104 protein-coding genes, 2 tRNA genes and 5 pseudogenes (1 of these 111 running past the window's edge) are annotated in these 113,042 nt (G+C 65.2%); 49 read left to right on the top strand and 62 right to left on the bottom strand.

Annotated features, from left to right (window positions below; translation table 11 throughout):
• From AC1DQ3_RS13060 to AC1DQ3_RS13070, 3 genes and pseudogenes are all read left to right on the top strand, one after another.
• The coding region (locus tag AC1DQ3_RS13060; RefSeq protein WP_477120615.1) for a bifunctional aminoglycoside phosphotransferase/ATP-binding protein at nt 1-1,426 on the top strand (1,426 nt) is incomplete at its 5' end.
• Nucleotides 1,427-1,539: 113 nt separating this feature from the next.
• Entirely contained in the window at nt 1,540-2,196 is a 657-nt protein-coding gene (locus tag AC1DQ3_RS13065) for a SagB/ThcOx family dehydrogenase (protein ID WP_477120616.1), read from the top strand.
• A 659-nt stretch (nt 2,197-2,855) separates the two neighbouring features.
• Nucleotides 2,856-3,302, top strand: a pseudogene (locus AC1DQ3_RS13070) (transposase); the annotation flags it as partial.
• A gap of 461 nt (nt 3,303-3,763) precedes the next feature.
• On the opposite strand, the gene AC1DQ3_RS13075 reads toward AC1DQ3_RS13070, so the two are convergent.
• The 5 genes from AC1DQ3_RS13075 to AC1DQ3_RS13095 form a co-directional block, all read right to left on the bottom strand.
• Complete coding sequence (locus AC1DQ3_RS13075) at nt 3,764-4,294, bottom strand: flavodoxin family protein (protein WP_477120617.1); 531 nt, start codon at nt 4,292-4,294, stop codon at nt 3,764-3,766.
• 10 nt (nt 4,295-4,304) lie between these two features.
• Nucleotides 4,305-4,910, bottom strand: a complete 606-nt coding sequence (locus AC1DQ3_RS13080) for a lipid-binding SYLF domain-containing protein (protein WP_477120618.1) — start codon at nt 4,908-4,910, stop codon at nt 4,305-4,307.
• The gene (locus tag AC1DQ3_RS13085; protein WP_477120619.1) at nt 4,907-5,560 is read right to left on the bottom strand and encodes a BON domain-containing protein; all 654 of its coding nucleotides are present in this window, start codon (nt 5,558-5,560) and stop codon (nt 4,907-4,909) included. The genes AC1DQ3_RS13080 and AC1DQ3_RS13085 overlap by 4 nt, the downstream gene beginning before the upstream one ends.
• A 44-nt stretch (nt 5,561-5,604) precedes the next feature.
• Complete coding sequence (locus AC1DQ3_RS13090; protein ID WP_477120620.1) at nt 5,605-6,438, bottom strand: universal stress protein; 834 nt, start codon at nt 6,436-6,438, stop codon at nt 5,605-5,607.
• Nucleotides 6,439-6,526: 88 nt separating this feature from the next.
• Nucleotides 6,527-7,009, bottom strand: coding sequence for a universal stress protein (locus AC1DQ3_RS13095; protein WP_477120621.1), 483 nt, complete (start codon nt 7,007-7,009; stop codon nt 6,527-6,529).
• Between the two features lie 237 nt (nt 7,010-7,246).
• On the opposite strand from AC1DQ3_RS13095, the pseudogene AC1DQ3_RS13100 reads away from it, so the two are divergent.
• From AC1DQ3_RS13100 to mepK, 4 genes and pseudogenes are all read left to right on the top strand, one after another.
• A pseudogene (locus AC1DQ3_RS13100) lies at nt 7,247-8,244 on the top strand (zinc-dependent alcohol dehydrogenase family protein).
• 128 nt (nt 8,245-8,372) lie between these two features.
• Nucleotides 8,373-8,828, top strand: coding sequence for a universal stress protein (locus AC1DQ3_RS13105; protein WP_477120622.1), 456 nt, complete (start codon nt 8,373-8,375; stop codon nt 8,826-8,828).
• A 46-nt stretch (nt 8,829-8,874) separates the two neighbouring features.
• Nucleotides 8,875-10,455 (top strand): L,D-transpeptidase family protein, encoded by a 1,581-nt coding sequence (locus AC1DQ3_RS13110; protein WP_477120623.1) that lies wholly within the window; start codon nt 8,875-8,877, stop codon nt 10,453-10,455.
• 48 nt (nt 10,456-10,503) lie between these two features.
• Complete coding sequence (mepK, locus tag AC1DQ3_RS13115; RefSeq protein WP_477120624.1) at nt 10,504-11,073, top strand: peptidoglycan L,D-endopeptidase MepK; 570 nt, start codon at nt 10,504-10,506, stop codon at nt 11,071-11,073.
• A 211-nt stretch (nt 11,074-11,284) separates the two neighbouring features.
• On the opposite strand, the gene AC1DQ3_RS13120 is transcribed toward mepK, so the two are convergent.
• The gene (locus AC1DQ3_RS13120; protein ID WP_477120625.1) at nt 11,285-11,716 is read right to left on the bottom strand and encodes a universal stress protein; all 432 of its coding nucleotides are present in this window, start codon (nt 11,714-11,716) and stop codon (nt 11,285-11,287) included.
• Nucleotides 11,717-12,221: 505 nt separating this feature from the next.
• On the opposite strand from AC1DQ3_RS13120, the pseudogene AC1DQ3_RS13125 reads away from it, so the two are divergent.
• Both AC1DQ3_RS13125 and ppk2 read left to right on the top strand, forming a co-directional pair.
• Nucleotides 12,222-12,437 (top strand): annotated as a pseudogene (locus AC1DQ3_RS13125) (hypothetical protein); the annotation flags it as partial.
• A 46-nt stretch (nt 12,438-12,483) separates the two neighbouring features.
• Entirely contained in the window at nt 12,484-13,287 is an 804-nt protein-coding gene (gene ppk2, locus AC1DQ3_RS13130) for a polyphosphate kinase 2 (RefSeq protein ID WP_477120626.1), read from the top strand.
• A gap of 417 nt (nt 13,288-13,704) precedes the next feature.
• Here ppk2 and AC1DQ3_RS13135 read toward each other — a convergent pair whose 3' ends face one another.
• The 7 genes from AC1DQ3_RS13135 to AC1DQ3_RS13165 are packed head-to-tail and all read right to left on the bottom strand — an operon-like array spanning nt 13,705 to nt 21,150.
• Nucleotides 13,705-14,223: an NADH-quinone oxidoreductase subunit B family protein gene (locus tag AC1DQ3_RS13135; protein ID WP_477120627.1), complete on the bottom strand. Its 519-nt coding sequence runs from the start codon at nt 14,221-14,223 to the stop codon at nt 13,705-13,707.
• Nucleotides 14,223-15,770 carry a hydrogenase large subunit gene (locus AC1DQ3_RS13140; RefSeq protein WP_477120628.1) on the bottom strand — a complete coding sequence of 516 codons (1,548 nt, stop codon included), beginning with the start codon at nt 15,768-15,770 and terminating at the stop codon, nt 14,223-14,225. Before AC1DQ3_RS13140 ends, AC1DQ3_RS13135 begins: the two co-directional genes overlap by 1 nt.
• Before the next feature lie 4 nt (nt 15,771-15,774).
• Nucleotides 15,775-17,229, bottom strand: coding sequence for a hydrogenase 4 subunit F (locus AC1DQ3_RS13145; protein WP_477120629.1), 1,455 nt, complete (start codon nt 17,227-17,229; stop codon nt 15,775-15,777).
• 1 nt (nt 17,230) lies between these two features.
• Nucleotides 17,231-17,890 (bottom strand): formate hydrogenlyase, encoded by a 660-nt coding sequence (locus tag AC1DQ3_RS13150; protein ID WP_267600419.1) that lies wholly within the window; start codon nt 17,888-17,890, stop codon nt 17,231-17,233.
• 1 nt (nt 17,891) lies between these two features.
• A complete protein-coding gene (locus AC1DQ3_RS13155) occupies nt 17,892-18,839 on the bottom strand; it encodes a respiratory chain complex I subunit 1 family protein (protein WP_477120630.1) in 948 nt (315 codons plus the stop codon).
• A gap of 7 nt (nt 18,840-18,846) precedes the next feature.
• A complete protein-coding gene (hyfB, locus tag AC1DQ3_RS13160) occupies nt 18,847-20,871 on the bottom strand; it encodes a hydrogenase 4 subunit B (RefSeq protein WP_477120631.1) in 2,025 nt (674 codons plus the stop codon).
• 3 nt (nt 20,872-20,874) lie between these two features.
• Entirely contained in the window at nt 20,875-21,150 is a 276-nt protein-coding gene (locus AC1DQ3_RS13165; RefSeq protein WP_477120632.1) for a ribbon-helix-helix protein, CopG family, read from the bottom strand.
• A gap of 405 nt (nt 21,151-21,555) precedes the next feature.
• On the opposite strand from AC1DQ3_RS13165, the gene AC1DQ3_RS13170 reads away from it, so the two are divergent.
• Nucleotides 21,556-21,813, top strand: coding sequence for a universal stress protein (locus AC1DQ3_RS13170; protein WP_477120633.1), 258 nt, complete (start codon nt 21,556-21,558; stop codon nt 21,811-21,813).
• Nucleotides 21,814-21,873: 60 nt separating this feature from the next.
• On the opposite strand, the gene AC1DQ3_RS13175 is transcribed toward AC1DQ3_RS13170, so the two are convergent.
• Nucleotides 21,874-22,074, bottom strand: coding sequence for a hypothetical protein (locus AC1DQ3_RS13175; protein WP_477120634.1), 201 nt, complete (start codon nt 22,072-22,074; stop codon nt 21,874-21,876).
• Nucleotides 22,075-22,127: 53 nt separating this feature from the next.
• Nucleotides 22,128-22,487 (bottom strand): AAA family ATPase, encoded by a 360-nt coding sequence (locus AC1DQ3_RS13180; protein ID WP_477120635.1) that lies wholly within the window; start codon nt 22,485-22,487, stop codon nt 22,128-22,130.
• A 57-nt stretch (nt 22,488-22,544) separates the two neighbouring features.
• Here AC1DQ3_RS13180 and AC1DQ3_RS13185 point away from each other — a divergent pair, with 57 nt between their 5' ends.
• Together AC1DQ3_RS13185 and AC1DQ3_RS13190 are read left to right on the top strand one after the other, a co-directional pair.
• Nucleotides 22,545-23,018, top strand: a complete 474-nt coding sequence (locus AC1DQ3_RS13185) for a hypothetical protein (RefSeq protein ID WP_477120636.1) — start codon at nt 22,545-22,547, stop codon at nt 23,016-23,018.
• Nucleotides 23,019-23,062: 44 nt separating this feature from the next.
• Nucleotides 23,063-23,635 (top strand): hemerythrin domain-containing protein, encoded by a 573-nt coding sequence (locus AC1DQ3_RS13190; protein WP_477120637.1) that lies wholly within the window; start codon nt 23,063-23,065, stop codon nt 23,633-23,635.
• A gap of 240 nt (nt 23,636-23,875) precedes the next feature.
• On the opposite strand, the pseudogene AC1DQ3_RS13195 reads toward AC1DQ3_RS13190, so the two are convergent.
• Nucleotides 23,876-24,052, bottom strand: a pseudogene (locus AC1DQ3_RS13195) (c-type cytochrome); the annotation flags it as partial.
• 329 nt (nt 24,053-24,381) lie between these two features.
• Between AC1DQ3_RS13195 and tnpA the strand changes: the two are divergent.
• The gene (gene tnpA, locus AC1DQ3_RS13200; RefSeq protein ID WP_477120741.1) at nt 24,382-24,735 is read left to right on the top strand and encodes an IS66-like element accessory protein TnpA; all 354 of its coding nucleotides are present in this window, start codon (nt 24,382-24,384) and stop codon (nt 24,733-24,735) included.
• Nucleotides 24,736-24,755: 20 nt separating this feature from the next.
• Here tnpA and AC1DQ3_RS13205 read toward each other — a convergent pair whose 3' ends face one another.
• Entirely contained in the window at nt 24,756-25,073 is a 318-nt protein-coding gene (locus AC1DQ3_RS13205) for a hypothetical protein (RefSeq protein WP_477120638.1), read from the bottom strand.
• 32 nt (nt 25,074-25,105) lie between these two features.
• Between AC1DQ3_RS13205 and AC1DQ3_RS13210 the strand changes: the two genes are divergently transcribed.
• Nucleotides 25,106-25,783, top strand: a complete 678-nt coding sequence (locus tag AC1DQ3_RS13210; protein WP_477120639.1) for a hypothetical protein — start codon at nt 25,106-25,108, stop codon at nt 25,781-25,783.
• Here the strand turns inward: AC1DQ3_RS13210 and AC1DQ3_RS13215 are convergent.
• On the bottom strand, nt 25,774-25,977 hold the full coding sequence (locus AC1DQ3_RS13215) for a hypothetical protein (protein ID WP_477120640.1): 204 nt from the start codon (nt 25,975-25,977) through the stop codon (nt 25,774-25,776). The two genes, AC1DQ3_RS13210 and AC1DQ3_RS13215, sit on opposite strands and share 10 nt — an antisense overlap.
• Nucleotides 25,978-26,010: 33 nt before the next feature.
• On the opposite strand from AC1DQ3_RS13215, the gene AC1DQ3_RS13220 reads away from it, so the two are divergent.
• Complete coding sequence (locus tag AC1DQ3_RS13220; protein ID WP_477120641.1) at nt 26,011-26,535, top strand: DUF1643 domain-containing protein; 525 nt, start codon at nt 26,011-26,013, stop codon at nt 26,533-26,535.
• A 130-nt stretch (nt 26,536-26,665) separates the two neighbouring features.
• Nucleotides 26,666-26,866, top strand: coding sequence for a hypothetical protein (locus AC1DQ3_RS13225; RefSeq protein WP_477120642.1), 201 nt, complete (start codon nt 26,666-26,668; stop codon nt 26,864-26,866).
• Between the two features lie 376 nt (nt 26,867-27,242).
• Here the strand turns inward: AC1DQ3_RS13225 and AC1DQ3_RS13230 are convergent.
• The 5 genes from AC1DQ3_RS13230 to AC1DQ3_RS13250 all read right to left on the bottom strand — a co-directional run bounded on the left by AC1DQ3_RS13230 (nt 27,243) and on the right by AC1DQ3_RS13250 (nt 31,706).
• Nucleotides 27,243-27,329: transfer RNA gene (locus tag AC1DQ3_RS13230), tRNA-Leu, on the bottom strand.
• A 256-nt stretch (nt 27,330-27,585) separates the two neighbouring features.
• Nucleotides 27,586-28,905, bottom strand: a complete 1,320-nt coding sequence (locus AC1DQ3_RS13235) for an MFS transporter (protein WP_477120643.1) — start codon at nt 28,903-28,905, stop codon at nt 27,586-27,588.
• Between the two features lie 67 nt (nt 28,906-28,972).
• Nucleotides 28,973-30,304, bottom strand: coding sequence for an amidase (locus AC1DQ3_RS13240; RefSeq protein ID WP_477120644.1), 1,332 nt, complete (start codon nt 30,302-30,304; stop codon nt 28,973-28,975).
• The gene (locus AC1DQ3_RS13245) at nt 30,301-30,978 is read right to left on the bottom strand and encodes a DUF2848 domain-containing protein (protein WP_477120645.1); all 678 of its coding nucleotides are present in this window, start codon (nt 30,976-30,978) and stop codon (nt 30,301-30,303) included. Before AC1DQ3_RS13245 ends, AC1DQ3_RS13240 begins: the two co-directional genes overlap by 4 nt.
• 29 nt (nt 30,979-31,007) lie before the next feature.
• Entirely contained in the window at nt 31,008-31,706 is a 699-nt protein-coding gene (locus tag AC1DQ3_RS13250) for a GntR family transcriptional regulator (protein ID WP_477120646.1), read from the bottom strand.
• A 202-nt stretch (nt 31,707-31,908) separates the two neighbouring features.
• Between AC1DQ3_RS13250 and AC1DQ3_RS13255 the strand changes: the two genes are divergently transcribed.
• Nucleotides 31,909-32,319 carry a DUF3830 family protein gene (locus tag AC1DQ3_RS13255; protein WP_477120647.1) on the top strand — a complete coding sequence of 137 codons (411 nt, stop codon included), beginning with the start codon at nt 31,909-31,911 and terminating at the stop codon, nt 32,317-32,319.
• Nucleotides 32,320-32,374: 55 nt separating this feature from the next.
• On the opposite strand, the gene AC1DQ3_RS13260 is transcribed toward AC1DQ3_RS13255, so the two are convergent.
• Together AC1DQ3_RS13260 and AC1DQ3_RS13265 are read right to left on the bottom strand one after the other, a co-directional pair.
• Nucleotides 32,375-35,485, bottom strand: a complete 3,111-nt coding sequence (locus AC1DQ3_RS13260; protein ID WP_477120648.1) for an efflux RND transporter permease subunit — start codon at nt 35,483-35,485, stop codon at nt 32,375-32,377.
• A 10-nt stretch (nt 35,486-35,495) separates the two neighbouring features.
• Nucleotides 35,496-36,710, bottom strand: a complete 1,215-nt coding sequence (locus AC1DQ3_RS13265; RefSeq protein ID WP_477120649.1) for an efflux RND transporter periplasmic adaptor subunit — start codon at nt 36,708-36,710, stop codon at nt 35,496-35,498.
• 412 nt (nt 36,711-37,122) lie between these two features.
• Here AC1DQ3_RS13265 and hpnD point away from each other — a divergent pair, with 412 nt between their 5' ends.
• Both hpnD and AC1DQ3_RS13275 read left to right on the top strand, forming a co-directional pair.
• Nucleotides 37,123-37,959 (top strand): presqualene diphosphate synthase HpnD, encoded by an 837-nt coding sequence (gene hpnD, locus AC1DQ3_RS13270; protein WP_477120650.1) that lies wholly within the window; start codon nt 37,123-37,125, stop codon nt 37,957-37,959.
• A gap of 100 nt (nt 37,960-38,059) precedes the next feature.
• The gene (locus AC1DQ3_RS13275; protein ID WP_477120651.1) at nt 38,060-39,364 is read left to right on the top strand and encodes a Zn-dependent hydrolase; all 1,305 of its coding nucleotides are present in this window, start codon (nt 38,060-38,062) and stop codon (nt 39,362-39,364) included.
• 159 nt (nt 39,365-39,523) lie between these two features.
• On the opposite strand, the gene AC1DQ3_RS13280 is transcribed toward AC1DQ3_RS13275, so the two are convergent.
• Nucleotides 39,524-39,841, bottom strand: coding sequence for a hypothetical protein (locus tag AC1DQ3_RS13280; RefSeq protein WP_477120652.1), 318 nt, complete (start codon nt 39,839-39,841; stop codon nt 39,524-39,526).
• 254 nt (nt 39,842-40,095) lie between these two features.
• Here AC1DQ3_RS13280 and ompR point away from each other — a divergent pair, with 254 nt between their 5' ends.
• The 6 genes from ompR (at nt 40,096) to AC1DQ3_RS13310 (ending at nt 46,152) form a co-directional block, all read left to right on the top strand.
• On the top strand, nt 40,096-40,818 hold the full coding sequence (ompR, locus tag AC1DQ3_RS13285; protein WP_006576352.1) for an osmolarity response regulator transcription factor OmpR: 723 nt from the start codon (nt 40,096-40,098) through the stop codon (nt 40,816-40,818).
• A gap of 13 nt (nt 40,819-40,831) precedes the next feature.
• Complete coding sequence (locus tag AC1DQ3_RS13290) at nt 40,832-42,181, top strand: ATP-binding protein (protein ID WP_477120653.1); 1,350 nt, start codon at nt 40,832-40,834, stop codon at nt 42,179-42,181.
• Between the two features lie 409 nt (nt 42,182-42,590).
• Nucleotides 42,591-43,895: a tricarballylate/proton symporter TcuC gene (tcuC, locus tag AC1DQ3_RS13295; protein WP_477120654.1), complete on the top strand. Its 1,305-nt coding sequence runs from the start codon at nt 42,591-42,593 to the stop codon at nt 43,893-43,895.
• A gap of 269 nt (nt 43,896-44,164) precedes the next feature.
• Nucleotides 44,165-44,713 (top strand): peroxiredoxin, encoded by a 549-nt coding sequence (locus AC1DQ3_RS13300; protein ID WP_477120655.1) that lies wholly within the window; start codon nt 44,165-44,167, stop codon nt 44,711-44,713.
• 142 nt (nt 44,714-44,855) lie between these two features.
• Nucleotides 44,856-45,377, top strand: coding sequence for a carboxymuconolactone decarboxylase family protein (locus tag AC1DQ3_RS13305; RefSeq protein WP_477120656.1), 522 nt, complete (start codon nt 44,856-44,858; stop codon nt 45,375-45,377).
• A gap of 199 nt (nt 45,378-45,576) precedes the next feature.
• Nucleotides 45,577-46,152 carry a GNAT family N-acetyltransferase gene (locus AC1DQ3_RS13310; RefSeq protein WP_477120657.1) on the top strand — a complete coding sequence of 192 codons (576 nt, stop codon included), beginning with the start codon at nt 45,577-45,579 and terminating at the stop codon, nt 46,150-46,152.
• A gap of 51 nt (nt 46,153-46,203) precedes the next feature.
• Here AC1DQ3_RS13310 and ispF read toward each other — a convergent pair whose 3' ends face one another.
• Together ispF and ispD are read right to left on the bottom strand one after the other, a co-directional pair.
• Nucleotides 46,204-46,713: a 2-C-methyl-D-erythritol 2,4-cyclodiphosphate synthase gene (gene ispF / locus AC1DQ3_RS13315; RefSeq protein WP_477120658.1), complete on the bottom strand. Its 510-nt coding sequence runs from the start codon at nt 46,711-46,713 to the stop codon at nt 46,204-46,206.
• Between the two features lie 40 nt (nt 46,714-46,753).
• Nucleotides 46,754-47,527 carry a 2-C-methyl-D-erythritol 4-phosphate cytidylyltransferase gene (gene ispD, locus AC1DQ3_RS13320; protein ID WP_477120659.1) on the bottom strand — a complete coding sequence of 258 codons (774 nt, stop codon included), beginning with the start codon at nt 47,525-47,527 and terminating at the stop codon, nt 46,754-46,756.
• A 391-nt stretch (nt 47,528-47,918) separates the two neighbouring features.
• Between ispD and mfd the strand changes: the two genes are divergently transcribed.
• The gene (gene mfd / locus AC1DQ3_RS13325; protein ID WP_477120660.1) at nt 47,919-51,380 is read left to right on the top strand and encodes a transcription-repair coupling factor; all 3,462 of its coding nucleotides are present in this window, start codon (nt 47,919-47,921) and stop codon (nt 51,378-51,380) included.
• Between the two features lie 147 nt (nt 51,381-51,527).
• Nucleotides 51,528-52,733, top strand: a complete 1,206-nt coding sequence (gene argE, locus AC1DQ3_RS13330; RefSeq protein ID WP_477120661.1) for an acetylornithine deacetylase — start codon at nt 51,528-51,530, stop codon at nt 52,731-52,733.
• Between the two features lie 86 nt (nt 52,734-52,819).
• Here the strand turns inward: argE and AC1DQ3_RS13335 are convergent, their stop codons facing one another.
• Nucleotides 52,820-53,206 carry a type II toxin-antitoxin system VapC family toxin gene (locus tag AC1DQ3_RS13335; RefSeq protein WP_477120662.1) on the bottom strand — a complete coding sequence of 129 codons (387 nt, stop codon included), beginning with the start codon at nt 53,204-53,206 and terminating at the stop codon, nt 52,820-52,822.
• Nucleotides 53,203-53,448 carry a type II toxin-antitoxin system Phd/YefM family antitoxin gene (locus tag AC1DQ3_RS13340; RefSeq protein ID WP_477120663.1) on the bottom strand — a complete coding sequence of 82 codons (246 nt, stop codon included), beginning with the start codon at nt 53,446-53,448 and terminating at the stop codon, nt 53,203-53,205. The genes AC1DQ3_RS13335 and AC1DQ3_RS13340 overlap by 4 nt, the downstream gene beginning before the upstream one ends.
• A gap of 206 nt (nt 53,449-53,654) precedes the next feature.
• Between AC1DQ3_RS13340 and serB the strand changes: the two genes are divergently transcribed.
• On the top strand, nt 53,655-54,509 hold the full coding sequence (serB, locus tag AC1DQ3_RS13345; RefSeq protein ID WP_477120664.1) for a phosphoserine phosphatase SerB: 855 nt from the start codon (nt 53,655-53,657) through the stop codon (nt 54,507-54,509).
• 76 nt (nt 54,510-54,585) lie between these two features.
• On the opposite strand, the gene AC1DQ3_RS13350 is transcribed toward serB, so the two are convergent.
• The 9 genes from AC1DQ3_RS13350 to phaC form a co-directional block, all read right to left on the bottom strand.
• Entirely contained in the window at nt 54,586-55,812 is a 1,227-nt protein-coding gene (locus AC1DQ3_RS13350; protein WP_477120665.1) for a cystathionine beta-lyase, read from the bottom strand.
• 115 nt (nt 55,813-55,927) lie between these two features.
• Complete coding sequence (locus AC1DQ3_RS13355; protein ID WP_477120666.1) at nt 55,928-56,572, bottom strand: hypothetical protein; 645 nt, start codon at nt 56,570-56,572, stop codon at nt 55,928-55,930.
• A gap of 13 nt (nt 56,573-56,585) precedes the next feature.
• On the bottom strand, nt 56,586-57,770 hold the full coding sequence (bktB, locus tag AC1DQ3_RS13360) for a beta-ketothiolase BktB (protein ID WP_477120667.1): 1,185 nt from the start codon (nt 57,768-57,770) through the stop codon (nt 56,586-56,588).
• 101 nt (nt 57,771-57,871) lie between these two features.
• A complete protein-coding gene (gene rimO / locus AC1DQ3_RS13365; protein WP_477120668.1) occupies nt 57,872-59,251 on the bottom strand; it encodes a 30S ribosomal protein S12 methylthiotransferase RimO in 1,380 nt (459 codons plus the stop codon).
• Nucleotides 59,252-59,422: 171 nt separating this feature from the next.
• On the bottom strand, nt 59,423-60,403 hold the full coding sequence (locus AC1DQ3_RS13370) for a tRNA dihydrouridine synthase (protein WP_477120669.1): 981 nt from the start codon (nt 60,401-60,403) through the stop codon (nt 59,423-59,425).
• A 374-nt stretch (nt 60,404-60,777) separates the two neighbouring features.
• The gene (phaR, locus tag AC1DQ3_RS13375) at nt 60,778-61,329 is read right to left on the bottom strand and encodes a polyhydroxyalkanoate synthesis repressor PhaR (RefSeq protein WP_035860143.1); all 552 of its coding nucleotides are present in this window, start codon (nt 61,327-61,329) and stop codon (nt 60,778-60,780) included.
• Nucleotides 61,330-61,748: 419 nt separating this feature from the next.
• Nucleotides 61,749-62,489, bottom strand: a complete 741-nt coding sequence (locus tag AC1DQ3_RS13380; protein ID WP_477120670.1) for a 3-ketoacyl-ACP reductase — start codon at nt 62,487-62,489, stop codon at nt 61,749-61,751.
• Between the two features lie 100 nt (nt 62,490-62,589).
• The gene (locus AC1DQ3_RS13385; RefSeq protein ID WP_477120671.1) at nt 62,590-63,771 is read right to left on the bottom strand and encodes an acetyl-CoA C-acetyltransferase; all 1,182 of its coding nucleotides are present in this window, start codon (nt 63,769-63,771) and stop codon (nt 62,590-62,592) included.
• A gap of 96 nt (nt 63,772-63,867) precedes the next feature.
• Entirely contained in the window at nt 63,868-65,652 is a 1,785-nt protein-coding gene (phaC, locus tag AC1DQ3_RS13390) for a class I poly(R)-hydroxyalkanoic acid synthase (RefSeq protein ID WP_477120672.1), read from the bottom strand.
• A gap of 370 nt (nt 65,653-66,022) precedes the next feature.
• Here phaC and AC1DQ3_RS13395 point away from each other — a divergent pair, with 370 nt between their 5' ends.
• Nucleotides 66,023-66,304 carry a hypothetical protein gene (locus tag AC1DQ3_RS13395; RefSeq protein WP_477120673.1) on the top strand — a complete coding sequence of 94 codons (282 nt, stop codon included), beginning with the start codon at nt 66,023-66,025 and terminating at the stop codon, nt 66,302-66,304.
• A gap of 13 nt (nt 66,305-66,317) precedes the next feature.
• On the opposite strand, the gene pgeF is transcribed toward AC1DQ3_RS13395, so the two are convergent.
• Together pgeF and AC1DQ3_RS13405 are read right to left on the bottom strand one after the other, a co-directional pair.
• A complete protein-coding gene (pgeF, locus tag AC1DQ3_RS13400; protein WP_477120674.1) occupies nt 66,318-67,109 on the bottom strand; it encodes a peptidoglycan editing factor PgeF in 792 nt (263 codons plus the stop codon).
• A complete protein-coding gene (locus tag AC1DQ3_RS13405; protein ID WP_477120675.1) occupies nt 67,099-68,316 on the bottom strand; it encodes an RluA family pseudouridine synthase in 1,218 nt (405 codons plus the stop codon). The genes pgeF and AC1DQ3_RS13405 overlap by 11 nt, the downstream gene beginning before the upstream one ends.
• A 16-nt stretch (nt 68,317-68,332) precedes the next feature.
• Between AC1DQ3_RS13405 and AC1DQ3_RS13410 the strand changes: the two genes are divergently transcribed.
• The gene (locus AC1DQ3_RS13410) at nt 68,333-69,166 is read left to right on the top strand and encodes an outer membrane protein assembly factor BamD (RefSeq protein ID WP_477120676.1); all 834 of its coding nucleotides are present in this window, start codon (nt 68,333-68,335) and stop codon (nt 69,164-69,166) included.
• A gap of 111 nt (nt 69,167-69,277) precedes the next feature.
• On the opposite strand, the gene AC1DQ3_RS13415 is transcribed toward AC1DQ3_RS13410, so the two are convergent.
• The 3 genes from AC1DQ3_RS13415 to AC1DQ3_RS13425 form a co-directional block, all read right to left on the bottom strand.
• Nucleotides 69,278-71,470: an ATP-dependent DNA helicase gene (locus AC1DQ3_RS13415; RefSeq protein WP_477120677.1), complete on the bottom strand. Its 2,193-nt coding sequence runs from the start codon at nt 71,468-71,470 to the stop codon at nt 69,278-69,280.
• A 50-nt stretch (nt 71,471-71,520) separates the two neighbouring features.
• Nucleotides 71,521-71,724 (bottom strand): DUF465 domain-containing protein, encoded by a 204-nt coding sequence (locus tag AC1DQ3_RS13420; RefSeq protein ID WP_477120742.1) that lies wholly within the window; start codon nt 71,722-71,724, stop codon nt 71,521-71,523.
• A 142-nt stretch (nt 71,725-71,866) separates the two neighbouring features.
• Nucleotides 71,867-72,685, bottom strand: coding sequence for a hypothetical protein (locus AC1DQ3_RS13425; RefSeq protein ID WP_477120678.1), 819 nt, complete (start codon nt 72,683-72,685; stop codon nt 71,867-71,869).
• A gap of 165 nt (nt 72,686-72,850) precedes the next feature.
• On the opposite strand from AC1DQ3_RS13425, the gene AC1DQ3_RS13430 reads away from it, so the two are divergent.
• Nucleotides 72,851-75,217, top strand: a complete 2,367-nt coding sequence (locus tag AC1DQ3_RS13430) for a Tex family protein (protein ID WP_477120679.1) — start codon at nt 72,851-72,853, stop codon at nt 75,215-75,217.
• 118 nt (nt 75,218-75,335) lie between these two features.
• On the opposite strand, the gene AC1DQ3_RS13435 is transcribed toward AC1DQ3_RS13430, so the two are convergent.
• The 8 genes from AC1DQ3_RS13435 to AC1DQ3_RS13470 all read right to left on the bottom strand — a co-directional run bounded on the left by AC1DQ3_RS13435 (nt 75,336) and on the right by AC1DQ3_RS13470 (nt 85,009).
• Nucleotides 75,336-77,234, bottom strand: a complete 1,899-nt coding sequence (locus tag AC1DQ3_RS13435; protein WP_477120680.1) for a potassium transporter Kup — start codon at nt 77,232-77,234, stop codon at nt 75,336-75,338.
• A 331-nt stretch (nt 77,235-77,565) separates the two neighbouring features.
• Entirely contained in the window at nt 77,566-78,285 is a 720-nt protein-coding gene (locus AC1DQ3_RS13440; protein WP_477120681.1) for an ABC transporter ATP-binding protein, read from the bottom strand.
• Complete coding sequence (locus AC1DQ3_RS13445) at nt 78,282-79,112, bottom strand: ABC transporter ATP-binding protein (protein ID WP_477120682.1); 831 nt, start codon at nt 79,110-79,112, stop codon at nt 78,282-78,284. Before AC1DQ3_RS13445 ends, AC1DQ3_RS13440 begins: the two co-directional genes overlap by 4 nt.
• Nucleotides 79,109-80,134 (bottom strand): branched-chain amino acid ABC transporter permease, encoded by a 1,026-nt coding sequence (locus AC1DQ3_RS13450; protein WP_477120683.1) that lies wholly within the window; start codon nt 80,132-80,134, stop codon nt 79,109-79,111. Before AC1DQ3_RS13450 ends, AC1DQ3_RS13445 begins: the two co-directional genes overlap by 4 nt.
• Nucleotides 80,135-80,138: 4 nt before the next feature.
• Nucleotides 80,139-81,005, bottom strand: coding sequence for a branched-chain amino acid ABC transporter permease (locus AC1DQ3_RS13455; protein ID WP_477120684.1), 867 nt, complete (start codon nt 81,003-81,005; stop codon nt 80,139-80,141).
• Between the two features lie 137 nt (nt 81,006-81,142).
• On the bottom strand, nt 81,143-82,324 hold the full coding sequence (locus AC1DQ3_RS13460; protein WP_477120685.1) for an ABC transporter substrate-binding protein: 1,182 nt from the start codon (nt 82,322-82,324) through the stop codon (nt 81,143-81,145).
• A 145-nt stretch (nt 82,325-82,469) separates the two neighbouring features.
• On the bottom strand, nt 82,470-83,285 hold the full coding sequence (locus tag AC1DQ3_RS13465; RefSeq protein WP_477120686.1) for an alpha/beta fold hydrolase: 816 nt from the start codon (nt 83,283-83,285) through the stop codon (nt 82,470-82,472).
• 74 nt (nt 83,286-83,359) lie between these two features.
• Nucleotides 83,360-85,009, bottom strand: a complete 1,650-nt coding sequence (locus tag AC1DQ3_RS13470; protein WP_477120687.1) for a benzoate-CoA ligase family protein — start codon at nt 85,007-85,009, stop codon at nt 83,360-83,362.
• Nucleotides 85,010-85,231: 222 nt separating this feature from the next.
• On the opposite strand from AC1DQ3_RS13470, the gene AC1DQ3_RS13475 reads away from it, so the two are divergent.
• From AC1DQ3_RS13475 to AC1DQ3_RS13540, 14 genes are all read left to right on the top strand, one after another.
• Nucleotides 85,232-86,170 (top strand): helix-turn-helix transcriptional regulator, encoded by a 939-nt coding sequence (locus AC1DQ3_RS13475; RefSeq protein WP_477120688.1) that lies wholly within the window; start codon nt 85,232-85,234, stop codon nt 86,168-86,170.
• Between the two features lie 128 nt (nt 86,171-86,298).
• Nucleotides 86,299-87,981, top strand: a complete 1,683-nt coding sequence (gene boxC / locus AC1DQ3_RS13480; protein WP_477120689.1) for a 2,3-epoxybenzoyl-CoA dihydrolase — start codon at nt 86,299-86,301, stop codon at nt 87,979-87,981.
• A gap of 73 nt (nt 87,982-88,054) precedes the next feature.
• Nucleotides 88,055-89,479 (top strand): benzoyl-CoA 2,3-epoxidase subunit BoxB, encoded by a 1,425-nt coding sequence (boxB, locus tag AC1DQ3_RS13485; RefSeq protein ID WP_477120690.1) that lies wholly within the window; start codon nt 88,055-88,057, stop codon nt 89,477-89,479.
• A gap of 87 nt (nt 89,480-89,566) precedes the next feature.
• Nucleotides 89,567-90,802 (top strand): benzoyl-CoA 2,3-epoxidase subunit BoxA, encoded by a 1,236-nt coding sequence (gene boxA, locus AC1DQ3_RS13490; protein ID WP_477120691.1) that lies wholly within the window; start codon nt 89,567-89,569, stop codon nt 90,800-90,802.
• 161 nt (nt 90,803-90,963) lie between these two features.
• Nucleotides 90,964-91,353 carry an antitoxin Xre/MbcA/ParS toxin-binding domain-containing protein gene (locus tag AC1DQ3_RS13495; protein ID WP_477120692.1) on the top strand — a complete coding sequence of 130 codons (390 nt, stop codon included), beginning with the start codon at nt 90,964-90,966 and terminating at the stop codon, nt 91,351-91,353.
• Nucleotides 91,313-92,065 (top strand): RES family NAD+ phosphorylase, encoded by a 753-nt coding sequence (locus AC1DQ3_RS13500; protein WP_477120693.1) that lies wholly within the window; start codon nt 91,313-91,315, stop codon nt 92,063-92,065. Before AC1DQ3_RS13495 ends, AC1DQ3_RS13500 begins: the two co-directional genes overlap by 41 nt.
• A gap of 123 nt (nt 92,066-92,188) precedes the next feature.
• Nucleotides 92,189-92,264: transfer RNA gene (locus AC1DQ3_RS13505), tRNA-Met, on the top strand.
• Between the two features lie 214 nt (nt 92,265-92,478).
• Nucleotides 92,479-93,063, top strand: a complete 585-nt coding sequence (locus tag AC1DQ3_RS13510; RefSeq protein ID WP_477120694.1) for an NUDIX hydrolase — start codon at nt 92,479-92,481, stop codon at nt 93,061-93,063.
• A gap of 28 nt (nt 93,064-93,091) precedes the next feature.
• Nucleotides 93,092-93,838, top strand: coding sequence for a leucyl/phenylalanyl-tRNA--protein transferase (gene aat, locus AC1DQ3_RS13515; RefSeq protein ID WP_477120695.1), 747 nt, complete (start codon nt 93,092-93,094; stop codon nt 93,836-93,838).
• A gap of 91 nt (nt 93,839-93,929) precedes the next feature.
• On the top strand, nt 93,930-94,739 hold the full coding sequence (locus tag AC1DQ3_RS13520) for an arginyltransferase (RefSeq protein WP_477120696.1): 810 nt from the start codon (nt 93,930-93,932) through the stop codon (nt 94,737-94,739).
• 117 nt (nt 94,740-94,856) lie between these two features.
• Complete coding sequence (locus AC1DQ3_RS13525) at nt 94,857-95,891, top strand: quinone-dependent dihydroorotate dehydrogenase (protein WP_477120697.1); 1,035 nt, start codon at nt 94,857-94,859, stop codon at nt 95,889-95,891.
• Between the two features lie 232 nt (nt 95,892-96,123).
• The gene (locus tag AC1DQ3_RS13530) at nt 96,124-97,095 is read left to right on the top strand and encodes an ABC transporter substrate-binding protein (protein ID WP_477120698.1); all 972 of its coding nucleotides are present in this window, start codon (nt 96,124-96,126) and stop codon (nt 97,093-97,095) included.
• 151 nt (nt 97,096-97,246) lie between these two features.
• Nucleotides 97,247-98,143, top strand: coding sequence for an ABC transporter permease (locus AC1DQ3_RS13535; RefSeq protein ID WP_477120699.1), 897 nt, complete (start codon nt 97,247-97,249; stop codon nt 98,141-98,143).
• A gap of 1 nt (nt 98,144) precedes the next feature.
• Nucleotides 98,145-98,939: an ABC transporter ATP-binding protein gene (locus tag AC1DQ3_RS13540; RefSeq protein ID WP_477120700.1), complete on the top strand. Its 795-nt coding sequence runs from the start codon at nt 98,145-98,147 to the stop codon at nt 98,937-98,939.
• 76 nt (nt 98,940-99,015) lie between these two features.
• Here the strand turns inward: AC1DQ3_RS13540 and AC1DQ3_RS13545 are convergent, their stop codons facing one another.
• Genes AC1DQ3_RS13545 through AC1DQ3_RS13555 form a run of 3 tightly spaced genes read right to left on the bottom strand, consistent with a single transcriptional unit; the run spans nt 99,016 to nt 101,479 of the window.
• Nucleotides 99,016-99,294, bottom strand: a complete 279-nt coding sequence (locus tag AC1DQ3_RS13545) for a hypothetical protein (RefSeq protein ID WP_477120701.1) — start codon at nt 99,292-99,294, stop codon at nt 99,016-99,018.
• Nucleotides 99,291-100,700 (bottom strand): LutB/LldF family L-lactate oxidation iron-sulfur protein, encoded by a 1,410-nt coding sequence (locus AC1DQ3_RS13550; RefSeq protein ID WP_477120702.1) that lies wholly within the window; start codon nt 100,698-100,700, stop codon nt 99,291-99,293. Before AC1DQ3_RS13550 ends, AC1DQ3_RS13545 begins: the two co-directional genes overlap by 4 nt.
• A gap of 53 nt (nt 100,701-100,753) precedes the next feature.
• Nucleotides 100,754-101,479 (bottom strand): (Fe-S)-binding protein, encoded by a 726-nt coding sequence (locus tag AC1DQ3_RS13555; protein WP_477120703.1) that lies wholly within the window; start codon nt 101,477-101,479, stop codon nt 100,754-100,756.
• 235 nt (nt 101,480-101,714) lie between these two features.
• Here AC1DQ3_RS13555 and AC1DQ3_RS13560 point away from each other — a divergent pair, with 235 nt between their 5' ends.
• The 3 genes from AC1DQ3_RS13560 (at nt 101,715) to AC1DQ3_RS13570 (ending at nt 104,893) form a co-directional block, all read left to right on the top strand.
• Nucleotides 101,715-102,500, top strand: coding sequence for an IclR family transcriptional regulator (locus tag AC1DQ3_RS13560; RefSeq protein ID WP_006155981.1), 786 nt, complete (start codon nt 101,715-101,717; stop codon nt 102,498-102,500).
• Nucleotides 102,501-102,692: 192 nt separating this feature from the next.
• The gene (locus AC1DQ3_RS13565) at nt 102,693-103,397 is read left to right on the top strand and encodes a FadR/GntR family transcriptional regulator (RefSeq protein ID WP_477120704.1); all 705 of its coding nucleotides are present in this window, start codon (nt 102,693-102,695) and stop codon (nt 103,395-103,397) included.
• A gap of 83 nt (nt 103,398-103,480) precedes the next feature.
• A complete protein-coding gene (locus AC1DQ3_RS13570) occupies nt 103,481-104,893 on the top strand; it encodes an FAD-binding oxidoreductase (protein ID WP_477120705.1) in 1,413 nt (470 codons plus the stop codon).
• Between the two features lie 99 nt (nt 104,894-104,992).
• Here the strand turns inward: AC1DQ3_RS13570 and pbpG are convergent, their stop codons facing one another.
• From pbpG to AC1DQ3_RS13595, 5 genes and pseudogenes are all read right to left on the bottom strand, one after another.
• Entirely contained in the window at nt 104,993-106,201 is a 1,209-nt protein-coding gene (gene pbpG / locus AC1DQ3_RS13575) for a D-alanyl-D-alanine endopeptidase (protein ID WP_477120706.1), read from the bottom strand.
• Between the two features lie 299 nt (nt 106,202-106,500).
• Complete coding sequence (locus AC1DQ3_RS13580; RefSeq protein ID WP_477120707.1) at nt 106,501-107,202, bottom strand: nitroreductase; 702 nt, start codon at nt 107,200-107,202, stop codon at nt 106,501-106,503.
• Between the two features lie 65 nt (nt 107,203-107,267).
• Nucleotides 107,268-107,471, bottom strand: a pseudogene (locus tag AC1DQ3_RS13585) (acyl-CoA thioesterase); the annotation flags it as partial.
• Between the two features lie 21 nt (nt 107,472-107,492).
• Nucleotides 107,493-108,398 carry a DMT family transporter gene (locus AC1DQ3_RS13590; RefSeq protein ID WP_477120708.1) on the bottom strand — a complete coding sequence of 302 codons (906 nt, stop codon included), beginning with the start codon at nt 108,396-108,398 and terminating at the stop codon, nt 107,493-107,495.
• A complete protein-coding gene (locus AC1DQ3_RS13595) occupies nt 108,395-109,333 on the bottom strand; it encodes a histone deacetylase family protein (protein ID WP_477120709.1) in 939 nt (312 codons plus the stop codon). Before AC1DQ3_RS13595 ends, AC1DQ3_RS13590 begins: the two co-directional genes overlap by 4 nt.
• 452 nt (nt 109,334-109,785) lie before the next feature.
• Between AC1DQ3_RS13595 and phaP1 the strand changes: the two genes are divergently transcribed.
• Nucleotides 109,786-110,364 (top strand): TIGR01841 family phasin PhaP1, encoded by a 579-nt coding sequence (gene phaP1, locus AC1DQ3_RS13600; RefSeq protein WP_477120710.1) that lies wholly within the window; start codon nt 109,786-109,788, stop codon nt 110,362-110,364.
• Nucleotides 110,365-110,703: 339 nt separating this feature from the next.
• Here the strand turns inward: phaP1 and lpdA are convergent, their stop codons facing one another.
• Both lpdA and AC1DQ3_RS13610 read right to left on the bottom strand, forming a co-directional pair.
• Nucleotides 110,704-112,494: a dihydrolipoyl dehydrogenase gene (gene lpdA, locus AC1DQ3_RS13605; protein WP_477120711.1), complete on the bottom strand. Its 1,791-nt coding sequence runs from the start codon at nt 112,492-112,494 to the stop codon at nt 110,704-110,706.
• A 28-nt stretch (nt 112,495-112,522) separates the two neighbouring features.
• Nucleotides 112,523-113,042, bottom strand: partial view of an MFS transporter gene (locus tag AC1DQ3_RS13610; protein WP_477120712.1) — the 3' portion only. The gene runs 98 nt beyond the window's last position; only the last 520 of its 618 coding nucleotides appear in the window; the start codon falls outside the window, past its right edge — the gene reads right to left on this strand; the stop codon is at nt 112,523-112,525.

Genomic DNA, 113,042 nt, shown 5'->3' on the forward strand with positions numbered 1-113,042 from the left:
CAAGTGTTCCCAAGTGTTCCTTGCCGGCGCCTTCGCCTACAAGGTACGCAAGCCGGTGTGCCTCGACTTCGTCGACTTCTCCACGCTGGCTGCCCGCAAAGCGGATTGCGAAGCCGAACTGGAGCTGAATCGCAGGATGGCGGCCGCGCTCTACCTCGGCCTGGTACCGATCGTGGCGGGTCCTGGCCAGCGGGATGTCCGGGTAGGAGGCACTGGCGAAGCGCTGGAGTATGCGGTGATGATGCGCCGCTTCCGCCAGCGAGACCTGTTCTGCGCCATGGCCGAATCGGATCGGCTGACCGCATCGCATATCGAGACGCTGGCCCACCAGCTTGCCGCGATCCACCTGGCCGCGCCCGTAGCCAGTGCCGACAGCGGGCACGGCACGCCGGAGCGGATCGCGGCGGTGGCGGAACAGGCGATCGCGAGGGTTGCCGCGCTCGCATCGGCCACCGATGCAACGACACACCTGGCGGCATTGCTGCGCGAGCGGGCCGCTTCGCTGCGCCCCGGCTTTGAAAAACGGCTGGCGAGCGGCCATGTCAGGGAGTGCCATGGCGATTTGCATCTTGGCAATATCGCCCTGATCGACGGCGTGCCCACGCCTTTCGACTGCCTTGAATTCGATGCCGGGCTGCGCTGGATCGACACGATCAGCGATACCGCCTTTCTCTTCATGGACCTGCTGCACGCCGGCAGGCAAGATCTTGCCTATCGCCTGATCAATACCTACCTGGAGTGCAGCGGCGACTATGCCGGCCTGGCTTTATTGCCGTTCTACACGGCTCTGCGCGCCGTGGCGCGCGCCCGTGTGCTGCTTGAGCGGGAGCACCAGCGCAGCGTGGCGGGCACGAGCACCGCCGCGGAAATGGCGACGATACAGATGCGCTGCGTCGATTTGCTTGCGTTGGCCAGCGTCACGCTGACGCGGCCTCCGGGCGCGATCACCCTCATGCATGGCCTCTCGGGCAGCGGCAAGAGCACCGTTGCCCAGCAGCTCGCGCTAGGCGCAGCCATGGTGCGCGTGCGCACGGACGTTGAGCGCAAACGTCTTCCACGTAGCCACGTCGCTGCACAAGGCGATCTTTACACGGATGAACACACCGCCCGTGTCTACGGGCGGCTACTGGCAATCTGCCGGCTTGGCAGTGCCGCCGGCTTCCCCATGATCGCCGACGCGACCTTCCTTGCACGCGAGCAGCGGCTGCGGTTTGCGTCGCTGGCCGCGCGCCGGGGCGTGCCGTTCTCCATCGTCGACTGCAATGCCGACCTGGCTACTTTGCGCGAACGCATCGCCGCGCGCACGCGCCAAGGCGGGGACCCGTCCGACGCTGACCTTCAGGTGCTGGAGTGGCAGCGGCGCGTGCAGGAGCCGTTGGGCAGCGATGAATGGCGCCATGTAGTGCGAATTGGCGACGCCGGATGAACGGGCTGACGCAGATCAAGCCGTGCCATCGATGCGGAACTAAGCTCAAATGACTCCGGCTGTGCGCGTCGCTGGCCGGTCCGCAAATCCCGAGCTCCAGGACGAGGTAAAACATGAGCGAAGTAAAGAGGCTGCAGTACCAGCCGATCACCGGCTTGCTGCCACACCCCGCAAACGGCGAGGCTGACAAGCACATTGAGCTGCCCGCACCCGATATGTCCGGGGGCCTGCCCTTGATGGGCGCGCTTTGGCAACGCAAGAGCACCCGTTCGTTCACAGAGGAAGCGTTAAGCACCCGGCAACTCGGCGACCTGCTGTGGGCCGCCGACGGAGTCAACCGGGAGAGCGGCGGGCGCACCGCGCCCTCGCCTCATGGCTTGAACGAGATCGACATTTATGTAGCGCTGCCTCAAGGCCTGTTTCGCTATGACACTGCCCAACACCGTCTGGTACTGAAGCGCGCGCTCGACACGCGCAACCTGACTGGCTATCAGGATTTTGTCGGCCTCGCGCCGCTAGACTTGATCCTTGTCGCGAACTATAGCCGGATGACAGGGCTCGTTCCCCAGCAGCGTGAGGTATTCGCTGCGGTCAGCGCGGGCGCGATTGCGCAGAATGTCTACCTGTATTGCGCCTCGGCGGGGCTGGGCACAGTGGCGCGCGGATGGCTGAACCACCGGGCGCTTGCCGAAGCCATGTCGCTCAACGAGGACGAGGTGCCTATGCTCGCGCAGACCGTGGGTTTTCCCGTCGACGTCGTGACGCAGTAGCGCGGTAGCCTGGCGGCACAGCGGTGCCGGCCCGCCGGCTTGCAACGTCGCAGCTAATCACCACGCGTTTGATTTCAGACAAATGGCATCCTCGGAGAAAGCATAGTCTGAAAACGGGCGACCCTTGGCGCGGCATATTGCCTAGTGACCATTTCGCCAACCATACGGAGCAAAGATCATGAGCGGGTTCACAAGACGGTGTACAGGTTGGGACACTACATTTGGCACGGTACTAGCTACCGTGCTCGCCTTGGCTGCGCACGGCGCCCTGGCACAGAAAAACTACACGGACGGCGGCGATTTGTATGGCGGTGCGCATGCGGACGGGAAAAGCAAGGCAAGCCTCGATGCGGCCCGGCCTGGYAAGTTCAATCCGGCTCCAGGGGACACGAAGCGATCGAGTCGCGCGGACTTGGCACATACCCCGCAGAAGCCCGACGCTGAGGAACCTGCCCGCTCCGGCGCAAAGGGAACCGCGGCACGATCGGGCAAGTTCGACCCATACACGGAAGGAACGCGGGCAAAACCCTGACAAGCCGCCCAGCGTCAACCAGAGGTACTTGGTCTCCTGTCGCTCCTGGAAGCCGAATTAGTACAACATCCCGTAAATAGATTGAATAATTAATCGCCTCGGATATCATGGCGGGATGAGCCGAGGCCGCCACGCAACGCCAGTGAAGTCGGGGCGGCTGCATCGGCGTGAGTTTGAATATGTTCGTCACGGCATCCAGGCGTTGATCGCCGCGCGGGATGTGCATACCGGACAGGTGCTGGCAGACTGCCGCGAGCGGTGCACCCATCTGGTGGCCTTCACGGAGCACGTGGCAACCGCTTACCCAGGCAAACAGGTGCACGTCGTCTGGGACAACCTGAACACGCACCGCGCCCAGGCCGTCTGGCAGGCGTTCAACGCGCGGCACGATGAGCGGTTTCACTTCCACTTCACACCGTTGCACACGAATTGGGTCAAACAGATCGAATTCCGGTTTGCCCGTTACACGCGACGGATGCTACGCCATGCGAGCCACACCAGCACCGCGCACCTGCGCGAGCGCACCGAGCGGTTTATTGGCGCGCACAATCAGGCTGCACGCCCGTTAAAGTGAAGATTCCGGGGCTCGCAAGCCTACGGGCGTCACCTGCTGATCAAACGTCTGGACGAAGAGGAGCCGCTCGGCTGACCGAACTCGGCCGCAATCGTTATGGCGCCGCCTTTCGCAGCCAAAGTGGGCGTTGGGAACCTCTGCCGGGCGCCGGTACACTCGACGAGATGGCCCAGGTGATCGTCACGCTCCTGTAGCCAAGCCTATTTACGGGATGCTGTACTAGCTATCCAATGAAGGCAGCCTCGGACATTCTCAATCCTTAAATTTGTCGGCAGTCACGCGCCACCGCATGGATGCAGTGCGAGAAGCGGCTGGAGGTGATTCCTGGCGCCACGCACCTGTTTGAGAAGCCGGGTGTGCCGGGACAGGTCGGCAAACTCGCCCGCAATGGGTCTTGCTAGCATTTAGCGGCGGCGCTGCACGGCCACGCCGGCTAGATGTGATGTGCCAACAGGCAATGTCTAGGCTTCTTTAGGCGATAGCCATGCAGGCCGCTGCGCTGTGCCGGTACTTGCATTCGCCGCCTCTACCTGCTCCGCAAAAGCACGCAGCGCCTGCAGCGCTGCCCCGCTGGCCACATCGCTCTGGCGCAGCGCAACGACCGGTGATGGTGCCTCCGAGGCCAGGCGGGCGACTTCCTCTGCCGCGTTGAACCCGCCTTGCCGGGCCATCACGCAGATCACCGACGTCTTGCAAATCAATGGTAGATGGTCCCGCAGGAAGCTGCGCATGGGCGCGGCCAGGTGGCCGACCCAAATGGGCGCGACGATGACAAGCCGCTGGCACTCGGACACGACCGGGCCGGCGTAGCGGTAGCCTACATGCCGCTGCAACAGGACATCCAGTACGCAGCGGGCATCGCCCAGCAAGCCGGCGCGGCTCACCTGGTCGCCGACTTCCGCGATCGGCCAGCCGGTATGCGCCGCCAGTTCTTCCGCGGCCTGGCGCGCCGTGCCGGTGCGCGAGTAATAAACAATCAGGATCTTTTCCATCGATGGCTCCTCAGCTCTCGATCCGCGTTATCCGCGTGCCGACCAGCGACAGGTTGATCATGATGCCGCTGTTGGTCAGCACGAAGCCCACAATGTCGCCTCGAACGGTATTGCTATCTAGGCTGGCACCGATGCCCAGGCTCAGGATCGATACCGATCCGTCCACACCCACGGTCCAGCCCCGACTGGCTCGAAAGCGCTCAAGCGCCTGCTCCGTCAGGAACACCAGCACAACAGCCTTGGATCCCATGCCCGCCTGCGCCCCGAGCGAGGCACCGACGAGCCGGTAGTAGGTTTTGTCCCCACCCGCGCCACGCATCATGCCGTCACCCTGCTCCACGCCTGCCACCGCGCCGCCGGCAAGCACATCGGGAAAGACCAGCACGCCGCTGGACTTGCCCACCAAGGCCCGCGCGCCAGGATTGCGTGCGTACAGGCGCGCCAGCACGGCTTCGCAGTGTGTATCGAGCTCGTCGGCATCCAGCACGAGCTTGTTGGTGGCACCTGCCCACGCGGCCGCCGGCAGGCCTGCGGCGTAGCACAGCACGGCAGCCCCGGCGAGCGCCAGGCATGCCAGACGCCGCTGCATGGCCGCAGGCTGCAATGAGGGGATCATGGCCCCACCATCATGCGGTCCACCACTTGAGTCACACCCGGTGCGGACCACGCCGTCTCGCGGGCGGCGCGGATCTCGGCCCAGTTGCGCAGCGTGCCGGACAACGTGACCGTGCTGCCATCGACGGCGATGCGCAGGTGCGCGGCATCGGCAATTGCCTGGCGCGAGAGCGCATTGGTAATGCGCTGCGCGAGATCTGCTGGAACGACCGTCGGCCTCACGCTGATGCCATTGACAACGTTGGCCACGCCGCGCACCCGACGCACCATGTTGGCAGCTGCAGCACGCTGGTAACCATGGTCCACCTCGCCCGTCAGCGTGACGGCGCCCTGTTCCACCATCACCTTGATGGCATCGGACGGTATGGCGATGCTCCACTGCAGCGCGTTTTCGATCCCGCGCGCGATATCCGCATCAGACCGCTGCTCCTCGGGTGACATGCGCACGTCGAGCTCGACCGCCACCGCGCGGACGCCGGGAACACGCTGCACCGCCTCTTCCACGGCGTGCTTCGCGGCGAAGCTGTCAAGCTGGCCGCTCAAGCTCAYCACGCCATCGTTGACCTGAACACCGATGCCCTCGGCGCGGATTTCCGGATCCCACTCCAACTCCTCGCAGACGTCCTGCTTGAGTTGCGCATCGCTTTTCATCGCGTTCTCCTGTACGTTCGTGCGCGCCGGCAACGTGCCGGCAATCAATGTGACATCAGCACCGGCACCGTCATGGTGTCCAGCAAAGTCTGTGTGACGCCGCCCAGTACCAACTCGCGTAGGCGCCCGCGTCCGTAGGCGCCCATCACCACCAGATCGGCGCCGAAATCCGCCGCGCGCGAGAGCAAAGTCTCGCCGATGGCGATGTCCGATCCTTCCTGGCAGTGTTCGATGCCTGCTTGGACACCATGGCTTGCCAGCGCAGCCACGGCATGGCTCGGCGGGCTCGCATCGGGCCGCGCGCCCGCGCCGCCTTGCGCGCAAAGCACCTTGGCCTCGCCACCTGCGATCAGGGGCATGGCGTCGTGCAAGGCACGCGCGGCCTCGCGTCCGCCGTTCCATGCCACCACGGCACGTGCGCCGGGGACGGCGAATTGCCCGGCGAATGGAATGACAAGGACCGGCCTACCCCCGTCGAGGATGATGCTTTCCAGGAACTGGGTCGCGACAAAGCTGTCCGGGTCGGCCGGATCGTATTGCCCGGCAACGACAAGGTCGGCCTCGCGCACTTCGCGCAGTGCCATCATCAGGGGGTCGCCCTCCACTGCGCGCCACTCGGTTTCCACCCCGACTTCCTGCGTTGCGGCCTCGAAGTGACGGCGCACTTCCTCGCGGGCGTCGCTGCGCCGCTGGCGATCCTCTTCGATATAAGCAGCAGCGCCTTCCATCGTGTAGAACCAAGTGGGATCCGGCATAAAGCCCGCAAACAGTCCGATCAGCCGCGCATGGCGGGCCACGGCGAGCCGGGCAGCGATTTCAAGCCGGTCCAGCGCGCGTGGGCTGGTGTCCATGTGAACCATGATGCTGGCGTAGTCCATGACATTCCTGTGCGGTTTGAGAGCCTGCATCCAGTCTAGGAAACGCCTGGATACGGCTATTGACTCAGGTCAAGCCAGTGACTCCCGCTTACGCCGACTTCGCGCCAGCGCTCCCTTCTGCCAACGGCGCGTGCACCAGCAATACCGGCTGGCGGCATTGCCTGACCAGCCCCTCCGCCACGCTGCCCATCAGCAGGCGCCGCACGCCGCGGCGCCCGTGTGTGCCCACAACAAGCAAGTCGGCGCCCGTCTGTTGCGCCACCTGCTCGATGGCGTTGGCGACGTCGCCCAGCGCCAGCGGTTCGTCCACCATCAGCGCGTTGCATGGCACCTTCTGGGCCGCAGCCTTGGTCTTGGCCTCGTCCAGCAGGATCTGTCCACCCTCGAGCAGGCTGGCGCGCAGGTCTGTCAGGTCGACATAGCCCACCTCGTACCTGAGATAGCTGTTATCGATCACATGCACCACCGTCAGCTCAGAGCCTAGCGCAGTCGCCAGGCGAAGCGCCTCCTCCAGTGCCCGATTGGCCGATTCGCTGCCATCCACGGCAACCAGTATCTTGCTGTACATCATGCACCTCCTGCATCAGGGAAATCTGCGGATGGCCGGCACGGACACGCCTGCACGCCGCCCTTGGATGCATCTAGTGTGTATGCTCGGACGCGCGCGGTGTTGATGCGGATCATGGCATCCGCAACTTTATGGGGCGCCCGCCTGGCGCACGCCATTGACGCGAATCAAGCGGCGGCGGCGGGCTTCGCCTAGCATGAATGCTGGGTGCCTCTGGGGGCGTTCGCGGAGGATGGCAACATGCAAGATACGATGCGTGCGATGATCTTCGACGGTGCCGGGCCGGCCCTGCGCCTGGCGCGCRTCCCCGTGCCGGTGCCCGGCCCCGGCGAAGTGCGTATCGCAGTGAGCACCTGCGGCGTCTGCCGCACCGACCTGCACATTCTCGACGGCGAACTCGCGCACCCTAAGGCGGCGCTGATTCCCGGACACGAAATTGTTGGCAGGGTCGAGTCCTGTGGCGCAAGCGTGACGGGCCTTGCCCCGGGCGACCGGGTAGGCGTGCCCTGGCTCGGGGGCACTGCGACTATTGCGCGGCCAATCGCGAAAACCTGTGCGATGCGCCGCAGCTCACCGGCTATACGCGCGACGGCAGCTACGCCGAGTACGTGGTGGCCGACAGCCGCTATTGCTTCCCCATCCCGGAGCAATACGACGACGAACATGCAGCGCCCTTGCTGTGCGCGGGCCTGATTGGTTACCGCACGCTGTGCATGGCGGGGGACGCCCGTGACGTCCGGTCTATCGGCATCTACGGCTTTGGCGCGGCAGCCCACCTGGTGGCGCAGATCGCCGTAGCTCAACAGCGCGAGATCTTCGCCTTCACACGCCCCGGCGACACCGCCGCCTGCCAGCTCGCCCGCGACACCGGGGCCTGCTGGACCGGTCCGAGCGACCAGCCCGCGCCGCAGCCGCTCGATGCCGCGCTGATCTTCGCGCCAGTGGGTGCGCTGGTGCCGCTGGCACTGCAAGCCGTCGCCAAGGGCGGCAAGGTGGTTTGCGGTGGCATCCACATGAGCGATATTCCGGCCTTCCCTTATCGCCTGCTATGGGAGGAGCGGTCGATCGTGTCGGTGGCCAACCTCACGCGCAATGACGGGCTGGAACTGATGCGAATCGCCCGGGCCACGCCGCTGCACACCACCACGACAGTCTATCCACTGGAGCAGGCCTATGCCGCACTGGCCGACCTGCGCGCTGGCCGCCTGGCCGGCGCGGCGGTACTGCGCATCACCTAGTCTGCCTGCTGCCGGTGTGCGGGCAGGTGCTTGATGCAGGTCAATACGTCATCTGGCTCGCCCCCTATGCTGCAGATGACGGTGGCGCCCATGCGCGCGCACTTATATCCAGCCAGGAGGCACGAACCATGTACCAGAGAATATTGCTCGCGGTGGACGGCAGCCGCTCTTCGGACCTTGCCCTGAGTGAGGCCATCACGGTGGCCAAGGCGACTGGCAGCGAGGTCAAGGTGCTGTTCGTGGCGGACGACAGCGATGTCTTCTTCTCCGTGGGCGGCTACGACCCCCACAAACTGATGGAAGGCATTCTCGCCGCGGGGCGCGATGCGCTGGCCGCGGCCGCCACGCGCCTAGCGCAGGCCGGCATCTCGCATATGACGAAGATTTTCGAGAAACCCGTTTCCCCCGGGCAGATATCCACCACCATCGTGGACGAAGCCGATCGTTGGAGTGCGGATCTCATCGTGATCGGCACGCACGGCCGCCGCGGCTTCCGGCGCCTTATCATGGGCAGCGTGGCCGAAGGCGTGGTGCACAAGAGCAACAAGCCTGTGCTGATGGTCCGTAGCGAGATCCAGGAATGAACGTGAAACGCAAACGACTGGCGCCGTGCTGGCGGCGCGCGGGTTGATGCGAGGCGTCTCACTGACCCGCAGCGCTGGCACGCCCAGGATCGTGGCGGGCTTGCTGGCCGCATGGGCCTTGAGCTGGCATGCGGGAGCGCTGGCTGAGGACGCCGCGCTCTGGTTTTCGCAGAGCCGCCCCACTGCCGACGCACGGCAGGCTGCGAACATCCTGGCCGCCGCCGCGGCCGACGGGCTGGAACCCCGCGACTATGACGCCGACGGCCTGCAACGTGCGCTTGGCCAGGCCGCGCAAGGGCCGCCACTGGCGCCGGAAGCCGAGGCGCGGCTTGAAGGCCATCTGACGGCGGCAATGCTGCGCTATCTGTCCGACCTGCACGGCGGCCGCGTCGAGCCGCGTAAGATCCACGAGAATTTTGCCGCCGCAACGGATGAGCAGTTCGAGCCCTCGGCCTACCTGCACGCAGCCGTCACCAGGCACGACCTGCCCAAGGCCGTCCAGCAGGCGGCACCGTCGTTCCCGCTGTACGGCACCCTGCGCGAGGCGCTCGCCCGCTACCGGGCGCTGGTAGGTGATCCGGCCTGGCAGGCACCGCTGCCGCCGCTACCCGGCAAGAAGCTGGCGTACGGCCAAGCCTACGCTGGCATGCCGGTCCTGACGCGGCGGCTGATCGCGATGGGCGACCTGCCTACGGGCACACCCGTCCCGGAACGCTATGAGGGCGCGGTGATGGAGGGGGTCAAGGCATTCCAGGCCCGCCACGGGCTGGAGACCGATGGCGCTATCGGCGCCGGCACGCTAGCGCAGCTGAATGTCTCGCCCGCCAGCCGCGTACGGCAAATCGAACTGACGCTGGAGCGCCTTCGCTGGACGCCGCTGCTGGAGGGCCCGCGCATGATCGTGGTCAACGTGCCGGAGTTCGTGCTGCGCGCCTATGAAGTCCACGACGGCAACGTTCAGGTCAAGGTGGAGATGAAGGTCATCGTCGGCAAGGCGCTCGACACGCGAACACCACTCTTCAAGGAGCACATGCGTTTCATCGAGTTCAGCCCATATTGGAACGTGCCACCCTCTATTGCGCACGCGGAAACCCTGCCCAGGCTGCGCCGCGACCCCGGCTATTTTGAGCGGCAGGGCTTCGAGTTCGTTGGTGCCGACGGCAAGGCGGTGACAACGCTGTCGGCGGCCAGCCTGGATGCCGTCCAGCGGGGGCAGATGCGCATCCGGCAGCGCCCGGGGCCGATGAATGCGCTTGGGGACATCAAGTTTATCTTCCCCAACAACGACAACATCTACCTGCATCACACGCCCGCGCCCAAGCTGTTCACGCGGGACCGGCGCGACCTTAGCCATGGCTGCATCCGGGTCGAGGAACCGGTGGCTCTGGCCAGCTTTGTGCTGCAGGACACACCCGACTGGACCGAAGCGCGCATTCGCGAGGCCATGGACAAAGGGCAATCCAGCACGCTGCGGTTGCAGCAGCCGCTGCCGGTGGTGCTCGCGTACGGCACGGCCATCGTCAAGGCCGACGGGCGCACCTTTTTCTTCTCCGATATCTACGGGCTTGACCGGCTACTGGACGACGCGCTGCGGCAACGGTCCGCGAACCTGCGGACTTCCTCCTAGAGCGCCACGCGCGCAAGATTGAGCCAATAAGCAAAAAGGGAGTGTTCGATGATCAGGCCCCCCAGCGACCCTCGCCGACTGTTCCTGCGCCGCACAGGCGAACTCGCCCTGGCCGGCGTGCTGCTGCCGCTATCGGCCCACCCCGTGCTTGCGGCCCTGGCAACGTTGCCGGGCGCCCGCAGCCTCGCCTTCGACCATACCCACACCGGCGAGCGCATTGACATCGTCTACGCTATGGGCGAACAGTTTGTGCCCGAGTCGCTGGCCATGCTCAATCGATTCCTGCGCGATCACTACTCCGGCGAAATCGGGGCAATCGACCCGCAACTGTTCGCGCTGCTCTACCGTCTGAAGCAGACACTATCCTGCGAAGCGCCCTTCCAGGTCATTTCTGGCTATCGCAGCCCTGTTACAAACGCGCGCCTGCGCAAAACGGGCGGCGGCGGCGTCGCCACCCATAGCCTGCATATGGACGGCAAGGCCATCGATATCCGCTTGCCCGGCGTGCCGCTGGCGGATCTGCGCGATGCCGCCCTGTCGCTGCGCGGCGGCGGTGTGGGCTTCTATCCGCAAGAGCAGTTCGTGCATGCGGATACGGGACGCGTGCGGGATTGGTAAGCGGCAAGGCTCTGTCGCGTTCGCTTGCGCGCGCTCGGCCCGCCGCAGAGCGGCTTCCAATTCGGCCCGCAGGCGCCCCCGCTCTGCCTGCTCCGCTGCTCCCCACTGCCGGCTGAAGGTCGCGCTGGGCTTCCGCCTCGCTCGCCTGCAGCCGCGCCTCGGCCCGCTCGCCGATGGCCACCTCGTTGGCGGCCTGCACCACATCCGCAGCTCACGCTTCCTGCGGTGCCCTAACAAGCATGACAGGCACCTTGCACTGGCGTACAAGCGCTTCGGCCACACTCCCCATCAGCAGCCGAGTCACGCCCCGACGTCCGTGGGTGCCGATCACGACGAGTTGAGCGTGGCTGCCTTCCACGGCTTGCTGGATCTGGCTGGCAACGTCACCGAGCGCCACGATGTCGTCGACCATGACGACATGGCAGTGCAAGTTCTTTGCTTCGGCATTCGCCTGTGCTGCGGTCAGCAGTTCCTGGCCCCTCCTGACCAGACCTGCCCGGACCTCCGCCTGTTCATAACCGCTGTCAACGACGTGAACGATCTCCAACTCCGCGCCGCAGGCGCCGGCAATGCTGATCGCCTCTTCCAGGGCCTGATCGCTGCAGTGGCTGCCGTCGATCGCCACCGAGATTTTCGTGTACATGCGCCAGCTCCTTCAGGATTGCTGCATTGTGTTCAGCCTGCTGCAAAGCATCACGCCCCCGCGGCCGCATCGCCCCATCTGCTGACCAATCAGTCCGACAATTGCACTGGTACGGTCATCGACTCCGCGATCAGATCGGTGTTCTGGTCTGCGGCCCGGGCGAACTGCCTCTAGCCGACACGCTTACTGTCGCAGACGCACGGAAATGCGTCTCGACATCATGGCGCGCATCCTGTGACTGGATGGTGTTATAGCCACATCCAGTGAGGCTCGCACAAAGTACCTCATCCTTTGGCGGCCTCCCCGATGAAGGCACATGAAGCCAGGAATCCATTAAAACGTCCCGCGAGGGTCAGGCGCCGCCGCTAATCTGGCTTTCCGCATTAATCCTAGGTCGCGCGGATGACAGGTATCTTGATCTTCCTCAACAACAGGTTAGTCGCTCGCACATAGGGTCTTCCAGACGACGTGCCAATCGCAGTCAGATTCGCCGCTCGGGGCGAGGCATAGAATGACTACAGTGCGCTTGGTGGCGCAGATGATTGATGCCGAGGTCAGACAGATACTGGCCGATGCGAACAGGCGAGTGAAGCAAACACTCCTGGCAAGTCGGAATAAACTAGATGCACTGGCGAAGCTACTGCTCGAGCAAGAGGTCGTAGATCGGCCTGCGCTGGACTTGCTTTTTTCTGACAAAGTTACCTCACTGACAGCAGGGTAGCGCTCTGTAGAGGCTGCCGAGACGTCGGACTTACGGAACCGGAACAATGAAAACGAAGGCAAGTTGCCGCGGCAGTGAGGCTGAAGTCAGTTCGCTTTCGCATGAGAAATACGAAGGGGAACTGCATCTACTTCAGATTGAGTTAGTGAAGCTGCAGAAGCACTTCCTCGGCTGCAACGACAGGATACTGGTAGTTTTTGAGGGGCGAGATGCTTCCGGGAAGGATGGAACGATTAAGCGCATCGTTGAGCATCTCAGTCCGCGTGAAACTCGTGTAGTCGCCCTCGGGAAGCCTTCCGACCGCGACCGAGGCTCATGGTATTTCCAACGCTTTGCGGCGCAACTGCCTGCCTCCGGAGAATTTACGCTCTTTAACCGCAGTTGGTATAACCGGGCTGGTGTCGAGCACGTGATGGGATTTTGCACCGATGCCGAGCATGAGGAATTCATGTCTAGCGCCCCAGAATTTGAAGGCATGCTGATGCGCTCCGGCATTCGCCTCATCAAATACTACCTGGACATCACCAAGCCGGAACAGAAGAGGCGACTTGAGGACCGCCGGCGCGACCCGCTAAAGCAGTGGAAGATAAGCTCCATCGACGAGCAGGCGGTCGGGCTTTGGAATAAGTACAGCAAGGCTCGAAACGAGATGTTTGCTCGCACCAACGATGTCGTGCCATGGAACGTCGTGTGTGCAGACGATAAACGCCTGGCGCGCCTCAATGTCATCAAGGATTTGCTGCATCGTCTTCACTATGCGAACAAGGATGAAGAACTGATTCGTCCAAGCCGGCAGATTGTGTTTCCCTATTCCGACGAGCACCTGCTGAGCGGAGCCATTGCGAAATGAATCGTTGGCCGGACATTGTCTTTGTGCTCGCAGCCGTCGACATTTGCCGCGAGTTCGATATCTCATTCGACGAGACGTCCGCGGCTGACCGCTTCGCTCTCCGGCACACTCGCGTCATCAACTCGCTGATCGGTCTAGTGCTGGCGGTGTTCGTTGAAGGATCCTTTGCCGCGACTCCATTCAAGGATGCGAATGTAGCTCTGTCTCCCCAGTTGAACCTAATGGTTGCAGTCGTGACTGGACTGGCAATCTTCGTTGTTCATGGTACGCACCCCGCGGGGCTTTGTCGCAAGTCCGGAAGGGAAAATTATCCACAGAAGCTGTGGATAACTAAAGGCTGCAGGCGACCATAGCGACGCGGATTCGGGGCGCGTTGCTTCCCCTATCGTGATCCTCCAAGACTATCGTTTAGATGACTTAGCTTTTGTGCCGCTCCACGGCGGCTAGTATCCCCCGGAGGATCTCGATGGGGGTAGGCGGGCAGCCTGGCACAGCGACGTCGACGGGGATCACGTTGGCGACGCGACCGCAACTCGCATAGCTCTCGCCGAAGATGCCGCCCGTACAGCCGCAGTCACCCACCGCGACCACGAGTTTCGGCTCCGGCGTCGCGTCATAGGTACGCCGCAAAGCCTCTTCCATGTGGCGCGAGACCGGTCCGGTCACCAGCAGCATGTCAGCATGGCGCGGGCTGGCAACGAATTTGATGCCAAGCCCCTCAATGTTGTAGTAGGGGTTGCTGAGTGCATGGATTTCCAGCTCGCAGCCGTTGCACGAGCCTGCATCGACCTCCCTGATCGTGAGCGCCTGACCAAGAATGTCGAGGATGTCCTGGTGGACACGTTGAATCGCGGCGCCGCCATCGGCATCGACGACCTGGGGCGCTGGCTCGGTAACGATACCGGTGCGGGCAATTTGTTTGAGGATGAGCCACATTAGAGATCGTGCCCGGAATAGCTGAGATTGAAGGATTTATTGATCAGCGGAAAGTCCGGAACGATGTTGCCAATGACGGCGTGCTCAAGCACCGGCCAGTTCTGCCAGGAGGGATCATGGCAGTGGCAACGCAGGATCCGGCCGTCTGCGCCGATTTCGAGCGCCACAAGGACTTCGCCGCGCCAGCCCTCCACCCAGCCTGCCCCGATGGAAATCGCGTCCTGTGCCCGGATCCCGGCATGGATTGCGCCGCCTGGCAGTTCCGAGCAGATGGCGCGAATGAGCCGCAGGGACTCAATGGTCTCGTCAAAGCGCATTGCCACGCGTGCAGCGACATCACCATCGCGGTGCTTGGCCATCGTGACGTCTAACCGGTCATAGGGTGGCCACGCGTGGTCGCAGCGCAGGTCCGCCGCTTGCGCGCTGGCGCGCCCGGCGAGCCCCGCGAGGCCAAGCTGGGCGGCAAGTTGTGGCGTTACCCTTCCCGTGGCGCGAAAGCGGTCCTGCAGCCCGGCATGCTCGTCATACACGATCCGCAGTGCGCGGACCTCGCGCTCGATGCCGTCGCACTGCTTGCGAAGCCAATCCAGCATCGGCGGCGTCAGATCGATCGCAACACCTCCGGGCACCACGGCATCCATCATGAACCTGTGGCCGAAAGCTTCCCCGGACAGCCGCTGCCAGTTCTCGCGCAATCGCGAGAACTGCGCCAATCCGAAGGCCAATCCAGCGTCATTGCCCAACGCACCAAGGTCACCCAGGTGGTTGGCCACACGCTCGCGTTCCAGCATCATGGCGCGCAACCAGACCGCCCTTGCCGGTATCCCGGTGCCGGACGCCGATTCGAGCGCCATACAGTAAGCCCAGGCATAGGCCACTGTCGAGTCACCCGAGATACGGCCTGCGAGCCGGTAAGCTTCGATAGGCGCAAATTCGGTGAACCGGCGCTCGATGCCCTTGTGCGTGTAGCCGAGGTGGGCTTCAAGCCGCAGCACCTTCTCACCGACGACGGAGAAGCGGAAATGGCCAGGTTCGATGATGCCGGCATGCACCGGGCCGACGGCGATCTCATGCACGCCATCACCCTCGACGCGTACGAAGGGATAGTCCGCCGGCAGCCTGCCCGCGGCGGCCTGCGGTTGCGTCCCGTGTTGCAGGGGGAATGACCCTGGCGGCCACAGGCCATGGTCCAGCCAAGGGCGCTGGTCGTGGCTGCCTTGCACATGGATGCCCAGGAGGTCAGCCATGGCGCGCTGCATCCGTCCGGCACATGGGAAGATGAGGCCCAGATCCGGAACCCCTTGCGCCGGGTCGCCGAGCCGCAGTTCGAGCCAGACCAGTCCCTCCGGTACGGCATACGCGGCACATGCCGCCAACGTCCCTCCCGCGGCGCTGCGGTCAACGCCCCACACGGAAATGAGGCGCCCGCCCGTGTTGGCAACCGTGCGCGCTGCCGCGCTCCATGCGTCGGGACTGGCCAGCCCGTGCCATACCGGCAGCGGTGCCGGCAGGCGATGCAGGTCGAGTCCGAGTTCAAACAGCGCCATGCGCTCAACTCCCCAGCATGGCGGCCGCCTGGCGGTACCACGCATCCAGATACGGCGGGATATAGAGACCCAGCATCAAACCAAGTGCGAGGTGCAAGAACACCGGGACCAGCGCCGGTGGGTGCGCCAGGGGCTTCAGGGTAGTCTCGCCGAAGACCATCGGCTGCACGCGACTGAACACTGACGCAAAGGCCAAGCCGAGCGCGACCAGCAGGAAGGGCGTGGCCCAGGGTTGCTCACGCATTGCGGTGGTGACGATCAGGAACTCGCTGGCGAACACGCCGAAGGGCGGCATGCCCAGAATAGCCAGTACGCCAAGCATCAGGCCCCAGCCGACCGTGGGACTGACCCGGATCAGCCCGCGGATCTCGTCCATGACCTGCGTGCCCGCTTTCTGCGCCGCATGACCGACGGCGAAGAAGATCGCGGACTTGACCAGCGAATGTACCGTCATGTGCAGCAGTCCGGCGAAGCTGGCGATCGGGCCGCCCATGCCGAAAGCGAAGGTCATCATGCCCATATGTTCGATGGACGAATAGGCGAACATGCGCTTGACGTCCCGCTGGCGGATGAGGAGGAAGACCGCTGCCACGACGGAAACCAGGCCGAAGCCCATCATCAGGTGGCCTGTGAGATGGTTTTTCAGCGCCCCGTCCGTCAACACCTTGCAGCGCAGGATAGCGTAGAGGGCCACATTGAGCAGCAGGCCGGACAGCACGGCGGAAACGGGGGTCGGCCCCTCCGCATGCGCGTCCGGCAGCCAGTTGTGCACCGGCACCAGGCCGACCTTGGTGCCATAGCCGATGAACAGGAAAGCGAATGCCAGGGTGATGATATTCGGGTCCAGCCGGCCCTTGACCGCATCGAGATTGGTCCACAGCAGCGCGCCGCCCTCGGGGCCAATGACCTGCTCGGCCGCCATGTAGAGCAGCACCGTGCCAAAGAGCGCTTGGGCGATACCCACGCCGCACAGGATGAAGTACTTCCAGGCCGCCTCGAGGCTGGCTGCGGTCCGGTAGACGCTGACCAACAGTACCGTGGTCAGCGTGGCGGCCTCCATCGCGACCCACACGATGCCCATGTTGTTGGTCGTCAACGCCAGCAGCATCGTAAAGGTGAATAGCTGGTACATGCTGTGGTACAGGCGCAGCCGCGGCGGCGTCATCTTGCCGTGGTCGCGCTCCACGCGCATGTAAGGCCGCGAGAAGATCGACGTGGTCAGGCCCACGAACGCGGTCAGCGTGACGAGAAACACGTTCAAGGCGTCTATGTAGAACGCACGGTCCCACACGAGCGTGGGACCGTCGTCGATGATCCGACCGGTGAGCCAGCAGGCCGCGATGAAGGTGCCCAGGCTGAACGCGACGTTGACGTCACGCGCATGATCGCGATGACCGACCAGCGCCAGCACCAGCCCGCCGGCGAGCGGAGTTGCAAGCAGGAAGGCTAGCGCAATCAACTCAGTCCTCCTTCAGCTTCTCGAGGTGGCGGATGTCCAGGCTGTCGAACTGCTCGCGGATCTGGAACATGAACACGCCCAGGATCAGCACGCCGATCAGCACATCCAGCGCAATGCCAAGTTCAACTACCATCGGCATGCCGTAGGTCGCCGAGGTAGCGGCGAAGAACAAGCCATTCTCCATTGCCAGGAAGCCGATGACCTGCGGTATTGCCTTCGAGCGGGTAATCATCATCAGGAACGACAGCAGTACGCAGGCCAGTGCGATGCCGAGCGTGCCGCTGGCCAGCTTCACCGACAGCCGCGAGATCGGCATGGCCAGGTTGAACGCGAAGATCACCACCAGGATGCCGATCAGCATGATGGTCGGGATATTGATCAGCGTCTCCACGTCCCAACGGATATCAAGCCGGTCGATGACGCGGTGCAGGAGATAGGGAATCAGCAGCACCTTGAGCACGAAAGTCACGCCAGCCGACAGGTACAGGTCCGGCTGCCGGGTCACATAGCCAACCACGGCTGTCGCCAATGCCAGGGTGGCGCCCTGCAGCGTGAACAGGTGGATTAGCGATAGGACGCGGCGCTGTGAGATCATCCCGAAGGCGAGGATGAGCAGGACCGCACCAAGCAGGTTGACGAACTGGGTCAGCAAGGTGCTCATGTCAGCGGGCAAGCAGCAAATGCACCAGCATGCCGATCACCGCCAGCAAGAAGGCGGTGGCCAGGAACTCGGGGACGCGGAAGATGCGCATCTTGGCACTCACTGTCTCCAGCGTGGCAAGCAGGATGCCGCCCACGGTGAGTTTGAACAGCAGCGCCGGCAGCGCCAGCAGCATGGACAACGGCGCCTGGGCCTCTGCGATGCCCCAGGGGAAGAACAACGCCAGTCCGATACAGGAGTAGGCGAACAGCTTCAGGCTTGACGCCCACTCGATGAGTGCCAGGTGGCGGCCCGAGTACTCCAGGAGGAGTGCCTCATGAATCATCGTCAGCTCCAGATGCGTGGCGGGGTTATCGACCGGTACTCGGGCGTTCTCCGCCAGCGAGACCATGGTGAAGGCAACGCCGGAAAAGGCCAGTCCGGGGTAGATCGCGAGGTCACGATGGGCGAGTGTCTCGACAATGGTGGTGAGCGATGTCGACTTGGAGACTAGCGAGGCCGAGAACAGCACCATCAGCAATGCGGGTTCGGCAAGAAACCCGATCAGCATCTCGCGCCGCGCCCCCAGGGTGCCGAAGGCCGTGCCGATGTCCATCGCGGCCAGCGAAATGAAAACCCGCGCCAGCGCGAACAGGCCGACCAGCGCGATCGCGTCGGCCGCAGGCGCCAGCGGAAGGTCGGTCGACAACGTAGGGATGATCGCGCATGCCAGTGCCATGCAGCCGAACACCACGTAGGGCGTGGCGCGGAACAGCGGCGACGCGTTGTCGGCCACCACCGATTCCTTGTTGAACAGTTTGTGCAGCGTGCGATACGGCTGCCAGCAGCTGGGCGCGGATTTGTTCTGCAACCAGGCACGCCATTGATTGACCCAGCCCGTTAGTAGCGGCGCCAGGGCGATCGAAATCACGATTTCGAGCGACTGCGACAGCAAGCCGGAGACCGTCATGGAAACCTCATCGCATCACTGCCAGCAGCGTGGCAATCAGTGTCAGGAAGCTATACAGCAGATACACCGAGATGCGCCCCTGCTGCATCAGGCCGGCCAGTCGCGCCAGGTATGAAGCCAATTCGACCGTGGGTAGGTACAGCCAGCGCCAGAAGCGGTCCTCGATGGTCACGCGGTAGCGCGGCTGTTCGTCGAATGGTGTCGGCAGGTCGCGCTGCATCAGAAAGAAGGGTTCGAAGATCTGACGTATCGGCTGGCCGAAGCCCTCGGCGGTATCCTGCATGCGCGCGGTGCCCCAGGGAAACCCGCAGGCCCATGGCGGGCCGCGGCGAAGCCTGCCGTGGTACAGCCAGCGCACGAACAGGTAGGCTAGCGCGAAGCTACCCAGGATGCCGAGTAGGAAGATCACCGGCCCGTAACTGGCCTGCCCCAGGCTGGTCGGCGCCAGTAGCCAGCCGCTGGCAGCCGCTCGGGCGCCCAGGCCGGTGGCGACCAGTTGCTTCGTCACCGGGTCGATCAACTGGATGAACTGCGTCGGCAGCAGGCCAAGCGCCACGCAACCGAGCGCTAGCCACACCATGCCTGCACGCTCCCAGGGACCGGCGTCATGCGCGTGGGCGAGCTTACTCTCGCGCGGCTGGCCGAGGAAGATCACACCGAAGAACTTGACCATCGTGTAGCCGGCCAGCGCCGCCACCAGCGCGATCAGCGCGGCGACCACCGGGATCAGCATGGTCAGAAGCGGAACCGGCAGGCCTGGCGTGAACAAGAAGCTCTGCAGCAGCAGCCACTCCGACACGAAACCGCCGAGCGGAGGCAGGCCGGCGCTGGCCAGCACCCCCAGTAGCGTGAGCCAGCCAACCCAGGGCATGTACCGAATCAGTCCGCCCAATTTGCCGAGATTTCGCTCGGAGGTGGCATGCAGCACGCTGCCCGTGCCGAGGAAGAGCAGGCTCTTGAAGAAGGCGTGGCTCGCGACGTGATAGAGCGTCGCGGTCAGGGCCAGTGCCGCCATCGGCTTCATGTCATAGGCCGAGAAGATCAGGGTCAGGCCCGTGGCGACGAACAGCAGGCCCATATTCTCGATCGACGAGTAGGCCAGCAAGCGTTTCATGTCGGTCTGCACCGCGGCGAAGACGACGCCGAACAGCGCGGTAGCCAGACCGACGGCCAGAAGCAGCGCGCCCCACCACCACAGACGCATGCACAGCAGGTCGAAGGACATGCGCAACAGCCCGTAGATCGCTGTATTGAGCATGACACCGCTCATCATCGCGGAGACCGGCGAGGGCGCGGCCGGGTGTGCCTCCGGCAGCCAGACATGCAAGGGCAGGACGCCGGCCTTGGCGCCGAAGCCGAACACGGCAAGCAGGAAGCCGACCGAGGCCCAGAAGGGCGTCAGCGCCTGGTCACGCATGTTCGCGAAGGTGTAGTCACCGGTGTTGGCCTGCAGCACACCGAAGCAGAGCAGAATCGCGATCGCGCCGATACGCGCCATCGTGATGTAGAGGTAGCCGGCACTGCGCACCTCCGGAATGCGGTGGTTTGCGGACACAAGGAAAAATGACGACAGCGCCATGGTCTCCCACATCACCATGAACGAGTAGGCATCGTCGGCCAGGATGACACCGGCCATGCTGGCCAGGAACAAGTGATATTCCAGGCATAGCAAGCCCGGCGGTGTGCCCTCGCCCTTGCGAAAATATCCGGCTGCGAATATAGAGATGCCCGCCGCCGCACCACCGGTCACCATTAAGAAATAGGCGGAGAGGCTGTCGAGCCGGATGTGGAAGGGCAGCGCTGGCAGTCCAATGGCGAGTACGGCGACCTCGGGCGTGCCAAGCACAGCGGCAAGTGCCAGACCGAAAAGCGCTAGCCCAAGCAATCCGCCGAGCGGGAAAAGAACGCGAGACACCAAGGTCAGCCGCTGCAGCGCGGCAACGCCTGCGGCCCCGACGAACAACCAAGCCCCCACAACAACAAGCACCCAGTCGATATGGAGCCATTGTGCGACGGGGGGCACGCTGCTCATGGCCTAGGCCTTGCGACGTGTGGCGCGCCGTCTGGTGGGGGGAGGCGCTTCAGGCTGCGCCGGCGCCTGGGCTTGCGGCGGTGTTCCGTCGTCAGCAGGCTCGGTGCCCACGTGCGACCCGCTGGGCACGTACTGGACCCCATGTTGAGCGAGGTATTCGCGGATGAGCTGACGCATCACCTGCGAGGCCGTCAGATCCTGTTGTGCGCAAAGGCGCTCGAAAGCGGCCTTCTTATTGGGATCGATGAGCAGCGTCAGCCGAGCAGTCTTGATCTCCATGGAGCCTCAACATGCTAATACGATGGTCAGATGCGTCACATCATACATGAACGCCGTGCGGCCCAAAAGTGCCTGGCACTGCTGCCGCTCCCGCCGATGAAGCGGCGATAAAGGCCGCTATTTGCCAGCGACAACCTAGCATACGGGATGATGATTGCATATGCTACAAAACATAATGTAATGCAGTAGCAGTGTAATCGCCATGTTAATTTTATTAACATATTCCGTACCAGAATGACCTTGTGCGCAGGCGCGCCCTAGCTGGTCTTTGGGGCTCTGGTGAATAGAGAAGACCAGCGAAGTCCGGCCCGCTTGCGGTGCACCTCAAGCCGGTGTCCCGGAAAGCTGCGCAGCCCTGATCCACATCAATACCGGCGGTGCCAGGGCATACAAACAGCGCAACAGGTGACATGCAAGGCACTGATGGTGGAGGATAAAGCACAGTCGCTTGTCGACGTCGCCAGCGCGATCGAGCAGGTGGCGGAACAAACAGGCGCAGAATTGCTGGTGCTGGGTACGCATGGACGTCGCGGTGTGCGGCGCCTGCTGATGGGTAGCGTAGCGGAAACACTGGTCCGGCAATGCCACCAGCCGGTACTTCTGGTGCAGGCGCCCTTGCCCGTTCTGGACCAGGTGGTGGAGGGCAGTGTCGTAGCAATATAGGCCCTGGGGCAGCGCCACGTAGATTTCGATCTCGTACAGGCCATGCGGCGAGGGTGCTGTTCACCCGTCGTCGCCGCGGTTGATCCCGTCGGCCACCCACACCAAGTCGCCGAGATGCCGATTGCTTAACGCTTCCTCGCCAAACGACCGGGTACCCTTGCGATGCCAAAGCGCGCCCATCAGGGGCAGGCCACCGATCATCTCGGGTGCGGGCAGGTCAATGCGCTTGCCAGCCTTGCCGCTTGCGGGTCGGAGCAGCAATCCGGCGATCGGCTGGTACTGAAGCCGCTTTACTTCATTCTGTTTTCACCTCGTCATGGCGCACGGGATCTCCGAGCCGGTTGCTCCGGCCTCGCCAATTCGCACCACATGGCCCCATTCATCGCTGCCCAGTGGTTCTTGCGCGCGCCGCTGCCACACACCAGCACCTGCAGGTCCGCGTCCGATGGGTCGCCACCCTGGCGTGCGGCTAGCGACGCGAACCGCAGCCGCTGTTCGCGTGCCAGGAAGGTCGCGTCGGCGATCATCGGGAAGCCGGCGGCACTGCCAAGCCGGCAGATCGCCAGTAGCCGCCCGTAGACGCAGGCGGAATGTTCTGCCGTGTAAAGATCGCGGTGCGCGGCGTGGCTGCGTGAAAGACGTTTGCGCTCCACGTCGGCGCGCACGCGCACCATGGCTGCGCCCAGCGCCAGTTGCTGGGTAATGGTGCTCTTGCCGCTGCCTGAAAGGCCATGTTGGCAATCGCACCCGGACGCCGCGTCAGGGCGTCGCTGGCCAGCGCAATCAAATCGTTACAGCGCATCCGCGTCGTCGCCATTTCCGCCGCAATGCTCGTTCCCGCCACGCTGCGCTGGTGCTCCCGCTCAAGCAGTAGGCGGCGCGCACCACGCGCGCAGGACCGTGTAGAACGGCAACAAGGCCAGGCCGGCATAATCGCCGCTGCACTCGAGGTAGGAATTGATCAGGCGATAGGCAAGATCTTGCCTGCCGGCATGCGGCTGGTCCATGAAGAGAAAGGCGGCATCGCTGATCGTGTCGATCCAGCGCAGCCCGGCATCGAATTCAAGGCAGTCGCACGGCGTGGCGTTGATTGCGATGAAAAAGATCATGGCGTCGATCCTTTCCGGCGTAATGGCCGCCGGAGCCAATCGCTGTGGTGCCATCTATTGACCTATATCAGTCCCTACCTGGATACGCAGGACTAGTATTAATCGCACAGATCCCCTTAGCGCTGTTGATGGAGCGCGCCATGACCGACCCACTCGCCGTATGGCATGCCGAGCACGTTAATTTTGCTCGACTACTCGACCTCTTGGAAGAACAGGTAGCTGCTTTCCACCGAGGGGAGCGTCCGAATTACGACCTGATGAGCACGATCCTCTACTACATGCGGAATTTTGGCGATCGCGTTCACCATCCCCGCGAGGATGTTGCGTATGCACGGCTTGTTGAGCGAGATCCCGGCATGCAATTGGTGGTTAACCGCCTTCTGCAAGAGCATCGCGTGATTGCCACGGCCGGCGAAGAGCTCTTGAACCGGCTTAATGAGGCCGAGGGAGATATTATGGTCCCGCGAGCGACCCTTGAGGCGGCCGCCGCCACTTACCTTGTGTATTATCGCAGCCACATTTCGGCTGAGGAGCGAGACGTACTGCCTCGCGCTGCGCAGCAGCTGACAAAAGATGACTGGGCGGAAGTTGCCGCAACCGTTCCAGCTAGCCCCGATCCGCTCTTTGGGGACAATGTACAAGAGCGCTTCGAGGGACTACGCACGCAGATCGCGCATGAGGCGCGAGTGTCCAGACAGGATCAGACGTATTGATATGCAGCATCTCTACCGACGCCGCTATCCGGACTGTTTCCGAGCGCGAGATTAGCGTTCTGACTGCCTTCGACGGCAACCATGACCCTGCCGTAAATCACGCTCCCCCTACTTCAGGAGGCAATCAATGCGTAGGATCCAAAGTGGAATGGAGCACCGCTCTTCTCACTCTTCAATGATGTATGTGGCTCGTATGATGGGATTGTGGTTGGAGCAATGGCGCAGATTCGCCGGTCACACTCACTTCGATTGGAGATAGGCGGCAACGGCTTGTGCCTGCTCGGTGCTGAGTTGATGCGCCACGACACTCATAACCGGCGCATTGCCGTGCGAGCCATTCTTGAACACCTCGATCTGGCGTAGCAGATAGGATTGATGCTGCCCCGCCAGCCGCGGGAATGCGCCCGCGCCCTGGGCCCGCACTATGCAACCGCCAGTGGCCATGCCGCTGCTAGCCAAAATGATCTTCGGGCTGCAGTCGTGGCTCAGCCAGACGGATTGCTCCACGCTTAGCACCGGCGTCGCCAGCGCCCAAGGGTCAGTGCGACAGCAAGACTCGTAGGTCATCGATGCCACCAGCGTGCGCGACAAGAGCAGTTCACCGATGGTCAGGTCGGCGCCGCCCGGCCCATGCTCGACCTCCACCGCCACGCCGTGGCTCTTTAGCGTAAGCGGCTGACGAACCCATCTTGCGGGTCTCGTTGTGCCGACAGATAGTGTCCGCTTAAATTTAAGCGGACGCGATGATGGGCACAGAATTAGCGGCTAAGCGTGTACGGCGCTCCTACTCTAAGCAGTTCAGGAGCGAGGTTGTGGCCGAGTGCACGGCTGGGGACCAATCGGTGTCGAGCGTGGCGCTCAAGTACGCCATGAACGCCAATATCGTGCACAAATGGCTTCGGTTGGCGAAGGCAGGACAACTGCTGGCGCCGACGCCGTCATTCATTCCGGTCGCGGCACCTGTGCGAGCGCCGTCAATGCCTGAGTCGCGCCGAGATATCCAGATCGATGTCGCCCGGGGCGATACGCGCATCATCGTGCGATGGCCCCTGGAAGACGCAGCCGATTGTGCCACCTGGTTACGGGACTGGCTGCGATGATCCGCGCCTACCAAATCTGGCTAGTCGAACTCCGGAAGGCAAAACAGAGAGTCCTGTCCCTCGTGGGCCCACGGCTGGACTTCAACGGTAACGAAGCCGCCCGGTCGATCTACGACCCTCAATTGAGGGCCTGCAACGCTGTGTCCGTTGATGTGGAAGAGAGTACCAACGGGTTCGCCCGCCTTAACGGTTTCTACCACTCGATCGATCGTCACTACTTCCTCGGGGCCATCCCAAGCCGGCAAGCTGTCGGGGATGGCTTTCGCCTTACGCCATTTCACCCTGTCGATTTGGGCGTTGGATTCGCTGGTCTTGTTTCGCGCATAGATGAGCCACATTTTGACCTCCTTTGGTGTCGGGGAATCCTAGCATGACGAAAGATCGCCCCATCCTCTTCAGCGGCGCCATGGTGCGCGCCGTCCTGGACGGCCGGAAGACGCAGACGCGGCGGATCGTCAAGCTGCCGCACAACAACCCGCTCGGCGTGTGGGAACCCACCACGATGGGTGGCGAGAATGGCGGCCGGACCGCCGCAGGGGAAACGGTGCCGCTGCAGGCCGCCATCTGGCATACCCGCACCGGGGACTGCCTGATCAGTCCGCATGGCCAGCCCGGCGACCACCTGTGGGTGCGCGAGACGCACCGAGCGGTGTATCCGCAAGACCCGACCTACAACGGTGGCGAGCCCATCGAGTACGACTACCGGGCCACCTATCGGCCGGGCGACCGGCTCTGCGACCCGACCCGCTGGACGCCGAGCATCCACATGCCACGCGCAGCGTGCCGCCTTGTGCTGGGGGTGACCGGCGTGCGCGTCGAGCGGCTGAACGACTGCAGCTTCGATGACGCACTTGCTAAAGGGATTCCGGACTACCGGCAATTGCTGAGCGAGGAATGCGGGCAAGGCGAGAGCATGGGCGAGTGCGCGCGCCGTCTTAAATGGCCTCAGCGCCAGTACGCACTGCTTTGGGACCAGATCAACGGTGCCGGCGCCTGGGAGGCGAATCCCTGGGTGTGGGTTGTGGAATTTCGGAGGGTTCAGATATGAGCGTCAACCCATTCCCTGGCCCAGGCAAGGCCTTCGGCGAGTGCCCGGTCGAAAGTCGGGTAATAGCCAAGCGGGTCGGAGGTCTCGATCACTTGGCCATCCTTCTCTACGGCCCCCGAAGCTTCGAACGAGCCATCCACCAGGGGCTTCGCAAAGCCTCGGATGGTATATCCGCCATAGGTCTCTGTGGCCATAGTTACCCCCCTTCCGTCCACGAGGATCGTAGCATGAAGCATCTAACCACCCAGACTATCGACGGCGAGGCCGGCGTAATCCTCTCCGACTGCGAACAGTACCGCTATCGCCTCTGGCGCGAGTGGGATCGCATGCAGCCGGCCCTGGGCTTCATCATGCTCAACCCGTCGACCGCCGACCACCAGGTCAACGACCCGACGATCACCCGTTGCATGCAGCGCGCGCTAGCCGGGCGCTATGGTCGCCTGGAAGTGGTGAACCTGTTCCCGCTGCGGTCGACAGACCCGGATGGCCTGCTGGCCCACCCGGCACCGCTGGGCGACCGGGCTGACCGGAACGACGGCGCGATCATGGACGCGCTGGATCGCTGCTCGCTCGTGATCTGCGCCTGGGGCGCGCACAAGGCGGCGCAAGCGCGCGCGACCGAGGTGTTGCGCATCGTCCGGATGTGTGGCCGCGGCGCCCTGCTCCATCACCTCGGACTGAATCAGGACGGCAGCCCGAAACACCCGCTCTACATCGCGGCCAAAGTCCGGCCGCAGCCATTTGCTCCGTAGACCAACAAACACCAATCACATGGGTAAATCGCATTTACCCATGTGGTGCGTAGAACAGGACAGAAGTGGAAGCAGCAGCACAACGAATCATTGAATTGACCCGCCAGGCTTGGCAGATTGGAGAAGAAAAGTGAGCGAYGCAGACATGATTGAGCGCTTGGCCGACGAAGTGGCAAAACGCGTGAAGCCATCGCTTCCGCTGTCGGTGCAACTATGGAATCTGGATATGATCGGCGTCTACCTGCAGCGCTCGCCCTTCCGCTTCCCGATCAGCTCCAGCCGAAGGATTTCCCAGCGCTTGCCGCGCTTTGTCGGGCTAACCTTCCTTTGATATTCGTCCAGCACATCCCCCACCGTGTGCGTCTCGTCCCGTGGCCCGATCCGATCGATCGGAGTTCGGACTGGCGCTTGTCCGCCCATTCCTGTGCACTCGCCTTATTCGGGAGGGTGCGACCCTCCCGCTGGCCCTTCACAGCAAGCTGCACTCGCCAGCCTTTCGCAGGCTTCTGGAACGGTGCCATGTGGGGGATCCGTGGGGGATTTGTGGGGGCGGAGCGCCGCGATTATAAGGTAAAAGCGAGCGAGGGCAGGTGGAACGCAGCGGCGTACGCAATTACCCGCTAAGCCTTACTGCGCTTAGGGTTGTGGGTCATCGGTGGGGTCTAATGCAGCGAAGTGCCGAGGTGAAAAGTGCCGATAAGGAACCGTGGTGCGAGGGAGGGGACTCGAACCCCTACACCATTGCTGGCGTCAGGACCTAAACCTGGTGCGTCTACCAATTTCGCCACCCTCGCAGTCCCTGCGGCGCGCATCCCTGGCGGGAGGCCGCTGTGCTCGCTGTGTTGCAGGCTGGCCTGGCAGCGTTGAGGGTTATCACAAAAGCACAAAAGCAAACAGGCGGCCGAAACTGCCCGCCTGGCTTGTGTTACCCGTGCTGCCGGCGCACTTTGCGCATGCAGCGCAACGAGGCAGCGGATTCTAGCGCAAAGCGCCGCCGGAATCCAGCCCCTTGCGCTACCCAAGGCATAGCGCCGGCTATCGCGTCGACGACTAGCGCCTGGTTTTGATAAACGCCAGCACCAGTACCGTGGCACAGGCTTCCAGCGCAGCGACGAAATACAGCCCTGACGACAGTTGCCCCGTGCTCATCTTGAACCAGCCAATCATGTACGGCGCGACAAAGCCGGCCAGGTTGCCAATCGAGTTGATCAGAGCAATCCCGCCCGCAGCGGCCGTACCGGCCAGGAAAGCCGAAGGCAGCGACCAGAACACCGGGAAAGCCGCCAGGATGCCGGCGGAAGCAATGGTCAGCGCAACCAGTGCGAGCACCGCGCTATGCAGCCACATGCCGGTCAGGACCAGCCCGGCAGCAGCCATCAGCGTAGCCAGCGCGCAGTGCATGCGGCGTTCGCCAGTGCGGTCGGAGTGGATGCCGTTCCAGACCATGGCAATCGTGCCCGCGAAGAAGGGAATGGCCGAAACCAGCCCAATCTGCAGGTTCCCCTGTACACCAAGTTCCTTGATGATGGACGGCGACCAGAACGCGATGGTGGCGTTGCCGCTGACCACGCAGAAGTAAATGGCCGCGCAGATCCAGACGCGCGAATTGGAGAAGGCGGCGCGCAGGGAGGTGTGCTTGGCGGGGTCGCGGTTTTCAGCTTCGATCTCGCGGGTGACGAGGTCGCGTTCGCTGGCGGTGAGCCATTTGGCGCTGACGGGCTTTTCGGGCAGGAACATCAGCACGGCAATGCCGGCGAGCACGGAGGGAATGCCTTCGATGACGAACAGCCATTGCCAGTTGGCCAGGCCGTCCACGCCTTCCATGCTGCTCATGATGAAGCCGGCCAGCGGGCCGCCGATCACGCCGGCGATGGCGAAGGAGGTCATGAACAGGCCGTTGATGCGCGCGCGGCGCTGGGCCGGGAACCAGTAGGTCAGGTAGAGCACGACCCCGGGGAAGAAGCCGGCTTCGAATACGCCGAGCAGGAATCGCAGGGCGTAAAACTGCATCGGGGTCTTGACGAAGATCATCGCCATGGAGGCAAGGCCCCACAGGATGGTGATGCGGGCGAGCGTGCGGCGCGCGCCGATCTTTTCCAGCAGCAGGTTGCTGGGGACTTCGAACAGGAAGTAGCCGATGAAGAAGATGCCGGCGCCAAAGCCGTACACGGCTTCGCTGAATTGCAGGTCTTGCAGCATCTGCAGCTTGGCGAAGCCGACATTGACGCGGTCGATCCAGGCCAGCACGAACAGGAAGACGAGGAAGGGAACCAGCCGTACCGCGATCTTGCGGTAGGCCTCGTTGCGCTCGGCCGGGGTGTGAGCCGGAGTCTCCAGGGCGCCAGGGGCGCCGGTCATCACGGAAGTCATCTGTGCTACTCCTTGGTGTGGATTGACGGGGCCGCGCTGCTTGGTCGCGGCCCTCGGTTTTGCTTGCTTAGCGCAGCGCGGTTTCGATGGCGCCGGCTACCTGCAGCACGCGCGCGTCGCGCCCGTTCAGGCCGCCAACGCTCAGGCCAATGCCCTGCTCCGCCGCCAGCGGCAACGATACCGCGCAGCCGTCGAGGAAATTGAGCACGCTGGGGTTGCGCAGCACCAGGCCATTGGTGGCGAAGAAGGCTTCATCGCTGTCCAGCGCGTCCAGCCTCGGCGGACGCACCGCAACCGTGGGCATCAGCCAGGCGTCGGCCTCGCGCAGCAGCTCGGCGGCGCGCGCCTGCATGGCGCGGCGCTCGGCGAGCAGCGCGATGTAGTCGGCGGCACCGAGTTGCTCGCCGCGGCGGATACGCATGGCGACGCGCTGGTCGTAGTCATGCCCACGCTGGGCCAGCAATTGCTTGTGCCAGTGCCATGCCTCGGCCGCGGTCAGGCCGCCGCCGGCGTTGATCTGCGGCAGGCGCCCGAGCTCGGGGAAATCGAACGGGACGATTTGCGCACCAAGCCGCGACAGCGTCGCCAGCGTGGCGTCGAAGGCTTGCGCGACTTCGGCATCGAGGCCGTCGCAAACGTAGTCGCGCGTCACCAGCAACCGCAGGCCTGCCAGCGGCGCGGGCCGGCTGTCCAGGGTCTCGCCGCTGACGATGGCGTCGAACGCCGCGCAGCAGGCAACCGAACGCGCCAGCGGACCAGCGGAGTCGAGCGAGGTCGACAACGGCACCGCGCCGGCCAGCGGCACCCGGCTCGCCGTTGGCTTGAAGCCGGTCAGGCCGCAGAAGGCGCTGGGAATGCGGATCGAGCCGCCGGTATCGGTGCCGAGCGCGGCTACTGCCATATCGAGCGCCACGCTGACCGCGCCACCCGACGTGGAGCCACCTGCAATGCGCGCTGCGTCGAACGGCGTGCGCGGCGTGCCGTAGTGCGGGTTCAGGCCGAGCCCCGAGAACGCGAACTCGCTCATATTGGTGCGCCCGATCAGCACGGCGCCGGCGGCGCGCAGGCGGGCTACCACCGGCGCGTCGGCGCTGGCGGGGGCGCCGGCAAGCGCCTTCGAGCCAGCACGCGTCACCTGCCCCTGCACGTCGAACAGGTCCTTGATCGAGATCGGCAATCCGGCCAGCGGCGATGCCACCAGCCCGGCGGCACGGGCCTGGTCAGCCGCACGCGCCGCGGCCAGCGCGCCGGCGGCGTCGACTTCAAGGAAGGCCGTACCGCCGCCGTTGCGGTGGGCGTCGATACGGGCCAGTGCCTGCTCGGTCAAGGCGACGCTGGTGGCGCGCCCGGCGGCCAGATCGGCGCCCAGCGCGGCAATGGTTGGCAGCGCGGTGCTCATGGCGCCACTGCCAGGCATTCGACGCGGTAGGCATGGCGCAGCGTGCGCTTGAGCACCGGGTCGTGGAGTTCCACTTCAAAGGCTTCGCCGCTGCCCAGTTCGCCGATCACGGCCTGCGTGCCGCAGAACATGGCGGTGCCGGCGGGCAGCTTGTCTTCGCCGGTCAGGCGCCGGATCAGGTCGCGCGGGTCGAGCAGGCGCGTCACCAGGCCTTCCTGATAGAGCTCGCGCTGGCCGTTGCGGGTGCGCCAGCAACGCATCTGCAACTGGTCCCAATGGGCGGCCACGTCGGCAAAGCGCCAGACTTCGCGGCCCAGTGGCTTGGCGCACATTTGCTTGGAGACAGTGACGTCGTAGGCTTCGACCTTGCGGTCGGTGTGGTCCGAGCCTACGCCGATGTACATCTCGTCCTTGCCGGCCAGCAGCACGAATTCGATTTCACCGGACGAGTCTTCGCGCGGCACTTCGAGCAGCGTATCCGTGGTCAGCAGCGCGGCGGCCAGCGGGTAGAAGCAAGGCACGGTGGTAGGCGGCTTGACGCCGATCTCTTCGAGCTCGCGGATGTGGTGGTTGACGGCGTCGGCGTCGCGGCCGGTCCAGCCGGCGATGATGAGGCGCTGGATATCGAGGACGAGCTGGCCCTCGCCGGCTACCTGGAATTGAAGTGTCGGCATTGCGTGCTACCTGTTGCGGAGAAAAACGGTCAGATGGTCCGGATGATGTTCTTCCGGAATTCGTCGATATGTTCGCGGATGGCCTCTCGCACCGCCGTCACGTCGCGCCGCTCCAGGGCGTCGATGATCACCAGGTGCTCCTGGTAGACGTTCTCGAGGTGCTGGGGGTCGGATAGCGAGAGGAACCAGAAGCGCGCCTGCTTCTCATGCAGGCCGCGCAGCAGGTCGGCCAGCACGCGATTGCGCGAGGCGGCCGACATGGCGGTATGGAATTTGAGGTCGAGCGCAGCCAGGCCGGCGATGTCGCGCCGCGCGATCAGGTCGGGCGAGCGGTCGACGATATCGCGCATGGCCTTGAGATCGCTCTCGTGGGCGCGCTCGCAAGCCAGCGTGGCGCACAGCACTTCGTTGGTGGCGCGCACTTCGATCATGTCGAGCACTTCGTTGAGCGACAGCGGCGATACCAGCACGCCCTTGCGCGGCATGATCGACACCAGCCCTTCCACTTCCAGCCGGTGCAGTGCCTGATGCACCGGCGTGCGGCCGAGTCCGAGCAAGGCGCCGACGTGCGCCTCGTTCAACGGCTCGCCAGGACGGAACTCGCAGGAAATGATGCGCCGCTTGATCTCGGCGTAGGCCTGTTCGCGCATCGCGGCGCCAGTCGCGGCGCGGGGTGCGGGATCGGTATTGCGCTCAGCGCCGCCGACCAGCCGGATCGGGTTCGACATGACGATTCCTGCGTGTTGAAGTTGTTGTGATACTAATCTGATATTTCACTGAGCGTCAACATGCGGAACGTTCGGGTAAACACTGACCACTGCGGCAACGGGGTGGGCCAAGGCGTCGCGTACTGCCGTATTTTCCAATTTGCTCAAGCGCCGCGGTGGCACTAAGCTGAACCACCACCCCGATCACCCAAGGAGAGCCTGAATGGCCCAGATCCGTATCACCGCCGGCGGCTACCGGTTCGTCGCCGAAACCCATCCCGATGCGCCCAAGACCGTCGGAGCGTTCACCAGGCTGCTGCCCTACCGGCAAAAGCTGATCCACGTCCGCTGGAGCGGCGAAGGCTGCTGGATTCCGCTGGGTGAATTCAAGCTGGGGGTCGACTTCGAGAACCACACCAGCCACCCGTCGGTGGGCGACATCCTGTTCTACCCGGGCGGCTTTAGCGAGACCGAGCTCATCCTGGCGTATGGCAGTTGCTGCTTCGCCAGCAAGGTGGGGCAGCTGGCGGGCAACCATTTCCTGACGATCGTGGAAGGCAAGGAGAACCTGCGCGCGCTGGGCACCAAGGTGCTGTGGGAAGGCGCGCAGGATATTGGTTTTGAGTTGATCTAGGAGCCGCGCCGCATGCCCGGCGGCGTCAAGCGTCCGAGCACGGTCCAGCGCTCGCTCAGCGGGCCGCCAGGGCACCCGCCTGCGGCGGCTTCACCCTGAACCAGGCCGCATACAGGGCCGGCAAGAACAACAACGTCAACGCCGTGGCAATGACCAGGCCGCCCATGATCGCCACCGCCATCGGCCCCCAGAACACCGAGCGCGACAGCGGGATCATGGCCAGCACGGACGCCGCCGCGGTCAGGACGATGGGGCGGCAGCGTTGGACGGCCGATTCGACAATCGCATCCCAGACCTGCGCACCGGCACGTATGTCCTGCTCGATCTGGTCGATCAGGATTACCGAGTTGCGGATGATCATGCCCAGCAGCGCGGTAATGCCGAGCTGCGCCACGAAGCCCATCGGGGCGCCAAGCAGCAGCAGCGTGGCGGCCGCGCCGATCAGCCCCAGCGGCCCGGTCAGGAACACCATCAGCGAACGCGAGAAGCTGTGCAACTGCAGCATCAACAGCGTGAAGACAATGAAGATGCACAATGGCAGCTGCGCGGCGATCGACGCGCCGGCCTTGCTGTTTTCTTCTTCCGCCCCGGCCACCGTGATACGGTAGCCCGCCGGCAGCGTTGCGCGCAGCTTGTCCAGCCTGGGATTGATCTGCGCCGTCACGGTGGGGCCCTGGATGCCTTCCACCACTTCGGACTGCACGGTGACGCCAAAGTCGCGGTTCTCGCGCCAGATCACACCCGGCTCGGAGCGCAAGGCGATGCGCGCCACCTGGGTCAGCGGCACCACGCGGCCGCTGGCGGTGGGCACCTGCATATTCTGCAGGTCGGACATGGCGTCGCGCTCGTTGCGCGGCGCGCGCATCAGGATGTCGATCAGCTTGTCGCCATCGCGATATTGCCCCACTGCCACACCGCTCAGCACGGTCTGCGTCACGCGTGCGATGGCGGTGGTACTGACGCCGAGCGCGCGGGCCTTGTCCTGGTCGATGTCCAGGCGCAGCACCTTGACGCTCTCGTTCCAGTTGTCGTTGACCCCCAGCGTGTTCGGGTTGGCGTTCATCACGGCCTTGACTTCGTCGGCCAGCTTGCGCACGCCGGCGGCGTCAGGCCCGATGACGCGGAACTGCACCGGATAAGGTACCGGCGGCCCGTTCGGCAGCAGCTTGACGCGCCCGCGCAATTGCGGGAAATCGCTCGCCAGCAGGCTGGTGAGGCGCGCCCGCACGCGCTCGCGCAGTGCCACATCGGCCGGCATCACGATCACCTGCGCCACGTTGCTCTGCGGGAAGATCTGGTCAAGCGGCAGGTAGAAGCGCGGCGCGCCGCTGCCCACGAAGGTGGTCAGGCTGGCAATCTCGCTGTCCCCGCGCAGCGCCGCTTCGAAGCGCTTCGCCTCGGCCTCGGTCTGCGCGAAGCTGGTGCCCTCGGGCAGCCACATTTCCACCATCAGCTCCGGCCGGCTCGAATCCGGGAAGAACTGTTTCTCGACGAAGTTGAAGGCGTAGAGACCAAGGCCGAAGGCCACCAGGGTGATGACGATCACGGTCTTGCGCCACGTCACGCACCAGTTCACCAGCCGCCGGAACCGGTTGTAGAACGGCGTGTCGAACACCGCATGCTGCTCGCCCCCGCCAGCCGGCCGGGGCTTGAGCAGCAGATAACCCAGGTAGGGCGTGAAGTAGACCGCCGCCAGCCACGACAGCACCAGCGCCATCGCGGTCACGGCAAAGATGGCGAAGGTGTACTCGCCCACGGTGGAGCGCGCCAGCCCCACCGGGAGGAAGCTGGCGGCGGTGATCAGCGTGCCGGTCAGCATCGGCATCGCGGTGGAGGTGTAGGCGAAGGTGGCCGCCTCCATCTTGGAAAAGCCCTCCTCCAGCTTGCGCACCATCATCTCCACCGCGATGATGGCGTCGTCGACCAGCAGCCCTAGCGCCACGATCAGCGCTCCCAGCGATATCTTGTGCAGGCCGATGCCGAACATGTTCATGAACAGTAGCGTGAGGGCGAGCACCAGCGGAATGGTCAGCGCCACCACCAGCCCGGGACGCACATCCAGCCGCAGCGGCCTGGTATGCAGGCCGAGCGAGACAAAGCTCACGCCCAGCACGATCACCACTGCCTCGATCAGCACGTGCACAAATTCGCCCACGGATCGCTCGACCGCCTCGGGCTGGTTTTGCACCTGGTCCAGCTCGATGCCGACCGGGAGCTGCCCGCGCAATCCCGCCATCGCGGCGCTCAGGTTCTTGCCCAGGGCGATGATGTCACCGCCCTTGTCCATCGAGATCCCCAGCCCRATCACTTCCTTGCCCTGGAAGCGCATCTTGTTCGCGGGCGGATCGACATAGCCGCGGTAGACATGGGCGATATCGCCCAGGCGGATATTGGCGATGCCGTTGAGGCCGCGCAGCACCAGGTTTTCCAGGTCGCCCACATTGGCGAACTGGCCTGAGAGGCGCACCTGCAGGTTGTCGCCGGGCGTCACCAGCACGCCACTGGCGGTCATGCTGTTCTGCTGGGAAATCTGGTCGGCGATCGCGTTGATATCCAACCCGAGCTGGGCAAAGCGCGCCTGATTGAACTCGATATAGACCTTCTCGTCCTGCAGGCCGATCAGCGCCACCTTGGCAACCGACGGCACGCGCAGCAGTTGCTGGCGTGCCAGGTCGGCGTATTCCCGCAATTCCTTGTAGTTGAAGCCGTCGGCCGAGAGCGCGTAGATCGAGCCATACACGTCGCCGAATTCGTCATTGAAGAACGGCCCGCGCACGCCCGCCGGCAAGGTCTGCACGATGTCCCCGATCTTCTTGCGCGCGCTGTACCAGATCTGCGCGGTGTCCTTGGCCGGCGCGGTGTCCCTGAGCTGCAAGACCACCGTGGTCTCGCCGGGCTTGGAGAAGCTGCGGATCTTGTCGGCGTAAGGCACGTCCTGCAGCTGGCGCTCGATCTTGTCGGTGACCTGCACCGCAATCTGCTCGGCGGTGGCGCCGGGCCAGAACGCCTGCACCACCATCACGCGGAAGGTAAAGGGCGGATCCTCGTCCTGCCCGAGCTGGAAGAACGCAAAGAGCCCGCCCAGCAGCAGCGCCGCCAGCAGGTAACGGGTCAGCGGCTGGTGCTCCAGGGCCCAGCGCGACAGATTGAAACGGGAATGGTCCATGCCGCGCGCCTTAGTTGCGCGTGGCCGGCGTGGGCGCCACGGGCTGCAGCGGCCTCACCTTCTGGCCGGGCTTGAGCAGGTGCACGCCCGCGGTGACGATGGTTTGCCCTGGGGACAGCCCCTGCTTGACCTGGACCTCATTGCCCTGCAGCTCGCCCAGGGTGACCGTGACCGGCTGCACCATGCCCGCGGCAGCGTCATACACCCAGACCTGGTTGCTGCCCTGTTGCTGCAGCAGCGCGGAGACCGGCACCCGCAGCGCGGCGCCGTCGCCGGTGCGGGTGAAGGTCACCACCGCGGTCATGCCGAACCTGAAGTCCGGCGGCGGATTGGGCACGCTGATGCGGGCCGCATAGGTGCGGGTGACCGGGTCTGCCATCGGGGAGATTTCCCGCACGCGGCCCGGCAGGGGACGGCCGGGCTCGGCCCAGGTCCGCACCGTCACGTCGGAAATGCCGCGCAGGCGCTCGACCTGGTCTTCCGGCAACCCGACCGCCACCTCCTTCTCGGCGGTTTGCGCCACCCGGACGACCGATTGCCCGGCCGCCACCACCTGGCCAACCTCGGCTTCGATCAGGGTCACCACGCCGTCGGCGTCGGCGGTCAGCACGCCATAGGCAGTCTGGTTGGCCTGGTTGCGCAGCCCGGCCTCGGCCTGGCGCAGGCGGGAAACGGCGGAATCGAAGGTGGCCTGGCGGCGTTGCTGCTCGGCCGCACTGATGAACTTCTTGCCGAACAGCTCGTTGTAGCGCTTGAGATCGGCCTCGGCGAGGTCGCGATCGGTCTTGGCCGCGTCGTACTGGGCACGCGAGCCCGCTTCCGCCAGGCCCAGGTCGGTAGGATCGAGCCGCGCGAGCGGCCGGCCCTTGCGGACCGTGGCGCCTACGTCAACCAGGCGGGCGGCAATCTTGCCTCCGACGCGGAAACCCAGCCGTGATTCGATCCGTGGCCGCACATCGCCCGAGAACTCCAGATCCGTCTTGCCAGCGCCGGGTTGTACCTGCATCAACCGCACCGGGCGGATCTCAGGCGCGCGCTCCGGCTGGCGGTTGCAGCCACCTGACGCCAGCAGGCCGGCAAGCACCGGCAGCACGAGCCGCGCCCGGAACAAATGTGCGCGGCGCACGGTGCCCGCAGTCGCCGTAGCAGCCTCGCTGACGCCGCGAAGATAATAAAAGATCACATCGATGGCCGCAGCTTCTGGCCTGGGAGGAGGCACTGGCATGAGTTAAGCGTGGAATCGGTGGAACAGCGGGCACCAGGCGATGCGAGCCGAATTAATAACTCGCCGGTCAGCAATATATAGGGGACGACCCGAAGGCGTCAAACGACACGGCCCGGCATGGATCTGAAAAAGCACGATCAACACCGTGGAAAAACCTCAGGACCCTAGTGGAATCAGGGCCCGCGCCGAATGCGGCGAAGTGTCGCAGAGATGCAACCGCCCGTCCGCTGCCTGCATTTTGCGTAGTAGCGTAGTAGCGTCGTGGCGTCAGTGCGGCCAAGCGCGGCCGCAGCCTCGGCTGCCCCGGCTGGCTCACGCCGGTGACCGGCGGCAAGGCCGCGCGAGGGCAAATGCTACAATCCGCCGCGACGCCAGCGCAGGCATCGTCCCCCAACACCGACCCGAGAACGGCGTGACGCCCGATCAGTATTGCCAAGAAAAGGCCGCGCGGAGCGGCTCCAGTTTTTATTACAGTTTCTTGTTCCTGCCACCGGAACGGCGGCAGGCCATCACCGCACTGCATGCGTGGTGCCGGGAGGTCGACGATGTGGTCGACGACACCCAGGACGCCAGCGTCGCCCACCAGCAGCTTGCCTGGTGGCGCGGCGAAATCGGCCAGATGTTCGACGGCGCCCCCACCCACCCCGTCACCAAGGCGCTGCGGCCGCATGTGCAGGCGTACGGCCTGACGCAGTCAATGTTCGGCGAAGTGCTCGAAGGCATGGAGATGGACCTGGCCCAGTCGCGCTATCTCGATGACATCGCGCTCGCGCGCTATTGCCATTGCGTGGCGGGCGTGGTCGGCACCATGAGCGCCCGCATCCTTGGCTATCAGGATCCCCGCACGCCCGAATTCGCGGAGAAGCTGGGACTGTCGCTGCAGATGGTCAATATCCTGCGCGATGTCGGCGAGGACGCCCGGCGCGGCCGGATCTATCTGCCGGTCAACACGCTGCAGCGCTTCCAGGTGCCCGTTTCCGAAATCAACCAGGGAACGCATTCGGACCGCTTCGTGACGTTGATGCGCCACCAGGCCGGGCAGGCCCGCGCGCTCTACCGCGAGGCGCTGGCACTGCTGCCCCCCGCCKATCGCCGCGCCCAACGCGCCGGGCTGGTGATGGGCGCGATCTGCCAGACGCTGCTCGACGAAATCGAGGCCAGCGACTTCCAGGTGCTGAACCAGCGTATTTCGCTGACGCCGATGCGCAAGCTGTGGGTCGCCTGGAAGACATGGATGCGCAATCGTTGAGCGCCGCGCCGGCGCCGGCTGAATTCCGCCAATCCGGCCCCGTGCGGCAAGTTCCGGGCGCCGCCGGGATTTCCCCTGCCTTACCTTCCGCGCAACTGCCATGACCCAATCCACCCAATCCCTCCTTCCGCTCGGCCAGACCATTCTCGACCAGGCGGCCTCGCTGGCGCGCTTCTCGGATATGGAGGGCGGCTTGACGTGCGCCTTCCTGACGCCCGCCCACCGCGCCGCGCAGGCGCAGTTGGCCGAATGGATGGAGGCGGCTGGCATGCAGGTGCGCATCGATGCCATCGGCAATGTGATCGGCCGCTATGCCGCCGATCCGGCCGTGGGCGATGCCGCGCGCGTGCTGATGACCGGCTCGCACTTCGACACGGTCCGCAACGGCGGCCACTATGACGGCCGGCTCGGCATCCTGCTGCCGGTCGCCGTGGTGGGCGCCCTCCACGCCGCCGGCATCCGCCTGCCCTATCACTTCGATGTGGTGGCCTTCGCCGAGGAGGAAGGGCTGCGCTTCAAGACCAGTTTCCTGGCCAGCAGTGTGCTGGCCGGCCGTTTCGACCCGGCGCTGCTGGATCGCGCCGACACCGACGGCGTGACGCTGCGCGAGGCGCTGGCCGCCTCCGGCCTGCCGGGCGCGGGCAGCATTGACGCACTGCGGACCGCGGCAGTGGACCCCGCCACCTTGCATGGATTTGTCGAAGTCCATATCGAGCAAGGTCCGGTATTGCTGCACCACGGGCTGCCGCTGGGCGTCGTCACGCAGATTGCCGGCAGCAGCCGCTTCCAGGTACGCGTGCAGGGCCTCGCCAGCCACGCCGGCACCACGCCCATGACCCTGCGCAAGGACGCCGCCACGGCCGCCGCCGAAATGGTGCTGCTGGTGGAGCGGCGCTGTGCCCAGGTGCCTGCGCTGGTCGGCACGGTGGGCCAGTTGCAGGTGCCGAACGGCTCCAGCAACGTCATCCCGGCAGAATGTGTGTTTTCGATGGACATTCGCGCGGGCGAGGATGGTATCCGCGAGGCCGCCATTGCCGATATCGTGGCCGGCATCCAGGCGATCGCCACGCGCCGCGGCCTCGTAGCCGACGTGGAACGCGTGCCGCCGGTCAACAACGCGCCCTGCGCGCGCTGGCTGATGGACCAGTTCGGGGCGGTATTGAGGAAGCGCGGGCTGCAAGCCTGGGAACTGCCCTCCGGCGCGGGTCACGACGCCATGATGATGCAGCGCATCACCGACGTGGCGATGCTCTTCGTGCGCTGCGGCAACGGCGGCATCAGCCACAACCCGCTGGAGACCATCACCGCCGACGACGCACAACTCGCGGCCGAGGCCTTCGTCGACTTCCTGCGGCATTTCCAGCCGCGCGAACCGTCGGTCCTGACCGGGGGACGCACATCCTGATGACCGAAGTCGAAGTACCGCACGCAGGGCTGCCCTGAAAGCAGCCTGCGCGGCACCCGGCGGGCCGGGTGCCGCGCAGGCCGGAACGCGGGACGCACGCCGATACYCCGGATGCCGCGCGCTGTGGCAAGCTGCGACATAGGGCGACCCAGGGGCGACCTAGCCGCCCTGGTACATCTCCCGCCCGAGTTCGTAGAGATTCTGGCGCAGCCTGCGCCGCTCGTCGGGAGAGAGCTTGTCGTTGGGCAGCGCGCGAGGCAGGCGCTCGTTCAGATCGCGCTCGCTGCGGGACTTCCCGGCGCGGGCGCGGGCATCGTCTTGCCCGCGCTCGGTGGCCGGGACGGCCTTACCGGACCCAGGCAGCAAGTGCGCCATGCCTGGCGATTGCGGGTGTCCCGCAGTGGCGGCAAGCAACAGCGCTAGAGTCGCGCCGGCGCGGGAAAGGGTACATCCGGCGCGCTTGCAGGTGACTTTCATTGATAATGGAGGTTTTGGCTTCGGAAGCGGTGGTTACCGGACCGCCGGAAGCCGGAAATCCGAAGCCCCGCCTCGCCACGTCATGGCAGTGAGATTTCACGGCGGACGCCCACGAAAACCCCGTGGGACTGGCTGCGGAAACGGTATGCGGCAGTGTAAACGCAGGTGGATGCGCGCTGTCATACCACGGGGTAAAGTATGTAACCTTTTGTTAAGCCATTTTGACCGAAAGCGTTTGTCGCTAAGATACCGCCATGGAAAATACCAGTCACAAGATTCTCGTCGTGGACGACGACCCCCGTCTGCGCGACCTGCTGCGCCGTTACCTTGGCGAACAGGGCTTCACGGTACTGGTAGCAGAGAACGCCACCGCGATGAACAAGCTTTGGTTGCGCGAGCGTTTCGACCTGCTAGTACTCGACCTGATGATGCCGGGCGAGGATGGGCTGTCGATCTGCCGCCGCCTGCGTGGCGCCAACGACCAGACGCCGATCATCATGCTCACGGCAAAAGGCGAGGACGTCGACCGCATCGTCGGGCTCGAGATGGGCGCCGACGATTACCTGCCCAAGCCCTTCAACCCGCGCGAGCTGATCGCGCGGATCCACGCCGTGCTGCGCCGCAAGGGCCCCGCCGAAGTCCCCGGCGCGCCCTCGGAAACGCCGGAAACCTTCGCTTTTGGCGACTTCGTGCTCAACCTTGCCACCCGCACGCTGACCAAGAACGACGAAGAGATCACCCTGACCACCGGCGAGTTTTCCGTGCTCAAGGTTTTCGCCCGGCATCCGCGCCAGCCGCTGTCGCGCGAAAAGCTCATGGAAATGGCGCGCGGCCGCGAGTACGAGGTCTTCGACCGCAGTCTCGACGTGCAGATCTCGCGCCTGCGCAAGCTCATCGAACCCGATCCGGGCAACCCGCGTTTCATACAGACGGTCTGGGGCCTCGGCTACGTCTTCATCCCCGATGGCGTGAAGTAAGGCGCCGCGCATCGTGGCGACTTTGTTAAGCCGCACGGCTACGCGCCTGTTCGGTTCGCTGTTCTGGCGAACCTTCATGCTGATCGCCCTTTTGCTGGCGCTCTCGCTGGCTATCTGGTTCCAGAGCTATCGGCTCTTCGAACGCGCGCCGCGCGCCCAGCAGGTCGCCATGCAGGTGGTCAGCGTGGTCAAGCTCACGCGCGCCGCCCTGCTCTATTCCGACCCCGCGCGGCGGCGCTTCCTGCTGCTCGACCTGGTGCAGAACGAAGGCATCAAGGTCTACCCGCGCGAGAAAGACGACGATTTCACCGTAGCGACGACGAATCCCTTCCTCACCCCACTGGTGCAGCAGGAGATTCGCAGCCGCCTTGGCGAAGGCACCGTGATTGCGACCACGGTGAACGACATCCCCGGCGTGTGGGTCAGCTTCGAGATCGAAGGCGACGACTACTGGGTCGCGATCAGCCCCGAACGGTTTGAACGCGTGCCCGGCATCCAGTGGCTCTGGTGGAGTATTGCCGCGCTGCTGCTGTCGATCTTCGGCGCCGCCTTTATCACGTCGCTCGTCAACCATCCGCTCAAGCGGCTGGCCAACGCGGCGCGCGCCATCGGCGGCGGCGGCGACCCGCCCACGCTGCCTGAGCACGGCGCCAGCGAAGTGGCGCAGGCCAACCACAGCTTCAACCAGATGGTGCGCGACCTGCGCCAGCTCGACGACGACCGCGTGGTCATGCTGGCCGGCATTTCGCACGACCTGCGCACGCCGCTGACGCGGCTGCGGCTGGAAACCGAAATGTCGCCCGTGGATGACACCACGCGCGAAGCCATGATCGCCGATATCGAACAGATGGACGCCATCATCGGGCAATTCCTCAACTATGCCCGGCCTGCGCAGGAGACCGTCGAGCCCGTTGACCTCTCCGCCCTGGTGCAGGACGCTGTCGGCGTCTATGGCGCGCACGACGATGTGCGCGTGCATGTGCGTGCCAGCGCCCCCGTGATGGCCGTCGCCAACCGCATGGAAGTGCAGCGCATCCTCGACAACCTCGTCGAAAACGCACGGCGTTATGCCAAGGCTGAAGACAACGGGGTGGCCGTGGTCGAGATCAGTACGCGTATTGAAGACAAGGAAGCGGTACTGACGGTGTCCGACAATGGCAGTGGGGTGCCTGACGCGCAACTGCCGTTGTTGACGCGGCCTTTCTACCGGCTGGATGGCGCGCGCAGCGAGGCCAAGGGCGCAGGGCTGGGAATGTCGATCGTCAATCGCATCCTGCAAAGGAGTGGCGGCAGGTTGACGTTGGCAAACCGCCCCCCGCCGGCCACCGGTCTGGTGGTCAGTGCATTTTTCAGGCGAGCGTAAAGCACGTAAAGCACGTAGAGCACGTAAAGCGCGCGGGCACACTACCGCGCCGCGCGATACAGAATCGCAATCGGCGGACGAACGATTCGCGGCATCGCGAGCGCCCTCTCCCCCGCGCGCCTCTCCCGCATGGGGGCGATTTGTTGTTGGCCTTGAATCACAAACGCAAGAAAGCCCTCCCACCGCCCCCGCACTGACAGGCTTTCGACAGCTTTTGATATCAATCTGAAAGCCATTTGACAGCGGATTGACAGCCCTCCCGGCGCAAACTTGCCGCCATCAGCGGGACACCCTGAAACCAAGCCCAGCCAAGGCCCAGTCCCCACCAAGCTGAACCAGATCCCCGGCTGGCAGCCGACCAAAATCAAGCCCCCGGAACCAACCGGCGGCATCAGCGAGAGACAGCCAAATGTCAAACTCCCCCACCCAGCAACACGGGTTCCGCACCGTGTTCCGTGTCGTCAGCGGCAACTTCCTGGAAATGTACGACTTCATGGTGTATGGCTTCTATGCCGCCGCCATCGCCAAGACATTCTTCCCCAGCGGTAACGAGTTCGCCTCGCTGATGCTCTCGCTCGCGACCTTCGGCGCGGGCTTCCTGATGCGTCCTCTCGGCGCCATCATCCTCGGCGCGTATATCGACCACCATGGCCGCCGCAAGGGCCTGATCCTGACCCTGGTCCTGATGGCGCTCGGCACCTTGCTGATCGCCTGCGTGCCGGGCTACGCCTCGATCGGCGTGGCCGCGCCGCTGCTGGTGCTGGCAGGCCGCCTGTTGCAGGGCTTCTCCGCCGGCGTGGAGCTGGGCGGCGTGTCGGTCTACCTGGCGGAAATCGCCAAGCCCGGCAGGAAGGGCTTCTACGTGGCGTGGCAATCGGCCAGCCAGCAAGTGGCGGTGATCTTCGCCGGCCTGCTCGGCGTGATGCTGCATGGCATGCTGTCGCCGGAGCAGATGGGCGAATGGGGCTGGCGCGTGCCGTTCCTGATCGGCTGCCTGATCGTGCCCTTCCTGTTCCTGATCCGCCGCTCGCTGGAGGAAACCGAGGAATTCAAGGCGCGCAAGCATCGCCCCGCCATCCGCGAGATCTACCGCTCGATGCTGGAGAACTGGCGCATCATCGTAGCCGGCTGCATGATGGTCGTGATGACCACGGTGTCCTTCTACATGATCACCGCCTACACGCCGACCTTCGGCAAGACCGTGCTCAAGCTCGACGACGTGGACAACCTGATCGTCACCATGTGCGTGGGGCTGTCCAACTTCATCTGGCTGCCGCTGATGGGCGCCCTGTCGGACCGCGTGGGCCGCAAGCCCTTGCTGGTGATCTTCACCATCCTCACGCTGCTTACGGCCTACCCGGCGGTGTCCTGGCTGGTGGCAGAGCCGTCGTTCGGCCGCCTGCTGATGGTCGAACTGTGGCTGTCCTTCCTTTACGGCAGCTATAACGGCGCGATGGTGGTGACCCTGGCCGAAGTGATGCCGCCCGCGGTGCGCACCGCCGGCTTCTCGCTGGCCTACAGCCTGGCCACGGCCTTGTTCGGCGGCTTCACGCCGGCCATCGCGACCTACCTGATCCACAGCACCGGCAACAAGGCCGCTCCCGGCCTGTGGCTGATGTTCGCCGCCGCGTGCGGGCTTGTCGCCACGCTGGTGATTTTCCGCGGCGGTCGGCAGCACGCCTATGTCGAACACCGTGCGGCCCTGCCGGGGTAGACTCCCTCTTCCGGCCGGGCTGCGCGAGCGGCGAATGTGGCTGACATCGTGGCTGACATCGCCTCGCAACATGGCGCCGCCATCATCGTTGACCGGCGCGCGCTGCCGGCCCCGCTGCACCCCGTGCCTGGCTATCGGGCTCTTTGAGAATTTCAATTAGCCCCGCCTCCGGGGATGACGCATAATCCATGTTCGTTGCGCGGCAGCCCAGGCCCAAGGCCTGGCTCGCTGCGCGAGCGTCTCTCTTCAACCGTATCCAGGAGCAGTCTATGAAGACCGTTGGTGACAAGATCGAAGCCTTCAAAGTCGTCGGTGTCAAGCCGGGTTTCAACAACCATGAAGAGAACGGCCAGTCGGCCTTCGAAGACATCACCGAAAAGTCGTTCGAAGGCAAGTGGAAGATCATTTACTTCTACCCGAAGGACTTCACCTTCGTGTGCCCGACCGAAATCGTGGCTTTCGCCAAGCTCAACGGCGACTTCGCCGACCGCGACGCGATCGTGCTGGGCGGCTCGACCGACAATGAGTTCGTGAAGCTGGCATGGCGCCGCGAGCACAATGACCTGAGCAAGCTGAACCAATGGCAATTCGCCGACGTGACCGGCTCGCTGATCGACCAGCTCGGCGTGCGTGACCACGCTGAAGGCGTCGCCCTGCGCGCCACCTTCATCGTCGATCCGGACAATACCATCCAGCACGTGTCGGTCAACAATCTGAACGTCGGCCGCAACCCGGAGGAAGTGCTGCGTATCCTCGACGGCCTGCAAACCGACGAACTGTGCCCGTGCAACCGTGCCGTTGGCGGCGCCACGCTGTAAAGCTGACCATCAGCTTGCATGCGGAACAAGCTGCCGGTGAGTTGTTGCCGGTGGTTTGCGACGATGAGCGCGGCGGGCTTCGGCCCGCACCTTAAAACCCGCCATGGCGGGTTTTTTGAGCCCCTACCGATAGGAGATTTGTATGGAATTCCTCAGTACGATTAAAGGCCTTATCCCTGACTACGCCAAGGATATCCGGCTGAACCTTGACGGCACCATCGCCCGCTCCTCGCTCGAGGGCAACGATGCGGTGGCGGTAGCACTCGCTGCGGCGTTTGCCGCCAAGAGCCGCGTGATCGTCGACGCGATCCGCAGCGCCGGGGTGCTGTCGCCCGAGGAAACCAACGCGGTGCTGACGGCGTCCGCGCTGATGGGCATGAACAATGTCTGGTACCCGTTCGTCGAAATGGCCGACGATCCCGATCTCGCCACCCAGCCGGCCGGCCTGCGCATGAATGCGTACGCCACGCATGGCGGCGTGGACAAGCGCCGCTTCGAGATGTACGCGCTGGCCGCGTCCATCGTCGGCAAATGCCATTTCTGCATCAAGTCGCACTATGCACTGCTCAGGAACGAGCAAGGCATGACCGCGCAGCAACTGCGCGACGTGGGTCGCATTGCCGCCGTGGTGGTGGCAGCCGCCAACGTGATCGCTGCCGAGTAAGGCCACGCGCCGAAGGCCGCGAAGCCGGCCTTCCTGTGCGCCACCGAGGCCCCGCGGCGCGATGCTTGCGGGGCCCGCCGGTCGTGCGTCCTTGCCGGCGCAAGCCTGTTGCCGCTGTGCCAGTCGGTGATTCACTAACTGCATTTGTGCTCCGAAGAGCCTACAATCCAGCAAGGTCACAGTCTTCGCCCCCCTTGCCATGAGCACCCTTCCCTCGCATACCTCCCCTCGCTTTCACTATCGGCTCGCCGCCATCCAGGACTGGGGCGACATAGCCGCGGTGACGCAGCAGGCTTACGGGCAGTATGAGCTGGCGATCATGGAGGATTGCCGCGAGTCTTTCCAGCAAGGCATGAAGTCCGTGCTGGCGGCAACCGACTCCGAGATGGAATGGTGGGTGGCGGAGACCGAACACGGCATCAGCGGTGCCGTGCTGTTCTGCCATCCGGGCGCCACCCTGCAGGCACTGGACGGCAGCACCATCACGCTGGGCCTGCCGGAAGCACGCCTGCTGGCGGTGAGTCCCCAGGCACGCGGCCTCGGCCTGGGCCGCACGCTGATGCAGGTCTGCATCCGGCGCGCGCGCGATATCGGCGCCAGCGCGCTGCTGGTGCGAGCCATGCCGGAAATGAAATCCGCCATCCGGCTCTGCGAGCAGATGGGGTTCGTCAAACGCACCGAGGCGGGTGCGCGCTCGGGACCGATGGCCCGGCTGATCGACTACATCTACGCGCTACCGCCCGAAGACGCAGCGGAATCCGGCGCAAAGCCCTAGGGCTGGACATCCGGACGCCGCCCCGCCGCCCCGCCGCCCCGGCCTTGCGTCCTAGTCCTGCGTCTGCACGATCGTGCCGCGCCAGATCAGCACCACGGCCTGCGCCACGATGCCCTCCTGGCGCCCTTCGAAACCCAGCTTCTCATTGGTCTTGGCCTTGACGTTGCAGCTGGCCGGCGGCAAGCCCAGGTCTTCCGCCAGGTTTGCCACCATGGCGCCGACGTGCGGCGCCAGCTTCGGCGCCTGCGCGATCACCGTCGCATCCACATTGCCGATCTCGTAGCCGGACTCGCGCACCCGCCGCGCGGCTTCGCGCAACAGCACACGGCTATCCGCACCCGCAAAGCCCGCATCGGTATCCGGGAAATGGCGGCCGATATCGCCCAGGCCGGCCGCGCCGAACAGTGCATCGGTAATCGCATGGAGCAGCGCGTCGGCGTCGGAATGCCCCAGCAGGCCGCGATCGTGGGGGATGTCCACACCGCCCAGGATGAGCTTGCGGCCGGGCACCAGTGCGTGCACGTCGTAGCCTTGGCCGACGCGGATATCGAATGGGGTCATGGAAACAGCACTCCTTCAGGATCGGATCAGGAAACGGGTTTCAGGGCGTCGCGGCGGCGTCCTGGCCCAGCAGCAGCTCGGCCAGGGCGAAGTCCTCGGGATAGGTCACTTTGAAATTGCGCAGCGAGCCGTTGACCAGGCGCGGATGCAGGCCCAGCCGCTCGATCGCGCTGGCCTCGTCGGTCACCACGGCACCGGCTGCCAGTGCCTCCTGCAGCGCCTGGCGCAGTACGCCGACGCGGAACATTTGCGGCGTCTGCGCCTGCCACAGGCCCTCGCGCGGCACGGTTGCGCTGATGCGCGCCCGGGTAGCCGGCTGGCCGCCGGGGGCCGGGTCGGCACGTTTGAGCGTATCGGGCACCGGCACCGCCAGGATGCCTCCGATGGCCGCGTCCGGGCCGTCTTCTTCCCCGCCCTCACCCTCCACCGCGCGCACCAGCGCGTGGATCATGGCAGTTGTGAGGCCGGGCCTGGCGGCATCGTGCACCAGCACCCAGTCGCGATCCGTGGCGCCGAGTTGCGCCAGGTGATGCAAGCCCGCCAGCACGGAGGCGTGGCGCGTATCGCCACCCACGAAAGCGGTGTCAAAGCGCAGGCCGGCAAAGGCGGCGGCGCCAAAACGGGACTCCAGCGGCATATCGTCCGGCGCCAGCACCAGCGCGGTGGCGCTGATGGCATCGCAGGCCGCGAAGGCGGCAAGTGCGTACCAGATCATCGGCCGGCCGGCCACGATCTGGTATTGCTTGGGCAGGTTGCCGCCGGCGCGGCTGCCGGTACCGGCACAGGGAATCAGGGCAAAACGGCGAGCAGACACGAATAGTGCAAGGGGCAAGGTGAGTGCCGTGCACGGGGCACGGCGCAAGGCTTCCACAGACCCGCCCTTGGAACGCATAAGGCAGGCGCGATGAAGCGCGGCATTGAAAACGCGGATTTCGGAGCGCATTCTATAATACGGCCTTCGCTCGCGGACATGCGGGCGTCGAAAGCGCAGTGCCTTTAGTGATTGAGGGCACCGCCTGCTTCGCCCACACCCCGCCCGCGACGCCGGCGGGGTGTCGTTGTTGCGTGGCCGCGCATTCTTGTCCGCGATGTTCAGCATTCAGCAATAGCCGTCGTCCTTTACACGCAACCGCAATACCCGCGCATAACGAACGTCCGTAACGACGGCAACACCTCAAGCAAGCCAACAAGCCAGCCCGCAACCGATGCCCGAAGCCAATCGTCCCGCCCCCTTCGCCAACCTCCCCTTGGTCAAGGCAGGCCAGCGCAACACCGTGTCCGGCCTGACCGGCTCCGCCGACGCCCTGGCGCTGGCAGCCTACGCCARCCAGCACCGCGAGCGCGTGCCGATGCTGGCGGTGATGTGCGCCAATGCCATCGACGCCCAGCGGCTGGCCGAGGAAATCCCCTGGTTCGCACCGGGCCTGCGGGTGCGCCTGCTGCCCGACTGGGAAACCCTGCCCTACGACAGCTTCTCGCCGCACCAGGACCTGGTCTCCGAGCGGCTGGCCACCTTGCACGACATCCAGGGCGGCCAATGCGACATCATGCTGGTGCCGGCGCAGACCGCCCTCTACCGGCTGGCGCCGCCCGCCTTCCTGGCGGCCTACACGTTCTTCTTCAAGCAGGGCGAGAAGCTGGACGAAGCCGCGCTCAAGGCGCAGTTCACGCTGGCCGGCTATGAGCATGTCAGCGCCGTGATGCGGCCTGGCGAATACAGCGTGCGCGGCGGCCTGATCGACCTGTTCCCGATGGGTTCGCCGCTGCCCTACCGGATCGACCTGTTCGGCGAGGAAATCGAGACCATCCGTGCCTTCGATCCCGACACCCAGCGCAGCCTCTACCCGGTCAAGGAAGTCCGCTTGCTGCCGGGCCGCGAATTCCCGCTCGACGAAGCCGCGCGCACGGCTTTCCGCGGGCGCTGGCGCGAGCTGTTCGAGGGCGATCCGAGCAAATCGACGATCTACAAGGACATTGGCAACGGCGTGCCGTCGGCGGGCATCGAGTACTACCTGCCGTTGTTCTTTGAAAGCTCGGCCACCGTCTTCGATTACTTGCCGGCCGATAGCCAGCTAGCCTTCGTCGGCGACGTGCACGAGGCGATCCGGCGCTTCTGGGCCGACACCACGCAGCGCTACAACTTCATGCGCCACGACCGCGAGCGGCCGCTGCTGCCGCCCACCGCGCTGTTCCTGCCCGAGGAACAGTTCTTCGCCGGGGCCAAGCCGCTGGCGCGGCTGGTGCTGCAGGCCGCCGCCAGCGCCGACGCCCCGCAACTGGCCGAGCCGCTGCCCGATGTCTCGGTCAACCGGCGGGCCGAAGACCCGCTGGTCAACCTGGAATCCCTGCTGCTGAAAAAGGACCGGCGCGTGCTGATGTGCGCCGACTCCGCCGGCCGGCGCGAAACCCTGCTGCAACTGTTCGGCGAGAGCGGGCTGCGCCCGCAGCCGATCGACGACTACGCCGCCTTCCTGGCGGGCGACTCACATTTTTCCATCGTGGTGGCGCCGCTGCAAAGCGGTTTCGCCTTGCCGGCGAAAGACGGCGCTGCCCCGCTGGCCTTCGTCACCGAGGCCGAGCTCTATGCCGGGACCGCGCGCCGCACGGGCCGGCGCAAGCAGGAGCAGGCCAGCGCCGTCGATTCGATGGTGCGCGACCTGGCCGAGCTGAAGATCGGCGACCCGGTCGTGCACAGCGAGCACGGCATCGGCCGCTACCAGGGCCTGGTCACGCTCGACATGGGCCAGGGCGAGGAGGAATTCCTGCATCTCGACTACGAGAAAGGCAGCAAGCTGTACGTGCCGGTGCACCAGTTGCATGTGATCTCGCGCTACTCCGGCGCCGATCCGGACACCGCGCCGCTGCACCAGCTCGGCTCCGGCCAGTGGGACCGCGCCAAGCGCAAGGCTGCGCAGCAGATCCGCGATACCGCGGCAGAACTGCTCAACCTGTACGCGCGCCGCGCCCTGCGCCAGGGCCATGCCTTCGAGCTCACGCCCAAGGACTACGAGAAATTTGCCGAGAGCTTCGGCTTCGAGGAAACGCCCGACCAGGCCGCGGCCATCACCGCGGTGATCGCCGACATGACCTCGGGCAAGCCGATGGACCGGCTGGTCTGCGGCGATGTGGGCTTCGGCAAGACCGAAGTCGCGTTGCGCGCCGCCTTCGTCGCCGTCATGGGCGGCAAGCAGGTGGCCATTCTTGCGCCCACCACGCTGCTGGCCGAGCAGCATTTCCAGAGCCTCTCCGACCGCTTCGCCGAATGGCCGGTGCGCATCGTGGAGCTGTCACGCTTCAAGACCAGGAAGGAGATCGACGGCGCCATCAAGCAGATCAACGACGGCACCGCCGACATCGTGATCGGTACCCACAAGATGCTGTCGGACGACGTGAAGTTCCAGCGCCTCGGCCTGGTCGTCATCGATGAGGAACACCGGTTCGGCGTGCGCCAGAAGGAAATGCTGAAGACCTTGCGCGCCGAGGTCGACGTGCTGACGCTGACCGCCACGCCGATCCCGCGCACGCTGGGCATGGCGCTGGAAGGCCTGCGCGACTTCTCCGTGATTGCCACCGCGCCGCAAAAGCGCCTGGCCATCAAGACCTTCGTGCGGCGCGAGGAAGACGGTGTGGTGCGCGAGGCCATCCTGCGCGAGCTCAAGCGCGGCGGCCAGGTCTACTTCCTGCACAACGAGGTCGACACCATCGAGAACAAGCGTGCCAAGCTCGCCGAGCTGGTGCCGGAGGCGCGCATCGCGGTGGCGCATGGGCAGATGCACGAGCGCGAGCTGGAACGCGTGATGCGGGACTTCGTGGCACGCCGCGACAATATCCTGCTGTGCACTACCATTATCGAGACCGGCATCGACGTGCCGACCGCCAACACCATCCTGATCCATCGCTCCGACAAGTTCGGCCTGGCGCAGCTGCACCAGTTGCGCGGCCGCGTCGGGCGTTCGCACCACCAGGCCTACGCCTACATGCTGGTGCACGACGTGGATGGCCTGAGCAAGCTGGCGCAGCGCCGGCTCGAAGCCATCCAGCAGATGGAGGAACTGGGCTCGGGCTTCTACCTGGCCATGCACGACCTGGAGATCCGCGGCGCCGGCGAAGTGCTGGGAGACAAGCAATCCGGCGAGATCCACGAGATCGGCTTCCAGCTCTACACCGACATGCTCAACACCGCCGTCAAGGCACTCAAGGCCGGCAAGGAGCCCGACCTGATGGCGCCGCTGGCGGCCACCACCGAGATCAACCTGGGCACCCCTGCCTTGTTGCCCAACGACTATTGCACCGACGTGCACGAGCGCCTTTCGCTGTACAAGCGCCTGGCCAACTGCGAGGCCGCCGAGCGCGTGGACGATATCCAGGAGGAGCTGATCGACCGCTTCGGCCGGCTGCCGCCGCAGGCGCAGGCGCTGATCGAAACCCACCGGCTGCGTATTGCCGCGGCGCCGCTGGGCGTGCGCAAGATCGACGCCGGCGAGGCGTCGATCAGCATGCAGTTCCTGCCCAACCCGCCGATCGATGCGATGAAGATCATCGATCTGGTGCAGAAGAACCGCCATATCAAGCTGGCCGGCCAAGACAAGCTGCGCATCGAGGCCAAGATGCCGGACGTGGCCGTGCGCTCGCAAACCATCAAGCACACCTTGCGCCAACTGGCCTGAACATTGCGTTGCCGAGCCCGCTCCCCTCGCACTGCCGCCGCAGCGGGCATCGATGCTGCACCGTGCATGGACCCGCAGCCCGGCACGGTGTAGCATCAGTTACTTAACACGTTACCAATCGTTATCAAAAGCCAAAGGCCCCAAGCCATGCAAGCCGATACCCTCAGCAAGCCTGCCGATGCCGCCAACCGCGGCAGCGCGCTCGACTGGACCCAGCGCCTGGTCAGCTACGACACCACCAGCCGCCATTCCAACCTCGGCCTGATCGAAGCGGTACGCGATCATTTCCTGGCCAAGGGCCTGCGTCCCCACCTGAGCTACAACCCGCAGGGCGACAAGGCCAACCTGTTTGTCACCGTGCCCGCCGCCAACGGCAGCACCGATGGCGGCATCGTGCTGTCGGGCCACACCGACGTAGTGCCGGTGGACGGCCAGAACTGGACCACCGATCCGTTCAAGCCGGTCATCCGCGACGGCCGGCTGTACGGCCGCGGCACTTGCGACATGAAGGGATTTATCGGCACCAGCCTGGCGCTGCTGCCCACCATCCTGCAGGCCAGGCTGCGCGAGCCGGTGCACTACGCGCTGTCCTTCGATGAAGAGATCGGCTGCATGGGCGCGCCCTACCTGCTGGCGGAACTGCGCGATCGCGGCGTGCGCCCGGCCGGCTGCATCGTGGGCGAGCCCACCAGCATGCGCGTGATCGTGGCGCACAAGGGCATCAACGCCTACCGCTGCTGCGTCAAGGGCCAGGCCGCGCATTCGTCGCTCACGCCCAAGGGCGTCAACGCCATCGAGTACGCCGCGCGCCTGATCTGCTTTATCCGCGACATCGCCGACGAGTTCAAGGCCAACGGCCCCTACGACCGCGACTTCGACGTGCCCTTCACCACCGCGCAGACCGGCACTATCCAGGGCGGCATCGCGCTCAATACCATCCCGGCATCGTGCGAGTTCGTGTTCGAGTTCCGCAACCTGCCGGGCGTGGATCCCGAGGCCATCTTCGCCCGCATCCAGCGTTACGCCAACGAGGTGCTGCTGCCGAAGATGCGCGCCGAGCACGGCGACGCCGGCCTCACCATCGGCAAGATCGCCGCCGCGCCCTCGCTCGACGTGGCCGAGCAGGAAGCCATCACGCAACTGGTGCGCGCGCTGAGCGCGGACCGCGACGTCAACAAGGTTGCATACGGCACCGAGGCCGGCCTGTTCCAGCGCGCCGGCATCCCGGCCGTGGTGTGCGGCCCCGGCGATATCCAGCAGGCGCACAAGCCCGACGAGTACGTCGAGCTGGAGCAGCTCGCCGCCTGCGAGTCCTTCCTGCACAAGGTGGTCGACAGCCTGCGCGTGAGCTGAGCCGTTTTCCGTTGTGGCCGGTCCGCCTCGCCACGCAAAGAGCGCGCCGTCCTTTGCGCAGCGGGAAAGCGCGCGGCAGCCTCTTTTCAGACCAGACGCACCGGCCCAGGGTACTGGGCCAACAGTGAATCCCCGGTCAGCAGCGTGATGCCTTCGATTGTCGCCTGGGCAACCAGAATGCGATCAAACGGGTCTTTGTGGATCGGCGGCAAGCCATCGATCGCCACGGCGTGCTCGCTGGCGACGGGAAGTTCGCTGTAGCCGTTGTCCAATAGTCCACGCCGCAATAGCCGCGCGTCCGCCTGAAAGTCCGCGCGGCCCAGCCCTCGCTTGCTGGCGATCTCCCATAGGCTGGCGGCGCTGAAGAACAGCTCATTGTCGGCAGCTTCGAGCAGGGCGCGCGCGGTACCGGACAAGCGCTCCGGGGCGCCGGCCGCCCACAGCAATAGATGCGTGTCCAGTAGCAACTTCATGCGCCGCCGCCGAAAAGCTGTTCGATCTCGGCAGCGCCCATCCGGTCAAAATCGTCCGGCACGGCGATCTGGCCGGCCATGAAACCCAGCCGTTTGATCTGGCCGGCCTCCGGCGCGTTCAGTGGCACCACCTTCACAAGTGGCTTGCCGGCCTTGGCGATCACGAACGGTTCCCCCTTTGCCGCCTGTTCGACGAGTCGCGAAAGATGCGTCTTCGCCTCATGGATATTGATGGTTTGCATATCGGCCCAGTTAAACTAAGTTTGATTAGCTTAGTCCGATTGAAGAGGGAGCACAATCACCGCCTGCGAGGACTTCCCCTTCCAGCACAGCAGGCTGGCTGCGCCGCATGCGTCCGGGCAGTTACAATAGCGGTCTTCGCCGCCGCTGCGGCACGTACCCCGCACTTACCACCATGCGCCGGCCAGCCCGGCCCGGCATTCGCGCCATGCCCCTGATTCTGCAAAGTCCTGCCCCGCTTTCCGCCAACGATCTCGATGCCATCCGCGCCATCGCCCAGGCTCCCACGCTCGCGCTGCGCGGCGAGACCGTGGCGGCCGCGGACGCCAGCGCCGCGCTGACGCCGGCCCTGCGCGAAGCACTCGACGCTTGCTGCGGCCCCCGCGCCATTGACTGGGCCATCGTTCCCGCCGGGCGCAAGCTTTCGGACTTCAAGCTGGTGGCGATGGATATGGACTCCACGCTGATCACCATCGAGTGCATCGACGAGATCGCCGATTTCTGCGGGCTCAAGGCCGAGGTCTCGGCCATCACCGAGGCCGCCATGCGCGGCGAGATCACTGACTTCAACGAAAGCCTGCGCCGCCGCGTGGCCCTGCTCAAGGGGCTGGACGCCAGCGTGCTGGACCGCGTCTACGAAGAGCGCCTGCGCCTGTCGCCCGGCGCGGAAACCATGCTGCTTGCCGTGCAGGCGCTGGGCATGCGCACCCTGCTGGTATCGGGCGGCTTCGTGCATTTCACCGAGAAGCTCAAGCCCCGGCTGAAGCTCGACGTCACCCGCGCCAATACACTGGAAATCATCGACGGCAAGCTCACCGGCCAGGTGCTGGGCGAGATCGTCAATGCCGACGTCAAGGCCCGCGTGGTGCAGGAAGTGTGCGCGCAGATCGGCGCGGACCCGTCCCAGGCCATCGTCATGGGCGATGGCTCCAACGACCTCAAGATGATGGCCGTGGCCGGCCTGTCGGTGGCGTTCCGTGCCAAGCCGGTGGTGCGCGCACAGGCCAGCGTGGCGTTCAACCACGTCGGGCTGGACGGCTTGCTGCAACTGTTCCCGCACTAAGCGCCACGGCCGCATTGCGGCAAGCACCGAATATGGGCTACGGGCCGCCCCGGATGATGTCCGGGGCGGCCCGTTTTCATGCCACCAGTTGCGACGCCATCGCGCCGCGCAGATCGGCGATCAGGTCGCGGGTATCTTCCAGCCCGATATAGAGGCGCACCAGTTCGCCGGCGTTCCGCCAGCTGGCTGGCGGCCAGCTGCCCACGGGACGCATGGTCTGGACGTGATACGGCACCGCCAAGCTGCGCGCGCCGCCCCACGACCAGCCGATCGCGAACAGGCGCAGCGCCTCGACAAAGGCATCGACCTGGGCCCGGGTATGGCGCGCATGCAGCACGATGGAAAACAAGCCGGTGGCGCCGCTGAAATCGCGCCGCCAGAAGTCATGGCCAGGACAATCCGGCAGGGCCGGATGCAAGACCTTGACTACCTCCGGGCGCTGTTTGAGCCATTCGGCCACTTCGCGCGCGGCGCGATCGTGGGCCGCCAGCCTGACCGGCATGCTCGGCAGCGAGCGCAGCACCAGGTAACAGTCGTCCGCCGACACGCCCCAGCCCATCAGCATGCGGGCGCGCTTAAGGCGGTCGTGGAGCTTCTCGTCGCGGGTCAGCACGGCGCCCATCAGCACATCGCCGCCGCCCGACTGGTATTTGGTCAGCGCCTGCACCGAGATATCGATCCCCTTGTCAAAGGGGCGGAAATAGACGCCGGCCGACCAGGTGTTATCGATGGCGGTGAGTACGCCGCGCGCCTTCGCCGCGGCCACGATCGCTTCGGTATCGGGCACCTCCATCGTCACCGAACCCGGCGACTCCATCCAGATCAGGCGGGTATTGGGGCGGATCAGTCCGGCGATGCCGGCGCCGATCATGGGATCGTAATAGCGAACCGACACGCCAAAGTCCCGCGCCAGCCATTCACCGTGGTCGCGGTTGGGGCCGTAGACGTTGTCCGGGACCAGCACGTCGTCACCCGACTTGACCAGCGCGAAATACACCTGCGAGATCGCTGCCAGGCCGGACGGCAGCAGCAGCGTCTTGTTCGCGCCCTCGATCAGCGCGAGATGCTGGCACAGCGCCTCGCTGGTCGGCGTGGCATGCAGGCCATAGCGCCAGTAGGTCGCGGCGCCGTCGCCATGCGCGCGCAACTCCGCCAGGTTACGGAAGACCACGGTGGAGCCGCGATGCGTGGGCTGGGAGAACGAAGCGAAGCCGGGCGCGATATCCAGTTCGGGCTGGACGGCCACGGTCTGCAGGTAATCGGATTGGGCAGCGGACTGCTCGGAAGGCTGGCGGTCGGACACGGCGGTTCCTCGTCTGGCGATGGCTCGATAATCGTTCGAGCTTACCAGCAATCGGGTGCGTGTTGGCTTGCGTGCGCCTTTGCCGGCGCAATCCGCCCGGCTCGCGCCCCGCACTCTAGCGCCCGGAAATCGAGGATTTCGGTGCTGGCGGCGCGTAAGTAATGCCGCTGTTCGGGGTCATGTCGAAGGGCGGGATCACCAGCACGCCCAAGGGCCGGATCATGAAGGGCAGCACGATGGCCGGGTTGACGGGATCGGTCCAGTTGCCATGGACCACGCCAGCGCCGTCGATGGTGCCTTCCCAATTGCCCGTGACGTGCGTGCCGTCATTGGACTCTTCCATCAGGAAGGCGCCGTTTTCAAATTCGCCAGCCAGCAGGCGCACGCCACCGGCCCGGCCGACGCTGTACTCGCCATGCACGCTGTCGCGCTCGTCCGGCTTGGGGCCGAGGCGCAGGCGCACCGGCTGGTCGCCCAGCGTGCCCACGTAGACCGGCAATGATGCGTATTCGGGAAGCGGCGCCAGCAGCCTGGGCGCGGCGCCGGTCGAGAGCTGCGTGGCGCGCTTCGACTCGCCCTCGCGGATCGCCTGGTTGATGCCGAAGCCCTCCACCTGGCTGCCGGCACTCCCAGCGCCAGCGGTACCCGTGGCCAGCTCGGTACCGCCGGCGGCCAGCGCGGCGCCGGCCAGCGTTGCCGCGGCCAGCCCGGACGCCAGCGTCAGGGAGACGGAAAGGGACGGAGTCGCTACGCGCCGCAAGGCAGCCTCAGGCTCAGAGTCGCTCGAAGATGGCCGCAATGCCCTGGCCGCCGCCGATGCACATGGTGACCAGCGCATAGCGGCCTTGCACCCGTTGCAGCTCGTACAGGGCCTTGACGGTGATCAGCGCGCCGGTGGCGCCGATCGGATGGCCCAGCGAGATGCCCGAACCGTTCGGGTTGACCTTGGCCGGATCCAGCCCCAGTGCCTTGGTCACGGCGCAGGCTTGCGCGGCAAAGGCTTCGTTGGCTTCGATCACGTCGAGGTCCGCCACGGTCAGGCCGGCACGCTCCAGCGCCTTCCTGGTCGCCGGCACGGGGCCGATGCCCATGGTCTTGGGGTCGACGCCGGCATGCGCGTACGAAACCAGGCGGGCCATCGGCTTGAGGCCGCGCTTCTCGGCAACGCCACGTTCCATCAACACCACGGCGGCAGCGGCGTCGTTCAGGCCCGAGGCGTTGCCCGCGGTGACCGTGCCGTTTTCCTTGACGAAGACCGGCTTGAGCTTGGTCATGTCTTCCAGGACCGCGTCGTGGCGCACATGCTCGTCGGTATCGAAGCTGACGTCGCCCTTGCGGCTCTTCAGCGTGACCGGCAGGATCTGGTCCTTGAAGTGGCCAGCGCGGATGGCCGCCGACGCGCGGCGGTGCGACTCCAGTGCGGCCTCGTCCTGCTGGCCGCGACTGATGTCGTATTCCTTGGCCACGTTCTCGGCGGTGACGCCCATGTGGATCCCGTGGAAGGGATCGTGCAGCGCGCCCAGCATCATGTCGATCAGCTTGGCGTCGCCCATGCGCGCGCCCCAGCGGGCCGCCTGCGCCAGATAGGGCGCACGGCTCATGCTCTCCGCCCCGCCGCCGATCGCCACGTCGGCATCGCCCAGCAGGATGTTCTGCGCGGCGCTGACGATGGCCTGCAGGCCCGAGCCGCACAGGCGATTGACGGTCAGTGCCGGCGCGTCGATGGTAACGCCGCCCTCCACTGCCGCCACGCGGCCCAGGTACATGTCCCGGGGTTCGGTCTGGATGACGTTGCCGAACACCACATGGCCGACGTCGTCGCCGCTGACCTGCGCGCGGGCCAGTGCCTCACGCACGACCATGGCGCCCATCTGGGTCGGGGAAAGATCCTTCAGGCTGCCGCCAAAGGTACCGATTGCGGTCCGGACGCCGCTTACCACCACCACTTCACGTGTCATTTCGTGTCCCCATAGCTGATGTTGCAGCGCACAGTATAGCGCGGCACACCGAAAAAATGAACGATCGTACTTTTACCTTTCGCGGCGCCTGAACCCTGGTCTCAGGCCTCGCCCCACAGGTCGTGGCCATCGGCGCCGGTGATCTTCACCGAGACGAATTCCCCGACCTTGTAACGCGGCGCACCTTGCGCCGGCGGCTCGATATAGACCAGGCCGTCGATTTCCGGCGCATCGGCCGACGAACGGCCAATGCCGCCGTCCTGGTTGATTTCGTCCACCAGCACGCGCAGGGTCTGGCCGACCTTGCGCTGCAAGCGGCGGGCCGATACTTCCTCGGCCACCTCCATGAAGCGCGCACGGCGCTCTTCACGGACTTCGTCGGGCAAGGCGCCCGGCAGGTCGTTGGCAGTGGCGCCCTCGACCGGCGAATACGCGAAGCAGCCCACGCGGTCCAGCTCGGCCTCGGCGATAAAGTCCAGCAGCGTCTGGAATTCTGCCTCCGTCTCGCCGGGGAAGCCCGCGATAAAGGTGCTGCGGATGGTCAGTTCGGGGCAGATCTCGCGCCAGGCGCGGATGCGGTCCATGGTCTTCTCGGCATTGGCCGGGCGCTTCATGCGCTTGAGCACGTCCGGGTGGGCGTGCTGCAGCGGCACATCCAGGTAAGGCAGCACGTGGCCTTGCGACATCAGTGGAATGATTTCATCGACGTGCGGGTACGGGTAGACATAATGCAGGCGGACCCAGGCGCCGTACCTGGCGGCAAGCTCGCCCAGCGCCGCGACCAGCTCGGTCATGCGCGTCTTGAGCGGGCGGCCATCCCAGAAGCCGGTGCGGTACTTCACGTCCACGCCGTAGGCGCTGGTGTCCTGCGAGATCACCAGCAGTTCCTTGACGCCCGACTTGAACAGGTTTTCGGCTTCCAGCATGACTTCCGCCACCGGACGCGAGACCAGGTCGCCGCGCATCGACGGGATGATGCAGAAGGAGCAGCGGTGGTTGCAGCCCTCGGAAATCTTCAGGTAGGCGTAATGCTTGGGCGTGAGCTTGATGCCGGCGGCCGRCACCAGGTCCAGGAACGGATCATGGGGCTTGGGCAGGTGCATGTGCACGGCCTGCATCACTTCGCCCAGCGCATGCGGGCCGGTCACGGCCAGCACCTTGGGGTGAACCGACGTGATGATATCCTCGCCCGCGGCGTTCTTCTTGGCACCCAGGCAGCCGGTAACGATCACCTTGCCGTTTTCGGCCAGCGCCTCGCCGATGGCGTCCAGGCTTTCCTGCACTGCCTCGTCGATAAAACCGCAGGTATTGACGACCACCAGGTCGGCGCCGTCATAGGTGCCGCTGATGGCATAGCCCTCGGCGCGCAACTGGGTAATGATCTGTTCGGAGTCGACCAGGGCCTTGGGGCAGCCAAGGCTCACGAAGCCCACATTTGGAATATGGTCTTTCTGAGTCGTTGATTCTACGGAGTTTTTCACGGTCACTTCCAAATGTGGGGCGGGCGAGGCGGGACATGGCCGCCTGCGGTAAAGGCTAATCGCGTATTTTAACCGTTCGCCAACGTTTGCCGGCGCCTGACACCACACCTGCCGTATAAACATCGCGCCAACCGATTCGCCTGGCGTGAAGCCTGTGTCCGCACGGCAGCGTCAACCCCGCGCGGATGACGTCGCTGGCATGCCCTCCAGGGCGCTCTCGATCAACGCCTGGATCTCGAACGAATCCTGCAGGCGCCGGATGGCTGCATGCAGGTCGGCAGCCTGCGGCCAGGTCCGCTTCAGGTAGCTGAGCCACAATTTGACGCGTCCGTGCTCATGACGGCATTCGACACGGGCCTGCAATTTCTTCAGGTAGCTGGCGATATGACGGAGCACGAGCGGCCATTCCCCGCCGGACGGCGATCTGTCCATCTGTCCGCGTATCCGCAAGGCCAGGAAAGGATCGGATACGGCACCCCGTCCGATCATCACGTCGGCACAGCCGCTGACAGCCCGGCAGCGCTCCCAGTCGGCAACGGTCCAGACTTCTCCGTTGGCAATGACAGGCACGTCCACCGCATCATCGATGCGTGCGATCCACTCCCAGTGGGCCGGCGGCCGGTAGCCATGATCGCGCGTCCGGGCATGCACGACGAGGGAGGCCGCGCCGCCTTCCGCAAGCGCAGTGGCGCACTCGATCGCCAGCGAGGTATCGGATACGCCAAGCCGCATTTTTGCGGTCACGGCGATGCTGGCAGGCACCGCGGCGCGTACGGACGAAACAATCCGGTTCAGCAGTTCGGGGTCCGCCAGCAACATGGCTCCGCCACCGTGCCTGTTGACGACTTTGGCGGGACATCCGAAGTTCAGGTCAAGTCCATGTGGTGACAAGGTGGCTGCCTGCGCAGCATTCAGCGCCAGCCATTCGGGATCGCTCCCGAGCAACTGGATCACCATCGGCGTGCCACCAGGGGTGTGGCCCCCGTCGGCTATCTCGGGCGTGTCCCGCTCATAGACGCGCTCGGGCAGCAGGGAGCCAGTCACCCTGACGAACTCGGACACGCACCCGTCGAAGCCGCCCGAGGCGGTCAGCTCGTCGCGCAATACGTAGTCCGCAAGCCCTTCCATGGGGGCAAGAAACAGCCGGCTCATGCGAAGGCTGACGTCAAAGGGGAGCGCTTGTCCCGGCGAAGTGCCGGAAAACCGGAAACCACGGAACCGGCCTTCGGAACGGGCTTGGCCTCGGCGGCAAGCGCCTGGCGACTGTCTGGAATTTGGGAGGGCATTGGGATTCGCGCCGTGCAGGCGAGTCCGCAATATGAATCGCCACATTTAAGAGGGGTAGCCACCGCGATAATTGCGCGCGTTACCCGAATTGCGTGATTTTAACCGATTGCCCTCGGCTGTCCCGCGTGCCGGCCCAGCCCATGGGCCGGGCGGCACGAGGGTCGGGCACGCCGCGGCCGGGGCCTGCACGCGTTCCCGGCGGCGGGAACGGGCAACCGGCCAGGGCGGGCCGCGCCGGCTTACTTCTTGTCCGGCTGGTTGAACGGGAACGTGCCGAACATATTCTTGGCCTGGCTCTGCATCTGCTCCTGCATCTGCACGAACAGGTTCTTGCTCTGCTCGATGTAATTGCTCATCATGCCCTGCATCATCGGCCCCTGCATATTCATGAACTGGGACCACATGTCGGGGCTGAACGGCTCGCCTGAATACAGGCCCTTGGAATTCTCGGCCAGCTTGTTCTGGATATCGATAAAAGCCTGGATGTTCTTTTCCAGGTAAGTCCCCATCATGCCCTGCATCGCATGGCCGTAGTAGCGAATGATCTGCGACAGCATGGAACTGGAAAACATCGGCACGCCGCCGGTTTCTTCTTCCAGGATGATCTGCAGCAGGATGCTGCGCGTAAGTTCGTCGCCGGACTTGGCGTCGATCACCTTGAAGTCCTCGGTATCCATCACGAGTTGCTTGACGTCGGCTAGCGTGATGTAGGTGCTGGTCTGCGTATCGTAGAGCCGGCGATTTGGATACTTCTTGATCAGTCGCTCTGCGCCTTTCTTGGTGGTAGCCATCGTGCTCTATCCTTTTATCGTCGCTGTTGCATGTTGCCTGCTGCATGCTGCTGCACCGCATGCTGTGCGGTGCGCAAAAATGAGACCGGCAGCGGGGGGACACAACCTGTTGACCTGCAACGCTTGATCTATTTTGGTGCGGGCTGGCCGCTGCCCTGATTCTATGCCCAACAAGGCACTATTGAAAGCCAGGGCCGTTAAGGAAAACCCGCACGGGACAATGGATTGCGGGAAATCGGGCAAGGCTTTTTTCCCCCGATTCCGACGGTTTGGTGCGGTGCAGGGAGTGCAATGCAATATTGCTGCGGGGAAACGGGCCGAATTCGGCAGCCCCCTCCCCGCCAAAATTAAAAAAGGTCCTCCGAAGAGGACCTCCCTAGGCCAGAAGCCACCCGCAACCAAAGGCGGCTCCTCGACCATCACCCCATATGCAAGCCGCCGTTCAGCGAGAAATCCGCGCCAGTCGCGAACCCCGACTCGTCGGATGCCAGCCAGGCGCAGATCGAGGCGATTTCCTCTGGCGCGCCAAGACGCTTGACGGGAATGGTACCAACGATCTTGTCCAGCACATCCTGGCGGATCGACTTGACCATGTCAGTGGCAATGTACCCGGGCGACACCGTGTTCACGGTCACGCCCTTGGTTGCCACTTCCTGTGCCAGCGCCATGGTGAAGCCGTGCAGGCCGGCCTTGGCGGTGGAGTAGTTGGTTTGCCCGAACTGGCCTTTCTGCCCGTTGACCGACGAAATATTGACGATGCGGCCAAAGCCGCGATCCGCCATGCCGTCGATGACCTGCTTGGTCACGTTGAACAGCGAGGTCAGGTTGGTGTCGATCACGGCATCCCAGTCGGCGCGCGTCATCTTGCGGAACACGACGTCACGCGTGATGCCGGCGTTGTTGATCAGGACGTCGACCTCACCAACTTCGGCCTTGACCTTGTCGAATGCGGCCTTGGTCGAATCCCAGTCGGCAACGTTGCCTTCCGAGGCGATGAAGTCATAGCCGAGGGCCTTCTGCTGCTCAAGCCATCTTTCACGGCGCGGCGAGTTGGGACCGCAACCGGCCACCACCTTGTAGCCGTCCTTGGCCAGTCGCTGGCAGATGGCCGTTCCAATGCCACCCATGCCACCGGTTACGTATGCAATGCGCTGAGTCATATCTACTCCTTGATGGCCAATTATTATGGAAACCTGCGGGGAGAAGCCTTCTCCCCGCCAGTACACCCTTCACACCAACTTGCGCGATTTTGTGTTGCGATCACTCGCGCTCAACCGCCAGCGCCACGCCCATGCCGCCACCGATGCACAGCGAGGCCAGGCCCTTGCGGGAACCGCGGCGCTTCATCTCGTGCAGCAGCGTGACCAGCACGCGGCAGCCCGATGCGCCGATCGGATGGCCGATGGCAATGGCGCCGCCGTTGACATTGACCTTGGACGTATCCCAGCCCATCTGCTTGTGCACGGCCAGGGCCTGCGCGGCGAAGGCTTCGTTGATTTCCATCAGGTCGAGTTCTTCCACGCTCCAGCCGGCGCGCGACAGGCAGCGCTGCGAAGCAGGCACCGGGCCCATGCCCATGACCTTGGGATCGACACCGGCGGTACCGTAGGCGCGGATCGTGGCCAGCGGGGTCAGGCCGAGTTCCTTGGCCTTGGCCGCCGACATCACCACCACAGCGGCGGCACCGTCGTTCAGGCCCGAGGCATTGGCGGCCGTCACCGTGCCGGCCTTGTCAAAGGCGGGCTTGAGGCCAGCCAGGGCATCCTGCGTGACGCCGTGGCGCACGAATTCATCGGTGGCGAACTGCACCGGGTCGCCCTTGCGCTGGGGAATCGGCACCGGCACGATTTCCTCGTCGAACCTGCCTGCCTTCTGGGCGGCTTCCGCCTTGTTCTGCGAGGCCGTCGCAAATGCGTCCTGGGCTTCGCGGGTGATGCCGTATTCCTTGGCGACGTTCTCGGCGGTGACGCCCATGTGGTACTGGTTGTAGACGTCCCACAGGCCGTCCACGATCATGCTGTCGACCAGCTTGGCGTCGCCCATGCGGAAGCCATCGCGCGAGCCCGGCAGCACGTGCGGCGCGGCGCTCATGTTTTCCTGGCCACCCGCCACCACGATCTCGGCATCGCCCGCGGCGATGGCATTGGCGGCCAGCATCACGGCCTTCAGGCCCGATCCGCAGACCTTGTTGATGGTCATGGCCGGCACCATCGCGGGCAGGCCAGCCTTCATCGCGGCCTGGCGCGCCGGGTTCTGGCCGGAACCGGCGGTCAGCACCTGGCCCATGATCACTTCGCTGACCTGCTCGGGCTTTACGCCAGCGCGCTCGAGCGCAGCCTTGATGACGATGGCGCCGAGCTCGGGCGCGGGAATCCTGGCGAGCGAGCCGCCGAACTTGCCCACCGCGGTACGGGCAGCGGATACGATGACGATGTCAGTCATTGGGAGGTCCTCTCGAGTTGAGTAGAGATAAGGGGTGCCATAAGGGGGCACGAGGCTGGCGGCCCTGCTGGGCCCCAGCCCGGAAAAATCCTATGCCTATGCCTTTGCCTTGACGTAACGGCCCGGCGCCGGCTCGATCACGTGGTAGTCCTTGTTGCCGTAGTCGGCAGGCGGCGCCTTGCGCGCACCGGCGTGCTTGGCCAGCCAGTCCGCCCAGTCCGGCCACCAGCTGCCGGCATGCTCGGTGGCGCCGTCGAGCCATTCTTCCGCGGTCGCCGCGATCTTGTCGTTGGTCCAGTGGCTGCGCTTTTTCTTTGCCGGCGGGTTGATCACGCCGGCGATATGGCCGGACGCCCCCAGCACGAAACGCAGCTTGTTCTGCAGCAGCGCAGTGGAAGCGTAGGCCGACGCCCAGGGCACGATGTGGTCTTCACGCGAGCCGTAGATATAGGTCGGTACGTCGATGCTGCCCAGGTCCACCGGCGCATTGCACACGGTCAGCTTGCCCGGCTCCTTGAGTTCATTCTGCAGGTAGGTATGGCGCAGGTACCAGCAGTACCAGGGCCCCGGCAAGTTGGTGGCGTCGCCGTTCCAGAACAGCAGGTCGAACGGCACCGGCGTATTGCCCTTCAGGTAGTTGTCGACAACATAGTTCCAGACCAGGTCGTTGGGACGCAGGAAGGAGAAGGTGTTGGCCAGCTCCACGCCGCGCAGCAGTCCGCATGGCGCGCCCGCGGCGCCGCCCAGGGTCGCTTCGCGCAGCTTGACGTGGGCTTCGTCGACAAACACGTCAAGCACGCCCGTGTCGGCGAAATCCAGCAGCGTGGTCAACAGCGTCAGGCTGGCCACGGGCCGCACGCCGCGATTGGCCAGCACGGCCAGCGCGGTGGACACGATCGTGCCGCCCACGCAGAAGCCCAGCACGTTGATCTGGTCCTGTCCGCTGATTTCGCGCGTGACTTCGATGGCGCGAATGGCTGCATGCTCGATGTAGTCATCCCAGCTGATCTCGGCCATCGAGGCATCCGGATTGCGCCAGGACACCATGTAGACCGTATGCCCCTGAGCCACCATGTAGCTCACCAGCGAGGTCTGCGGCTGCAGGTCGAGGATGTAGTACTTGTTGATGCAGGGCGGCACCAGCAGCAGCGGGCGCGTGAACACCTTCTCGGTGGTCGGCTTGTATTGCAGCAGCTGGAAGCAGGCGTTCTCGTAGACGACCGCGCCCTCGGTGACGGCCACGTTGCGGCCCACTTCGAAAGCCGATTCGTCAGTCTGCGAGATCTTGCCGCGACCAAGGTCCTCCAGCATGTTGAGCACGCCAACCCGCAGCGACTCGCCGCCCGAATCGATCAGCTTTTTCTGCGCTTCCGGATTGGTGACGAGGAAATTGGCCGGCGACATGGCATCGACCCACTGCGAAACCGCGAAACGGATGCGCTGGCGGGTCTTGGAGTCCGCCTCGACCGCGTCGGCCAGCTCGTTCATGGCGCGCGCGTTGATCAGGTAGAAAGCGGCTGCGTAATGGAAAGCGGCACTGCTGCGCCAGGCATCGCCGGCAAAGCGGCGGTCGGCCAGTGCCGCCGTCGGATTGGCGCCGCCGTCGGCCATGCTCTGCCACAGCTCGGTGAAGTCCTTCGTGTAGCGCTGCTGGATGCCGGCCAGTTGCTCGGGCGCGATCTTCACGCCCGCCATGGCGGACCCCGTCAGTGCCTCGAAACCAGGTATGCCGGGCATGCCCTGCTGGGTCGTCGTGCCGTTGGTCGTTGCCTGACGGGACCATTCCAGCCATGTCGCTGGATCAAATGGCGCCGAAGCAAATGAAAACGGTTGGGACTTGTCTTCCTTGGCGGAAGCTGCCGCACCTTTGCCGGTTGCCATGATGTTTTGTCTCTCTGCCGTCACTTTATTGAAAGCTGACCGGGCGGGGTACCGCCACTGCGGGGCAATCCCCCGCTGCCAGCCTCGAAACCGGCCCGCACCGACGCCCTCGGCTGGTGACGTCATGCGGTATGCTTGCCGGACACGCCACTCCGCGGACCGGATGGTTCCGGCGGAGCCAGCGAATGCTCGCTAACACACTCTCGCCAGGCATTCGAGGCCATTGTTGCCTTGCAATGTTATGCCTGTCAATGCGGAAAATTGAGTGGACCGGCGCCGGCGGCAAATTGCGCTCGGCGCGAACCTGCAGGCAGCCCTTTGCAGCCACTCTGGCCCAGGTGCGAGCTTGCATGAGAAGGATGACGTTCTGATGTATATCGTTGCAATCGGTTGGCTGTACGTGGTCCTGATGATGGCCATTACCGAACACACCGTGGTCGCGGGCGTGGCCACTTTCGTCTTCTATGGCCTGTTTCCGGTGGCAATCCTGATGTACATCATGGGCACGCCGGGACGCCTGCGCCGGCGCAAAGCCGAGGAAGCCAGGCAGGCCACGGGCGAGTCCGGCCCGCCGGCCGCCGGCGAGCCCGAGGCAACCGGATCCATCCAGGCACCGGACGCGGGGCAAGCCCGGCCGCCCGCCGGGGACTAACGCAGGGAAGGGATCAGGCGGCTAGCCAGACCAGGCTGGCCATGCGCCCCGTGACGCCATCGCGCCGGTAAGAGTAGAAGCGCTGCGCGTCGCTGACGGTGCAGGCATCGCCGCCATACACCGCGGTGCAGCCGGCCCGGGCCAGGCGGATGCGGGCGAGCGCGAAGATATCCGCCAAATACTTGCCGCCCGCGCCAGCGCGGAATGCGCACTCCACCGCCGTGACCTCCGCAGGCAGCGCCTGGGCAAGAAAGGCCTGCCGGACTTCGGCGCCGACCTCGAAGGCTTGCGGGCCAATCGCCGGCCCGAGCCAGGCCAGCCACTCGGCCTGCGCGCCCGCCCGCTCGCCCATGCGTGCCACGGTGGCCTCGATTACCCCGCCGCACAGCCCGCGCCAGCCAGCGTGCGCGGCGCCCACCACCGTGCCGGCGCGGTCGCAGAGCAGCACCGGCAGGCAATCGGCGGTCATCACGGCGCAGACCCGGCCCGGGGCAGTGGCAATGCTTGCGTCCGCCTGCGGCGCCACGCCATCGGTCGAGAACTGGTCCTCGGTGGCGATCGCGCAGCCATGCACCTGCTCCAGCCATCCTGGCACGGCCGGCAGCCGCGCGGCCAGGCGCGCCCGGTTGCCTGCAACTGCCGAGGGATCGTCGCCGACGTGGGTGCCGAGGTTAAGCCCCCCGGGGCTGCCGTCCGCCAGGCCGTAAGGGGCCTGGCTCAAGCCGCCCTGGCGGGTGGTGGACAACGCGTGCACCCGCGCCGGAGCCGGCCAGTCAGGAACCAGCCACGGCGCCTCAGTCGTCATCGCCGTACTCCCATGCCCCGTCCTCGCCCTCGACCCAGCCATCATCCTCGCCCTCGTCGCCGACGCCGTCGAAATCGAGCGCTTCGATCAATGCCTGCAGGTCGTCGGGCGRCGGCGCCTCCCACGACATGGATTTACCGGTGCCCGGGTGCACCAGCCCAAGCCGGAAGGCGTGCAGTGCCTGGCGCGGCAGCGGCACCGGCAGCGGCGCCTTGATCGCCGGACGCTGGCCGCGCTGGGTGGCGGCGCGATGGTAGACCGGATCGCCGACCAGGGGATGGCCGATCGACTCGAAATGCACGCGAATCTGGTGGGTGCGCCCGGTCTCGAGCTGGCACATCACCATCGAGACATGGCCGCGTCCGAGCGGCACGGTGCCCAGCGTGCGGAAATGGGTGCGCGAAGGCTTGCCGCTGTTGGTGAGTACGATCGCCATGCGGATCCGTTCGCGCGGGTCGCGGCCGATCGGCGCATCGATGGTGCCCGATTCCGGCGTCTCGCCCCACACCAGCGCCAGGTAGGTGCGCTTGACGGTGCGCGCCTGCAGCTGGCGCACGAGGTCGGTCTGGGCGGTCAGCGTGCGCGCCACCACCATCAGGCCGGAGGTTTCCTTGTCGAGCCGGTGGACGATGCCGGCGCGCGGCAGGCCCACCGCCTCGGGATAGCGGTTGAGCAGGCCGTTGAGCACCGTGCCGCCCCAGTTGCCGGCAGCGGGATGCACCACCAGCCCGGCGGGCTTGTCGATGACCAGCAGCGCTGCGTCCTCGTACACCACCTCCAGGGGCACGTCCTCCGGCACGAAGGCGCGCGATTCGGCCGGGGCCTGCGGCCGCACCACGACCCGCTCGCCCATCTGTACCGAGGCCTTCGAGCGGCGCACCTCGCCGTCGACCAGCACCGCGCCGCTCTCGATCCATTGCTGCAGGCGGCTGCGCGAGAAGCCGCTAAGATGGCGGGCCAGCAATTTATCGAGACGCTCACCATGTGATGCACCATCGACTTCGAACTCCACCGGCTGCATCTCCAGCTCGATGGGCGATGCCTGCGCACCAGCCTCCAGGCCGCCCAGGGCGGCCACGTCGGTCAGGTCTTCCAGGTCCTCCACTTCGTTCAAAGTGTCGGCCGAATCGGCAGCTTGCTGCGCGATGCCCTTGGCGGCGGTTTCCGGCAAGGGGCTTGGGCTATAATGCTTGACGCTATTTTTCATCCGGGATATGTTGCCCATGCAATTGTTGATGAGCATGAAGCGCGCCAACTGGCGCGCAAGAATTGGAGCGATTCTGCTCGCAGGCGGCTGCGTCATGCTATCGGCGTGCGGCCTGCTGTCGGATCAACCAGACGAAACTGCCGGCTGGTCGGCTAACAAATTATATTCGGAAGCCAAGGACGCCCTCGATTCCGGCGACTTCACCCGTGCCGTCAAGCTGTACGACAAGCTGGAGGGACGGTATCCCTTCGGCCGATTCGCGCAGCAGGCACAGATCGATTCCGCCTATGCGAGCTACAAGGATGGCGAAACCGCCGCGGCCCTGGCCTCGGTTGACCGCTTCATCCAGTTGCATCCGAATCACCCGAGCGTGGATTATGCCTATTACTTGAAGGGCCTGATCAATTTCAATGACAACCTGGGCTGGCTTGGCCGCTTTTCCGGGCAGGACCTGAGCGAGCGCGACCCCAAGGCCGCGCGCGCCGCGTATGACGCGTTCAACACCCTCGTCACGCGCTTCCCTGACAGCAAGTACACGCCGGACGCCGCCGCGCGCATGCAGTACATCGTGAATTCGCTGGCCCAGCACGAGGTCCACGCAGCACGCTACTACTACAAGCGCGGCGCCTACCTGGCCGCCGCCAACCGTGCCCAGCAGGCGCTCAAGGACTATGACGGCGCGCCGGCCAACGAGGAAGCGCTGTACATCATGATCCGCTCCTACGATTCGCTGGGCATGAAGGACTTGCGCGACGATACCGCCCGCGTGATGGAAAAGAACTTCCCCAACAGCGATTACATCAAGTATGGGGAACGCCGCAAGGACAAGTCCTGGTGGGAAGTGTTCTGAACGCCAGGCGATGCGCCTGACCCTGCCGGTGACGCAAGCGTCACCGGCAATAGAGAACCGATTGCAAAGCCCGATTTCGATCGGGTTTTATTTTGGCTGGGGCGCTCGCGCTCAATCGGACTGCGCTTCGTCCCTCTGGTCCTCCGAACCTTTGCCATCCCGGATCGCCTCCAGGAAGCGGATCACGGTCTCGGCTTCGCGCGTGCGCTTGAAGGGCGGCAGGCTCTGCCAGATCTGGCGGCCGTAGGGTTTCTCCACCAGCCTGGTATCGCAGATCACCAGCACGCCACGATCGGTCTCGGAGCGGATCAGGCGCCCCGCCCCTTGCTTGAGCGTGATCACCGCATGCGGCAACTGGTGCACGGCGAACGGGCTCAGGCCCTTTTTCTGCAGGACTTCCATGCGCGCGGCCAGCACCGGATCGTCCGGCGGCGCAAACGGCAGCTTGTCGATGATCACGAGCGACAGCGCCTCGCCACGCACGTCGACGCCCTCCCAGAAGCTCTGGCTGCCGACCAGCACTGCATTGCCAAGCTCGCGGAAACGGTCGAGCAGCTCGGTGCGGCTGGCCTGGCCCTGGACCAGCAGGGGCAGATTCAGGCCGCGTTCGGCGAAAGCCTCGTAGAGCATGTCGGAGGCGCGCTGCACCGCCCGCAGCGTGGTGCACAGCAGGAAGGCGCGCCCGCCGGCCGCCTCGATCAGCGGCAGCGCGGTTTGCACCACCGCCTCGGTGAACTGGGGCGACTGCGGCGCCGGCAAATCGCGCGGCACATAGAGCAGGCCTTGCTCGGCATAGTCGAACGGGCTTGGCAAGGTCAGCGACCTGTCCTTGTCCAGGCCTAGCTGGGCCGCATAGTGGCTGAAATTACCCTTCACCGAGAGCGTGGCGGAGGTGAAGATCCAGGCGCGCGGGTGCCCTTCGCGCTGCCGCGTGAAGATCGGCGCAATCGACAACGGGGTGCGATGCAACTGCACCGTGTGGGAGAACACCTCGACCCAGCGCACCGTGTCCGGTCCCTGCACGGATGCGGGTGACGCGGATGCCGCGCCATCCTGCGCCTCATCGCTCGCCGCGGCCGGCCGCACCGCCCCGGATTCGTTGCGCCAGGCGGCCAGGCGCTGGTCAAGCTCCACCGCGCGGCGATGGCACTGCTCCAGCGACTCGGCGCGCTCTGCCTGGCTCTCCAGCAGCGCCACGAATTCCGAAAGCGCACGTTCGAGCGCGTCCAGCGTTTCGAAGAAAGGCTGGCTGATACGCGGATCCGCCTCGATCTGGTTCACCGCCAGGCGCGCATTGTCCTTGGTAAAGGCCAGGCGCAGGTCCCGCGCGGCACGCTCCAGGGGGGCCGCCATGCGCACCCAGTCGGCGGCGTCCCGCGCATGCGAGAGACCCTCGGCCACGGTATCCCGCGCAAGCTCCAGCAACTGGCTGGTCGACAGGCTATCACCGAAGAACAGCGTGGCCGTGTCGGGCAGCTGGTGCGCCTCGTCGAAGATCACGGTGTTGGCAGCCGGCAGCAGTTCGGCCATGCCGGTGTCGCGCAGCACGACGTCGGCAAAGAACAGGTGGTGGTTGACCACCACCAGGTCGGCCTGCTGTGCCTCCTTGCGCGCACGCATGACAAAGCACTCTTTATAGCTCGGGCACTCCGTGCCGAGGCAGTTGTCGCGGGTCGACGTGACCAGTTGCCATACCGGTGCGTTTTCCGGCACCGAGGCGAGCTCGGCCTTGTCGCCCGTTGACGTCACCTTGGCAAAGCGGCCGATCTCGCGCAGCCATGCGGCATCCTGGCGCGACGCCAGGCGGCCCTGGATTTCCGCCCGCTCCAGATGGTAGTGGCAGAGATAGTTGGCCCGTCCCTTGAGCAGCGCTACCGACACCGGCACATTGAGCGCGCGCCGCACCGTGGGGATATCGCGCAGGAAGAGCTGGTCCTGCAGGTTCTTGGTGCCGGTGGACAGGATGACCTTGCCGCCCCACATCATGGCCGGGACCAGATAGGCAAAGGTCTTGCCGGTACCGGTACCGGCCTCGACGATGACCGTGTCGGCGCGCTCAATCGCCCCGGCCACGGCTTCGGCCATGCGCTCTTGCGCCTCGCGCGGGCGGTAGCCCTCGATGCCCTGCGCCAGGGTGCCGGTCGGGGCGAAAATGGTGGCCAGTTCGGCGGCATGCGAAACCGCCGCACCCGACGGCCTGGTACCGCTGGCAGCGGGCGTATCTGGCGTATCGGCCGCTGCCGATGCAGCGGGCGTTACGGGGGCCGCAGGCGTGGCGGACAGGTCTTTTTCGGAGGCAGGCAAGGCGAGGCTTTATGGCGGGCCGCTTCAGCAGCGGCCCGGGGACAGGAGAATCAGGCGGGCATGTCCGGCTCGAGCTGAAGCTGGAGCAGGGTAATCGCATCCTTGAGCTTGAGGCGGCGCTTTTTCAGGCGGCGCAACTGCAGTTCGTCGTGCGTGRCATCCGCCGCCATGCGGTCGATCAGGTAATCGAGATCGCGGTGCTCGATCTGCAACTCCATGATCTGCCGCGATAAGGTGTTCAGGTTGCAGTCCATGGGCTCCCCCAACTCAATGCCGGCGCTGGCGCCGGCGGGCCGGTGCGGCTTCGGACGCTGGCGCCGGGTGGCGCGCCGCATCGTCTTGCACCGGCTATTGTCGCCGGTATTGCCCCCGGACTGTGGGCGCGGCTCGCACCGCTCAGAAACCGAAGGGACGCGGCGCCGAGGCCTGTCCCTGCTGCTCCTTGGCCTTGGCCCGGCGCTCGTCGACGTCCTTCTGGCGCTGCTCGGCATCGCGTTGCTTGGCCTCGAACGCCTTCACGTTTTCCTGCCGCTGCAGCGCCTGCTGCGCGCCCTGCTCCTGCGCCGCCTTGACGCGCGCATCGAAGTCGGCCTGCTTCTTGTCGTAGGCCGCGGCGTTGGCGGCGCGCTGCGGCGCATCGGCCTGATGCTGCGCATCGCGCAGTTGCTGATCCTGCTGCTTGCGCTCGAAGCTCTCGCGGCTGGCGCGCTCGTTGGCTTCGCGGCCCGGCTGGCCGGCTTCGTACTCGGCACGCTTGACGGCTTGTGCCTGGTCACGCTCGACCGCCTTGAAGGCGCGCTCGGCGTCACCCACTTCCAGTTCCCGCTTGCGCAGCACCTGCAGTTCCTGGCGCTGCGCGTCCTTGGCCTTGTCGATGCAGTGCGTGACAAAAAACTTGTTGTAGCAATCGTGCTCCGCCGTGCCGTAGCGGTAATTGGTCCAGGCACGCGAATCGCTGATGGCCTTGCGCTCCGCGGCGAAGTCCCGCGACGGCTGCGGCGCTTGCTGCGCCTGCGCCACGGGCGCCCGGGCCGGAGCCTGGGCTGCGGCAGGGGCCCCCTGCGCGTGGCCGTGCATCGGCATGAGCAACACCGCCACGCCGGCACACAGCAGGGCAAGCCGCACCGGCACTGACAGGGGGCGGGCCTTGGCCTGGGTGGCGAAGCAGTCGGATAACGCGGCCGCGAGCGGGGCCGGATGTGGCGTGACAATCATGCCTCGATTCTAACATCCGCCCCGCGTCTTGCCGCGGGGCAAGCCGGCTAATTGATGCCCCGGCCAGTCGCCGACGGGATGCCGGCTGCCCCCTGCGCCGCACACCGCGCCGCGCAGCGGCAACCTTGTGGCAAAATGCCCCGCTTTCGACCGACTGTTTTCCTGATGTCCAATCTGCCAGCTTCCGTCATGCAAAAGATCGTGTCGCTCATCGCGGCCGAACTCTCCGTCCAACCCCGCCAGGTGGCCGCGGCCGTGGAACTGCTCGACGAAGGCGCGACCGTGCCCTTCATTGCGCGCTACCGCAAGGAGGTCACTGGCAACCTGGACGATACGCATCTGCGTAACCTGGAAGAGCGCCTGCTCTACCTGCGCGAAATGGAAGAGCGCCGTGCCACCATCCTCGCCTCCATCGACGAGCAAGGCAAGCTGACGCCCGAATTGCGCGCGGCCATCGAAGGCGCCGAGACCAAGCAGACCCTGGAAGATCTCTACCTGCCCTACAAGCCCAAGCGCCGCACCCGCGCCCAGATCGCGCGCGAATGCGGGCTCGAGCCGCTGGCCCTGGCGCTGCTTGCCGATCCCTCGCTGGACCCGCAGGCCGAAGCCGCCAGGTACGTCAACGGCAACCCCACCGCCGAGGGCGGCGTGCCCGACGTCAAGGCCGCGCTGGACGGCGCGCGCGACATCCTGTCGGAGCAATTTGGCGAAACCGCCGAACTGCTGGGCAAGGTGCGCGAGCACCTGTGGAGCAACGGCCTGGTGAGCTCCTCGGTGATGGAGGGCAAGGAAGGCGCGGAAGAAGAGAAATTCCGCGACTACTACGAATACAGCGAGACCATCCGCACCATTCCGTCGCACCGCGCGCTGGCGCTGTTCCGCGGGCGCAACGCGGGCGTGCTGATGGTCAAGCTGGGCCTGGGCGAGGAACAGGACGCGATGGTGCCGCACCCGTGCGAAGGCATGATTGCTCGCCACGTCGGCATCCAGAACCTGAACCGTCCCGCCGACAAGTGGCTGGCCGATGTGTGCCGCTGGTGCTGGCGCGTCAAGGTGCAGCCGCACCTCGAGACCGAGTTGCTGACGCAACTGCGCGAAACCGCCGAAAGCGAAGCCATCAAGGTGTTCGGCCGCAACCTGCACGAACTGCTGCTGGCCGCGCCGGCGGGCCCGAAGTCGGTGATGGGCATCGACCCGGGCATCCGCACCGGCTGCAAGGTGGCCGTGGTCGATACCACCGGCAAGCTGCTCGATACCGCCACCATCTACCCGCACGAGCCGCGCCGCGACTGGAATGGCTCGCTCGCCACGCTGGCGCGCATGGCCAGGCAGCACAACGTGATGCTGGTTTCGATCGGCAACGGTACCGCCAGCCGCGAGACCGACAAGCTGGTGCAGGACCTGATGAAAGCGCTGCCCGAAGCCAAGCTGACCAAGATCGTGGTCAGCGAAGCCGGCGCCTCGGTCTACTCCGCATCGGAACTGGCCGCAAAGGAATTCCCGGACCTGGATGTGTCGATCCGCGGCGCGGTCTCGATCGCCCGCCGCCTCCAGGATCCGCTGGCCGAACTGGTTAAGATCGATCCCAAGTCGATCGGCGTTGGCCAGTACCAGCATGACGTCAACCAGCGCGAACTGGCGCGCGCGCTGGATGCGGTGGTGGAGGATTGCGTGAACGCCGTGGGCGTGGACGTGAATACCGCCTCGGCCCCGCTGCTGGCGCGCGTGTCGGGCCTGAATACCGTGCTGGCGCGCAATATCGTCGAATACCGCGATGCCAACGGCGCTTTCCCCAACCGCGACGCGCTGAAGAAGGTGCCGCGCCTTGGCGACAAGACCTTCGAACAAGCCGCCGGCTTCCTGCGCGTCAACGATGGCGACAATCCGCTGGATCGCTCGTCGGTGCACCCGGAAGCCTACCCGGTGGTCAAGCGTATCCTCGACCATATCAAGAAGGGCCTGCCCGAGGTGATGGGCAACCGCGACGCCCTGCGCGGCCTGTCGCCTACCACCTTCACCGATGAGACCTTCGGCCTGCCGACGGTGCGCGACATCCTCTCCGAACTGGAGAAGCCCGGCCGCGACCCGCGTCCCGAGTTCAAGACCGCGACGTTCCAGGACGGCGTGGAGGGCATCAAGGACCTGCAACCCGGCATGGTGCTCGAAGGCGTGGTCACCAACGTCGCCGCCTTTGGCGCGTTCGTCGATATCGGCGTGCACCAGGATGGCCTGGTCCACATCTCGGCCCTGTCCACCAAGTTCATCAAGGACGCGCACGAGGCGGTCAAGGCCGGCCAGATCGTCAAGGTCAAGGTGATGGAGGTGGACGTCAAGCGCAACCGCATCGGCCTGACCATGCGCCTGGACGACGAGCCTGGCCAGGGCCCGGCACGCGCGGGCCAGGCGGATCGCGGCAACGCACCGCGCCAGGGCCAGCGCCCCGGCCAGGGCAAGGGCTTTGGCGGCGGCCAGCGCCGCGAGGCGGAGCCGTCCGGCGCGATGGCCGCGGCGTTCGCCAAGCTCAAGCGCTGAGCGTCAGGCCCGCATCGAGAAAAAGCCCCTGTGGCGCGTGCCACAGGGGCTTTTTTTGTTCAGCGTGACCCTTCGGCAGCTCGCCTGGCCCGGTCCTTGCGCGCCCTGAAACCTGCTGTCAGATCTCCACCTTGGTCCCAAGCTCCACGACCCGATTGGCCGGGATCTGGAAGAAATCGGAAGGCTTGGCGCCGTTCTGATGCATCCACGCGAAGAGGCTTTCACGCCACATCGACATACCCGGCAGCTTCGAAGGAATCACCGACTCGCGGGCGATAAAGAACGAGGTCTCCATCAGCTCGAACTCCATATTCAGCTTGCGCTGGGCCAGGTCCAGCACCCGCTGCACATCCGGCGTTTCCTTGAAGCCGTATTCCGACTTGAGGATAAACACGCCACCGCCAAGGTCCTTGCAGATCAGGCGATGATCGTCGTCGACATAAGGCACGTCGCGGGTGACAAAGCTCAGGAACACCACGCGCTCATGCAGGACGCGGTTGTGCTTGAGGTTGTGCAGCAGCGAGACCGGGACCGACTCGGTATTGCCGGTCAGGAACACGGCCGTGCCTTCGACGCGGTGCGGCGGATGCGCCAGCAGGCCGCCGATGAAGGGCTCAAGCGGAATGCCATCTTCCAGGCTGCGCGCGCGCAGCAGCTTGCGGCCGCTGTGCCAGGTCATCAGCAGGAAGAAGGCCGTGCCGCCCATCAGCAGCGGGAACCAGCCGCCTTCGGCGATCTTGAGCAGGTTGGCGGCGAAGAAGGCCATGTCGACCAGCAGGAACGTCAGGCCGATCAGCGTCACCAGCACCGGGTTCCATTTCCACACGTTGCGCATGACCACGGCGGCCAGGAAGGTGGTGATCACCATGGTGGTGGTCACCGCGATGCCGTACGCAGCCGCCAGGTTATCGGACTTCTTGAAGGCCACCACCACGATCACCACCAGCACCAGCAGGATCCAGTTGATGACGGGCAGGTAGATCTGGCCGATTTCCGCGGCCGAGGTGTAGCGAATGCGCATGCGCGGCACGAAGCCGAGCTGGATGGCCTGGCTGGTCAGCGAGAAGGCACCCGAGATAACGGCCTGCGAGGCAATCACCGTCGCGCAGGTGGCCAGCAGCACCATGGGGATCAGCAAAGGCTGCGGCACCATCAGGTAGAACGGATTGCCGATGGCTTCGGGGTTCTGCAGCAGCATCGCGCCCTGGCCGAAGTAGTTGAGCATCAGGCACGGCATCACCACCGCGAACCAGCCCATGCGGATCGGACGCATGCCAAAGTGGCCCATGTCGGCGTAGAGCGCTTCCGCGCCGGTCAGCACAAGGAACACGGAACCCAGCACCACGAAGGCCTGGAGCGAATGCGTCATCAGGAACGTGACTGCGTAGTAGGGGTTGACCGCCATCAGGATCCCGGGCGCATGCAGCAGATGGAACACGCCCAGTGCGCCGAGCGTCAGGAACCACACCATCATGATCGGCCCGAACAGCTTGCCCACCACGGCCGTGCCGCTGCGCTGGATCATGAAAAGGACCACCAGGATCACCAGCGTGATCGGTATGACGAAGTGGGAAAGCCCGGGCGTGGCGATTTCCAGCCCCTCGACGGCGGACAGCACGGAGATCGCCGGCGTGATCACCGCATCGCCGTAGAACATGCAGGCGCCGAAGATGCCGAACATCATCAGCAGTTTCGCCATGCGCGAGCGCGGGGCGGCGGTACGCAGCGCCAGCGCCATCAGGGCCAGGATGCCGCCCTCGCCCTCATTGTCGGCCCGCATGACGAACATCACGTACTTGAGCGACACCACGATGATCATCGCCCAGAACAGCATGGAAATGATGCCCATCACGGCAGCGTCGCTGAACGTGATGCCATGTTCGCTACTGAAGCACTCCTTGAGCGCATACAACGGGCTGGTACCGATATCGCCGAAGACGACACCGATTGCCCCGATCACCAGTGCACGCTTGCTGGGACTTTCGACAAAATAATGACTGGTTGCGGGCTGGGTCATGGATAAAGATCTGGTTGAAGGGCTCGCGCAACGCCTTCGGCACGCGGATTGCGCGCCAGGGACGGCACGACGGCACTGCGCTGCTATTGCATTGCACAAACGCGCGCCATTCTAGTTGAAGTGCCGGGTGACGACCACTGGGGAGCATCCTGCCTGGAAACCTGCCATATGCCGATGGCGCATCAAGCATGCGAGGGAAGTCCCGGTCGGTCAAGCGCTTTGCGCGCCCCGGACCACAGACCCCGCGCAGCCGGGCGCGTCCGGTTCCGTTGCTATGTCGCCACAAGTTGTATCCAATCAGGTGCATCCAGACACCTGTCTAGACGCCTGTCTAGACACCTAGAAAGCGATCCAGCAGGCCCGGTTGCACCGCCAGTTCCGCGGCGGGCCCGTTCATGACGACCATGCCCTTCTCCAGCACCACCACCCGGTCGGCATTGGCCAGTACCGTGCGGTAATTGCGATCCACCACCACCGAAGCAATCCCGGTGGCCCGCACAGTGGCAATGACATGCCAGATCTCGGCGACGATGCGCGGCGCCAGGCCTTCGGTCGCCTCGTCCAGGATCAGGCAGTCGGGATTCGTCATCAGGGCGCGGCCGATCGACAGCATCTGCTGCTCGCCGCCGGAAAGCTGCTGCCCACCATGGCCAAGGCGCTCCTTGAGGCGCGGGAAGATATCCAGCACCCTTGCCTCGTCCCAGTCCAGCCGCCCGGACGGCCCTTTGCGCGCCGCCATCACCAGGTTCTCGCGTACCGAGAGATTGGGGAAAATCCCGCGCCCTTCGGGCACGTAGGCTACGCCCAGGCGCGCCACTTCGTAGGGMTGCGCGCGCGAGACGTCGCGACCGCCAGCGAGGATGGTGCCCTCGCGCTGCCGTACATGCCCGAGCAAGGTGCGCAGCAACGTGCTCTTGCCCATGCCGTTGCGGCCCAGCAAGCCCACGGTCTCGCCCGCGCCGACGCTGAAATCGACCCCGCGCAGGACATGGCTGCTGCCATACCACGCGTGCACGCCACGGGCGGCAATCATTTCGCTCTGCGCGCTCATGCGGCTTGCTCCCTGTGAGGGGTTGGCTGATGACCGGAGACTGCACCCGCCCCGCTCGCCTTGCCCTCTTCACCTTGCTCTCCCTCTTCGCCCAGGTAAGCCTGCTGGACTTCGCGATTGCCGCGGATCGCGTCGGGATCGCCCGAAGCAATCACGGTGCCGTTGACCATCACCGTGATGCGGTCGGCGACCGAGAAGACCGCCTCCATGTCGTGCTCGACCAGCAATACCGCATGGCCGTCCCGCAGCGAGCGCAACAGCGCGAGCATGCGGGCCGACTCCTCCGCTCCCATGCCCGCCAGCGGCTCATCCAGCAGCAGCACGGTGGGCTGGGTGGCCAGGCACATGGCCACCTCGAGCTGGCGCTTCTGGCCATGCGACAAGGCCGTGGCGACGGTGTCGGCACAGCCCGCCAGGCCGGCGCATTCCAGCGCCTCGTCACCCAGCGCGCGGCTGGTGCGGCAGCGCTGCGCGCCTTCCCACAGCCGCCAGGCCCGCTGCGCGCGCGACTGGGCCGCCAGCCGGCAGTTCTCGCGCACCGTCAGCGGCAGGAAGATATTGTTGCGCTGGTAGCTGCGGCCAACGCCTTCGCGCGCCAGGCGCGGCTGCGACCAGCCTGTCACGTCGCGCCCCTGCAGTTGCAGCTTGCCCGCCGACGGCGGCAACTCGCCCGACAGCATATTGATCAGCGTGGACTTGCCGGCGCCATTGGTGCCGATCACCGCGTGGATCTCGTGCAAGGCCAGGTCGATATCCACGTTGCCCACCGCGGTGAGGCCGCCGAAGCGGCGGGTCAGCTTGCGGGCCGACAAGACAGGTGCATTCATCGGGATCCCCCTTGGCGCCGGCGCGCAACCCCGCGCGCCAGGCTGACCAGTCCATGCGGCAGCAAGGCCACCGCCACGATGACGAAGCCGCCCATCAGCAGCTGCCAGTGCTTGGTCAGCGAACTGAACCATTCCGCCAGCAACACGAAGGAAAAGGCACCCAGCACCGCCCCGGCCAAGCTGCCGGCGCCGCCCAGGATCACCATCAGCATGGCGTTGCCGGACTGGTGCCAGGACGCGATCTCCGGATTGACGAAGCCATACTGGATGGCATACAGGTAGCCCGCCAGGCCGGCAAACGTGCCAGCCACGCCGAAGGCGCCAAGCTGGTAGCGATAGGTGGCATAACCGGCTGCGCGCATGCGCTGCTCGTTATGCTTGATGCCCACCAGTGCATGGCCGAAGCGCGAGCGCAGCACCACCGCCAGACCGGCCACCGTCAGCACCAGCGCGCCAAGCACCAGCCAGTAGAAATGCGCGACGTCGTTGACATCGAAGGGCCGCGCCCCCAGCAGGCCGAACTCCGGCCGGAAATAGATATAGGTACCGTCGCTGCCGCCCGCGATCTTGGTGTCGTGGAACACGAAGTAGACCATCTGGGCGAAGGCGAGCGTGACCATGATGAAATAGATGCCGCGCGTGCGCAGCACCAGCGCGCCCACCACCAGCGCCAGCAGCGCCGCCGCGCCAAGCGCCCCCAGCAGCAGGAGCCAGCCGTTGCCCGGCCCGGCCTGCGGCGCCATCATCGCGGTGGCATAGGCGGCCATGGCGAAATAAGCGGCGTGGCCCAGGCTGACCAGCCCGCTGTAGCCGATCAGCAATTGCAGCGACAGCGCGAAGATGGCCATGATCATGACCTTGCTGAGCAGCTCGATATAGAAACGGTGCCCGTCCGCGTTCAGCAGCAGCGGCAGCACCGCCAGCACGGCGAAGGCCAGCAGCCATGCCAGCCCGCCCAGCCATTGCGTGGAGGCACCGCGCGCGCGCAGCGGACGGTCCGGCACATAGGTATCGCTTGGCATATCGTTAGCCCGCCTTGAACAAGCCCTGGGGTTTCCAGAGCAGGATGAGTGCCATCAGAAGGTAGATCAGCACGCCTGAGGCCTCCTGCCAGAACACCTTGCCGAAGGTGTCGACGAAACCCAGCAGCAACGAGGCCACCATGGCTCCCTTGACCGAACCGATGCCGCCGATCACCACCACCACGAAGCACACGATCAACACCTGGCCGCCCATGCCGGGATAGACCGAGGACACCGGCGCGGCGATCATGCCGGCCAGCACCGCCAGCGCCACCCCGAGGGCGAACACGAAGCGGTACAGCACCGTGACGTTGATGCCCAGCGACTGCACCATCTCGCGGTTGGTGGCGCCGGCGCGGATCATCATGCCCAGCCGGGTGCGGCGGATCACCAGGTACATCGCCGCGGCCACCAGCAGGCAGATCGCGGAGATAAACAGGCGGTAGACCGGATAGGTCATGTCGTTGCCGATCGGCAGCGCCCAGTCGAGCATGGCCGGCACCGTCACGCCGTGCACATCGTCACCTACCAGGATGCTGCGCATCTCTTCGAACACCAGGATGAGGCCGTAGGTCATCAGCACCTGCTGCAGATGCTCGCGCTCGTAGAGATAGCTGAAGAACACCCACTCCAGCACATAGCCGAACGCCACCGCCAGCACGATGCCCAGCGGGATGGCGAGCAGCAGGTTGCCGGTCAGCCCGGCCAGCGTGAAGGCCAGGTAGGCGCCCAGCATGTAGAAGCTGCCATGGGCGAGATTGATCACGCCCATGATGCCGAAGATCAGCGTCAGGCCGCTCGCCACGAGGAAGAGCAGCAAGCCGTACTGGATGCTGTTAAGGCACTGTATGAAGAAGGAAACGATATCCATGGATATCCATGCGGCAAAGCGGCAACTCGGTTGCGGTATGCGGCCCCTGCGCTGCCGCCCCGGACGGGGCGCGCGGTGGCGGGCCGGACTTCGGCCGGGCGCCGCATGAGCGGCACCGGGCCACGGCGTTCAACCGATCACAGACGGCAGCCGCGCGCCGGATCGGCCAGCGCCTTCACGGCGACCCCACCGACCTTGTTCTCGCGGCCATCGACCTTGCGCAGGTAGAAATCCTGCACGGGGTTGTGCGCCTTGGACAGCGTGAAGGCACCGCGCGGGCTGTCGACCTTGACCTGCTCCATCGCCTTGATGACTTCGGCCTTCCTGCTCATGTCGCCCTTCACCGCGCCGGCGCCGGCGGCCAGCAACTGGGCGGCGTCGTAGCCCTGCACGGCGTACACGTCCGGCTGCAGCTTGTAGGCCTTGGCGTAACCCAGGCGGAAGCTCTTGTCGCGCGGGTTGGGCAAGCCATCGGCATAGTGCAGCGTGGTTTCCAGGCCCTGGGACGCGTTGCCCTGCGCCTCCAGCGTGCCGTCGGTCAGGAAGCCGGAGGCGTAGAGCGGAATCTTGTCCTTGAGGCCCGCCGCGGCCCAGTCCTTGACGAACTTGACGGCACCGCCGCCGGCAAAGAATACGAACACCGCATCGGGCTTGATCGACGCCACTTCGGTAATCAGCGCCTGGAATTCGACATTCGGGAACGGCAGGCTCAACTCCTTCACCACCTTGCCGCCCTTGGCTTCGAAGGCTTCCTTGAAGCCCTTGACCGACTGCTCCCCGGCGGCATACTTCCACGTCAGCGTGACCACCTTCTTCATGCCGCGTTCGGCCAGCACGTGGCCCATGGCATAGCCCGGCTGCCAGTTCGAGAACGAGGAACGGAAGATGTTGGGGCCGCACAGCGGGCCCGTGGCCTCATCGACGCCGGCATTGGGAATGATCAGCAGCGTGTTGTTTTCCTTGGCCACCTTGACGATGCCCATCTGCACGCCCGAGTGCACCGTGCCCACCACCACATCGACCTGGTCGCGCTTGATCAGCTTGGTGGCATTCTCCGGCGCCTTGGCGGGATCGGATTCGTCGTCCACCTTGAAGTACTCGATCTCGCGGCCGCCCAGCTTGCCGCCCTGCTCCTGCACGTACATCCTGAAGCCGTTCTCGATGGCATTGCCCAGCGAGGCATAAGTGCCCGTATAGGGCAGCATGAAGCCGACCTTGATCTTGCCGGTGCTTTGGGCACTGGCGCCCGCGGCGAAGGCGAAGGATGCGGCGATGGCAAGGCATGCGGGGGCCAGCCCGCGCGATGTGAAGCGATGCATGGATGTCTCCTGGTGGTCAAGCCGACTTCCGTCGCCTGGGCCGTCATCGCCGGCCCGCGGGGTTCCCTGCCACTCGCGGCCATCGCGCACATCGCGAACTGCCGGAATCGCTGGAAATGCAGGCTGGCGCGCAGCGGGCGCGAAATTATTTTAGGTATGAAGTATGCGCCGTTATAAACCGGACTGCCGCATCCGTCAACGGTCCTGGCTGGTCGCGGTGTGGCGAGTGGCCGCACCGCGGGAGTTTAAGCAGGACGGTTTGTGGCGCATATCGATGGATACCCTCGATCTGTGCCATGGTGCCGTACTCGTCGTCCTCACCCTGCACGGCAAGCACGGGGCAACGCAATTGCGGCAGCAAGGGGCGCAGGTCGAAGGCGCGGAAGGCGGGGTCGAGCCAGATGTCGTTCCAGCCCCAGAAGGCGGATTCCACGTCGTCGTGATGGCGCGCCAGCTTGTCGCGCAGATCGGTCTGCAGATAGGTTTCGCGGGTGGCCTGGATGCTGGTCACCGATACGTCCTCCACCATGATGTGGGGCGCCAGCACGGTGATCCCGTCGACGGCCTGCGGGAATGCGGCGGCGTGGATCAGCGCGATCGAGCCGCCATCGCTGTGGCCGAACAGCCAGGGCATGCCGCGGCGGCGGCCGGGCCCGATCTCGAGCGCCTCGAACAGCGCCGGCAAGGCCTCGCGCGCCTGCCGGTGCATGAAGTCGACGCCCCACTTTTCCGCGGCAGGACGCGGCGTGGAGCGGCCATAGCCATAGCGTGACAGCACCAGCCCCCGAAAGTCACCTGCCTCGCACAGCGCGGCGGGATAGTCGCGCCACATGCTGATTGAACCGAGCCCTTCGTGCAGGAAGACCACCAGCGGGCGCTCCTGCCGGTCCGGCCGCAGCCACTTCACTTCCACCTGGATACGGCGGCCGTCGAAAGGAATTTCCACCAACTCGCTTTGCATGCCTCTGCCCTTGCTTGTGACTTTGCCTATGACTTTGCCTATGACTTTGCTTGTGACCTTGCCTATGACCTGACTTATGCCGTTGGTTTTCCGTCCGCAGCCAGCGCGGCCTCCTCGCGCTGGCGCAAGCGAAAACGCTGTATCTTGCCGGTGGCCGTCTTCGGCAGCTCGGCCACGCACTCGACCTGGCGCGGGTATTTGTAGGGTGCCAGGCGCGACTTGACGAAGGCCTGCAGTTCCGCGGCCATGCCATCGTGCCATGAGTGGCCGGGGCGCATCACCACGAAGCCTTTGGGCTTGACCAGTCCGTGCGCATCGGCCACGCCGATCACCGCGGCCTCCAGAACGGCGGGGTGCAGTGCCAGCACGGCCTCGACCTCGAATGGCGAGACATGGATGCCGCCCACCTTGAGCATATCGTCGCTGCGCCCGGCGTAGATGAAATAGCCTTGTGCATCCTGCAGGTACTTGTCGCCGCTGCGGGTCCACTCGCCGACGAAGGTGTCGCGGCTCTTGTCGCGGTTCCCCCAGTACATCAGCGCGGCGCTCGGACCCTTGATGAAGAGGTCGCCGATCTCGCCCGGCGCGCAGGGCTGGCCCGCTTCGTCCAGCAATTTCAGCGTATAGCCGGGCACCGGCTTGCCGGTGGTGCCATAGCGCACGTCGCCGGGACGGTTCGAGAGAAAGATGTGCAGCATCTCCGTGGAGCCTATGCCATCGAGAATGTCGCAGCCGAAATGCGCCTGGAAACGGTCACCGATATCCTTGGGCAGCGCTTCTCCCGCCGAGGTGCAAACCCGCAGGGAGACGTCCGGCCGCGCGGGCAGGTCGCTGGCCGCCAGCATGCCCGCGTAGAGCGTCGGCACGCCGCAAAAAACCGTGGGCCGGTGCTCGCGCAAGCGGCGGAATACGGCCTGCGGCGTGGGGCGCTCGGCCATCAGCACCGTGGTCGCGCCCACCGCAAGCGGGAAGGTCAGCGCGTTGCCCAGGCCATAGGCGAAGAACAGTTTCGCCGCGGAGAAAACCACGTCGTCTTCACGCAGGCCGAGCACCTGGCGCGCATAGAGATCGGCGGTATGGAACAGGTTGCCATGCGTGTGCACGGTGCCCTTCGGGCGCCCCGTGGAGCCGGACGAATAGAGCCAGAAGGCAATGTCATCCGGCCGCGTGGCGGCGGCGCTTTCCAACTGTGCGCCCTGCCCGGCCATCCCGGCCACGCTGGGCGCCGGGCCGGCGGCAGCGTCATCGGGCCCCGCCAGTATCAGCGCGGGGTTGGTGCCCGCCTTGCCGATGGCCTCGCGCATCGCGCTGGCCAGCGGTGCCGACACCACGACCGCGCGCGCGCCGCTGTGCTCCAGCATATAGGCGTAGTCGTCGACGGTCAGCAGCGTGTTGACCGCCACGGGCACCACGCCTGCCAGCAGGCAGCCGAGGAAGACCGTGGGGAAATCGATGGTGTCGAGAGCGCACAGCAGCAGGCGTTCCTCCGGGCGCACGCCCGACGTCAGCAGCGCGGCGGCGAAGCACCGGCAGCGCTCGTCAAGCGCGGCGAAGCTGAGCGTGCCGGCATCGTCCACGTAGGCGGTCTTGCCGTCGCGGCCTGCGCCGAGGTTGCGCGTCAGCAGGTCCGCGGCCGCGTTGTACCGGGCTGGCAACACCGCAACGGCAGCCGCCGGCAAGGCCGCATCGGCCGCCGGGGACCGGGATGCTACTGGGGGCGTCATGTCTCCACTCCTCGATGCCGTCCCCCAGTCACGCATGGCCGTGGGAAACGGAGTCAGGTTTTGTTGTGTCTTCTCTTTTTTTGTTTTCTTTTGTGGATGCATTTTATTGCATATCAACTATTATGCAAGCAGAGTAATGCACTATATGACACAAGTGTGCCGTCCCTTATAATCGCAACCCCGATCCGGATGTCGTCCGGGTCTCATTGACTCGCAACCGTCATGCGCCGCGACCCTGACCCCTTGCTGGCCCCAGACCCCTCCGATGCCCGCCCTGCCGGCGAGCGCGATCCCTACCTGACGCAACTCGGCGAGCGCATTCGCTCGCTGCGCGCGGCGCGCGGCATGTCGCGCAAGGACCTGGCGCGCGGCGCGGAGGTTTCCGAGCGCTATCTCGCCAATCTGGAAACCGGCACCGGCAACGCTTCCGTGCTGCTGCTGCGGCAGGTAGCGAGGGCGCTGGACGTGCCCCTGCCGGTGGTGCTGGCGGAGATGGAAACGCAGCACGCTCCAGGTGGCCTGCCGGCTTCCGAATTCTCCCAACTGGTGCAATGGCTGGCGCAACTGCCCGCCGGCGACCTGGCACGCGTGCGCGAGGCCTGCCACCATGCGCTGGCACCATCCACGTCCCATGACGCGCGTCACCGCCGCATCACCCTGATCGGGCTGCGTGGCGCGGGCAAGTCCACGCTCGGGCGGGCGCTGGCAGCGGCGATGGAAGTGCCCTTCGTCGAACTGAACGGCGTCATCGAGCAGGAAGCCGGCGCCAGCCTGGCCGAGATTCACTCCCTGTATGGACAGGCGGCCTACCGCCGCTACGAGATGCGCGCGCTCGAACGCGTGCTGCGCGAACACGACCGCATGGTGCTGGCCACGCCCGGCAGCCTGGTCTCCGAGCCATCCACCTTCAGCCTGCTGCTGGCGCGTTGCTACACGGTCTGGGTAAAGACCTCGCCTGAGGAACATATGGCACGGGTAGTGGCGCAAGGCGATATGCGCCCGATGGAAGGCAACCGCGAAGCCATGGACGATTTGCGCCGCATCCTGCAGGCGCGCACCCCGCTCTACGCGCGCGCCGATGTGACAATCGACACCAGCGGCCAGGATCCCAACACCTCGCTGCAGGCCCTGCGGGCCAAGCTTCGCATGCCGGAAGCCTGAGCTGCGCGGACTTGCCCGGGATGCCCGACGCGGACTGAATGTTATCGCAAGGATTGCGCCGCCCCGCTTTGCGCACTATATTTCATCGCAGAGAACGATCGACAATATAGTGCATAAAGGAGACCACAATGTCCGCCCCGGCCGTTCCTTCCGCCAGTTCGCATGCCTCCGTCACCTTCGAGCGCGACCCCGCGCAATACCGCCACTGGAAGCTGACGTATGACGGCCCGGTGGCCACGCTGTCCATGGATGTCGACGAGGACGGCGGCCTGCGTCCCGGCTATGCGCTCAAGTTGAACTCCTATGACCTCGGCGTGGATATCGAACTGCACGATGCCCTGCAGCGCATCCGCTTCGAGCACCCCGAAGTGCGCACCGTGGTCCTCACCAGCGCCAAGGAGCGTATCTTCTGCTCGGGCGCCAATATCTTCATGCTTGGCAAGTCGTCCCACGCGTGGAAGGTGAATTTCTGCAAGTTCACCAACGAAACCCGCAACGGCATCGAGGACGCCAGCCGCTATTCCGGCCTGAAATTCATCGCGGCCTGCAACGGCACCACCGCCGGCGGCGGCTATGAACTCGCCCTGGCCTGCGACGAAATCGTGCTGGTCGATGACCGGTCTTCCGCCGTCAGCCTGCCCGAAGTGCCACTGCTCGGCGTGCTGCCGGGCACCGGCGGACTGACGCGCCTCACCGACAAGCGTCGCGTGCGGCGCGATCATGCCGACATCTTCTGCACCACAACCGAGGGCGTGCGCGGGCAGCGGGCGTTCGAATGGAAGCTGGTCGATGCCGTGGTCAAGCCGGCGCGCTTCGCCGAGCACGTGCAGCAGCGCGCCCTGGCGCTTGCCGCTGACAGCGACCGACCCGCGGATCAGCCGGGCGTCAGGCTCACGCCGCTGTCGCGCAGCCAGGATGCGCATGGCTACCGCTACGACACCGTCCAGGTGCACCTGGACCCGGCCGCGCGCAAGGCAACGCTCACCGTATTCGGCCCCCGCAAGCAGCAGCCGCAGACGCTGGCCCAGATCCTGGCTGCCGGCGCCGACTGGTGGCCGCTGAAGATGGCGCGCGAACTCGACGACGCCATCCTCACGCTGCGCGCCAACCACCTCGACATCGGCATCTGGATTCTCAAGACCGAGGGCGACCCGCTCCAGGTGCTGGCCATGGACGCGCTGCTGGATGCGCATGCCGGCCACTGGTTCGTGCGCGAGACCATTGGCATGCTGCGGCGCACGCTGGCACGCCTGGAGATTTCCTCGCGCACGCTGTTTGCCCTGATCGAGCCGGACTCCTGCTTTGCCGGGACCCTGCTGGAACTCGCGCTGGCCGCCGACCGCAGCTATATGCTGCACCTGCCCGATGCGCCTGACGATGCCCCGCGCGTGTTCGCCAGCACCGCCAACTTCGGCCGCTACCCGATGGTCAACGGACTGACGCGGCTGGCCGCGCGCTTCTACCAGGACGAGGCTGCGATCCGTGCCGTGCAGGACCATGCCGGCGCGCCGCTCGATGCCATCAGCGCCGCTTCACTGGCGCTGGTCACCGCCATCCCCGACGATATCGACTGGGAAGACGAAATCCGCATCGCCATCGAGGAACGGGCAAGCCTGTCGCCGGATGCGCTGACCGGGCTTGAGGCGAACCTGCGCTTCGGGCCGGCGGAAACCATGGAGACCCGCATCTTCGGCCGCCTCACCGCCTGGCAGAACTGGATCTTCAACCGGCCGAACGCGATTGGCGAGCACGGCGCGCTCAAGGTGTTCGGTTCGGGCAACAAAACCCGCTTCGACTGGGATCGGGTCTGAAGCGGCATATAGCATAGACAAAGACAAAGGCAGGCTCGACAACACAAATGAAAAGAAAACAGGGAGACACCCCGTGAGCATCGACTACAGCCAGAAGATCCCCAACAACGTCAACCTGTCGGATGACCGCGCGCTCCAGCGCGCGTTGGAGCACTGGCAACCCGCCTTTCTCGACTGGTGGCGCGATATGGGGCCAGAAGGCTCGCACCAGCACGATGTCTACCTGCGCACTGCGGTGTCGGTCGATCCTTCCGGCTGGGCTCACTTCGATCACGTCAAGATGCCGGACTACCGCTGGGGCATCTTCCTGCAGCCTGCGGATCCCGCGCGCCTGATCCATTTCGGCGAGCACAAGGGCGAGGCAGCCTGGCAGGAAGTGCCGGGGGAGCATCGCGCCAATCTGCGCCGTATCATTGTCACCCAGGGCGACACCGAACCGGCGTCGGTGGAACAGCAGCGCCATCTCGGCATGACATGCCCCTCGCTGTACGACCTGCGCAACCTCTTCCAGGTCAATGTGGAGGAAGGCCGCCACCTGTGGGCCATGGTCTACCTGCTGCACCGCCACTTTGGCCGTGACGGGCGCGAAGAAGCCGAAGCCTTGCTCGGCCGGCGCTCCGGCGACGAGGACAATCCCCGCATCCTTGGCGCCTTCAACGAGCGCACGCCCGACTGGCTGGCCTTCTTCATGTTCACGTACTTCACCGACCGCGACGGCAAGTTCCAGCTGTGCGCGCTGGCCGAATCCAGTTTCGATCCCCTGGCGCGCACCACGCGCTTCATGCTCACCGAGGAAGCCCACCATATGTTCGTGGGCGAATCCGGCGTGTCCCGCGTGATCCAGCGCACCTGCGAAGTGATGCGCGAGCGCGATATCCGCGATCCGGCCGAGGTCCGCGCCGCGGGCGTGATCGATCTCGAAACCATCCAGCGCTATCTCAACTTCCACTACAGCGTGACCATCGACCTGTTCGGCGCGGATCAGTCGTCCAACGCCGCCATCTTCTATAGCGCCGGACTCAAGGGCCGCTTCGAGGAAGGCAAGCGCAACGACGACCACGTGCTCAAGGGCGACGTGTACCGCATCCTCGAAATCCAGGACGGGCGCCTCGGCGAGCGCGAGGTCCCCATGCTCAACGCACTCAACGAGGTGCTGCGCGACGACTACATCAAGGACTCCATCGGCGGTGTGTCGCGCTGGAACAAGGTGATTGAAAAGCACGGCATCGACTTCCGCATGACGGTGCCGCACAAGGCGTTCAACCGCAAGATTGGCAGCTTTGCCAATGTCCATGTCTCGCCCACCGGCCAATTGCTTACCGAAGCCCAATGGCAGGCCAGCGAACGCGACTGGCTGGCGACGCAAGAAGACCGCGCCTTCGTTGCCTCGCTGATGGGCCGCGTCACGGAGCCCGGCAAGTACGCCAGCTGGATCGCGCCGCCGATGGTCGGCGTCAACCGCCAGCCCATGGATTTTGAATACGTGCGCTTCAATTGAGCCATCAACTGACCCACCAACTGACCCACCGGCAACGTTCCGCGCAGCGGCGGCAACAGACCGCCCGCGCGCCAAGGAGACCACGAGATGGGCGCCCCCGACGTCATCAAGCAGCACCTGATCGACCCTGAAATCTGCATTCGCTGCAACACCTGCGAAGACACCTGCCCGATTGGCGCTATCACCCACGATGACCGCAACTATGTGGTCAAGGCCGACGTATGCAACGGCTGCGGCGCCTGCCTGTCGCCGTGCCCGACCGGCGCCATCGACAACTGGCGCACGGTGCTGAAAAGCGCGGCCTACCCCATCGAGGCGCAATTGCTGTGGGATGAACTTCCTGCTGCCGCGCCATTACCGGCAGCCGCCGGGATCGAAAGCCAAACCGAACCGGCCGCGCCGGACGGCGCACGGGAACCGCAGGCGCAACAGGTGGAAACCAGCCGGCATACCTCGCCCAGGGCGCCCTGGTCGGCCGCGCACCCCTACGTCGGCCTGCACGGCTTGCGCGCTCCCGTCACGGCCACCGTGGCCGGCAACTACCGCCTGACAGCCGACGACGCGTCGAGCGACGTCCACCACATCGTGCTGGATTTCGGGCAGCACTTCTTCCCGTTGCTGGAAGGCCAGGCCATCGGCATCGTGCCGCCGGGCACCGACGCGGCGGGCAAGCCGCACTACATCCGCATGTACTCGATCGCCAGCCCGCGCGACGGCGAACGGCCGGGCTACAACAACGTCGCGCTGACCGTGAAGCGGGTCGAGCAGGATCATGCGGGGCAGCCGGTGCGCGGCGTGGCATCCAACTTCCTGTGCGACCTCGCGCGCGGGGACGCAGTGCGCGTGGTCGGCCCGTTCGGCAGCACCTTCCTGATGCCGAACCACCGCGAAGCCAGCATGATGATGATCTGCACCGGCACCGGCTCGGCGCCAATGCGCGCCATGACCGAACGCATGCGGCGCAACCTGGACCAGTTCGCCGGGCAGCGCATGCTGTTCTTCGGCGCGCGCAACGCGCGGGAGCTGCCCTACTTCGGCCCGCTGATGAAGCTGCCGCCAGACTTCCTCGATATCCACTTCGCTTTCTCGCGCGACGCCGGACAGCCGCGCCGCTATGTGCAGGACGCCATTCGCGACGCCGGCGCAAGCGTGGCACGCTTGTTGAACGACCCGCACGGCCATGTCTATATCTGCGGCCTCAAGGGCATGGAAGACGGCGTGCTGGCCGCATTCGGACAAGTCTGCGCGGAGGCGGGACTGTCCTGGGCCGAACTGGAAACCCGCATGAAGGCGGAAGGACGGCTCCACATCGAGACCTATTAGGAGGCCTGCTCGCCCTGGGCCAGGGACATACAGCATTTCCCGAGAACTTGCCGCGGCCGAAGCCACCAAACTCTACAGATACGGCGTTGTTTAGTATTGTTTAGTACTTCCCTTACGAAACGAACCGCCTATAGTGTTTCTGAAGAAACAGGAGCGAGGCGATGCAACCCAGGCATGTTCCCGAGCATCTTCCTGCCGGCAGCCCAGACCCCGGTACCACACTCACCAAGGCGGTGATGCGTGCCGCCGGCTTTCTCGGCATCAGCCAGGCGGGCGTGGCCAATGTGCTGGGCATCAGCACGGCCTCGGTATCCCGCATGGCATCCGGTGGCTATGTGCTCGATGCGCATCGCAAGGAATGGGAATTCGGCGTGCTGTTCGTGCGGCTGTTCCGCTCTCTCGACACCATCCTCGGACACAGCGACCAGGCCCGTCTCTGGCTTGCCAATGAAAACCTGGCGTTGGGCGGCAAGCCGCTCGACCTGATCCGCACAACCGAGGGCCTGGTACGTGTCGTTCACTATCTGGATGCCACCCGCGGTCGCGTCTGAGCGCAAGGCGTTTGCGCTCACGCTCTGGCGCGCTGTGGAAGCCCAGCACGTGGTCTCGACCATGCCGCTGGTGGACAGCCTGGAAGAGCAGGCCGTGCTGGAAGCCGTGCTCGACGCCGGCAAGCCCGCCGTACCCGCCGAGGCGCGCCGTCTCCATTACCTGCTGTTCACGCCGTTCCGCTACCCGCCGTCGTCATGGGGTTCGCGCTTTCGCGCCGAACAGGATCCCGGCGTGTTCTATGGCGCCTACGATATCCGTACCGCCTGTGCCGAACTTGGCTACTGGCGCTGGCGCTTCCTGCTCGACAGCCCGGCGCTGCCGCGCATCGATGCCCGGCCGCACACGCTGTTCCAGGTCAGCGTTCGCACCGAAGGCATCGCGCTCGACACCCCACCCTTCGTGGAGGATGCGGCACAGTGGACCGATCCCGACCGCTACGACGCATGCCAGGCACTGGCCCGGGTGGCGCGTGAAGCGGGCCTGGGCATGATCCGCTACTCCTCCACGCGCGACCCGCAACACGGCCCTTACGCCGCGCTGCTGACGCCGCGCGCCTTTGCCGAACCCAACCCGCGCGTGACCGCCACCTGGATGCTGACCGTGCGCCCCGACCGCGTCATCTGGCAGCGCGACGACCTGCTGCAGCGCGACAGTTTCCAGTTTGCGACCAGTGCATGGCAGCGCAGCACGGACGCGTCCGGCAAGGGGTGAGTGGCGGTGCGCCGTTGCGGTTGCGTGCGATATCGAAGCACGCTCTTGCGCGCTTGCTTGCTGCCGCGCAATTAGCTGTTGCACCACGAAAAGAATTGCCTTATAATCTTTTTCTTCGACGGACGCGGGGTGGAGCAGTTGGCAGCTCGTCGGGCTCATAACCCGAAGGTCGCAGGTTCAAGTCCTGCCCCCGCAACCAAAGCCATGCAGACCGATGCAATCGGAATCGGCTTTCGAAGTTTTCGAACGCAAAACGAACTAACGCCCTGCCCGGGCGTTTTTTGTTTTCAGGGCGCCGGACTCTCTACATCGCCGCCACCCGTCCCCGCTGACCATTCCCAAACTCGCATCCCGCCCCCGGCAGCCCGCATCGGCGGTGCTACACTTTCGCCATTCCCCCCGGACGCCCCCTCATGAAATTCTGCTCGAACTGCGGCCATGCGGTCGTGCTGCGCATCCCTGAAGGCGACTCGCGCCTGCGTTCAGTGTGCGACAACTGCAGCACCATCCACTACGTCAACCCGCGCAATGTCGTCGGCACCATTCCCGTGTGGGAGGACAAGGTCCTGCTGTGCAAGCGCGCCATCGAGCCGCGCTACGGCTTCTGGACGTTGCCCGCCGGCTTCATGGAGATCGGCGAAACCACCGCCCAGGGGGCCGCGCGCGAGACGCTCGAGGAAGCCGGTGCCCGGGTCAAGGTTGGGGAACTGTTCTCCATCCTGAATGTGCCGCATGTGCATCAGGTGCATCTGTTCTACCTGGCCACGCTGGAGGATCTCGATATCTCGGCGGGCGAGGAGAGCCTGGAGGTGAAGCTCGTCGAGGAAGCCGATGTGCCCTGGGACGAACTGGCCTTCCCCACCGTGATCCACTCGCTGCGCTGCTTCTTCGCCGACCGCGCAGCGGGACGACTGGCCGACGGCAGCTTCCGCCTGCACAGCCTGGATATCGACAAGCCGATGCGCCCGCTGACCAGCCGGGCCACGGTCGAACCCTGAACACGGGCGCATTGCCCGCCACCCCCGCATGATCACCTGGCTGGATCCGCATGATCCGTTCCCGCCGGTCGAGCGTGCGCTCGGCCCGGGGTCCGACGCGCCCGGCCTGCTGGCGGCCAGCCGCGAGTTGTCGGCACAGCGCCTGCTGCTGGCTTACCGGCAAGGCATCTTTCCCTGGTATGCCGAAGGCCAGCCGGTGCTGTGGTGGAGCACCGATCCGCGCATGGTGCTGGCGCCGCAGGCACTGCGGGTTTCCGCCACGTTCCGCAAGACCCTCAAGCGCGTGCTGCGCGATCCCGACTGGGAAATCCGTGTCGACGACGACTTTGTCGCCGTGATGCAGGCCTGCGCCCTGACCCCGCGCGACGGCCAGCATGGCACATGGATCACCGAAGACATCATCGCCGCCTATGGCGCGCTGCACCGTAACGGCATGGCCCATTGCGTGGAAAGCTGGTATCGCGGTGAGCGCGCGGGCGGCCTGTATGGCGTGGCGCTCGGGCGCATGTTCTACGGCGAATCCATGTTCGCGAGGCGCACGGATGCGTCCAAGATTGCCTTGGCCGCGCTGTGCGCGTTCCTCGGCAGCCACGACGTGGCGATGATAGACTGCCAGCAGGAAACCGATCATCTGGCTTCGCTCGGGGCGAGTCCGATTCCGCGTGCGGAGTTTGCGGCCCATATCCGCATCGCCACCCGCCAGCCGGAGATCGTGCCGTGGCGCTTTGACAAGACGGTGCTGCAGCGATGGACGCAGGCTCAGGATCCGGCATAGGACCCACGCCGTCGACCACCTGCCGCGAAGTCCGGTCCGCGCGCCGTCGGTTTCCTTGCGCCGCTGTTTTATCCCTGGCCGTTGCCGACACATGAGCAAGCTAAAGGAACTACCCCTTTCCGCGCTGCAGTTCTACGCTACGGCGCCCTACGCTTGCAGCTACCTTGATGGCCGCATGGCGCGCTCGCAGGTGGCCACGCCCGCTCACCTGATCAATGCCGACGTCTATTCGCGGCTGGTGCGCGCCGGGTTCCGGCGCAGCGGCATCTTTACCTACCGGCCCTATTGCGATGAATGCCACGCCTGCACGCCCTGCCGCGTGGTGGTGAGCCAGTTCCAGCCCGACCGCAGCCAGCGCCGGGCCTGGCGCCAGCACGAGAGCCTGCAGGCCCTGGTGGCGCCGCTGACCTACGTCGAAGAGCATTACTCGCTGTATCTGCTGTACCAGTCGATGCGCCATGCCGGCGGCGGCATGGACCAGGACAGCCGCGACCAGTACGAGCAGTTCCTGCTGCAAAGCCGGGTCAACTCGCGCCTGGTCGAATTCCGCGAGCCGCCGGGCTCGCCGCAGGCCGGCCGCCTGCGCATGGTCAGCATGATCGACGTGCTCGACGACGGGCTGTCCTCGGTCTATACCTTCTACGACCCACTGGAAGTCAAGGCCAGCTATGGCACCTACAACATCCTGTGGCAGATCCGGCAGGCGCGCGAACTCGCCCTGCCGCACCTGTACCTGGGTTACTGGATCGCCGATAGCCGCAAGATGGCCTATAAGGCGCGCTATCAGCCGCTGCAGGTGCTGATCGCCAACCAGTGGCGCGCCTTCGATTCGCCGCGCGAGCCGGTCGCGGCTATCTCTCCTGCCGCCGTACCCATCGTTCCGCCGCAGTCCGGCGAGTAAGCGCCGGACAATCACCGCCGAGCGCGGTGCGAGCCAGCGGGAGCCGGGCGGCGTTAACTGCGCTTGCGGCCCAACCGTTACAATGCCGCCCTGGCCCCGACTTCAAGCTGATTCCCCGTGCTGAACGCGCTCTATCCCCTGTTTCGCCCCGCCCTGTTCTCGATGGATGCGGAGGACGCCCACCATTTCACCCTCAACAGCCTGCTGCGCGCCAAGCGCCTGGGGCTGGCGGGCTGCATCGGCAACACCATCGCCGACGACCCGCGCACGGTGATGGGCGTGCGGTTCCCCAATCCCGTGGGCCTGGCCGCGGGGCTCGACAAGGATGGCGCCTATATCGACGGGCTGGCAGCGTTCGGCTTCGGCTTTATCGAAGTGGGCACGGTGACGCCGCGGGCGCAGCCGGGCAACCCGCGTCCGCGCATGTTCCGCCTGCCGCAGGCGGATGCGCTGATCAACCGCATGGGCTTCAACAACGGGGGCGTGGATGCGTTTATCGCCAACGTCAAAGCCTCGCGCTGGAAGGCCGAAGGCGGCGTGCTGGGCCTGAACATCGGCAAGAACGCCGATACGCCGATCGAGCGCGCAGTGGATGACTATCTCCACTGCCTGGAGCGGGTCTACCCGCACGCCAGCTACGTCACGGTCAATATCTCGTCGCCGAACACAAAGAACCTGCGGCAGCTGCAGGGCGCGAGCGAACTCGACAGCCTGCTCTCGACACTCAAGGACGCGCAGCAACGCCTGGCTGACCGGCACAAGCGCTACGTGCCGCTCGCGCTCAAGATCGCGCCGGATCTCGACGCCGACCAGATCCGCAATATCGGCGACGCGCTGGTGCGCCACCGCATCGATGGCGTGATCGCCACCAACACCACCATCGCCCGCGACGCGGTCAAGGGGCTGCCGCACGGCGAGGAAGCTGGCGGGCTGTCGGGGCGGCCGGTGTTCGAGTCGTCCACGCAGGTCGTCAAGGGCTTGCGCGAGGCGGTCGGGGATGCGGTGCCCATCGTGGGCGTGGGCGGCATCTTCAGCGGCGCCGATGCGAAAGCCAAGATCACGGCTGGCGCGCAACTGGTGCAGGTGTACAGCGGGCTGATCTACCGCGGGCCGGCGCTGGTCAAGGAATGCGCCGCCGCGCTGCGCGCCTGAGGCGCGTTTCGTGGCAAAACAGGGCAAATCGGGCCTCGGAGTGGTATCCTCGCGACCTTATCGCCGTCGTATCCGCTGCGTTCCGGCGACCGCCTGCCTGCCGCCTGGTGTGTCGCTTGCGCAACGGACCGGCCGGCCGGCGCCACGCGCCGCCGGGCAGGACTGCGGACCCAATCGTAAAAAACCAAGAGCGGCTGATTACCCAGAACCCACTCCGGGGGAGATCCGTACTATGAAGTGTCTCAAGACATCGACCAAGACCATCCTGGGCAGCGCCGTAGCCCTCGCGCTGCTGTACGGCGGCGCCGTGCAGGCCCAGACGGTCAAGGTGCTCTCGATCGTCGACCATCCCGCGCTCGACGCCATCCGCGATGGCGTGCGCAACGAACTGAAGAGCGCCGGCTTTGACGCCGACAAGAATCTGAAGTGGGAATACCAGAGCGCACAGGGCAATACCGGCACCGCCGCGCAGATCGCCCGCAAGTTCGTCGGCGACCAGCCCAATGTGATCGTCGCCATCGCCACGCCGTCGGCACAGGCGGTAGTGGCCGCCACCAAGTCGGTGCCGGTGGTGTACTCCGGCGTGACCGACCCGGTCGCCGCCCAGCTGGTCAAGAGCTGGGGCGCATCGGGCACCAATGTGACCGGCGTATCGGACAAGCTGCCGCTGGACCGCCAGGTCGCCCTGATCAAGCGCGTGGTGCCCAAGGCCAAGACGGTCGGCATGGTCTACAACCCGGGTGAAGCCAACTCGGTGGTGGTGGTCAAGGAACTGAAGGCAATGCTGTCCAAGGAAGGCCTGACGCTGAAGGAAGCCGCCGCACCGCGTACGGTCGACATCGGCGCCGCCGCCAAGAGCCTGGTCGGCAAGGTCGACGTGATCTACACCAACACCGACAACAACGTGGTGTCGGCGTACGAAGCACTGGTCAAGGTCGCCAACGAGTCGAAGATCCCGCTGATCGCGGCCGATACCGACAGCGTCAAGCGTGGCGCCATTGCCGCGCTCGGCATCAACTATGGTGACCTCGGCCACCAGACCGGCAAGGTGGTGGTGCGTATCCTGAAGGGCGAGAAGCCCGGCGCGATCGCCTCGGAAACCAGCGACAAGCTGGAACTGTTCGTGAACACCGGCGCGGCCGAGAAGCAAGGCGTGACGCTGTCGCCCGAGCTGATCAAGGAAGCGAAGACCGTCATCAAGTAATCAACACGGCACGCTGACCCTGCGCGCTCGCGCGCAGGTGGCTCTATCCGGGCCCGCACCGGAACGCCTGCGCCGCGCCGCCCCACCCGGGCAGCGCGCCAGGCGTTTCTGATCCGGCCTTCCGTGCCGGAAATAGCAACTGGATTCCCCCATGTCCCTCTTTTCCCTGATGGGCGCCCTGGAGATCGGCCTGATCTTCAGCCTCGTCGCCCTGGGGGTGCTGATCTCCTTCCGCATCCTCAACTTCCCCGATCTGACCGTCGACGGCAGCTTCCCGCTGGGCGGCGCCGTGGCAGCCACGCTGATCGCTTCCGGCCAGGATCCCTTCATCGCCACCGCGCTGGCGATCGTGGCGGGCGCCCTTGCCGGCTTCATCACCGGCTGGCTCAATGTGCGCCTCAAGATCATGGACCTGCTGGCCAGTATCCTGATGATGATCGCGCTGTACTCGGTCAACCTGCGCATCATGGGCAAGCCCAATGTGCCGCTGATCACCGAATCGACCATCTTCACCATCCTGCAGCCCGACTGGCTGCCCGACTACCTGCTGCGCCCCGCCCTGCTGCTGATCGTGGTGGTGGTGGCCAAGCTCGGCCTGGACTGGTTCTTCTCCTCGCAACTCGGGCTGGCCATGCGCGCCACCGGCGCCAACCCGCGCATGGCGCGTTCGCAGGGCATCGCCACGGGCCGCGCCACGCTGGCCGGCATGGCGCTGTCCAACGGCCTGGTGGCGCTCGCGGGCGCGCTGTTCGCGCAGACCCAGGGCGGCTCCGACATTTCCATGGGCATCGGCACCATCGTGATCGGCCTGGCCGCAGTGATCATCGGCGAGAGCATCCTGCCGGCGCGCCGGCTGGTGTACACCACGCTGGCTGTGGTGCTGGGTGCCATCCTGTACCGATTCTTTATCGCGCTGGCGCTCAACAGCGAGTTCATCGGTCTCAAGGCGCAGGATCTGAACCTGGTCACCGCAGTCCTGGTCACCGGCGCACTGGTGCTGCCCGGAACCCGCAAGAAGCTGTTCGGCCGCAAGAACGGAGGTGCCTGAGATGCTGCGCGCACAAGACCTGAAACTCACCTTCAATCCCGGCACCCCGATCGAGACACGCGCCCTGCGTGGTCTTAGCCTGGATATCCCGACCGGCCAGTTCGTGGCCGTGATCGGTTCCAATGGCGCGGGCAAGTCGACCTTCCTCAACGCCATCAGCGGCGACCAGATGGTGGATACGGGGCGCATCACCATCGACGACGTCGATGTGACACGCAAGCCGGCCTGGGACCGCGCCCCGCTGGTGGCCCGCGTGTTCCAGGACCCGATGGCGGGCACCTGCGAGGCGCTGACCATCGAGGAGAACATGGCACTGGCCATGGCGCGCGGCAGCCGCCGGGGCTTTCGCGCCGCGCTGAACAAGCCCTCGCGCGAGCTGTTCCGCGACAAGCTGCGGCTGCTGAACCTGGGCCTGGAAAACCGCCTGACCGACCGCATCGGCCTGCTCTCGGGCGGCCAGCGCCAGGCGGTGAGCCTGCTGATGGCCTCGCTGCAGCCCTCGCGTATCCTGCTGCTGGATGAGCACACCGCCGCGCTCGACCCGAAGACGGCTGCCTTCGTGCTGGAACTGACCGCCAAGATCGTGGAGGAAGCCAGGCTCACCACCATGATGGTCACGCACAGCATGCGCCAGGCACTGGACTACGGCCAGCGCACGGTGATGCTGCACCAGGGCCAGGTGGTGCTGGACGTGTCTGGCGAACAGCGTGCCGGCCTCGATGTGCCGGACCTGCTGCGCATGTTCGAGCAGACGCGTCATGAGCAGCTGGATGATGACGCATTGCTGTTAGGCTGAGCTTCGGTTCAGCCATGCAGAAAGCGGAAAGGCCCCCGCCGAGCGGGGGCCTTTCCGCTTTCCGGACCGGCTGCGTTCAGGCCGTGGCCGCCTTGTCCAGCCAGCGCTTGAGCTGATCGGTCACCGCCGAACCCGAGAACGAGCAGCTATCCTGCGCAAACACCGCCGACATTTCCAGCCGGCGCAGCAATTCTTCCATTGCCTGCCCGTACATGGGTGGCAATACCAGGGCCGGGGCAGCCTCGCGCCAGCTGCGCACCAGGCCCGCGGCGGCGACCTGGCCGCCGATATGTTGTTCAAGCGCGGTGCGCATGGTCGCCAGCGCAGGTGCGTTGCCGGTCGTTGTGGCCATCATCGGGCCCTCCTTTCCTTGTAGAGTTCGCGGAACGTCCGTCCGCTCGGCGCCGGCAAGTCGCGGGTCTCGGTCCAGCCGCGGCCGGCCATCGGCAGGCTTGCAATCAATTTGCTGCTGCCGCCCATGCGCGCCAGCAGGCGCGCGCCGACACGGGTGGCGAAGGCGTACAACCCCGGGCGGCGCGCGACATAGCCCCACACCTGCAGCCCGAGCCGCTCCTGCCAGGGACGCAGGCCGCGTTCCATCTGCTTCTCGCGCAGCTTGCGCAGCAGGTCCGAGAGCGGGATCGACGCCGGGCACACGCGGTTGCATTCGCCGCACAGCGTGGCCGCCTGCGGCAGGTCCAGCGCGTTGGCCAGGCCCACGTAGCTCGGTGTCAGCACGCTACCCATCGGGCCCGGATAGACCCAGCCATAGGCATGGCCGCCGATCTTCTGGTACACCGGGCAATGGTTCATGCAGGCGCCGCAGCGGATGCAGCGGAGCATCTCCTGGAAGTCGCCGCCGATCAATCCGCTGCGCCCGCCATCGACCAGCACGAAATACATATGCTCGGGGCCGTCGCGCTCGCCCTCGGCGCGCGGGCCGGTCAGCAGCGAGAAGTAATTCGAGATCGCCTGGCCGGTGGCCGAGCGCGGCAGCAGCCGCATCACCGTGGCAAGGTCTTCCAGGGTTGGCAGCACCTTCTCGATGCCGGTCACGGCTACGTGCACGCGCGGCAGCACCGTGCACATGCCCTCGTTGCCTTCGTTGGTGACCACCGCCACCGAGCCGGTCTCGGCGATGATGAAGTTGCCGCCGGTGACGCCCATGTCGGCCGACAGGAATTCCGGCCGCAGCACTTCGCGCGCCTCGCGCGTCATCGCGGGGATATCGGTCAGGCGCGGCTTGTGGTGCACCCTGGCGAAGAGATCCGCGATCTCTTCCTTGTCCTTGTGCACCACCGGGGCAATGATGTGCGACGGCGGTTCGGCATCGTTGATCTGCAGGATGTACTCGCCGAGATCGGTCTCGATGCTTTGCACGCCCATCTCGCCAAGCACCTGGTTCAGGCGCATTTCCTCGGTCACCATCGACTTGCTCTTGATGACCTTCCTGACGCCATGCTTCTGCGCGATCTCCGCGACCAGCCGCGCGGCATCGGCGGTGGTTTCGGCAAACAGCACGGTGGCGCCGCGGCGCGTGGCGTTTTCCTCGAAGGTGGCCAGCCAGACGTCGAGATTCTGCAGCGCGCGATCGCGGCGCTCCTTGAGCGCCTCGCGGGTGGCATCGAAATCGATGTCGCGGATGGCATCTGCGCGCGCCGTGACGAACTTGGTGGAGAGCTTCTTGAGGTTCTGCTGCAGGCGCTGGTCGGCCAGCTTCTGGCCCGCGCGCGCCTTGAATTCCATGCTGCGAACTTGCATAGCGGGGATCTCGCTAAAGTTTATTTTCTGACTGCCCGCGTTGAGAGCGCCTCTCAGGCGTCGCCGGCCAGCACTTGCGCGATGTGCAGCACCTGCGTGCGCGTGTCGCCGGTCCTGCGCAGGCGCCCTTCGATATTGAGCATGCAGCCGAGGTCGCCCAGCACCACGGCATCGGCGCCGCTGGCCTTGATATTGGCGCACTTCTCGTCGACGATGGCCGTCGAGATATTGCCGTACTTGACCGAGAAGGTGCCGCCGAATCCGCAACAGGTCTCGCAGTCCTTCATCTCGCTCAACTGCACGCCGGGCAGTTGCGCCAGCAAGGCGCGCGGCTGGCTCTTGACACCGAGTTCGCGCAGGCCGGAGCAGGAATCGTGATAGGTGACATGGCCGGCGAACGTGGAATCGAATTCACCCAGCCTGGCCACGTTGACCAGGAAATCGGTCAGCTCGAATACGCGCGAGCGCAGGCCCTCGTAGCGGCCATTCAACTCGGGATCGTCACCCAGCAGGTCGGCGTAATGATGGAGCACCATGCCGCCGCATGAGCCCGACGGGATCACCACGTAGTCGAACATCTCGAACTCGCGCAGGAATTTCTCCGCGAGGTCGCGTGCGGCCGTGCGCTCGCCCGAGTTGTAGGCGGGTTGCCCGCAACAGGTCTGGGCCTCGGGCACCATCACTTCGTAGCCCGCCTTCTCGAGCAGCTTGAGCACCGAGAAGCCGATTTCCGGACGCATGAGGTCCACCAGGCAGGTGGCGAACAGACCGACTCGCATTGTTTCCCTTTTCCAGACCCCGAAACCCCGCAATTATGCGCTCTTGCGCACCAGGCGGCATGCAAAAGCGTTCAGGGCACGGATGAATTCGCCGCATTTCCGCATGCTTCTTCCGGCACATACACTAGCCGCGTCATGCGAAGTTTTTTGGTAATCTCGTTTCACCTATTGAAATTTTCATAATGCGAGATAGAATCAGGCAACCGCTTAATTTGCCGCAGGGCAACATTTCTCCATGGCAGAAGCAGACAAAGCCCCAGGAAAGACGTCCATCCAGGTCATCGAACGCATGATGACGCTGCTCGACGCGCTCGCCCAGCATGCTGATCCGGTCAGCCTGAAAGAACTGTCGCTGACCACCGGCCTGCACCCTTCCACCGCGCACCGCATCCTGAACGACATGGTGGCCTGCCGCTTCGTCGACCGCTCCGACCCCGGCAGCTATCGGCTTGGCATGCGGCTGCTGGAACTGGGCAACCTGGTCAAGGCCCGGCTGTCGGTGCGCGACGCGGCGCTGGCGCCGATGCGCGCGCTGCATCGTGTGACGGGCCAGACCGTAAACCTGTCGGTGCGCCAGGGCGATGAGATCGTCTATATCGAGCGCGCGTACAGCGAGCGCTCCGGCATGCAGGTGGTGCGCGCCATTGGCGGCCGCGCGCCGCTGCACCTGACCTCGGTGGGCAAGCTGTTCCTGGCCGCCGATGAAGTCGCGCGGGTGCGCAACTACGCCACCCGCACCGGGCTGGCGGGCCATACCCGCACCTCGATCACCGATCTGATCAAGCTGGAACGCGAACTCAACTGGGTGCGCACGAACGGCTACGCGCGCGACAACGAGGAACTGGAACTCGGCGTGCGCTGCATCGCCGCCGGCATCTACGACGATTCGCGCCGCCTGGTGGCCGGGCTCTCGCTCTCGGCCCCCGCCGATCGCCTGCAGGACAGCTGGCTGCAGAACCTGAAGGAAACCGCGCTGCAGATCTCGCGGGGCATGGGCTACGCCACCGACGTGGCAGCCTGAACCCCATGGGTGAGGGTCAGGCGGGACAGGGGCAGGCGCCCTTCCCGCCGGCCAGCGCACCGCGTTCGTCCAATTTCCGTTCTTTCCCGGTTGGCCGGCTCTGGCCGCACTCCCATTCAATCCATGCATCGATCCGTAGCACGGGTTTACACCTAGTTTTCAGATAACCTGAATAGCTATATCCTGCCGGACATGCGTACCAAGGCCATCACCCTCACCGAACAGGTGACCCAACAACTGCGCGCCGGGATTGCCGACGGCACGTATCCCGTTGGCGCGCGGCTGCCGACCGGCAAGCAGCTTGCCGAGCAGTACGGCGTGAGCCCCGCTGTCATCCGGGAAGTGACGGAGCACCTGCGCTCCCAGGGCCTGATCGAAAGCCGGCAGGGTGTGGGCAGCACGGTCCGCTCGCGTGTGGGCAATGCCGGTTTCCAGTTGCCGCAGGAGATGGGTATCGATCGCGGCGACCTGTCCAGCATCTACGAATTGCGCCTCGACCTCGAGAGCGCTGCCGCCGCCCTGGCCGCGCAACGGCGCACCGCGCAGGATGTCGAGCATATGCAATCGGTGCTGGAACGGCTGGCGGCGCAACTGCACGACCCGCATCGCAGCGTGGATGCGGATACCGCCTTTCATGTGGCCATCGCCGCCGCCACGCACAACAAGTACTACCTGCAACTGCTGCAATACCTCAACCTGCAACTGCACCAGGCCGTGCACGTGGCGCGGCTGAATACGCGCCAGCAGGATGGCCTGTCCGAGCAGGTCCACCAGGAACACCTGGCCATCTTCCACGCGATCCGCGCGGGCGACCCGGAACTGGCGCGCGCCGCGGCCGTGTCCCACCTGCAGGGTGCGGCGGCGCGCCTGGACTTGCGCCCGGCCAGTGGTCGGTAGTTCCGTTGCCAGTTGCCGTCCCACTCAGCAGCCCGAGCCGTTTCGCCCCTTTCGTCTGTCCAGTCTCTCCAGATAGAACCACCATGCAAAATTCCGCTTTCCTGCCCCGCCTGATCGAAACGCTAGGCCCCGACGTGGTCGCCACCGAGCCCGAGCAGGTCGCCCCGTGGCTCGCCGACTGGCGTGGTCTCTACCGCGGCAATGCGCAAGCCGTGGTGCGGCCGCGCACCGTGGATGAGGTGGCCCGCTGCCTGGCGCTGTGTCAGCAGGCCGCGGTGCCGGTGGTGCCGCGCGGCGGCAATACCGGCCTGTGCGGCGGCGCCACGCCGGACAGCAGCCCGGCCAACGTGGTGCTGAGCATGGACCGCATGAACGCGATCCGCTCGATCGATACCATTGCCAACACGCTGGTCGCCGAAGCAGGCTGCATCCTGGGCAACCTGCGGCGCGCCGCCCAGGAAGCACATCGCCTGCTGCCGCTCAGCCTGGCGGCCGAGGACTCCTGCCAGATCGGCGGCAATCTCGCGACCAATGCGGGGGGCGTCAACGTGGTGCGCTACGGCATGACGCGCGAGCTGGTGCTGGGCGTCGAGGCCGTGCTGCCCAACGGCGAGATCTTTCACGGCCTGCGCGCCTTGCGCAAGGACAACACAGGCTACGACCTCAAGCAACTGCTGATCGGTTCCGAGGGCACGCTCGGCGTCATCACCGCCGCGGCACTGCGCCTGTTCCCGCGTACCGATGCGCGCTCCGTCGTGCTTGCCGCCGTGGCCTCCCCCCTGCAGGCGCTGGAACTCTTCGAACTGCTGTTCGCCCACTGTGGCGCGCGCCTGCAAGCCTTCGAATTCTTCACCGGCGATTGCGTCGACCTGGTGCTCAGGCATGCGCAAGGCGTGCAGGAGCCGTTCGCGCAGCGCCATCCCGCCTATGTGCTGGTGGAACTGGCCGACACCACCGACGAAGACGCCCTCAACGCCCTGCTCGAACGCGTGATCGGCGAAGCGCTGGAGCGCGAGCTGTGCCTGGATGCCGCGGTCTCCGCCTCGCTGGCGCAATTGCAGAGCCTGTGGAAGCTGCGCGAGGAGATCTCCGAGGCGCAGCGCGCCGACGGGCCGCACCTGAAGCACGATGTCTCGCTGCCGATCGAGCAGATCCCCGCCTTCATGGCATCAATGGAAACGCGCCTCAAGGCTATCAGCCCCAGCGTCCGCCCCTTCATCTTCGGGCATTTCGGCGACGGCAACCTGCACTACAACCTGTCACGTCCGGCAGGCGCGGAGCGCGACTGGACCGCCCGGCACGGCAAGGCACTGACCGCCGAGGTGCTGGACGAGGTCGCGCGCTACGGCGGCAGCATCAGCGCCGAGCACGGTATCGGCCAGCTCAAGCGCGACGACTTCCTGCGGCTCAAGGACCCGCTCGAATTGCGCCTGATGCAGGGCATCAAGCAGTTGCTGGATCCGGCCGGCATCATGAACCCGGGCAAGCTGCTGTAGGCGCAGGACGACACCGTCGAAAAAAACGCGCCGGGAACGGCGCGTTTTTCCTGACGCATTGTGCATGTGCATGGGTGCCGGGTCATCCCGGCGCCGCCATCAGATGCCGTGTGGCTGCTGGGCGCTAAGGATAGCCTGGGGGGAAGTCGGTGTTAGCCCCTGCGTCAGGTTAGGGGACGTCGGAAAAGGGCGGCCGGGACCGGTTTGCGCGTGTTCCAGCCAGTCCTTGACACGAGTGGCATCCGCAAAGCGCGACAGTTTGCCGACCGAATCCAGGAACACCATCACCACATTGCGGCCGTTTACCTTGGCCTGCATCACCAGGCACTGGCCAGCCTCGGAGATAAAGCCGGTCTTCTGCAGGCCGATATCCCAGTTGCCGCCGCGCACCAGGCGGTTGGTGCTGACATAGTGCTGGGTTCGCCCGAGCACATTGACCTCATACTCGGTCTGCGTCGAGTACTCGCGGATGGTGGGGTTGCGGTATGCCGCGTTGACCATGCGCACGAGATCCATCGCGCTGGAGACATTGCTGCTCGACAAGCCGTTCGAATCGACGAAGTGGCTGTCGTTCATGCCCAGCTCGCGTGCCTTGTGGTTCATGGCCTGCACAAACGCCGGCAGGCCGCCCGGGTAGCTGCGGCCCAGCACCGATGCCGCCCGGTTCTCCGAGGACATCAGCGCCAGCAGCAGCGCGTCCTGGCGGGTCAGCTGCGCACCAAAACGCAGGCGCGAACTACTGTGCTTCTCGTTGTCGCGGTCGTCCTCGGTGATGGTGAGCACTTCATCCATCGGCTGGCGCGCGTCCATCACTACCAGGGCGGTCATCAGCTTGGTGATCGAGGCGATCGGCAAGACCGCCGCGGCGTTCTTCTGGAACAGCACTTCGTTGGAAGTCTGATCCATCACCAGCGCCACGCTGGAGCGCAGCGCGAGCGCATCCTCCGTGTCACGCAGGCCGAGCGCCTCGCCCAGCGAGGGTTTCGCGGGGATGAACGCCGCGCGAACCGGCACCGCCTGGTGCTGCGCCACGACATGGCGCTTGCCGTTCTTCAGCACCACGACCTTGCGCGTAGTGACGCGCTCGGCCTTGCCGCTGCTGGCGACCTGCTTGGTCTTGGTGGATTTGGAGGAGTGACTTGCCGACTTTTTCTCGGACTTGGTGACCTTTGCCGACTTTTTGCTGGTTTTTGCGGTGTCCGACGTATTCGTCGCGGCATCGACCGCAGGGGCGGCCAGCATCGATACGGTCAGCAGCACAGAGGCCGCGACCGATGTAAGAGGGGTAGAGCCGAAGAATCGAAACATTAGGGGGGAATCAGACCGGAACATGATTCATTCAGCGCGCAACTTGGATTGCGCCAGTTTAGGAAAAAAAGAAATTGTTAGCAAGATTAAAGACTTACGAAGCCTCTTTAAAGTTCGATTTGCAAACAATTCCACATTGCGGAAAAAATGCACCATACAACACATGGCGCGTGCATAAAAACCTACATGGACTGTGGCAAATCCACAGCGGATGGCTCTGTTGCCTGCTCAATCGCACCTCCACTGCCCACCAGCCTGCGGCGGACTTACAAATGAATATAGTCCGCAGCCGGCGCGTTTCATGACAAGAAACGCGCGAACCCGCTCACAGGTTCACGCTCCGTACTAAGGGTATTCTCTATGGCCGCTGGATCGGCATACCCGAGGGCCATGCCGCACACCACCATCTCATCTTCCGGCAGGCGCAAGTGATTGGCGATGACCGCGTGGAACTGGGTGAACGCCGCCTGCGGGCAGGTATCCAGCCCGCGCGCCCGGGCCGCCACCATGATGCTCTGCAGGAACATGCCGTAGTCCAGCCAGCTGCCCTGCTCCAGGATGCGGTCGATGGTGAAGATCAAGCCCACCGGCGCGCCGAAGAAGGTGAAATTGCGGGAGTGCTGCGCGTGCATGCGCCCCTTGTCCTCGCGGCTGATCTGCAGCAGGCTGTACAGGTCCCAGCCCACCTTGCGGCGGCGGTCGATATACGGCGTCACCCACTCGCGCGGATAGTAGGGATACTCTTCGCGGTACTTGCTGTCGCGCTGCGGATCGTCGAAGGCGCTCAGCACATCGGCGGACAATTTCAACTTGGCATCGCCGCTCAGCACATAGACCCGCCATGGCTGGGCGTTGGTGCCGGAAGGCGCACGGCTGGCCACCGCCAGGATCTCGCTGACGACCGCGTGCGGCACGGGCGTATCGAGAAAAGCGCGCACCGAACGGCGCGTGATGATGGCCTGGTCTACAACGGCGGCGTCCCGCTTCTGCTGTGAATCCATGACGCTCATCTCCTCTGCGTGGGCTGGCTCAAGCACCGGCGTCCACGGATTCGCACACCGGCGCCTTGCGTCTCGATCACCAGCCCGATGGTGTCGCCAGCCCCGATATTGAGCACGCCTTCCCGAATCAGACAGGTGTTCACAACGGTATCAAAGTAACTGTAGTAGATGGCGTTGTTGACGTGGCCATAGACGTCGTTGTCCATCCAGCGCATGGCGACGGGCTGGAAATGACGGCAGGCATTGCGGGGGTCGGCGATCGGTTTCATTGCAAGCACGCAAACGGAAGATCAGCGGCGGATCACCAGGGCCACGCCGCCGGCGGCCAGGGCCATGCCAAGCGCAGCCAGCGGCGGGAAGCCCTCGCCGAACAGCAGCCATGCCATGGCGGCCGTGGTCGGCGGCGTGAGATACATCAGGCTGGACACCTGGGTGGCCGCGCCTTGCCGGATCAACAGGAACAGCAGCGAGATCGCGCCGATGGACAGCGCCACCACCGACCAGGCCAGCGCGCCGAACATCTCGGCGTTCCATTCGACATGGCGAGTCTCGGTGAGGAACATGAAGGGCAGGCAGGCCAGCGCGGCAGCCGCGAACTGGATCACCGAACCCATGCGCAGGTCCAGCATCGCGCAATAGCGCTTCTGATACAGCGTGCCGAAAGTGATCGAGAACAAGGCGCCCAGGGCAAGCAGCAGGCTAGGCGCGGACAGCCCGCTGACCGACAGCTTGTTGGCCACCACCAGCCCCACGCCCGCGATGCCCAGCAGCAGCCCCAGCCATTGGCGCCGCCCGATGGTCTCGCCCATGCGCGAAGCCGCCAGCGCGGTCAGGATCGGCTGCATGCCGACGATCAGGGCCGAGACGCCAGCCGGCATGCCGAGCTTGACCGCTGCCCACACGCCGCCAAGGTAACCCGCCTGCAGGAACAGCCCTGCCACGGCGATGTGCCCCACCATGCGCCAGTCGATGGCACCCGCGCGCCGCGGCAGCGGCACCCGCGCCACCACCACGAAAGGCACCATCAGCACCAGCACGCCGACGAAACGCAGGAACAGGAAGGTCATCGGCTCGGCGTGCGGCATGCCGTACTTGGCCACGATGAAGCCGGTACTCCAGATCACCACGAACAGCCACGGCATGGCCGCCATCCACAAGTTGCCGCGCGCAGCGCGGACTTGGCCGGTTGCGCTCATTGCCGTGCCACCACGGTTTCGCCGGCAGGCACGCGGGCATAGCGCGTGTGATATTGCGCAGCCAGCGCGATGGTTTGCGCGTGCACCGCCACGGTGTCCTCGATCTGGTTGCCATAGCCGCCAGCCATCGCCACGGCGACCGGCAGCCCGCGCGCCAAGGCTGCCTCGAACACAAGCCGGTCGCGCGTGGCCAGGCCGGCGAGTGTCAGTTTCAAGCGCCCGAGCCGGTCACCTTCATGAGGATCGGCGCCAGCCAGGTAGATGATCAGGTCCGGAGAAAAGCGCGCAAACAGGGTATCCAGCGCGCCCTGCAACGCCTCGGCGTAGGGCTGGTCGCTGCAGCCGTCGGGCAGGCCCACGTCGAGATCGCCGGCCTCCTTGCGGAACGGATAGTTCTTCTCGCCGTGCAGCGACAGCGTGAATACGAAGGGGTCGTCGCGCARGATGGCGGCGGTGCCATTGCCCTGGTGCACATCGAGATCCACCACCGCCACGCGCCGCACCTGGCCATCGCGGCGCAACTGGCGCGCAGCGATCGCCGCGTCGTTGAATACACAGAATCCGCCGCCCTTGTCGGCGTAGGCATGATGCGTGCCGCCGGCCAGGTTGACCGAGATGCCCTCGCGCAGCGCGGTACGGCATGCCTCGATGGTGGCGCCGGCCGAGCGCCGCGACCGCTCGACCATGGCTTCGGACCAGGGAAATCCGATCTCGCGCTGGCGCGCGGGGTCCAGCGCGCCGCGGGAGACGCTGGCGACATACTCAGGCGTATGCGCCAGCAGCAAGGCGTCGTCCCCGGCACGTGGCGCCTCGGCAAGCCTCAGGCCAGCCACTTCCCGCTCGACCGTCTCCCTCAACATGCTGTACTTGCGCATCGGGAAACGATGCCCCTCGGGCAGGGGCAGGACAAAGTGGTCGGCGTAAAAAGCAAGCATTGAGGGTGAACTTGGGGCGGACATACCGGCCGGCGGGCCGCGGAGCCTCGGCCGCTGGGTTGCGCCCTTCGGCGACGACTCGGGCAGACCGCGATGGTAGCACTGCAGCGGCTTGAAGGTACGCGGCCACAATCGCCCAGCCCTGGCCCAGCCTGGTGCAAATATGCAACCCAGGCACCGCAATACATGCTTTAAGGCAGACTTCCCGCGGACTTGTTTGTGCAATGCACAAGAACCCCTTGACACCGTTTTTCTTTTCCCTACAATTGGAATTGTTGCGGCGCACCATCGGTGTGGCGGCGCTAGCCAGAAGGTATGGCAGCGCTAGCCAAAAGCGCCGGCAACTCCCATTCGCCTGGGGCTGGCAGACGAACTGCAGTGCATTCGTCATGGCTCTGACATCTGGGCGGCCTAATTTTGCATGACCTTGAACTTCATCTTTGGAGACCAGCATGAGCTTCACCCCGGAACAAGTCGCCGCAGCGCAAAAAGCCAACCTCGAGACCCTGTTTGGCCTGACCACCAAAGCCTTCGAAGGCGTTGAGAAGCTGGTGGAACTGAACCTGCAAGTGGTCAAGGCCACGTTCACTGAAAATGTGGACAACGCCAAGAAGGCCCTGGCGGCGAAAGACGCTCAGGAATTCCTGGCCATCCAGTCCTCGCTGATCCAGCCGGTTGCCGAAAAGGCCCTGGCCTACAGCCGCCACCTGTACGAAATCGCCTCGGAAACCCAGTCGGAGTTCACCAAGGTTGCCGAAAGCCAACTGGCTGAGAACTCGAAGAAGGTGCAAGCCATGGTCGAGAACCTCGCCAAGAACGCACCGGCCGGCTCCGAGTCGACCGTCGCCATCGTGAAGTCCGCGATCAGCGCCGCCAACAACGCTTATGAGTCGGTCCAGAAGGCCACCAAGCAAGCTGTTGAAATCGCCGAAAGCAACTTCCAGGCAGCCGCCAGCGCCGCCACCAAGGCCGCCCAGCAAGCCAGCGCAACGGCTCGCACCGCGACCAAGAAGGCCACTACCGCCGTCTAAGCAGCGATAGTACAAGACGAACCGGCTGCGGCCGGTTCGTTGGCAAAGCGCGATTGGCACAGCCAGCGCATTTTGCCAACGAAGGCAGCATGGAAGGCGCCCAAGCCCCCTGCCCTCTGACGATGTCTCCTCGGTATCTGGTTTCCTTGTATTCCAATATCGATTCGCTCCCGGCCATGCGCCGGGATTTTTTTGCCCTTACTCTCACCCCGCCCGCGCAACTGTAAGCCGGGTTTAGTTGGCGGAGCCACAGGCAGGCGGTTGTAAATGCTGGCGGTTAATTGCAAATAGACCGAAAAAAGGCCCGCCATCCGGCGGGCCTCATTGCGCGGCAGACGCTTAACGCTTGCGTGGCGGCGGCACGTCGGTGCAGACGCCTTCATAGATCTCGGCAGCCATGCCGATGGATTCGCCCAGCGTCGGGTGCGGGTGGATGGTCTTGCCGATATCCACCGCATCGGCGCCCATCTCGACTGCCAGACAGACTTCGCTGATCAGGTCGCCGGCATGGGTGCCCACGATACCGCCACCGATGATCCGGTGCGTTTCGTCCTCGAAGATCAGCTTGGTGAAACCCTCGTCGCGGCCGTTGGCAATGGCGCGGCCGGAAGCCGCCCACGGGAACACGCTCTTGCTGTACTTGATCCCCTGTTCCTTGCACTGATCCTCGGTCAGGCCAGCCCAGGCCACTTCCGGGTCGGTAAAGGCCACCGAGGGAATCTGCTTGGCATCGAAGTAGGCCTTCTCGCCGTGCGCTGCCTCGGCCGCCACGTGCGCCTCATGCACGGCCTTATGCGCCAGCATGGGCTGGCCGACGATGTCGCCGATGGCAAAGATGTGCGGCACGTTGGTGCGCATCTGCTTGTCGACGTCGATAAAGCCGCGCTCCGTCACCGTCACGCCCGCCTTCTCCGCGCCGATACGTTTGCCGTTGGGCGCACGGCCCACCGACACCAGCACCAGGTCATAGCGCTGCGGCTCGGCCGGGGCCTGTTCGCCTTCGAACCTGACGTAGATGCCGTCCGGCTTCGCTTCCACGCCGACCGTCTTGGTCTTGAGCATGACCTTGCCGAAGCGCAGCTTGTTCATCTTCTCCCAGACCTTGACCAGATCGCGGTCGGCGCCCTGCATCAGGCCATCGAGCATCTCCACCACGTCGATATTGGCGCCCAGCGTGCTATACACCGTAGCCATTTCCAGCCCGATGATGCCGCCGCCGATCACCAGCATCTTGTTGGGCACCTCGGGCAGTTCCAGCGCGCCGGTGGAGTCGACAATGCGCGGGTCTTCCGGGATGAATGGCAGCTTGACCGCCTGGCTGCCGGCCGCGATCACGGCCTTCTCGAAGCGGATCACCGTCTTCTTGCCAGTGGTCTGCTTGGCGTCGCCTTCGGTCTCCTCGACCTCCAGGTGATGCGGATCCAGGAAGGTGCCAACGCCGCGCACGACCTGCACCTTGCGTGCCTTGGCCATACCGGACAAGCCGCCGGTCAGCTTGCCGACTACGCTGTCCTTGTAGTGGCGCAGGCCGTCGAGGTCGATCTTGGCTTCGCCGAACAGGATGCCGTGGGCCGCCAGGGCCTTGGCTTCGTCGATCACGGCGGCATTGTGCAGCAGCGCCTTGGACGGGATGCAGCCAACGTTCAGGCAGACCCCGCCCAGCGAGCCGTAGCGTTCGACCAGCACGGTATTCATGCCCAGGTCGGCACTGCGGAAGGCGGCCGAGTAGCCGCCGGGGCCGGCGCCGAGCACCAGCATGTCGCAGGTGATGTCCGCACTGCCCGAATGCGAGGCAGCCACGGGGGCAGCCGCAGGCGTGGCGGCCGGCATCGCAGCCGCCGCGGGAGCGGGAGCAGGCGCCGGGGCCGGAGCGGCGGCCGGGCGGGCCGCGGCTTCGCTTTCCACCGTGCAGATCACGGCGCCCTTGGCCACCTTGTCGCCAACCTTGATACGCACCTCGACCACCTTGCCGGTAGCCGACGAAGGCACGTCCATGCTGGCCTTGTCCGACTCGAGCACGATCAGCGACTGTTCCTGCTCAACCGTATCGCCGGCCTTGACCAGCACTTCGATCACTTCCACCGCGTCGAAATCGCCGATATCCGGCACCTGGACTTCGATCACACTCATGTCTTGCTCCTCAAGAACGCGTCCCGCTTCAGATACGGGCCGCGCCATCGTTATTGGTTGCGCCGTCGCCGGCCGTGTCACCAAGCCGCACCACCTGCACTTCGACCGGACCTGCCGAACTCTTGTCGAACTCCACGCCCGCGTCCACGCCGATCCGGGCAATCTCCCTGGCGCTCATGCCCGGCTGGTCGTAGGCCGCGTGCATGGCGCCCAGCGCGTAATTGCGCCCCGAGCCGATGCCCCAGAAACGGTCGAACGAAAAGACTTCGCGGTACGAATAAACGCCGAAGACGCCCGCCGGATTGGCAATCAGGCACACGATCTGCGAGGACTCGTAAGGATCGTCCTCGTCTTCCTTGGTGTTGATGAAATACTCGGTCTTGAGCTTTTCATGCACCTTGAGGAAGGTCCGGAAGATGTCGTCGCGCGAGCCCAGGCGGCAATCCTCGCCCAGCCCGGCCAGCAGGCTGCGCATGACCGGGAAATGGGCGGTGGTACCCGCGAGCGCCACGAAACTGTCCCCCACCGGAAACACCTTCTGGTTGCGC

This window comes from Cupriavidus sp. 01T418 (genome assembly GCF_056398885.1).

What these genes read in the sequence shown, in the direction of transcription:
- AC1DQ3_RS13065 (WP_477120616.1), top strand. Translation starts at nt 1,540, where the DNA reads ATGAGCGAAGTAAAGAGGCTGCAGTACCAGCCGATCACCGGCTTGCTG.
- AC1DQ3_RS13075 (WP_477120617.1), bottom strand. Translation starts at nt 4,294, where the DNA reads ATGGAAAAGATCCTGATTGTTTATTACTCGCGCACCGGCACGGCGCGC.
- AC1DQ3_RS13080 (WP_477120618.1), bottom strand. Translation starts at nt 4,910, where the DNA reads ATGATCCCCTCATTGCAGCCTGCGGCCATGCAGCGGCGTCTGGCATGC.
- AC1DQ3_RS13090 (WP_477120620.1), bottom strand. Translation starts at nt 6,438, where the DNA reads ATGGACTACGCCAGCATCATGGTTCACATGGACACCAGCCCACGCGCG.
- AC1DQ3_RS13095 (WP_477120621.1), bottom strand. Translation starts at nt 7,009, where the DNA reads ATGATGTACAGCAAGATACTGGTTGCCGTGGATGGCAGCGAATCGGCC.
- AC1DQ3_RS13105 (WP_477120622.1), top strand. Translation starts at nt 8,373, where the DNA reads ATGTACCAGAGAATATTGCTCGCGGTGGACGGCAGCCGCTCTTCGGAC.
- AC1DQ3_RS13110 (WP_477120623.1), top strand. Translation starts at nt 8,875, where the DNA reads ATGCGAGGCGTCTCACTGACCCGCAGCGCTGGCACGCCCAGGATCGTG.
- mepK (WP_477120624.1), top strand. Translation starts at nt 10,504, where the DNA reads ATGATCAGGCCCCCCAGCGACCCTCGCCGACTGTTCCTGCGCCGCACA.
- AC1DQ3_RS13120 (WP_477120625.1), bottom strand. Translation starts at nt 11,716, where the DNA reads ATGTACACGAAAATCTCGGTGGCGATCGACGGCAGCCACTGCAGCGAT.
- ppk2 (WP_477120626.1), top strand. Translation starts at nt 12,484, where the DNA reads ATGAAAACGAAGGCAAGTTGCCGCGGCAGTGAGGCTGAAGTCAGTTCG.
- AC1DQ3_RS13135 (WP_477120627.1), bottom strand. Translation starts at nt 14,223, where the DNA reads ATGTGGCTCATCCTCAAACAAATTGCCCGCACCGGTATCGTTACCGAG.
- AC1DQ3_RS13140 (WP_477120628.1), bottom strand. Translation starts at nt 15,770, where the DNA reads ATGGCGCTGTTTGAACTCGGACTCGACCTGCATCGCCTGCCGGCACCG.
- AC1DQ3_RS13150 (WP_267600419.1), bottom strand. Translation starts at nt 17,890, where the DNA reads ATGAGCACCTTGCTGACCCAGTTCGTCAACCTGCTTGGTGCGGTCCTG.
- AC1DQ3_RS13155 (WP_477120630.1), bottom strand. Translation starts at nt 18,839, where the DNA reads ATGACGGTCTCCGGCTTGCTGTCGCAGTCGCTCGAAATCGTGATTTCG.
- hyfB (WP_477120631.1), bottom strand. Translation starts at nt 20,871, where the DNA reads ATGAGCAGCGTGCCCCCCGTCGCACAATGGCTCCATATCGACTGGGTG.
- AC1DQ3_RS13165 (WP_477120632.1), bottom strand. Translation starts at nt 21,150, where the DNA reads ATGGAGATCAAGACTGCTCGGCTGACGCTGCTCATCGATCCCAATAAG.
- AC1DQ3_RS13180 (WP_477120635.1), bottom strand. Translation starts at nt 22,487, where the DNA reads ATGGTGCGCGTGCGCGCCGACGTGGAGCGCAAACGTCTTTCACGCAGC.
- AC1DQ3_RS13185 (WP_477120636.1), top strand. Translation starts at nt 22,545, where the DNA reads ATGTTGGCAATCGCACCCGGACGCCGCGTCAGGGCGTCGCTGGCCAGC.
- AC1DQ3_RS13190 (WP_477120637.1), top strand. Translation starts at nt 23,063, where the DNA reads ATGACCGACCCACTCGCCGTATGGCATGCCGAGCACGTTAATTTTGCT.
- tnpA (WP_477120741.1), top strand. Translation starts at nt 24,382, where the DNA reads ATGGGCACAGAATTAGCGGCTAAGCGTGTACGGCGCTCCTACTCTAAG.
- AC1DQ3_RS13205 (WP_477120638.1), bottom strand. Translation starts at nt 25,073, where the DNA reads ATGTGGCTCATCTATGCGCGAAACAAGACCAGCGAATCCAACGCCCAA.
- AC1DQ3_RS13210 (WP_477120639.1), top strand. Translation starts at nt 25,106, where the DNA reads ATGACGAAAGATCGCCCCATCCTCTTCAGCGGCGCCATGGTGCGCGCC.
- AC1DQ3_RS13215 (WP_477120640.1), bottom strand. Translation starts at nt 25,977, where the DNA reads ATGGCCACAGAGACCTATGGCGGATATACCATCCGAGGCTTTGCGAAG.
- AC1DQ3_RS13220 (WP_477120641.1), top strand. Translation starts at nt 26,011, where the DNA reads ATGAAGCATCTAACCACCCAGACTATCGACGGCGAGGCCGGCGTAATC.
- AC1DQ3_RS13235 (WP_477120643.1), bottom strand. Translation starts at nt 28,905, where the DNA reads ATGACTTCCGTGATGACCGGCGCCCCTGGCGCCCTGGAGACTCCGGCT.
- AC1DQ3_RS13240 (WP_477120644.1), bottom strand. Translation starts at nt 30,304, where the DNA reads ATGAGCACCGCGCTGCCAACCATTGCCGCGCTGGGCGCCGATCTGGCC.
- AC1DQ3_RS13245 (WP_477120645.1), bottom strand. Translation starts at nt 30,978, where the DNA reads ATGCCGACACTTCAATTCCAGGTAGCCGGCGAGGGCCAGCTCGTCCTC.
- AC1DQ3_RS13250 (WP_477120646.1), bottom strand. Translation starts at nt 31,706, where the DNA reads ATGTCGAACCCGATCCGGCTGGTCGGCGGCGCTGAGCGCAATACCGAT.
- AC1DQ3_RS13255 (WP_477120647.1), top strand. Translation starts at nt 31,909, where the DNA reads ATGGCCCAGATCCGTATCACCGCCGGCGGCTACCGGTTCGTCGCCGAA.
- AC1DQ3_RS13265 (WP_477120649.1), bottom strand. Translation starts at nt 36,710, where the DNA reads ATGCCAGTGCCTCCTCCCAGGCCAGAAGCTGCGGCCATCGATGTGATC.
- AC1DQ3_RS13275 (WP_477120651.1), top strand. Translation starts at nt 38,060, where the DNA reads ATGACCCAATCCACCCAATCCCTCCTTCCGCTCGGCCAGACCATTCTC.
- AC1DQ3_RS13280 (WP_477120652.1), bottom strand. Translation starts at nt 39,841, where the DNA reads ATGAAAGTCACCTGCAAGCGCGCCGGATGTACCCTTTCCCGCGCCGGC.
- ompR (WP_006576352.1), top strand. Translation starts at nt 40,096, where the DNA reads ATGGAAAATACCAGTCACAAGATTCTCGTCGTGGACGACGACCCCCGT.
- tcuC (WP_477120654.1), top strand. Translation starts at nt 42,591, where the DNA reads ATGTCAAACTCCCCCACCCAGCAACACGGGTTCCGCACCGTGTTCCGT.
- AC1DQ3_RS13300 (WP_477120655.1), top strand. Translation starts at nt 44,165, where the DNA reads ATGAAGACCGTTGGTGACAAGATCGAAGCCTTCAAAGTCGTCGGTGTC.
- AC1DQ3_RS13305 (WP_477120656.1), top strand. Translation starts at nt 44,856, where the DNA reads ATGGAATTCCTCAGTACGATTAAAGGCCTTATCCCTGACTACGCCAAG.
- AC1DQ3_RS13310 (WP_477120657.1), top strand. Translation starts at nt 45,577, where the DNA reads ATGAGCACCCTTCCCTCGCATACCTCCCCTCGCTTTCACTATCGGCTC.
- ispF (WP_477120658.1), bottom strand. Translation starts at nt 46,713, where the DNA reads ATGACCCCATTCGATATCCGCGTCGGCCAAGGCTACGACGTGCACGCA.
- argE (WP_477120661.1), top strand. Translation starts at nt 51,528, where the DNA reads ATGCAAGCCGATACCCTCAGCAAGCCTGCCGATGCCGCCAACCGCGGC.
- AC1DQ3_RS13335 (WP_477120662.1), bottom strand. Translation starts at nt 53,206, where the DNA reads ATGAAGTTGCTACTGGACACGCATCTATTGCTGTGGGCGGCCGGCGCC.
- AC1DQ3_RS13340 (WP_477120663.1), bottom strand. Translation starts at nt 53,448, where the DNA reads ATGCAAACCATCAATATCCATGAGGCGAAGACGCATCTTTCGCGACTC.
- serB (WP_477120664.1), top strand. Translation starts at nt 53,655, where the DNA reads ATGCCCCTGATTCTGCAAAGTCCTGCCCCGCTTTCCGCCAACGATCTC.
- bktB (WP_477120667.1), bottom strand. Translation starts at nt 57,770, where the DNA reads ATGACACGTGAAGTGGTGGTGGTAAGCGGCGTCCGGACCGCAATCGGT.
- AC1DQ3_RS13370 (WP_477120669.1), bottom strand. Translation starts at nt 60,403, where the DNA reads ATGAGCCGGCTGTTTCTTGCCCCCATGGAAGGGCTTGCGGACTACGTA.
- phaR (WP_035860143.1), bottom strand. Translation starts at nt 61,329, where the DNA reads ATGGCTACCACCAAGAAAGGCGCAGAGCGACTGATCAAGAAGTATCCA.
- AC1DQ3_RS13380 (WP_477120670.1), bottom strand. Translation starts at nt 62,489, where the DNA reads ATGACTCAGCGCATTGCATACGTAACCGGTGGCATGGGTGGCATTGGA.
- AC1DQ3_RS13385 (WP_477120671.1), bottom strand. Translation starts at nt 63,771, where the DNA reads ATGACTGACATCGTCATCGTATCCGCTGCCCGTACCGCGGTGGGCAAG.
- phaC (WP_477120672.1), bottom strand. Translation starts at nt 65,652, where the DNA reads ATGGCAACCGGCAAAGGTGCGGCAGCTTCCGCCAAGGAAGACAAGTCC.
- AC1DQ3_RS13395 (WP_477120673.1), top strand. Translation starts at nt 66,023, where the DNA reads ATGTATATCGTTGCAATCGGTTGGCTGTACGTGGTCCTGATGATGGCC.
- pgeF (WP_477120674.1), bottom strand. Translation starts at nt 67,109, where the DNA reads ATGACGACTGAGGCGCCGTGGCTGGTTCCTGACTGGCCGGCTCCGGCG.
- AC1DQ3_RS13410 (WP_477120676.1), top strand. Translation starts at nt 68,333, where the DNA reads ATGCAATTGTTGATGAGCATGAAGCGCGCCAACTGGCGCGCAAGAATT.
- AC1DQ3_RS13425 (WP_477120678.1), bottom strand. Translation starts at nt 72,685, where the DNA reads ATGATTGTCACGCCACATCCGGCCCCGCTCGCGGCCGCGTTATCCGAC.
- AC1DQ3_RS13430 (WP_477120679.1), top strand. Translation starts at nt 72,851, where the DNA reads ATGTCCAATCTGCCAGCTTCCGTCATGCAAAAGATCGTGTCGCTCATC.
- AC1DQ3_RS13435 (WP_477120680.1), bottom strand. Translation starts at nt 77,234, where the DNA reads ATGACCCAGCCCGCAACCAGTCATTATTTTGTCGAAAGTCCCAGCAAG.
- AC1DQ3_RS13445 (WP_477120682.1), bottom strand. Translation starts at nt 79,112, where the DNA reads ATGAATGCACCTGTCTTGTCGGCCCGCAAGCTGACCCGCCGCTTCGGC.
- AC1DQ3_RS13450 (WP_477120683.1), bottom strand. Translation starts at nt 80,134, where the DNA reads ATGCCAAGCGATACCTATGTGCCGGACCGTCCGCTGCGCGCGCGCGGT.
- AC1DQ3_RS13455 (WP_477120684.1), bottom strand. Translation starts at nt 81,005, where the DNA reads ATGGATATCGTTTCCTTCTTCATACAGTGCCTTAACAGCATCCAGTAC.
- AC1DQ3_RS13460 (WP_477120685.1), bottom strand. Translation starts at nt 82,324, where the DNA reads ATGCATCGCTTCACATCGCGCGGGCTGGCCCCCGCATGCCTTGCCATC.
- AC1DQ3_RS13465 (WP_477120686.1), bottom strand. Translation starts at nt 83,285, where the DNA reads ATGCAAAGCGAGTTGGTGGAAATTCCTTTCGACGGCCGCCGTATCCAG.
- AC1DQ3_RS13470 (WP_477120687.1), bottom strand. Translation starts at nt 85,009, where the DNA reads ATGACGCCCCCAGTAGCATCCCGGTCCCCGGCGGCCGATGCGGCCTTG.
- AC1DQ3_RS13475 (WP_477120688.1), top strand. Translation starts at nt 85,232, where the DNA reads ATGCGCCGCGACCCTGACCCCTTGCTGGCCCCAGACCCCTCCGATGCC.
- boxC (WP_477120689.1), top strand. Translation starts at nt 86,299, where the DNA reads ATGTCCGCCCCGGCCGTTCCTTCCGCCAGTTCGCATGCCTCCGTCACC.
- boxA (WP_477120691.1), top strand. Translation starts at nt 89,567, where the DNA reads ATGGGCGCCCCCGACGTCATCAAGCAGCACCTGATCGACCCTGAAATC.
- AC1DQ3_RS13495 (WP_477120692.1), top strand. Translation starts at nt 90,964, where the DNA reads ATGCAACCCAGGCATGTTCCCGAGCATCTTCCTGCCGGCAGCCCAGAC.
- AC1DQ3_RS13510 (WP_477120694.1), top strand. Translation starts at nt 92,479, where the DNA reads ATGAAATTCTGCTCGAACTGCGGCCATGCGGTCGTGCTGCGCATCCCT.
- aat (WP_477120695.1), top strand. Translation starts at nt 93,092, where the DNA reads ATGATCACCTGGCTGGATCCGCATGATCCGTTCCCGCCGGTCGAGCGT.
- AC1DQ3_RS13520 (WP_477120696.1), top strand. Translation starts at nt 93,930, where the DNA reads ATGAGCAAGCTAAAGGAACTACCCCTTTCCGCGCTGCAGTTCTACGCT.
- AC1DQ3_RS13530 (WP_477120698.1), top strand. Translation starts at nt 96,124, where the DNA reads ATGAAGTGTCTCAAGACATCGACCAAGACCATCCTGGGCAGCGCCGTA.
- AC1DQ3_RS13535 (WP_477120699.1), top strand. Translation starts at nt 97,247, where the DNA reads ATGTCCCTCTTTTCCCTGATGGGCGCCCTGGAGATCGGCCTGATCTTC.
- AC1DQ3_RS13540 (WP_477120700.1), top strand. Translation starts at nt 98,145, where the DNA reads ATGCTGCGCGCACAAGACCTGAAACTCACCTTCAATCCCGGCACCCCG.
- AC1DQ3_RS13545 (WP_477120701.1), bottom strand. Translation starts at nt 99,294, where the DNA reads ATGATGGCCACAACGACCGGCAACGCACCTGCGCTGGCGACCATGCGC.
- AC1DQ3_RS13550 (WP_477120702.1), bottom strand. Translation starts at nt 100,700, where the DNA reads ATGCAAGTTCGCAGCATGGAATTCAAGGCGCGCGCGGGCCAGAAGCTG.
- AC1DQ3_RS13555 (WP_477120703.1), bottom strand. Translation starts at nt 101,479, where the DNA reads ATGCGAGTCGGTCTGTTCGCCACCTGCCTGGTGGACCTCATGCGTCCG.
- AC1DQ3_RS13560 (WP_006155981.1), top strand. Translation starts at nt 101,715, where the DNA reads ATGGCAGAAGCAGACAAAGCCCCAGGAAAGACGTCCATCCAGGTCATC.
- AC1DQ3_RS13565 (WP_477120704.1), top strand. Translation starts at nt 102,693, where the DNA reads ATGCGTACCAAGGCCATCACCCTCACCGAACAGGTGACCCAACAACTG.
- AC1DQ3_RS13570 (WP_477120705.1), top strand. Translation starts at nt 103,481, where the DNA reads ATGCAAAATTCCGCTTTCCTGCCCCGCCTGATCGAAACGCTAGGCCCC.
- pbpG (WP_477120706.1), bottom strand. Translation starts at nt 106,201, where the DNA reads ATGTTTCGATTCTTCGGCTCTACCCCTCTTACATCGGTCGCGGCCTCT.
- AC1DQ3_RS13580 (WP_477120707.1), bottom strand. Translation starts at nt 107,202, where the DNA reads ATGGATTCACAGCAGAAGCGGGACGCCGCCGTTGTAGACCAGGCCATC.
- AC1DQ3_RS13590 (WP_477120708.1), bottom strand. Translation starts at nt 108,398, where the DNA reads ATGAGCGCAACCGGCCAAGTCCGCGCTGCGCGCGGCAACTTGTGGATG.
- phaP1 (WP_477120710.1), top strand. Translation starts at nt 109,786, where the DNA reads ATGAGCTTCACCCCGGAACAAGTCGCCGCAGCGCAAAAAGCCAACCTC.
- lpdA (WP_477120711.1), bottom strand. Translation starts at nt 112,494, where the DNA reads ATGAGTGTGATCGAAGTCCAGGTGCCGGATATCGGCGATTTCGACGCG.